We start from the raw sequence: 86,204 nt of genomic DNA, 5'->3' as shown, positions 1-86,204 counted from the left end.
TCGACCGCACCAACTACCACGCCACCATCAACATCAACATCCTCGAAACAGCAGCATTGACAACCCGCCCACCGCCCTAACTGAGCGGCATTGCTCCTAACCTCCGGGGGTGAGCGCGGCTGCCGTGCTGTGTTCGCCGCGCAGGTGCCGTGGCGAGCGGCGGCGAGGGTCCCGCTCCGCGATGCCGTGACAGTGGCAGTCATGGGTGGTGAGCAGCCCGGACAGCGTGGGCAGGTCGGCGGCGGTGGTTCGGCAGACCGTGGGTGGTCACACGTCCAGACCGAAAGAGCTGCAGCGGTAGCCGGGTAGCTTCTCTCGCCCGGACCGAATTAGTCGAGTAGATCGTGCACAAGGGCCGCGAGGTCGGCAAGCTTCTTGTCGGCGATGCGGCGCCTGTGGTTGACCCATTCCTTGCCCTCGGCAGCGATGCCTTCAAGGATGTGCAGGGTGTGCGGGAGCCCCGAGGCGTCCAGGGACAGCCTTGCGATCTTGACGGCGTTCTCATCCTCCTGAAGCGTCTCCTCTTCGAGTTCACCCACCTTGGTTTCGACGAACTCCCCGTTGACGAGGGTGAGCTTGAAGGTCTGCTGTCGGGTGGCTACCCCGTCGATGCGGACGGCGGCGACGGCGTCGAAGCGGTAGTTCAGTCGTTGTGTGTTGTCGCTTTCGACGGTCTGGAAGTCGAGATCGCAGCTGACCTGCCGTACGCCGTCCTCGGTGAGTAGGAAGAGCAGTAGGCGGTACCGGGAGTATCGCCACGGGCCCTGCGGGTACCTGGCCCTCTTGCAGGAGGGCGCCGGTGCCTCGATGAAGGCATGTGCGATCACCTGGCTGGGGCGGAGCCGATACTGGTGCATGGCCTGATCAACCAGGACCTTACGGTCGTTCTCCAGCCAGGCCGCCATTTCGGTGTCTGACGGTTTGTCGGCCAGTTTGCGGCACCACCGGCGGTACGCCGCACCTCGGGCTGCATCCTTGACGTCCCGCTCCTCCTGATCATCGACGACCCTGCGCCGTTCGGCAATGATCCTGAACGACGCGCGGACGGCAGGCACCGCCGACGCCGAAGCGAGCAGCAGCCAACCGGTGCCGGACAAGGGTGCGCCACCGATTACGGCGGGGATCACCCAGAGGGCGCCAACGATGAGAAGAGTCAGTCCGCCGACGTGCAGCACTCGGGTCCTGGCGGGGATGCGCAACTGCTGATGGTGCGCCGTCAGTGTGTCCTGTTCCCATCGCTGTCGCACATCGCTCACCAGATGTCGGACGAGCCAGGCGATCCGGTCCGCATCGATGCGTTGTTCTCGGTAGATCTCGACCACCTCGTCGCGGAGGTGCCGCTGAATCCCTGCCGTCTGGGCGCGCCAGTAGGCTCGATCAGTGTCAGGAGGCACGTACCGGCTGAAGTACCTGTCGAAGAGACGGTCGACCTTGCGCGCGAAGCCACCGAGGGGCGCTTCTCGTCGCCGCTGCTGGGGCGGACGGATCTGTGCTTCCTTCACGCGCAGCCGCAACTGTCGGTAGTAGCGGTCCGCTCCGCCGAAGCAGAAAGCGGCCAGTCCGCTCAGCCCGGCGAGCAGGCCGAGGAGCGGTGCGAACGTGCCGTGTGCCGCCACCAGCAGGATCAACTGCGTCACGGCGAGGGCGAATACGACAGCACCGACGCCGGCTTGCAGCCAGTCGCGGGTCGCCACGGCGGCGGGCCGCACCGGTATGGACCGAGGAGGCGCGGGAGTCGGGTGGAAGAACTTCCAGACCCGACCGAGACGGTCCCCCTGTAGGCGTTGCACCTTTGCCAGGGCGAAGGACTTGCGCCACATCTCCTCTTGCATCGCACCTTCGCGGAGCGCCTCGAGGTGGCCGTAGATCGCCTCGCGCTGCGGCCTGTTGAGTGCCTCGATCTCCTTCACCATCCTGTCCGCTTCGTCGGCAGGAATTGGCTTGAGGAGACGAATGATCGCCTTGACCCCGGCGGCCCACTCGTCCTGATCGACGAGCTGGGACATGTCCGCGCAGATGGCGCGGAGGCTATCCACATCCTCGGGCGGAAGCTGACGCAAGGTACGGCCGCTCAGCAGGGCGATGAGTCGGTAGAAATGGACCTCGGTGGTGAGGTGGCCGCCGGCTGCCGCCTTCTCGATCAACTCGCGTGCCTCATTCCGGGCGCGAGCGTTCAGGTACCTCAGCGCCATGGTGAACTGCTCTTCGGGAGTGGAACCCGGCGGTGATCGGTAGTAGTTGATGTCGCCGTGGACCACGCCCGCCTGCACCTCGACGTGTGCCTCTCCCTGCGCGATGTTCGTCGTGGTCGGAGCTGTCATGACATGCTCCGCACGGCGGCGATGATCGCCGCGATCCGCGCCGCCAACTCGGACACGTCGGCTACCAGGCCCCGCAGCCGCTTGAGCGCGACCATCAGCCGGCTCTTCTTGGCGGGTGTGCCCGCCGGCACGCATTCCGCTGCGGTCGCCACCTCGGACTCGGCGGCGGCGTAGGTCTCCTCGTCGAGTTGTCCGTCGAGGTGTGCCTGCTTGAGGTGGACCCGCAACTCAGCGATGCTGGCCACCAGGTCGCTCGGGCGATCAACGTTGCTCCCCACGGTGACACTGCCGTGGATTTGCCCTGCCTGCACTCCGACGTGTGCGTTGCCGGTAGCGATGTTGCGGTTGGTCATCTGCATCGCGGGGCTCCCGTCCTGGTCCACGCCGTCTCGATGGCTGGGCTTGTCGATGGTCAGTTCTCGTGCCAGTGCGGTGGCGAACACGGCGGCGTGACGTGCGGCCTTTGGTTGCCAGTTCTGTCCATCGGTGGCGGCCTTGGTGCCGTCGGCGTGATCGCTGATGCCGCGTATCACCACCACGGGTAGGGCGCGGTTCAGATGGCCCGCTTGGGCGACCCCGGCGGCTTCCATCTCGATCGCCACGGCGTCGTTGTAGTGGCGACGGATCCAGCGCGCCTCTTTGGAGATTCCTGAGTCCTGTACTACCTCTCCCGCAGCGATCGGACCGAAATGGACCTTGGGCGTCGATCCTTCGGGCAGGCCCTGACACCAGGCGGTAGACCTGGCGACGTACTGGGCGATCTGGTCGGCCTCGTGGGGTATCTCCCATGCCTTGGGGCGGGCCTTCAAGCCGTCGTTCTCGCTGGTGCCGCCGTGGTAGGCATAGACCTTGCTGGCGACGACGACATCGCCGAGCCGGACGTTGGGCCACAGACCGCCGGCGACCCCCACAAAGATCACAGCGGCCGGAGTGAACTCGGCCATCGCCCGCTCTGCCAGCACTGCCGACGGATGGTTGCCCTTGCCGACCAACCCCAGTGCGACCCGGCAGTCGCTCTTGTCGATCCGGCCGACTTCGAAGCGGGTTCCCGCCGGGTGTCGGCGTACCCGCAGATCGGTCAACTGTTCGCGGACCGCTTCGTACTCAAGGTTCAGCGCCGTGAGGATCACGACGAGACCACTGCTCCTGCTCACGATCTCTCCTTCTCTGTCTGGTCGATGGGTCGATTCATCGAGGGGTGAAGAGTCGTTCGGGGCCCGGCGCGGAAGAGGCGAGCGGGACGGCCTCCTGCGGCCTTTCGGCTCGGGCCGGCGGGGACGATGAAGCCGTCCACACTCTGCACTTTTCGGTAGAAGTTCCGTGGGTCCAGTCGCACGCCCCACACCGCTTCATAGACGTCCTGAAGCTCCGCGATGGTGAAAGTCGGTCCGCAGAAGGCGGTGGCGAGCGCCGTTCGCTCCAACTTCTCTCGCGCCCGGTCGACCCCGTCGGTCAGGATCTGGGCATGATCGAAGGCGAGCTGCACGTCACCGGAGAGCGCCTGTGCCGCGGGGGTCCAGCACGCCCGAGACGCATCGGTCCCGGCGACCGGCTCGGGTAGGCGAGGGGCGATAGCGAGGTAGGTCGCGGAGACGACTCGGCCGCGGGGGTCCCGGTCGGGAGCGCCATAGAAGCCGAGCTGCTCCAGGTGTAACTGGTCCGGCCCCAGGCTGGCTTCCTCGGCAAGCTCGCGGTGGGCGGCCGTCAACAGGTCTTCCCTCTCGTGGTTGAGGAAACCACCGGGCAGAGCCAATGCGCCTTGATGGGGCTCGATTCCGCGCTCGATGAGCAGCACATGCAGGCGGGACTCCCGCAAGGTCAGGATGACCAGGTCAACGGCAAGAAGGATGGTCGGGGGAACCCAGCGATCGTCAGACACGGATCGACCATAGGCTTACTGTCACTCTGACAGGAAGGGCGTCGCGTGTCGGGTTTCAGCACCCCTGTGTCTGGCCTTCGGCCGTTTCCAAATCCGCCATGCCTCGTTGTTCGGGCTGGCCGAGAGGGCATCCGCGAAAGCGACGACCGCGTCCAGCATGGTTTCGTGGTGCCGACCGTGCACAGCGGTCAGAGGTGTACGGGTGCAGTGGTCGGTATCGAAATCAGGCAATGCAAATGTGGTCCGGCGGCGGTGATGTCGGCACCGATTCTCGCTATCCGAGCGACGATGCGATCTCGACCGCTTCGTTCACCGTCAGCTCGCCTTCGAGGCGGTAGGTCACTCCGCCCTGCTCCCAGATCAGCGTCGCGGTGGCCAGCCGGGCGCTCTCCTCCCGCACCACCCCGTCCCGATCCACGTACGAGATCGGGTGCGGGCCGGGAATCCACGCCGCCTGTCGTCCGCTGACCTCCGTCCACTGCGCCCCGGATCCGCCGGCCTGTTTGAGGAAGACGCCGTCGAGCTGCCCGTCGAAGGCGTCCAGCCGGATCTGACCGCCTCGGTAGAGCAGCGTCGCCACCCGGTGTCCCCCCGCGCCGTCCGGGTCGGCCACCAGCACCCGGTCGGGCGGGCCGAGCGCGGCCGGTACCCGGACCGGGAACCGCACCAGCCGGTGCGCCTCGCCCAGATCGGTCAGGCGTTGCGCGGGCAGCGGCGACGGGGAAGCCGTCGGTGGCAGCGGGGCGGGTGCGGTGCTGATCGTGATGCCGGCGAAGCGCAGCAGTCCGGCCACCGCGTCGGCCAGCGCGGCCCGTCCGGGCAGCAGGGCGATCACCAGGAGGGCGGCGAGAAGCGCGGCCACCGCGTACCGCCATCGACGACGGCGTCCCTCGATGGTCCGCGAGGATCGGGCGGGGGCGGCCAGCCGGGCGCGGACCCGGGCGGTGACGTCCGGCGGCTCGGGGGTCTCCAGCCAGGCGGACAGCTCGCGCAACTCCCGTTCGAGGTCAGCCACGGCTCAGCTCCTCGACGTCGAGCAGGCCACGCAGCTTCACCAGGGCGCGGGACGTCCGCGACTTCACCGTGCCGCGTGCCCAGCCGAGCATGGCGACCGTCTCGTCCTCGGACAGGTTCGCCGTCCGGTACGCGGACGCGGTGTGCCGGGCGACCAGGAGTTCGTACGCCTCCAGGTCACCTGCCTGCGCGCGGGTGACGAGTTCCTCGTCGTCCAGGGGAACCTCCGGTGGGATCACTGTCCTGACACCGGTCGCGGCGTTCAGGTTCCACTCTCCGCCGACGGAACCGGAATCGGCGTGACGGTGTCATCCGGGCATGATGGCGACGAGGACGACCACCCGCCGTACCCTGTTGTCCGCGCTGGTGGGCGCGGGTGTCGCGACGCTGGTCGGGTGTGATCCGACCGGGTCACCGGTGGCAGGCGTGCCGCCGGATCCGCTGCTCGTGGACCTGGCCGACGGACTCGGCCTGCTCCGTGGTGCCGAACGGCAGGTGGTCCCGCATGCCGTCGCCACCGCCGACGGGCGGTCGGTGTACGCGAGCACGCCGGAGGGTGCCGACACCGCGTTCTGGCGGATCGAGACCGCCACCGGTGTCGCCTCCGCCCGGGTGTTGGCTGCCCGGCCGCTGGGTGCCGCAGACGGTCTCCGCCGACGGCACGTGGGTGGCACTGACCACCGAGGCGGTGAGCGTCACCGCAGCGTCTCCGGCCGGGCGGGACGCCACGCCGGTGCTGATCGCCGACGCGGGTGGGGTGCGGCACCGGCTGCGACTGCCGGGCAACGTCGTCCCGGAGGCGTTCACCCACGACCACACCGGCCTCTTCGTGCTGGAGTGGCTGCCGCCGCAGACGCCGGACCGGTACCGGGTTCGGGTGGTCGACCTCGCCACCGGTGTGGCCGGCCCGTTGCAGACCCGCCTCAAGCAGGCGATCCCGGCGGGCGCGGAGGAGGAGATGCGCGGTGACGGGCGTCAGGCGGTACTCGCCCCGGACCGTCGCGTCCTGTACACGCTCTACACCCATCAGCCCGAGCATCGGCACACCCGGGACCGCATCAGTGGACGGCCGGGGAGCGACGTCCACGCTTTCGTGCACACGCTGCACCTGCACGAGCGGTGGGCGTACTGCGTGGATCTGCCGCACCCGTTCGGGGAGGGAACAGCCGACGGGCACGCCATGGCGATCGCCCCGGACGGTTCCCGGCTGTACGTCGCCGACCTGACCTCCGGGACCGTCGCCGAGATCTCCACCGAGGAACTGACGGTACGCCGCACCGCCGCCGTCCCCGTCGCGTCCGGCCCGGCGTACGCGACGGCGGACCACGAAAGACTGTTCCTCGGCGGGGCCGGTGTGCTGCGTACGGTGGATGCGGTCGGTCTGCGGGTCGTCGCCGAACGACCGGTCGACGCCCCCGTCACCGGTCTCGTCCTTGGCCCCGACGGTGGCCGTCTCTATGTGGGTGGGCCGTCGGCGGTGCGGTGGCTCGACCCGACCAGCGGTGCCGAACTGGGTCGTGTCGCCGTGCCCGGCCTGGTGGGGTTGCGGGGTCCGGTGCCGTCGTCCTGAGCGGGTGTCACCGTCGGTCAGAAGAGGGATTCCCGGTGTGACCGGGACGTCCGACCCGTCCGATTAGGGTGACCAGCGTCGTCGTACGTTAGGGGGATCGGAGAACAGGATCGGGCCACCAGTGGGCTCCTGAGGCCGCGTCTTCTCTGGTACGAACGTAGGAGTTTCGACGAGAGGACAGCGCCCTTATGACCCATGCCCTGGTCACCGCCGAGAACCTCAACGACGCGCTCGACGACATCGTGGATCGGGTGCCCGGCGCCAAGTTCGCGGTGGTGCTCTCCCCGGACGGCATCATGCTGGGGGCCTCGCGGGGCATCGACGAGGAGATCGCCGAGGAACTGTCCAGTGTGGTCTGTGGGCTCCAGGCGCTCGGTCTGGCCGCCGCCCGATTGTGCGGTGAGGGTGAGCTGCACCAGGTGGTGGTGCAGATGTCGCGGGCGTTCCTGTTCCACGCCACCACCGGCAACGGGGCGATCCTCACCGTCGGTATCGACGGCTCGGCGGAGGTGGGGGACATGGCGTACGAGGTCGCCCTCTTCTGTGCCAGGGCCGGGCACCATCTGCCGGTGTACGTGGAGCCGGCGCCCCACCTGACCGGGCGGTGACCCGCTAGCCGCGGTCGCGCTGCGCGTCGTACGACGGCGCCGGGTTGGCCACCTGCCACAGTTCGGCCGGCAGGTTCGCGATGACGTCGTCGTGGTCGGCGGGGGCGACGTCACCTCGAATGGTGTCCAGGACCGCCCGGATGCCGGCCTCGGCCAGGTCGGGATCGACGTCGGCACGGCCGCCGACGCGGTCGACGAACACGTCGAGCCCGAAGCGTTCGGCGGTCTCGCTGGGCGCGAACGTGTACGCCCGCAGCCCTTCCGGGAGTCGGTCGGCCAGGTCCCGTGCCTCGCCGCCGTCGATCCGCTCGGCGAGCGTGGTCAGGGTGGCGCGCGCGATGGCGGTCGCCTGCTCCGTCGACGCGCCGGTGCGGTGCGCCACGGAGTCGATGAACTCGTTCTCGTCCAACCGGTCGGCCCCTTCTCGCAACGGATCTGGCGTCTACCCGTGAATCGTCGTGACAAACGGCACTCTTCACCCGCGTACGGTCGCGGTGGCATCGACGAGTCTTGTGCGTCGGTGTGCGGAACGGATAACGTCGCGCCGTCGCGGTAACGGGAAGCCGGTGTGATACCGGCGCGGCCCTCGCCACTGTGACCGGGGAGTTCACTCCGACTTGTACGCCACTGGGTCCGTGGAGGACCTGGGAAGGCCGGAGTACGCGACGATCCGGGAGCCAGGAGACCGACCCCGACATGTGATCTCGTCCACGAGGTGTTGGAAGGGGAGGTCGACTCATGCACATCGCTGAGGGCTACCTACCACCGGTGCAGGCGGCGGCATGGTTCGCGGTCTCGACACCGTTCGTCATCCACGGTGCGCGCAACCTGGTCCAGCAGGTCCGCGCGAACCCCGACGCGAAGCTGTTGCTCGGCGCGGCCGGGGCGTTCACCTTCGTCCTGTCGGCGCTGAAGATCCCTTCGGTGACCGGCTCCTGTTCCCATCCGACGGGTGTGGGTCTCGGCGCGATCCTGTTCCGGGCACCGGTGATGAGTGTGCTCGGCACGATCGTGTTGCTGTTCCAGGCGCTCCTCCTGGCGCACGGCGGGTTGAGCACGCTCGGCGCGAACGTCTTCTCGATGGCCATCGTCGGCCCCTGGGTGGCCTTCGGCGTGTACGCGCTGATCCGCCGGTTCGGTGGCGGCCTCGGCATCTCGGTGTTCTTCGCCGCTGCCCTGGCCGACCTGGCGACGTACTGCGTGACCAGCGCGCAGCTCGCGCTGGCCTTCCCGGACCCGGATTCGGGCTTCGTCGGCGCGCTGGCCAAGTTCGGGTCCATCTTCGCGGTCACCCAGATCCCGCTGGCGATCAGCGAGGGGCTGCTCACGGTCCTGGTGGTCCGGCTGCTGGTCCGGGTGAGCCCGCAGGAACTCCGCCGGCTCGGCATCCTGCGCCGTCCGGCCCCGACGACCCAGGGAGCGGTGGCGTGAAGTCGTTCGGCCGGACCAACCTGTTGTTGCTGCTCGCCGTGGTGGCGTTGGCGGTGGCGCCGCTGGTGCTGGGGCTCGGCAGCGGCGAGGAGCCGTTCGCCGGTGCCGACGCCCTCGCCGAGGAGGCGATCGTCAACGACCATCCCGACTACGAGCCGTGGTTCAGTTCGATCTACGAACCGCCGTCGGGTGAGATCGAGTCGGCGTTGTTCGCGCTTCAGGCCGCCCTCGGTGCCGGGTTCCTCGGCTATTACTTCGGGGTGGCCCGGACCCGGCAGCGGCTGCGTGGCGAGCAGTCCGCGACCGGGGAGAAGACCACCGACTAGTGCTCGCGTTGGACGTGGCGGCGTACGCCAGCCCCTGGCGACGCCGCCACCCGGTGGAGAAGGCCCTGTTGGCCCTGGGGCTCTTGGGCTGTTCCCTGCTCCTGCCGCCGTGGCCGGGCGCCCTGGTGGTGGGCCTGACCGCAGCGGTGGCGTTGCTCGGGCCGGCGGCGCTGCCGCCGCGTCTGCTGGTGCGGGTGGCCCGGACGCCGTTGCTGTTCATCCTGACCGGCTCGGTGCCGATGCTGGTGGCGGTCTCCGGTCCGACGCAGGTCCGGTGGGCGCCGGAGGGGCTCGCGACGGCCGCCACGACCGCCGGTCGGGCCTGCGCCGCGCTGCTCTGCCTGTTGCTCTTCGCCGCCACCACGCCGCTGGCCGACGTGCTGCCCCGGCTCCAGCGTCTCGGGGTGCCCAGCGCGGTCACCGAGGTGGCCGCGCTGATCTATCGGATGCTGTTCCTGCTGCTGGAGAGTGTGCACGCGGTGCGGCAGGCCCAGGCGGCCCGGCTGGGTTACCGGACCTGGGCCAGCACCTACCGGTCGCTGGCCGGGCAGGCCGGCGCGGTCTTCGTCCGTGCGTTCTCGCTGGCCCGGCGCTGGGAGGAGGGGTTGGCGCTGCGCGGTTACACCGGCTCGTTGGCGGTACGCACCGAGGTCCGCCAGCCGTCGGCGGCGTTCCTGGTCGTCACCGTGCTGCTGCTGGCGGCGGTGGTGCTGGCCACCCGGATGCTGGTGGTGCTCGGGTGAGCGGCGATCCGCCGCTGTTGGAGCTGCGCGGGGTCAGTTTCGGGTACGAGGCGGAGCGTCCGGTACTGACCGGCGCCGACCTGTCGGTGCCGGCCGGGCGGCGGATGGCCGTGCTGGGGCCCAACGGCGGTGGCAAGACGACCCTGTTCCGGCTGATGGTCGGATCGCTGGCCGCCGACGCCGGCACGGTGCTGGTCGGCGGGGTGCCACTGCGCCGGACCCGGGCGGGGCTGCTCGACGTCCGTCAGCAGGTGCAGCTGGTGCTCCAGGACCCCGACGACCAGTTGTTCGCCGCGACCGTCTTCCAGGACGTCTCGTTCGGGCCGGTCAACCTCGGTCTGGACGACGCGCAGGTGCGGCAGCGGTGTACCGAGGCGCTGGCCGCGTTGGAGATCGGCGACCTCGCCGACCGTCCCACCCACCTGCTCTCGTACGGCCAGCGTAAGCGGGTGGCGATCGCCGGGGCGGTGGCGTTGCGGCCCCGGGTGCTGATCCTGGACGAGCCGACCGCCGGACTCGACCCGTCGGGGGTGGAGGCGTTGCTGCGCACGCTCGACGCCCTGCACCGGGCCGGCACCACGCTGCTGCTCGCCACGCACGACGTGGACCTGGCGTACCGGTGGGCCGACGAACGGGTGCTGGTGGCGGGTGGCCGGATCCGGCAGGGGGTGTCCGGCGCCGAGTTGGGCGGCGGGGACCTGCTCGACGGTGCCGCGTTGACTCCGGCGTGGGCACCGGTGGTGCATCGGCTGCTGGACCGCGTGCCCGGCCTGGCCGGGGCCCGTCCGCGTACCCCGGGGGAGTTGGCGCGGCTCCTGGAGACTCCGGTCGGTACCGCCCGAAAGGTTCCGGAAGGACCTTGACGCATCGATCGACTTAGTTACGATCTGCGTAATGCGACGGATTTGCCCGGAGCGCGACACCGGCTCCGACCCGACCGACGTCCACCCCGCCTGGCTGCCGCCGGCCGCGTTCCGCGCCGTCGGTTCCCGGCACACCCTCGTCCACGGTGACGGCCTGCTCGTCGACACCGTGTGGCACGAGGTCCGGACCGCCTGCGCCACCCACGGCGGCACGGTCCGCCGGTCCGCCGACGGCCCACCCGCCCACCTCGTCCTCACCCTGACCGACCACCATGCATCGACAGTGGACGGCGACGGGACGCAGGGCGTCCTCGACGCCGCGCGGGCCGACCTGGACGCCGCCGGTGGCGGTCCGCTCGGTCCCGAGGGATACGCGGTCGTCCGCCACGGCGAGGTCACGGTGGTGCTGGCCGACGCACCGGCGGGCCTGCTCCACGGGCTGTTCCACGTGGTCCGGCTCGGGGAGTCGGCGTTCGGCGCACCGCATCCGGCGCGGGCGTACCGGCCGGTGATGCGGCGACGGATGCTGAACCACTGGGACAACGTCGACGTGCATCCGGTGATGGGCCAGGTCGAACGCGGGTACGCCGGCGGGTCGATCCTCTGGCGTGCCGGCCGGGCACATCCGGACCGGGCGCGGGTGCGGGCGTACGCGCGGTTGCTGGCGGCGTGCGGGATCAACGCGGTGTCGGTGAACAACGTCAACGTGCACGCCACCGAGGCGCGGCTGCTCACCGACCGGCTCGACGACGTCGCCGAGATCGCCGAGGACCTGCGTCCGTACGGCATCCGGGTGCACCTGTCGGTGAACTTCGCCGCGCCGGTGATGGTCGGTGGGCTGCCCACCGCCGACCCGCTCGACGAGACGGTGCGTGCCTGGTGGGCCGGGACCACCGCCCGGGTCTACGCCCGCATCCCGGACTTCGGCGGATACCTCGTGAAGGCCGACTCGGAGGGACAGCCCGGCCCGTTCAGCTACGGCCGCGACCACGCCGACGGGGCGAACCTGCTGGCCGAGGCGCTGGCACCGTACGGGGGCGTGGTGCACTGGCGGGCCTTCGTCTACAACCACCGGCAGGACTGGCGGGACCGCTCCACCGACCGGGCCCGCGCCGCCGGTGACCACTTCGCCCCGCTCGACGGTCGCTTCCGGGACAACGTGATCGTGCAGGTCAAGCACGGTCCGCTGGACTTCCAGACCCGGGAGCCGGTGTCACCGGTGATCACGGCGATGCCGGACACCCGGTTGGCGGTGGAGTTCCAGGTGACCCAGGAGTACACCGGGCAGCAGCGGCACGTCTGCTATCTGGCGCCCTGGTGGCACGAGGTGCTGCGGTTCACGCCGTGGGGCGAGGACGGGCCGACGGTCGCCGACGTGGCCGCCGACGGGGGCGGGCTGGCCGCCGTCTCCAACGTGGGCGACGACCCGTTCTGGACCGGTCACCCACTGGCCCAGGCCAACCTGTACGCCTACGGCCGGCTCGCCTGGGACCCGCGTCTGCGCCCGGAGGACGTGCTCGACGAGTGGATAGACCTGACCTTCGATCCGGCGGCCAGCGCCGATCCCGAGCTGCTGCGGCGGACGCTGCACGGGGTCATGGACGACTCGTGGCGCACCTACGAGCGGTACACCGCCCCGCTGGGGGTGGGTTTCATGGTGCGCCCCGGGCGTCACTACGGCCCGGACGTCGACGGGTACGAGTACACGAGCTGGGGCACCTACCACTTCGCCGACCGGGACGGGGTGGGCGTGGACCGCACCCGGGCCACCGGCACCGGCTTCACCGGCCAGTACCCGCCACCCTGGTCGCAGGTGTACGAGTCGGTGGAGCAGTGCCCCGACGAGCTGCTGCTCTTCTTCCACCACGTGCGCTACGACCACGTGCTGCACAGCGGCAGCACCGTCGTGCAGCACATCTATGACACGCACTTCGCCGGGGTGGCGGAGGTGGCGGCGATGAGCGACCGCTGGGCGGCGCTGGACGGGCTGGTCGACCCGGTCGTGTACGCCCGGGTGGACGAGCGCCTGACGGAGCAGCGGCGCAGCGCCCAGGAGTGGTGCGATCAGATCAACGCGTACTTCCATCGCAAGTCCGGAGTGCCGGACACGTACGGTCGTCCGCTGTTCTGAGGCCGCGCGGACGTCGGTGGGTCGCACGGGGGTTGACCGACTCCGGTAGCGTGTCGGCGGTCTGGCTGGGGGAGGTCCCCCAGAGTTTGTCAAGGGAATGGGGCTGTCAGTTGTCACTGTCCAAGAGGGTCGCCGTCGTGGCGGTCTCCGCGCTCACGGCACTCGCGATGACCGCCTGCGGCGGCGGCGGTTCGGCGTCCGACTCGGATGCCGCGGCGCAGCCGAACGTGCTGGAGCAGCTCGCCAAGGACCTCAAGGGGTCGCTGCAGAAGACCGTGGAGAAGACCCAGTCCAGCGACTCGGTGACCATCTCGATGGAGGGCACGGCGGCCGGTGAGAAGATCACCGCCAAGGGCGTCATCGATCTGCGTGACCCGGTCAAGGTCGAGATGACGACCACCGACTCGGACGGCAAGCCGACGACGATCCGGATGATCGAGACCGCGGTCTACGTCGAGGTCCCGGAGACCGAGCGCGCCAGCATGGGCGGCAAGCGTTGGCTGAAGATCGACGTGGCTGCCGCCGGCGCGGAGGGCGGGGCGAACTTCACCAAGCAGCTCGAGGACGTCGACCCGAGCAAGCAGGTCAAGGCGCTGCTCGCCAGCGAGAACGTCAAGGTCGTGGGCGAGGAGAACGTGAACGGGGTGGACACCGTCCACTACACCGTGACCCAGACGATGGATGAGTACCTCCAGCAGGTCGACGCCGAGATGCGCAAGGGCGTCGAGCAGGAGCTGGCCAAGCAGGGCGTCAAGGAGATCACCATCGACCTCTGGGTCGACGGGCAGTACCAGCCCCGTCGGGCCAAGGTCGTCACCGGCAACCTCGGCGACATCACCGTCGACTACACCGACTACGGCAAGCCGGTGAACATCGAGACCCCGCCGGCGGCGGAGACCACCGACTTCGCCGAGATGATGAAGGGCCTCGGGGACCTGACCTCCTGACCCGGAACCACCACGACTGCCCGGTCGGTGAGCACCCCTCACCGGCCGGGCAGCGGCGTCTCCGCAGGAGAGTCCAGGTACGCGGCGAGTCGCGCCGCGCCGGTGAGCAGGTGCCGGCCGCGGACGGTGAGGCGCTCCCGCCAGCCGTGCAGCGACGCGGCGAGCGGCGCGGCGCCCCCGGCGGCGCGTACCCGGTCGAGCACGTCGGCGATGTGGTCGAGCCGGTATCCGCCGCGCCGCAGCAGATGGGCGAGTTCGGCGTCCCGCACGTCGTCGGGGGCGTAGACGCGGTAGCGGGTCGCCGGGTCACGGTCCGGTCGCAGCACGCCGGCCCGTTCCCACTTGCGCAGGGTCGCCGGCCGTACGCCGAGCCGGTGCGCCAGGGCACCGATCGACAGCTCCGCCCGGCGGGGCGCGTCGGGCGCGGCCCCGGTGAGGACCGCCACCGCCGTCTCGACCGCGTCCAGGGTCTCCCGGTCGCGGTGCAGCAGAGCGTGACCCTGGTCGATCACCCGCAACGCCGTGTCGATCTCGCCCCGGTGCACGGCGCGCATGATCTCGCCACTCGCCGCGTACCCGTGCCCCGGAATCAACGCCAGGTACGCGTCCAGGGCCCGGGCGTGCCGCTCGGTGTATCGGCGGTAGCCGCTCGGACTGCGCGGGGCGGGCGGCAGGACCCCGTCCCGCTCGTAGTTGCGCACCGCCTGGGCGGACAGGCCGTGCGGACGGGCCAGGTCGATCGGCCGACGTGTCACGCTGTTTGAGGGTTGCACCACGTTCACCGTGACAGTTTGCTCGAAAGTCTCAACGGTTGGTTCAGCGATACGGTCGATGGAGTGACGAATCTCCTGGACCTGCTTCCCGTACCGCCGACCCTGCTCGCGCTCGGCGAACCGACACACGGCGAATCCGCCTTCCTCCAGATCCGCACCGAGCTGTTCCTGGCGTTGGCGCAGCGGGGATACCGGTCGATCGCGTTGGAGAGCGACCGCGCCGCCGGCCTGGTCGCCGACGAGTTCGTGCAGGGCTCCGCCACGGTGACCCTGGAGCGTGCGCTCGCCGAGGGGTTCAGCCACGGGTTCGGTGACGCCCCGGCCAACCGGGACCTGCTGGTGCGGATGCGGGAGTACAACGCGGGGCGGCCGACGGCCGAGCGCCTGACGTTCCACGGCTTCGACGCCCCGCTGGAGATCACCGGTGCGCCGAGCCCCCGTGCGTTCCTGCTGCGGGTCTGCGAGTACCTGGGCCAGGACCGGACGGCCGAGATCGACTCCCTGGTGGGTGACGAGACCCGATGGAGCGACCAGGCGGCAATCTGGGAGCCGGGGCGGTCGGTCGGCGGCACGCCCGAGGCACAGCGTCTGCGGGTGCTCGCCGACGACCTGCTGACCGAGTTGTACCTGCACGCGCCCCGGCGGCCGGACGGCTGGCGGGCGGCGTACGCGCAGGCCACGTCGGCGGTCGCGGTGCTGCGTTACCACGCGGCGGCGGCCGCGCCGCTGGGCCGGGAGGAACGCTTCGCCCGACTGGTGGCGGTCCGGGCCGCGCTGATGGCGGAGAACCTGCTCGCGATCCGCGCGGCCGAGGCGGACCGGGGCCCGACCCTCGTGTTCGCGCACCACCGGCACCTGCAACGCGACCCGGGCACGACGACGATGGCCGGCACCGAGGTCACCTGGTGCAGCGCCGGTGCGATCGTCGGCTCGCTGCTGGGCGACGGGTACGCGGTGGTGGTCGGCAGCCTCGGCGTCAGCCCGGCCCTCGGCATCGGGGAGCCCGAGCCCGACTCCTTCGAAGGAGCCCTCCAGCGCGACGGCGACCTGCCCCGGTACGTCCCCGCTTCGACGGTGCGACCCGCCGGGAAACGGACCCACGACTACCGCTACTTCCCGCTGGAGCAGGCGACCGTCGACCACGCGGACGTGCTGCTGCACGTGCCGACCGGCACCGACCCGGCGATGCTCGCGGCCCGGATCCTGGCGCTGCCCGGCACCACGCAACTCGTGGCGAGCGAGGAGACCGGGGCGCCGGAGGGCGCCTGGGGCGACAGGTTCTTCTCCGTCGGCCCGGATCACCGCCGGCCGTTCGCCACCATCGTGGAACGCGACGTGCCCGGCTTCGACGAGGAGGCCGGACTCGACCGGCCCGGTGTCTTCCGGCTCAACCTCGACCTGGGACGGACCGAGTTCACGCGGCTGTTCGGCTTCCCGCCCGCCGACTTCCCGCAGCATCGACACGAGTACGACTTCGCCCGGCTGGACACCGTGCTGCCGCATCCCGCGTACGCCCGGCACGGCTTCGTCGGCATCGTCATGCCCGGCCCGCAGATGCTGCCCGAGATCGACCGGCTGCTGGCGATCGCGCACGCCCGCGCCGTCGCCCGTCGCGCCCGGATGTAAGGAGGGGACCCCTGCTATACACGAGACGTTAGGAAGGGGCCCTTCCTTACATCCGTCACCGCACGAACTCCTCGCGGACCACGTCGGTCATCGGCACCGCGCCGCGTACCAGCGCCAGTGCCAGCAGCGACCCCAGGGCCGCGGTCGCCGCCTCCGACGCGACAAGCGTCAGCGCCGTCGCCGCCACCAGCAACAACGCGGTGCCGACCGCCACCACCGGCGTACGCAGCACGAAGTAACCGGCCAGCCGCAGCACGTCGCGCAGCCGGAACGCGAACAGCGAGGTGATGACCAGCGCGTTGATCCCGACCACGGCGACCCCGACACCGACTGCCACCAGCGGCACCACCCACCAGCCGGGGACCCCGGCCACCGGCAGGTTGATCAGGTTGACCGCGATGACGGTCAGCCACGCCAGCGTCGCCACCCAGACCAGTAGCGCACCGACCAGGTTGGCCCGGTAGCCGCGCCAGAACAGCCGCCCCGGGTGCAGGTCGGTCAGGTCGAGGCGTTGGTGGTGCAGCGTGTACAGCGCGGCGGACAGCGCCGGGCCGAGTGGCACCGCGCAGAGCGCGACGAGTGGCAGGTTGCTCGGGTGCCGTTCGAGCGCGAAGAGTGCGATCAGGCCGGGGGCCGCGCAGACCAGCAGCAGCACCTCGACCACCAGCAGCGTGTAGATCAGCGCGGCCCCCCGCGACAGCGGCCCGTCGCCGAACTCCCGCACCACGGCGCTCACGGCCGCTCCTGGCCGCGCAGGCGGCTCGCGTTCCCGCAGGGCGCGGTGTGGTCGACAACGGTGCGCATCCTGGTCCTCGGGAGCTCGCGGGGGCGGGGCGGGAAAGTGGCCGGTCCGATCGCACCGACACGATCGGACCGGCCCCGGGGTCAGCCGTTCGCCTCCTTGTAGCGCGCGTGCGCCTTGTTCGCCAGCTCCACGTACGCGTCCATGTTCTTGGCCTTCAGCTCCGCCAGGTAGGCGTCCCACTGGCCGAGGTCCCGTTGGCCGAGGATGAACTGGAGGGTGGCCTGGTAGACGTGGTCACGCAGCGGCGTCTCCCAGAGCGACACCTGCTCGCGTTCCTCGTCGTTGAGCGGGTACGGCGGCGGCGGTGACTTCGGCGCGCGGGCGTTCATCACCTGCTGGAACTCCTGCTCCTCGGGGGAGAAGAACGCCTGGACCAGCTCGGGCTTGCCACCGTAGGCGAACACGCCGTTGTAGAAGCCGAAGTCCTTCTGCAGGTGCTTGGGCGCGCTCGGGTTGAGGCCGATGACGTTGACGTCGGGTGCCAGCGTGGGCTTGCCGGAGGCGTCCTTGACGAAGGTGGTGCCCTCCACGCCCCACTTGGCGAACTCCTGGCCGGCGTCGGAATACCAGAGCCAGTCGACGAACTGCATCATGGCCACGAAGTTCTTGCTGTCCCGCGCCTTCGACGAGATCATCATGCCGTTCTCCAGCCGGCTGGAGGGGTTGATCTCACCGGCCGGCCCGACCAGCAGCGGGATCTTGGCGATCTTTGCCTTCGGGTTGGTCGCCGCCAGGTCCGGCCGGTAGTCGTTCACGACGGCCTGGGCGTTCGCGCTGATTACGAAGGACTTGCCGTTGGCGAGCTTCTGCCGGGCGGCGTCGTCGGTCTGGGTGAAGCTCTCCGGGTCGAGCAGCTTCTCGGCGACCAGCTTGTTGAGGTACTCCAGCACGTGCCGGTAGTGCTCGGTGGCGCCGGTGTACTCGAACTTCTGCGCCTGCGCGTTCCAGCTCATGTGCTGGAAGTTCCAGCCGGCACCGTCCAGCCCGTGCGTGACGGCCAGCAGGTTGAGCAGGTTGCCGGCCGGGTTGGGCTGGCTCCACCGGTCGGAGAACGGGTAGACGTCCGGGTACGCGGCCTTCATCGCCTTGAGCACGGTGTAGAGCTCGTCCCAGGTCTTCGGGACCTCCAGGTTCAGCTCCTCCAGGATGTCGGTGCGCATCGCCAGCGAGTAGTCGTGCCACGGCTTCTCGTGTAGACCGGGCAGCAGATAGAACTTGCCGTCCTGCTGGCGGAGCGTGTCGATCTCAGGCTGGAGGTTCCACTTCTCGATCTTCTCCTTGAGGTTCGGCATCAGATCGAGGTAGTCGCTGACCGGCAGGATCGCCCCGGAGGAGACGAACGTGTTCACGTCCGGCGGGTACGTCTTGGGGATCAGCAGAGGTGCGTCGCCGGCACCGATCAGCAGGCTGCGCTTCTGGTTGTAGTCGCTCAGCGGCACCGCGACCGGTTCCAGCGTGACGTTCGTCCGGGACGTCAGCTCGGACCAGAACAGCCAGTCGTTCTTCAACGGGTAGTTCGGGTGGTTGTTGTAGAGGACGGAGAAGGAGATCGGGTCGGTGGCCTTGAACTGCGTACCGACCGCGTAGTTCTCCATCGCCCCGGCCCGGTTCTCCGACAGGTCCTGGTTGTCGGACGGGTCGTCACCACAGGCGACGAGGGTGGAGGCGGTGAGCAGGGCGGCAGCGGCAATCGCCACCTGTCGCCACGATCTGCGGAACATGGCGGTCCTTTCGGTGTGGTGGGAGCGGGGATGGAACCGCTGGTCAGCCCTTGACCGCGCCGAGCATGATGCCCCGGACGAAGTACCGCTGGACGAAGGGATAGACCAGGAGGATGGGCAGGGTGGTGAGCACGATGGTCACGGACTTGAGGGTCGCCTCGGCCTGCACCTCGTTGGCCTCGGCGATCGCGCCGACGTTCTCGGCGCCGGTGGCACCGGCGATCAGGTTGCGCAGGTACACGGTGACCGGCCACAGCTCCTGCTGGTCCATGTAGAGGAAGGCGGCGAACCACGAGTTCCAGAAGGCCACCGCGTAGAACAGCACCATGGTGGCGACGATGGCCTTCGACAGCGGGAGCACGATCCGCAGCAGGATGCCGTACGTGTTCAGCCCGTCGACGGCGGCGGCCTCCTCCAGGTCGTTCGGCAGGCTCTCGAAGAACGCCTTCATCACCAGCAGGTTGAACACGTTGATCGCGTTGGGCAGCGCGATGGCCCAGACGCTGTTCTTCAGGCCGAGGCTGGTGACCAGCACGTAGTTGGGGATCAGACCGCCGGAGAAGAACATCGTGAACACCGCGATGCCGACCAGCGCGCCGCGTCCCTTCAGGTCCTTCTTGGACAGCACGTACGCGTAGCAGGTGGTGAGCACGATCGAGATCAGCGTGGCGGTCACCGTGTAGACCAGGGTGTTGCGGTAGTTCGTCCAGAACAGCGAGTCGGACAACACCAGGCGGTACGTGTCGACGGTGAACCCGCGCGGCACCAGGTTCACCTCGCCCGCGATGATGAACGCCTCACTGCTCAGCGAGCGGGCCACGATGTTGACGAACGGATAGAGCGTCACCAGCACGACCAGGGTCAACACGATCGCGTTGGCCACCTGGAACGCCCGGTAGCCCCGGCTCTGCCGGATGCCCCGTCGGCGGCGGGGACGGGACCGGGCGGTGGTGGAGTCGACGGTCACCACAGGCTCGTCCCCACCGTGCGACGGGCGATCAGGTTCGCCGACAGCACCAGGATCAGCCCGATCACGGCCTCGAACAGACCGATCGCGGCGGCGTAGCTGAAGTTGCTGGACCCGAAGCCCATCCGGAACAGGTACGTGGAGATCACGTCGGCGGTCGGGTAGGTGAGCGGGTTGTACAGCAGCAGGATCTTCTCGAACCCGACCGCCATGAACGTGCCGATGTTGAGGATCAGCAACGTCACCATGGTCGGCCGGATCCCCGGCAGCGTGACGTGCCAGGTCTGTCGCCAGCGGTTCGCGCCGTCGATGCGGGACGCCTCGTACAGGTCCTCGTCGATGGTGGTCAGCGCGGCCAGATAGAGGATGGTGCCCCAGCCGACGGTCTGCCAGACCTCGGACGAGATGTAGATGGTCCGGAACCACTCGGGGCGTTGCAGGAACGGCACCGCCTCGCCGCCGGCGGACGTGACCAGTGAGTTCACGGTGCCGTCCATGGAGAGCAACTGCATCACCATGGCGGCCACGATCACGATCGACAGAAAGTGCGGCAGGTACGACACGGACTGCACGAACCGCTTGAGCCGGCGGGCCCGGACCTCGTTGAGCAGCAGCGCCAGCACGATCGGCAGCGGGAAGCAGAACAGCAGGGTCAACCCGCCCAGCACCAGCGTGTTGGTGAAGACGTTCCAGAACGTCGGGTCGGCCAGGAACATCTTCACGTACCGCAGGCCGACCCAGTACTCGCCGAAGATGCTCCCGCCGGGCTGGAACCGGCGGAAGGCGATCACGTTGCCCAGCATCGGCAGGTACCGGAAGATCAGGAAGAACAGCAGCGGCAGGATCGCCAGCGAATAGAGCTGCCAGTCCCGGCGCAGCGCCCGCCGCCACGTGCGCCGGGTCGGGCGCGGGGTGCCGGGTGGGCGCGTCGGTGGGTCGGGGGCTGGTGCCGTCACCGAGGCCGGGGCACTCATCGCCGGCCCTGGGTGGCGGGCGTGACGTAAGCGCGGGAGACCAGTTCCCGGTCGGTGCCGACCTCGCGTTCGGCGCCCACCAGCCGCAGCGCCAGCCGCGCCACCGGGTCGCCGCTGGACCGGGCCAGCCGCAGCTCGACGTCACCGGGTTCCACCACCCGCCGGCCGTGCAGCCCGGTGAAGGAGGTGACGTCGGCGGGAACCTCGAAGGTGACCCGGGCCGCCTCGCCCGGTCGTAGCGGCACCCGCGCGTACCCGACCAGGCGGACCACCGGTCTGGTGGTCTGCGCCACCGGATCGTGCAGGTAGAGCTGGACCACCTCGGTGCCGTCCCGCGCTCCGGTGTTGCGGACCGTGACGCCGACCGTGGCGGTGCCGTCGACCGGCCACGGCGTGGGACCGCTGTCCCCGGGGTCGGTCACCGCCGCGTCGTCCCACTCGAAGGTGGTGTAGCTCAGGCCGTGCCCGAACGGGAACGCGGGCGTCGGGTCCACCGACGACACCTGCGTCCGGTGGCCGAGCGGCGGGGAGAGGTACGTGCCGGGCAGGCCCCCGCCGTGCCGGGGGACGCTGACCGGCAGCCGTCCGGACGGGTCGACCTCACCGGTGAGCACCTCGGCCAGCGCCTGACCGCCGAGCTGGCCGGGGAAGAACGCCTGCACGACGGCGGCGGCGTCGGCCACCTGCGCGCCGAGCGCGTACGGCCGGCCGGAGAGCACCACCAGCACCACCGGCGTACCGGTGGCCAGCACCGCGCGGACCAGTTCGGCCTGGACGCCGGGCAGGTCGAGGTCGACGGCGTCGCAACCCTCGCCGGAGGTGCCCCGGCCGAACATGCCCGCCCGGTCGCCGACCGCCAGGACGCAGACGTCGGCCTCGGTGGCGGCCTGGACCGCCGCGGCGATGCCGGAGGTGTCGTCGCCGGTGACGGCGGTCCCCGGGTGGTACGTCAGGCGGGGGTGGCGCTGCTGGAGGGCCGTGCGCAGCGACGGGATCTCGACCCCCACGCCGTGCTCCGGATGGTGCACGCCCACGTGCAGCGGGAACGAGTAGCAGCCGAGCATCGCCATCGGGTCGTCGGCCACCGGGCCGATCAGGGCCACCTGCCGGTCGGCGGCGAGCGGCAGCGCGCCGTCGGAGTTGCGCAGCAGGACGACGGACTGGCGGGCCAGCCGCAGCGCGACGGACCGGCCGGCCTCGTCGTCCAGGCGTAGTTCGTCGACGTCGGCGGGCAGTTCCTGCCAGCCCTCGTCGAGCAGCCCCAACTCGATCTTCTGGATCAGGACCCGGCGCAGCGCGCGGTCGACGAGCGTCTCCGCAACGGCACCGGACCGGACCGCCGCCACCAGCGGGGGGCCGTAGGCGTCCACGGTGGGCAGTTCCACGTCGATGCCGGCGCGCAACGCGAGACCGGCGGCCTCCCCGGCGTCGGCGGCCACCCCGTGCAGGCTCTGCAGGAAGCGGACCGCGAAGTAGTCGGCGACGAGGACCCCGGCGAAGCCCCACCGGTCGCGCAGCACTCCGGTGAGCAGCTCCTCGTCGGCGGCCACCGGCACCCCGTCGATCTCGGCGTAGGAGTGCATCACCGAGCGGGCGCCACCGAGCCGCAACGCCATCTCGAACGGCGGCAGGATCACGTCGGCGAGTTCCCGGCGGCCCATCGGCACCGGCGCCAGGTTCCGCCCGCCCCGGGAGGCCGAGTAGCCGGCGAAGTGCTTGAGGGTCGCCACCACCCCGGCCCGTTCCAACCCCCGTACGTACGCCGCGCCGGTGGTCCCGACGAGGTACGGGTCCTCGCCGATGGTCTCCTCGGTGCGTCCCCACCGGTAGTCGCGGGTCACGTCGAGCACCGGGGCGAGTCCCTGGTGGATGCCGGCCGCCCGCATGGACCGTCCGATCCGGTCGGCCATCTCCTCGACCAGTTCCGGGTCGAAGGCGGCGCCCCAGCTCAGTGGTGCCGGGTAGACGGTGGCCCGCCAGGCGGCGAAGCCGGTCAGGCACTCCTCGTGCACCTGCGCCGGGATGCCGAAGCGGCTCGCCGCCACGATCTGCGCCTGGCTGGCGGCCAGCGACCGGGCGCCGAGGACCGGATCGACCGGTGCGGTGCCGAAGGGTCGGGTCAGCTGCCCCAGGCCGTACCGGATCGCCTCGGGCCAGGGCGGAGTGTGCTCGACCATGTCGGTCTGGTGGGGCGCGACACCCTCGCCGGAGGCGTCGGCGCCGACCCAGAGGCCGACCAACTGGGCGACCTTCTCCTCCAGCGACATCAGCGGGATGAGCGCGTCGGCCCGCTCGTCGGGGCGCCGCGTCGGGTCGCGCCACCGATCGTCGTCCGGTGACGTCAATCGATCGTCGACAGGTAGCTGACTCGTCATGCGAACCCCTCTGGCCGCACCGGGGCAGGTCGTTCCGGCAGGCCACACGGACGCCGCTGCGGACGGCGATTCTCGATAGTTTCGGAAACCAGTTCGTCACCTGTGTCGGGAACCTATGGGTGTCGATGGAGCGTGTCAAGGGCTCACGAACCGACTGCCCACACGGTTCCCACAGGGCAGGCAAGCGATTTCCGGACCTTCGTGCACGCTCCCGCCATATCGACTGTCGTCGTCGCCAGGGGAGGGATCCCGTGCTATGGTTCCCCGAAATTTTCGGGATCGTTGCAGAGGGTCGGTATGACGGAGAACCGATCGCCGGACGTGCTCGGCCCCACCACCATCGCGACCATCGCCCGGGAGGTGGGGGTCTCGGCGGCGACCGTCTCGAAGGTTCTCAACGGCCGGTCCGACGTGGCTGCCGGCACCAGGGCGCGGGTCGAGGCCAGTCTGGAGCGACACCGGTATCGTCGCCGCGCCCGACGGTCCCCGGGTGCGGGACAGATCGAGCTGGTGTTCCACGAGTTCGGTTCGGACTGGGCCCTGGAGATCATCCGTGGTGTCGAGGCCGTCGCCGCCCTGCCTCCGGTGAACCTGGTGCTCTCCCAGCTCGGCGGGGCACGTCGACCGCCGCAGTCCTGGGTGGACGCGGTGCTCGCCCGGCGCCCGCTCGGCGTGCTGCTGGTCATGTGCAACCTGACCGACCAGCAGCGACGACGGTTCGACCGGCAGTCGATCCCGGTGGTGGTGATCGACAACGACAGCGCCAGCGCCGCCTCGGTGCCGGCGGTCGGCTCGAACAACTGGAACGGTGGCCTGCTGGCCACCCGTCACCTGTTGGAGCTCGGTCACCGGCGGGTCGCGGTCATCTCCGGTCCGCAGGACGTGCTCTGCGCGCGGGCGCGGACGGCGGGGTTCCGCTGCGCGCACGAGGAGATGGGCGTACCCGTCGCACCCGACCTGGTCCGCTTCGGCAACTTCCACGTCGACGCCGGCTACACCCACGGCATGCAGTTGCTCGATCGCCCGGACCGCCCGACGGCCGTCTTCGCCGGGTCCGACCTCCAGGCGATGGGGGTGCTGCGCGCCGCCCGGCAACTCGGCCTGGACGTGCCCGGGGACCTCTCCGTGGTCGGCTACGACAACCTGCCCATGTCGGCCTGGATCGGACCCGCGCTCACCACCGTCCACCAGCCGCTGCGCGACATGGCCGGTACGGCGACCCAGATGCTGCTCGACCTCGCGAACGGGGTCGCGCTGCCGACCAGCCGCATCGACCTGGTCGCCGAGTTGATGATCCGCGAGAGCACCGCCCCTCCACCCACCTGAGCGACCTGCTGCGAGGTGCCATGCCCCTGTTCGACCTGCCCCTGGACGACCTGCGACGGTATGCCCCGGCCGTGCCGGAGCCCGCCGACTTCGACGCCTTCTGGCAGGACACCCTGCACGCGTCGGCGGCGACACCGGTGCTCATCGACGTCCGGCCCGAGCCGACCGACCTTCGTCTCGTCGACAGCTGGGACGTCACGTTCGCCGGGTTCGCCGGGGAGCCGGTCCGGGCCTGGTACACCCGCCCCTCCGGGGTGGACGGACCGCTGCCGGTGGTGGTGGAGTACGTCGGCTACGGGCGTGGCCGGGGCCTGCCGCACGAGCGGCTGACCTGGCCGGTGGCCGGGTACGCGCACCTGCTGATGGACGCCCGGGGCCAGTCCGGCCTCTACGGCCTGGGTGACACGCCCGACCCGCACGGCGCGACGCCCGGCGGGCCGACGCCGGTGACCCGGGGCATCCTGGCGCCGGAGGGCTACTACTACCGCCGGCTCGTCACCGACGCGGTCCGGGCCGTGCACGCCGCCCGTGCCCTGCCCGGCGCCGACCCGGCGCGGACGGTCGCCGCCGGCAACAGCCAGGGCGGGGGACTGGCGCTGGCCGTCGCCGGTCTGGTGCCCGACCTCGCCGCGCTGGTCACCTCCGCGCCGTTCCTGTGTCACGTGCAGCGGGCCATCGAGATCACCGACGCCGGCCCGTACGGCGACATCGTCACCTACCTCGCGGTGCACCGGGAGGCGGAGGCGGCGGTGCGGCGCACCCTGTCCTACGTCGACGGGGTCAGCTTCGCCCGGCGGGCCCAGGCGCCAGCGCACTTCGGGATCGGCCTGCGGGACACCGTCTGTCCGCCGAGCACCGGTTTCGCCGCCTACAACCAGTACGGTGCCGCCACCGGCGGTCCCGCCCCGCAGCGGAGCATGCACGTGTACCCGTTCAACGGCCACGAGCACGGCGACGCGACCCACGTGCGCCGTCAGCTGCGGTGGTTGGCCGACCTGTTCTCCGGGGCGGTGGACGGGCCCGGGGCACCGAAACTTCCGGAGACGTCGGTCGGGACCGGCTGAGGGCCTGGCCACAGCGTGATCCCGCTGTGGGACGCGCCGCGCTCCCATTCCGCAGGGCCGAAAGTGTGTCGGTGCGCGTTGAGCTTTCCGACGTGTTTCGATACTGTTTTCGATACAACAGCCTCGATCTACTCATGGTGGCGGGCTGCAGGCACCGACCGGCGCGGCTCACGGGCAACCGCGCAGACGGCGGGAGCCACCATGTTTGGGCAGTAGTCGGGGCCGGCTTCCATCAAGCACGGCTTCGTCGAAAGGCTCATGCCATGAACAACGCCTTCGCCCGCAACAGCGGGCGTCCGGCTTCCCGACTGCGGCCACGCATCGCGTTGGTCGCGGCCGCCGTCGGTCTCGCCCTCATCTCCACCAGCGTGGTGGTGGCCTCCAGCGCGAGCGCCGCGACCACCCTGGGCGCCTCGGCCGCCGAGAAGGGCCGCTACTTCGGCACGGCCGTGGCGGCGAACAAGCTCTCCGACTCCACCTACGTCGGCATCCTGAACCGCGAGTTCAACTCGGTCACGGCCGAGAACGAGATGAAGATCGACGCGACGGAGCCGCAGCAGGGGCAGTTCAACTTCGCCAACGCGGACCGGATCGTCAACCACGCCATCTCGCGCGGCATGTCCGTCCGGGGCCACACGCTGGCCTGGCACTCGCAGCAGCCGGGCTGGATGCAGAACATGTCCGGCACCCAGTTGCGTAACGCCATGCTCAACCACGTGACCCGGGTCGCGACCTACTACCGGGGCAAGATCCATTCCTGGGACGTGGTGAACGAGGCGTTCGCCGACGGTGACAGTGGCGCCCGGCGCGACTCGAACCTGCAGCGCACCGGTAACGACTGGATCGAGGCGGCGTTCCGGGCCGCCCGGGCGGCGGACCCGGGCGCGAAGCTCTGCTACAACGACTACAACACCGACAACTGGAACTGGGCCAAGACCCAGGCCGTCTACCGGATGGTCCAGGACTTCAAGAACCGGGGCGTACCGATCGACTGCGTCGGGTTCCAGTCGCACTTCAACGCCCAGTCGGCGTACAACAGCAACTACCGCACCACGCTGTCCAGCTTCGCCGCGCTCGGCGTGGACGTGCAGATCACCGAGCTGGACATCGAGGGCTCCGGCACCTCGCAGGCCAACACCTACCGCAGTGTGGTCAACGACTGCCTCGCGGTCGCCCGCTGCACCGGCATCACGGTGTGGGGCATCCGGGACACCGACTCGTGGCGCTCCTACGGCACCCCGCTGCTCTTCGACGGCAGCGGCAACAAGAAGGCCGCGTACAACTCGACGCTGGAGGCCCTGAACGCGGGCACCACCCCGCCGCCCACCACCACGCCGCCGACCACCACGCCGCCCACGACCCCGCCGCCGACCACCCCGCCGCCCGGCGGATCCGGCTGCACCGCGACCGTGTCGCTGAACTCCTGGACCGGCGGGTTCGTCGCCACAGTGCGGGTCACCGCCGGCTCCAGCAGCCTCAACGGCTGGTCGGTGACGGTGGCGCTGCCCGGCGGCAGCACGGTGACCAACACCTGGAACGCCCAGGGCAGCGGCACCAGCGGCAACGTGACCTTCCGCAACGTCAGCTACAACGGAACCGTCAACGCGGGTACCACCACCGAGTTCGGCTTCCAGGGCAACGGGACCGGCCCGACCGCCACCCCCACCTGCACCGCCAGCTGAGATGAAAGGAAGGGCCCCCTGCTAACGCCTCGTGCATAGCAGGGGGCCCTTGCTAACACCGCACACCGCGCACACACCGCACACCGCGCCCGGCGCGCCGGGCGCGGTGTGCGGGGGTCAGCAGCGGCTGATGCTTGCGTTGGAGAGCGTGACGTTGCTGATGGTCAGGTTGGTGGCACAGGGGTTCTCCACGATCCGGTTGTTGGCCAGCGTGAAGTTCCGCAGGGTGATGTCCCGGTTGCCGGGGAACTCGGCACGGGCCGCCAGGCGGACCTCCCCGCCACCGCTGATGGTGCCGCCGCCCGCCGCGATGTCCACGCCGGTGCAGTTCTCGATCAGGACGGCGTTGTTGCCGGTGTTGGCGATGTCCACCCGGTTGATCGCCGTGCCGCCGGACTCCGAGACGCAGAAGACGCCCCGGCCGCCGCCGCGCGCGCGGACCGTACCGACCCGGATGTTGATCGGGTACGACGAGCCGATCCGACCCGCGCGGTTGGCGACCCGGAAGGCGGCGTAACCGGTACCCGTGCCGGCGTTCTCCGCGTCCACGGTGGTCACCGTGGCGTTGATGGTCTCGTTGAGCAGCAGGCCCGACTCGCCGACGTTGCGGGCGGTCACCGTGCCGATGGTCAGCCCGTCCACCCCGTACGTCTCGACCGCGTGTGCCCGGGCGCCGGAGACGTACACGTTGTCGATGCGGATGTTGCGTGACCACTGGCTGGTGTCGCCCCGGTTGTCGATGCGGACGCCCAGACCGCCGGAGAGCCGCATGTCGATCTGCCCGAGGATCACGTTGGTGACGTTGCGCATGAAGATGCCGTACAACGGGGCGCCGGTGACGCTGAGGTTCTGCACCTCGACCTGGGTGGTGCCGCGGGAGTAGATCGGGGCCTGGTCGCCGGTGCCGGACCCGGTGACGTTGATGGTGCCGCACACGTCGATCGTGGTGTAGCTGGGCAGCGAGATGCGGGACCCGGCGCTGATCGTTCCGGAGCCCCGGACCACGACCCGCTGCTTGCTGGTCCGGCCGGCGCTGAGGCTGTTCACCGCCGCCTGGACGGCGGCGCGCATGTCGGTGCCGGTGTAGACCGTGCTGCCGCCGTTACGGGCGGTCCAGGTGCCGCCGTTCAGGACGGCCTCCGCCTGGAACGCGCCGCTGCCGCAGCCGCTGGAGCCGCCCAGGACGGCCAACTGCCACTGCTGGTTGGTGCCGCCGACGTCCTGGTACTGCGAGATCATGCCGCCGTCCGCGGTGGACCACTCCCACACGTCGAGCGCCTTGTTGGAGTGTCGGTTGACGAAGCGGACGTAACCGCTGTCGGAGTCGGCCAACCGGAAGTGCTGCCGGTTGTTGCCGCTGACCGGCGCGTTCTGCACGAGTTGGACGCCGTCGTTGGCGTTGGGCAGTTCGAGGACCTTGCCGCTGTGCACGGAGCGGATCTGGTAGTAGCCGTTGCCCACGTCGACGAAGCGCCACTGCTGCACCGCCGCGTCGTTGCGGGTGAACTGGTTGACCGGGGCGTTGTCGGCGGTGGACCAGTTCCACACGTCCATCGCCTTGCCGCTGTGCCGGTTGACGAACACGTACGTGGCGTTGGGGTCGACGGTGGCGGCCCGTGCGGCCGGCGCGGCGACCGTCTCGGCGGTGCCGAGGAGCACCAGCGCGGCGACGACCACCAGGCCGAGGCGTGGTCGTCCCTTCGTTGTCCTGAGCAGCATGCGGTTCCTCCGGTGTGGGGATCGGTGGTGGTTGGCTAGGGCGTGGCGACGCCCGCGCGGCCGTGAACCGCGCGGGCGCCGCCGGGTGGCGAGGGGTACGCCGGTCCGGGTCAGGCGATCGCGCAGGGCGTGGTGTTGAGGGTGAAGGCCGACGGTGCGGCGGTGTTGCCGCCGTGGGTGGCCTGGAAGCCGATGGTCACCGAGGCGTTGGGCGCGATGGTGCCGTTGTAGGCGGCGTTACGGGCGGTCACCGCGCCTGAGGTCGGGGCGTAGGTGGCGTTCCAGCCGCCGGTGATGCTCTGACCACCGGGCAGCGTGAAGGCCAGGCTCCAGCCGTTGACCGTGGTCGGGCCGGTGTTGGTGATCGTCACCGAGGCGGTCAGCCCGGTGTTCCAGGCGTTGACCGTGTACCCCACCCGGCAACCCGCGCCCGGCGGCACGGTCGGGCTGGGCGGCACGGTCGGGGTCGGCGGCGGGGTGGTGGGGGTGATCGTCGGCGTCGGGGTGGTGGTCGGCGGCGTGCTGTCCAGACCGAAGAACCGCAGCGCACCGGCGGCGTCGACCGGCAGGTTGTGCGACACACCCTGCATGCTGATCGCCTCGACCGGCGCGGTGCCGCCGCTGCCCCCGTACCGGGTCCGGGTGTAGCCGGCCTGCGGACTGTCGGTCGTCGTCGGGGTCTGGCTCACCCCGTGCACGTTCGTCCACTGCTTGACCTGCTCGCCGAAGTTCGGATACCGCAGGATGTCGTCGTTGGTGCCGTGCCAGATCTGCATGCGCGGTCGTGCTCCGGTGTAGCCCGGGTACGCGGCGCGGACCAGGTCACCCCACTGCTGCGGGGTACGCGTCACCTGCCCGTTGGCGCACTCGCTGTTCCACTCCGAGCCGTTGGTGGTGGCGAAGCAGCCGAACGGTACGCCCGCGAACGCCGCCCCGGCGGCGAACACGTCCGGATAGACCCCGAGCAGCACATTGGTCATCATCGCGCCGGACGAGACGCCGGTGACGAAGATCCGTGCCGGGTCGACCGGGTAGCGCTGCCGGACGTGGTCCACCATCGACATGATGCCCACCGGATCGCTGCCGCCACCCCGGCGCAGCGCCTGCGGCGAGGAGACGTCGAAGCACTGGCTGCTGCGGGTCACCGACGGGTAGACGACGATGTAGCCATACCGGTCGGCCAGTGCCGCGAACTGGGTGCCGGAGTGCAGGGCCGGTCCGCTTCCGGTGCAGTAGTGCACCGCGACCAGCAGCCCCGGCCGGGGCGCGACCCGGTCGGGCACGTAGAGGTACATGCGCAGGTTGCTCGGGTTGGTGCCGAAGTTGGTGACCTCGGTCAGTGTCGCTGCCGAAGCGGGTGTCGGGACCGACAGCGCGGCCAGCGCCGTCAACGCGATGGCCGCCAGGGCGGCGCACCACAGTCTGATCGCCGTTCTCATCGGGACGTGTCCTCCGGACGGGGGTGCGGACAGGGCGGTGTTCCGATCGAGGGCTGCCCGGTGCCCGTGGTCGTCCGGCTCAGGAACATCGATGATTATCAGTCGGCAGGGCGGCGGCTGGCAAGACGCACGACCCGTCCCGGCTGGCGCGGGACTGTCAGCGCCGCCTGACCGGGGTGCCCGTGCTCACTGCTCGTCGTCGACCACGTCGGTCTCGCCGTCGTGGGAGAAGAGCGACGGCAGGTGCTCGTCGGGTTGCGGCGCCTGCGCCGGGTCGTGGTGCGGATCGCCGTCGGGGGAGAAGAGCACCTGGTCGGTCTTCGCGGTCTTCTCGCGTTCTTCCTCCGGCTCGGTCACGACCCTCTCCTCCGCTCGTGGGCGTTGCTCCCCGACGCTACGGGCGGCCGACGGCACGCCAGGTGCGGCGATGCCGCCGACCACCCGAACGGGGTCAGGGCCGCAACAGCACCGGACCGGCGTCGATCCGGGTCCGGAACAGTGCGTACGGCTTGCGTCGCAGGTCCCGTCCCCGGTTGAACGGCGGCTGCCGGTGCACCTGGTTGGCGATCACGTACAGGTGCCGGTCGGTGGCCACGCTGAGCGTGTCCGGCCAGAGCAGCCGTGCGTCGTGCACCACGGTCTCGTACTCGCCGTCGGGTCGTCGGCGCAGCACGGCGTTGTGTTCGTAGTTGGTCAGGTAGAGGCGTCCGGCGTCGTCGGACTCCAGCCCGTCGGCGCCGCCGCCCTTGTCGCCCTCGTCCATCACGGTCGCCGCCACCGCCGCGTCGGTCAGGGGCCGGTCGGCCAGTGCGTCGGTGGCGACGCTGTACCAGCGGCGGGTGGCGAGGGCGCAGTAGTAGAGCCGGGCCCCGTCGGCGGAGATGGCGATGCCGTCCGCGCCGACGCCCACCGGTTGGGGCGGGCCGTCCGGCGGCCGGACCAGGAACGGGCGGCCCTCGACCACCGGGCGGAAGTCCGCCAGCGGCGCGGCCTTGGTCGACGGATGGTCGTTGAGCCGCCGCCAGGACTCGCCGCTGGCCAGGTCGACCACGATCAGCGCGTTCGGCGCCCCGTCGGCCGAGTCGGTGAGGTACGCCAGGCCCGCCTCGCCGCGCCGCAGGTCGAAGCGGACGTCGTTGAGGTACGAGGTGGGCAGTGCCACGTCGGGCGGGAACGTGATCACCTGGGCGACGGTGTCGGTACGCAGGTCGATCCGGACCAGTTTCGGCCCGCCCGGCTCGGTCGGTTGGAACATCGGGCTGCCGGTGTCGAGCACCCAGAGCCGGTCGGCGGGGTCGACGACGACGCTCTGCACGGACACGAAGGCCGAGGTGTCGTCGTTGCCGGACGGGGTGTTCCACGCCCGGTCGGGATAGGGGACCTCGCGTCCGCGTCGCAGCTCGACCACGGTCGCGGGCACCTCGTCGCCCCAGCGGGGAAAGTTGACGAAGATTCGTCCCCGGTGCGAGACGGTGACCCCGGTCGGCATCGGGCCGCGGAAGCGGTGCACCACGTCCAGCTTGCCGACCGGCTCGTCGGTGGGTATTCCGTTGCGCATCTGCGACCTCCCGGAAGATACCGGCATCGGTTGATCTCTCTGTATCAATCATTGCAAATCGGTCAGGCGGTTCGACACCTCGCGTCAGCCATCCGACCCGCCGTCGGCCGGAAATCCATTCGTCACGCAACCGTCATGCGTCCGCGCGGTACCCGCCACCTGCCGGCGGCAGGGTGGGGCCGACCCCCTCTGACGTGGAAAGGAGCGCGCTATGGCCGTTGCACTGGACGACCACCTGGTCACCCTGACCTGCGACAACTGCGGTGACATCGTCACCGGGTCGGGTGCGCCCTCGGGCGGCGAGGTGGTGTGGACGCTGCTCTCCGAGCACGGGTGGAGCGGCTCCCCGCTCGCCGACGGCCCGCACCGATGCGCCCACTGCACCCGACTCGGCCCGGCCCCCGACGGCGTACCGGGAGGCGTCACCGGCATCGAGCACCTCGACGGCGTGACCGTGGTGACCATCGCCGGTGACGTCGACCTCGACACCGGCGACGCCCTGGAGTTGGCGTTGCGGCACGCGACCGACATGGGCGGCCACGTGGTGGTCGACCTCGGCCGCACCGACCTGATCGACTCGACCGCGCTGGGCCTGCTCGTCCGGGCCCACCACCGCGTCGCCGAGCGTGGCGCGACCCTCTGTGTCGCGGCGAGATCGCCGCTGATCCGTCAGGTGCTGCGGGTCACCCGCCTGGACGAGGTCTTCCCGCTCGTCGAGACCCGCGCCGACGCGCTGGCCCGCCTCGACGCCACCGACCCGGCCCGCTGACCGCCGGCCGGCTCCGCAGGCCACCTGAGGCCCGCCGGCCGCCGGCCGACGCCACCACCGATCCGGCCCGCTGACCGACGGAATTCGCTGGCCCCCTGGTGGCCGGAACGGACGCCGCCCTCGACTCCGTAGCGGGAGCGAGGGCGGGGCGGTCGGCGCAGGGCCGGGGTGATCGTGTCGCCCGATCCCGGGCCCTGGGGGAGGGGCCCGGGATCGGACCGGCCGCGGGACCCGGCCGGGGATAGGCGACTCGAACCGATCCGGCCCGCCCGTACCAACCGGTGCCTGGCGGTACGGGCGAGCCGGAGCTCAGTGGCGGCTGCGCCTGGTATTGGCCAGCCGCAGGGCGTTGCAGACGTCCAGCACACCCTCGACGTCCCAGGCCAGCTCGCTGGCGGCGCGGCGGGTCTCCGCGCTGCCGACCAACCCGGTGAGGATCACCACGCTGTTCTGCACCATCACGGTGATCTGCTGCCGCCGGGTGGTCCAGTCGGCGCTCAGCCGCTGGGCGACCAGGGCGGCCAGTCGGACGTCCTCGTCGTGATGCTGCGGTTCGTCCCAGAGCGCGCGGAAGGAGTGGTCGTCCGGCATCGGCCAGGGCCACGGCATCACCACAGCGGTCTCCTTCGTCGTCGACGCCGGCGACGCGAGGCGCCGTCCCGATCGACCACCACACTGCGCAACGACCTTGGAGTGGACCGCACGGTTGGATGACATTTGCATGACAGATCCTGCCGGTGCCCGCCGCCGACCGGTGCCCGCGCCCGACGGTCGGGCCTGTCCCGGCGCGGCGGCTGTGCGGCGGAAGGCCAGGTCAGAGCGGTGAGGTGACCGGCGGCGGCGTGTCGTCGGCCCGGTCCGCGGCGGGCAACCACAACACGAAGACGCTGCCCGTTCCGGGCCGGGAGAAGACCGCGGCCTGCCCGCCGTGCGACTCCACGATCTGCCGCACGATCGCCAGCCCGAGTCCGGTACGCCGATCACCCGGCTCGCCCCGCCCGGACTCGCCGCGCCAGAACCGGTCGAAGACCCGGCGCTGGTCGTCCTCGGCGATACCCGGTCCCTCGTCCGCCACCGCCAGCCACAACCAGCCGCCCGCACGCCCTGTCGCCACCTGGACGGCTCCGCCCAGCGGGGAGAGGCGTACCGCGTTGGAGAGCAGGTTGCCCGCCGCCCGACGCAGGGCGTCCGGGTCGCCGATGAGCCCCAGGTCGGTGCCGAGCGCGTACCGCAGCCGCAGCCCGCGCCCGGCGGCCAGCGGGGCGAAGTCCTCGCCCGCCTCGCGTGCCACCGCGCTCAGGTCGACGTCGGTGTCGGCCATCGCGTCGGCGTCCCGGCGCGCGGTGGCCAGCAGGTCCTCCACCAGCCGCGACATCCGGGTGGTGGCCCGGTCGATCGTCGCCACCGCCGCCGTCCGTTCCGGCTCGGTGGCCTCCGGCGAGTTCAGCGAGGCGTCCAGGTTCGCCCGGATGATCGCCAACGGACTGCGCAACTCGTGTGAGGCGTCGTCGATGAGCTGACGTTGGGCGTGGAAGGCGTGGTCCAGCCGATCCAGCATCGAGTCGATGGTGTCGCCGAGATCCCGCAGCTCGTCGCGGGGACCGGCCAGCCGGATCCGGCGGGACAGGTCGGTGGCCTGGATGTCCCGGGCGGTACGCGCGATCGCGCCCACCGGACGCAACGCCCGCCCCGACAGCACCCACCCGATGCCGAGACTCGCCACGAAGAGTCCACCGAGCGCGATCAGCGAGTAGTCCCGGACGGTCTGCAACAGTCGCAGATTGACCTCGTCCTCTATCTGCTGCACCTCGGCCACCTCGATGGTGGTGCCGGTGGCCACCGTCCGGCCGTCGGCCTTCTGCTTGTAGAGCTGCGCCTCGTACCGTTTGGAGATCGGCTTCGGGTCGACCGCCCGGTCCACCGCCACGTACGCCACCGCCAGCCCCGCCCCGGCCAGCGCGAACAACAGCGTCGAGTAGAGCACCGTCAACCGGAACCGGATCGACCGGAACAGCCTCACGCCGCCACCTCGCTCACGCCGCCACCTCTCGCAACCGGTAGCCGCGCCCGATCACCGTCTCGATCGGTGGCTCGGTGTCGGTGCCGGTGAGTTTGCGCCGCAGCGTACCCACGGTGACCCGGACCGTCTCGGTGAACGGGTCGGCGTTGGCGTCCCAGACGTGCTCCAGCAGCTCCTCGGCGGGCACCACCCGGCCCGGATGCGTCATCAGGTACTCCAGCACCCCGAACTCCTTGCGGGTGAGCTGGAGTTCCCGTACGCCCCGACGGGCCTCCTGCCGCGCCACGTCCAGGCTCAACGCCCCCACGGTCAGCACCACCCCGGTGCCGCCGGTGTCCCGCCGCAACAGGGCCCGCACCCGCGCCAACAGCTCGACGAGGGCGAACGGCTTCACCAGGTAGTCGTCCGCGCCCTCGTCGAGCCCGCGTACCCGGTCACCGAGCGCGCCACGGGCGGTGAGCATCAACACGCGCAGGTCCCGCCCACCGGCGACCTCGACCGCGCCGGAGCGGATCGCCCGGCACACCGCGAAGCCGTCCTCGTCGGGCAGGTTGACGTCCAACAGCATCAGGTCGTACGCGTTGACCAGCAGCAGCTCGTACGCCTGCGCCGCGTCCACCGCGACGTCGACGGCGTAACCGGCGCGGACCAGCCCGAGCCGCAACGCGCCGGCCAGGTCCTCCTCGTCCTCCACCACGAGCAGCCGCATCTGTCCGTCACCCTCTCGCGATCAGCCTCTGCGCCACCTGCGACGCGCGGTCGATCGGGACCGCGAAGCCGATCCCGATGTTGCCGCCCCCCTCCAGTGTGGCGATGGCGGTGTTGACCCCGACCACCTCGCCCCGCCCGTTGACCAACGGCCCGCCCGAATTGCCGGGGTTGATGGACGCGTCGGTCTGCACCGCCGGTTGCCGGGTGCTGCCGCCACCGAGCCGGACCGGGCGGTCCAGCGCGCTGACGATCCCGGCGGTCACCGTGCCGGAGAGCCCCAGCGGCGAACCGACGGCGAGCACCGGTTCGCCCACCCGAGTCTGCCCGGTGGGGGCGAGCGGCAGGGGGCGCAGCCCGTTGCCCGGATCGACACGTAGCACGGCGATGTCCGTACCCGGGTCACGGCCGACCAACCGCGCGGTCAACCGACGGCCGTCCTGACCGACCACCTGGATCGTGCCGCCCCGGGCCACCACGTGGTCGTTGGTGACCACATGCCCCCGACCGTCGATCAGGAAACCGGAACCGGAGGCACCGCGCCCGCCGGACGAGGTCTGCACCGACACCACCCCGGCCAGCACCCGGTCGGCGGCGGCCACCAGGTCACCCCCGGGGCCGAGGGCGAGCGGCGGCGCGGCGGCCTCCGCCGCCTCCGGCAGATCGTCGCGGGCGGCGAGGTGACCGGCCACGCCACCGGCGCCCGCCGAGACCGCCACCAGCGTCAACCCGACCAGCAACAACCGGGGCCACCGGGACGGGCCGCCGCCGGGGGAGACGTCCGGCGGCGTGTCCGGCCCGACCGGCCCACCCGGCACGGCGGGTACGACCGGCGGCGCCGACGCGACTCCCGGTACGCCCGCCGTGGCGGCATCGCCATGCAGGTTCGGGGAGACGAACCGCGGCCCGCGCGGCTCACCGAGGCCCGGAATCGTGCTCGTCATGAACTGTCCCTTCGAAGTCGTCACGGCAGGCGGGAGAACCAGAGCATCGACGCCGCCGCGGCCAGCAGCGCGAACACCAGCCCGCCACCGATGAACCGGGCCGACACGTCCTGCCGCTCCATCCGGTAGCCCACCGACGAGCCGATGTCGGCGTACGCCTCGCGAAGTTCGGCGCTGCTGCCCGCCTCGTAGTAGCCGCCCCCGGACTGCTCCGACACGACCCGCAGGGTCTCCCCGTCGACCGGGACGCGCTGTCCCGCGCCGATCTGGCCGTCGAGCGTGCCGAAGGAGATGGTGTCGACCGGTACCCCGGCCTCCACCGCGTCGCCCGCCGCCGAGCTCGGGTTGCGCCCGGTGGTGTTGGCCCCGTCGGAGAGGATCACCACCCGGGCCGGCGGCGGCTCGTCGACCGCCTGCGCGTCAAGCGTGCGGATCGACTCCAGCGAGGCGTCGATGGCGTCGCCGATCGCGGTGCCCTGCACGCCCGTCACGCCCTCGTCGAGCCGGTCGATACCGGCCGCCATTACCTCCCGGTCACCGGTCGGCGGCACCATCACCGAGGCGCTGCCCGCGAACGCCACCAACCCCACGTTGAACTCCTCCGGCAGGTCCGCGACGAACTCCCGGGCCGCGTCCTTGGCCGCGACCAACCGATCCGGCGGTACGTCGTCGGCGAGCATGGACCGGGACACGTCCACCGCGACCATCACGGTGGCCCGTTCACGGGGTACGCGCACCTCGTCGGTGGGCCGGGCGAACCCGACCACCAGCAGCGCCAACATGGCGATGAACAGACCGGCGGGCACGTGTCGCCGCCACGCCGGGCGGGCCGGCGCGACCTTGTCCAGCAGCCGCAGGTTGGTGAACCGCACCGCGTACCGGCTGCGTCGCCGCTGCATCACCAGGTAGCCGACGACCAGCGCGACCACCCCGGCGAGCAGCCACAACCTTTCCGGGGACTCCCAACTCACGCGTTTCTCCCTCCAGCCGGTCGGGTGGCTCGGGCGAGCCGTCGTTGGGCGTGGACGTGGCGGACGATGTCGGCGATCCAGTCCCGGTCGGTGCTCAGCGGCAGGTGTGACGCACCGGCCCGACGCAACGCCCGGGTCACCGCCAGGCGCTGGGCGGCGGCGGCTGCCGCGTACCGCTCCCGCAGCTTGCGGCTGCCGGTGGACACCTCGCGGCGCTGGCCGCTCTCCGGGTCGACGAGCGTGATCAGGCCGACGTCGGGCAGTTCCAGCTCGCGCGGGTCGCGGACCTCGACCGCGAGCACCTGGTGCCGGGCGGCCAGCCGCCGCAGCGGTCGCTCCCAGTCCGGCGGCGGCCCGTCCGCGCCGCCCATCCCCTCGTCGGGCAGGCCGTCGAGGAAGTCGGAGACCACCACGGCGAGACCGCGCTGACCGGCGGAACGGCGCAGCCCGTCGATCGCGTCGGCCAGCGGCACCGGCTGGGTGGCGGGCCGCCCCCGGGGCACCTCCATCAACGTCCGCAGCAGATTGATCAGGTGGTGGCGTCCGGTGCGGGCGGGGAAGCGGCGTACCCCGGCGTCACCGAGCAGATGCGCGCCGAGCCGGTTGCCGGTGCCGGCGGTGAGGAACCCGACAGCGGCCACGGCCGCCACCGCCAGTTCCCGCTTCTCCAGCTCGGCGGTGCCGAAGTCCATGCTGGGCGTGGCGTCCACGAGCGTCCAGGTGGTCAGCTCCCGGTCCGCGTCCACGGTCCGCACGTGCGGCACGGCGGTACGCGCCGTCACCGACCAGTCCATCCGCCGGACCTCGTCCTCACCGGCCCGGTACTCGCGGCTGCCCGCCGGCTCGCTGCCCGGACCGGGCAGTAGCCCCAGGTGCTGGCCGTGCAGCAGCCCGTCCAGGCGGCGGTTGATCGTCAACTCCAGCCGGCGCAACCGACGCTGCGGCGCGAGCCGCCCGACACTTGTCGTGTGCGCGTTCACGCCGCCGCCCCCAGGCCGGGCCCCTGCTGCTCCTGCGCGGGGGCGATCTGCGGCGGCGGCACCGCCTCCACGATCCGCCGCACCAGCTCACCGGCGTCCACGTCGTCGGCGACCGCGTCGAAGCTGAGCACCAGCCGGTGGGTCAGCACGTCGGCGGCGATCTCCCGCACGTCGGCGGGAAGGACGTAGTCGCGGCCCCGCAGCAGGGCCAGCGCCCGTGCCGCGGCGACCAGGCCGAGCGTGGCCCGGGGGCTGGCACCGTACGCGAGCTGGTCCGCCACGTCGGCCAACCCGAAGCGGCGCGGGTCCCGGGTGGCCAGCACCAGGCGGACGACGTACTCGGCCAACGCATGATGGACGAACACCTCCCGCGCCCGGGCCTGGAGCGCCGCGAGCCGGGCCGGGTCCAGCACCGGCCGGGCGGCCGGCGTGCTGGTGCCCATCCGATAGAGGATGCCCAGCTCCTCGTCGTCGGTCGGGTAGTCGACCACCACCTTCATCAGGAACCGGTCCCGCTGCGCCTCCGGGAGCTGGTACACCCCCTCGGACTCGATCGGGTTCTGGGTGGCCAGCACCAGGAACGGAGTCGGCACCGGATAGGTCCGCCCACCGAGCGACACGTGCCCCTCGGCCATCACCTCCAGCAGCGCCGACTGCACCTTCGCCGGAGCCCGGTTGATCTCGTCGGCGAGCACCAGGTTGGCCATCACCGGTCCCAGTTCCACGTCGAAGCTCTCCGTCGACGGGCGATAGATCCGGGTGCCGAGGATGTCCGACGGCACCAGGTCCGGGGTGAACTGGATCCGGGCGAAGCTGCCACCCACCGCCGTGGCCAGGGTCTCGGCGGCGAGCGTCTTCGCCACCCCGGGTACGCCCTCCAACAGGCAGTGCCCCCGGGCCAACAGTGCGGTCAACAGCCGCTCCACCAGCCGGTCCTGGCCGACGATGACCCGCTTCACCTCGAACAGGGTCTGTTCCAACAGTCGGGCCGCCCCGGCGTGCTCGCCGATGACGTCGAATTCGCGTATGTCGGTCGTCGTCACGCACTCGCTCCTCGGTCGCGTCAGGGACGCGGGTACCCGACCTGCGGGGGAGGCCGGGTACCCGCTCCTGACCCATTGGGCCAGAGCCCCCCGAAAGCCAACCGAACGACGACCGTGAAGGCCGGGCACCGCCAGGCCGATGGACCGGATTCGGCGAGTTGTGGGGTGCCATGTGGACGCGGTGGTGTGGTGCACAGAGCGTCTGGGCAGGTGGAGTGGGGTGTGCGGGCGCTATCGAGCTGATGGCGCAGACGGTTCGTTTTGTGGGACGGCTAGCCGTCGCGCACGGCGATGCCCTTGCGCGACAGCACAAACGGTTCAGCTCGACAGGGCTAATACCCACACATGTACGCCGTCTCCGGTCGCGAACTGATTCACCAGATGAGCGGGTGGCTCACCCCCGTCAAGATCACGCTCGATCCTGGATCGAGTGGCATCCCAGCGCCCCGATAGCCACTCGATCCAGGATCGAGCACGACCTTGATCCCAGCGCGCGAGTGGTCGTCAGGCGGCCAAGGAGACGCTGGCAGTCAGACAAAGCTGAACATCTGTGTGGCGGGCGGCATCGGCGGAACAGCAGCGGGGCGGGCGGTGAGCCGGTGCATGCCGACCCGGAATCGGGCATTGGCGGGGCTGGTGAAGGACATTTCGCTGAAGCCGTGCTCGGCAAAGCAGGTGCGGACGTCGTGGCTGGGGTCCTGACCGTCGTCGGCGCGTCCTCGGGTCCAAATCACAATGCCATCGGCGACGACAAGGGTGTGCAACATGGCGATGGTCCGGCGTACGTCGTAGAACGTGATGTTGCCGAACACGCCGCACGAGAGGAGTAGGTGCGCGGGCTGGACGTCCACGTAGGTATCCGTCGCACCAGCGTCTGCGGTTCGCACTTCGATCCCGGGCAGGCCGAGACCGATGGCCGCGGCACGGGCGCGCTGTGACAATGTCGGGTCACGTTCGATGAGTAGCGCCTCGACTGTGCGTCCGCCGTCATGTTCGGCAAGTACCGGCAGCACGTCGCGCCCATCACCAGCGCAGATGCTGATCAGCCGCCGGGTGCCTCGTTCATCGCGAGGTGCTTCGGCCAGAGCCCGCCGAAGGTCACGCTGGACGATGTGCAGCCTGCGTGCCAGTGACGAGTTCGGGGTGTCGTAATCCTGATGCCACCGGAGCCAGTCCTTGGTCACGATGGCATTCAATCAGCAACGAACGATGAGATCCGTCGCGCACCCGCCGAGGTCCGCAGTCGCCCCGTCGCCCGTACCCTCCTCGCCGAGATCATCCATCGCACCCCCGCCCCCGCCGACGTGGCCCGACTGGCCACCACCGTAGGCCTGATCCCCCACACCCCCACCTGACCAAGTGCACGCCCCGCCGCAGCCCCGCCCATCGCCCCGCCGATCATGGAGCTGTGGTCGCCGGTTTGTCCAAATACATCCATACTTGCCGCCGCCACAACTCCATGATCGGCGGGTTTCGTGGCGCCAGCCCGTGTTGATCAAGAGGTTTTGGTCCTCTACGCGCGGGTTCCGTGAACCAAACCTCTTGATCAACGCGTCGAGCGTCGAGGCGCTAGGGGAGGGGTCAGAGGCGGTTGCGCTGGGTGCGGTAGCGGCGGATGAGGGCGGCGGTGGAGCTGTCCAGCGTCGTCAGGTCGGGTCCGTCGCCGGTGAGCAGGGGAGCGAGCTGGTTCGCCATCACCTTGCCGAGTTCCACGCCCCACTGGTCGAAGGGGTTGATGTCCCAGATCGCGCCCTCGGTGAGGACGATGTGCTCGTAGAGGGCGACCAGTTGGCCGAGGGCCGCGGGGGTGAGGCGGTCGGCCGTGATCGAGGTGGTGGGGTGGTTGCCCGCCATCACCTTGTGCGGTACGAGGTCGGCCGGAGTACCTTCCGCCGCGACCTGCTCGGCGGTGCGGCCGAAGGCCAGCGCGGCGGTCTGGGCGAAGAAGTTCGACATGAACAGGTCGTGCATGTCGCCGATCTCGTGGTTGGGCTCGCTGAACCCGATGAAGTCGGCCGGCACCAGCCGGGTGCCCTGGTGCAGCAGTTGATAGAAGGCGTGCTGGCCGTTGGTGCCCGGTTCGCCCCAGAAGATCTCGCCGGTGTCGTACGCCACGGGCTGCCCGTCGGTGCGGACCGACTTGCCGTTGCTCTCCATGGTGAGCTGTTGCAGGTAGGCCGGGAACCGGTGCAGGTACTGCGAGTAGGGCAGCACCGCGTGGGTCTGCGCGCCGAGGAAGTTGGCGTACCAGATGTTCAGCAGGCCGAGCAGCACCGGGGCGTTGCGGGCCGGCGGTGCGGTGCGGAAGTGCTCGTCCATGGCGTGGTAGCCGGCCAGCATCTCGTCGAAGCGCGCCGGGCCGATGGAGAGCATCACCGACAGGCCGACCGCCGACGGCAGCGAGTAGCGTCCGCCGACCCAGTCCCAGAAGCCGAACATGTTCGCCGGGTCGATGCCGAAGTCCGTCACCCGCTGGGCGTTGGTGCTGACCGCGACGAAGTGCCGGGCCACGGCCTCGTCGCCCGCGTCGAGTCCGGCCAGCAGCCAGCGTCGGGCCTGGTGGGCGTTGGCCAGGGTCTCCTGGGTGGAGAAGGTCTTCGACACGATCACGAACAGCGTGCTGGCCGGGTCCAGGTCGGCGGTGGTGTCGTGGATGTCGGTGGGGTCGATGTTCGACACGAACCGGCAGGAGATGCCGGCGTCGCGGTACGCCTTGAGCGCCTCGTACGCCATCACCGGTCCGAGGTCGGAGCCGCCGATGCCGATGTTGACCACGGTGCGGATCCGCTCGCCGGTGTGTCCGCGCCACTGGCCGGACCGCACCTGGTCGGCGAAGTCGGCCATCCGCTGCCGGACGGCGTGCACGTCGGCCACCACGTCCTGACCGTCCACGGTCAGCGTGGCGTCGCGGGGCAGCCGCAACGCGGTGTGCAGGACGGCCCGGTCCTCGGTGCCGTTGATGTGCGCTCCGGCGAACATCGCGGCGATCCGGTCGGTGAGCCCGACCCGCTCGGCCAGCGCGGTCAGCAGGGCCAGGGTCTCGTCGGTGACCAGGTTCTTGCTGTAGTCGACGTAGAGATCGGCCACCTCGACGGTCAACCGCTCGCCCCGGTCGGGATCACCGGCGAACAGGTCCCGCAGGTGCGTCGCGCGGATCTCGTCGGCGTGCTTGCGCAGGGCCTGCCACTCGTCGGTGGTGGTGACGTCCGCAGCCATCGGATCGATCGTCTCCTCGCAGGGTAGGCGCGCCGCCGGCGTCGTCCGGCCGGCGGGATGGGACCAGCCTGCCACACGAAGATCGCCGCACCGGGCCGGACGCGGGGTCACCGGTCACGATCCGCGCGGGTGTCGATGCGCTGTGCGCACGGGCGGCGGACGTCGGCGGGGTCGCTGCCCGACGCGGGAACGGACAGGGCAAGGTGGAGGCATGACGACGCCGGCACCGAAGAATCCCGCAGCCGCCTCCGCGACCTCCGCCGCCCCCCGGCAGACGCTGCTGGTGCTGGGCGCCAGCGGGGACCTGACCGGCCGGTTGCTGCTGCCCGGGCTGGGCCGGTTGCTGGCCAGCGGCGCGGTGCCGAATCTGCGGCTGATCGGCAGCGGCATGGAGGACTGGGACGACGAGCGCTGGCGTCGCCGGGTGGCGGACTCGTTCGCCAGTGTCGACGCGCAGGGGCCGGTCGAGGCCGACGTACTCCGCGAGACCCGGTACGTCACCGCCGACGTGACCCGTGAGGAGGACCTGCGGGGGCTGCTCAGCGGCTGTGCCGGCCCGGTGGTGATCTTCTTCGCGCTGCCGCCGTTCGTGACCGCCCGGTCGGCCGCCGCGTTGGCCCGCATCGGCGTACCGCCGGGCACCCGGCTGATGCTGGAGAAGCCCTTCGGCGTCGACCGGATCTCGGCGCGTTCGCTCAACGAGCTGCTGGCCACGTTGGTGCCCGAGGACCAGGTGCACCGCATCGACCACTTCCTCGGCAAGTCCACCGTGCTGAACCTGCTCGGCCTGCGCTTCGCCAACCGCATCTTCGAGCCGGTGTTGAACAACACCCACGTGGCCTGCGTGGACATCGTCTTCGACGAGACCCTGGGCCTGGAGGGCCGGGCCGGCTACTACGACCGTGCGGGCGCGTTGGTCGACATGGTGCAGAGCCACCTGCTCCAGGTGCTCGCCCTGCTCGGCATGGAACCGCCGCCCACGTTGAGCGCGAAGGAGCTGCGCGGGCGCAAGGCGCAGGTGTTGCGGGCCGTCCGCCTGTGGCAGGACGACCCGGTGGCGGCGAGCCGCCGGGCCCGGTACACGGCGGGCGACATCGACGGCCGCCACCTGCCCGCCTACGCGGCGGAGGAGGGCGTGGACCCGGGCCGGAACACCGAGACCCTCGCCGAGGTGGTGCTGGAGGTGGACACCTGGCGCTGGGCGGGCGTCCCGTTCCGGCTGCGCTCCGGCAAGGCCACGTCGGCGGTACGCAAGGAGGCCGTCATCACCTTCAAGCAGCCGGCCCGGGTGCCCGACGGCCTGACCGGGTACGAGGAGCCGGACCGCCTGCGGATCGGGTTCGGGCCGGACTGTCTCGGGCTGAACCTGAACATCAACGGCCCCGGCAACCCGTTCGACCTGGACCAGGTGCACCTGACGGCGGACTTCGGCCCCGGCGAGCTGCCCGCGTACGGCGAGGTGCTGCGCGGCGCGTTCGAGGGCGACCCGACGCTGTCGGTGCGGGGCGACGTGGCCGAGGAGTGCTGGCGCATCGTCGAGCCGGTGCTGGCGGCCTGGAAGGCGGGGAGCGTGCCGTTGCAGGAGTACGCGGCCGGTTCGGCCGGTCCGGAGGATTCGTTGCTCGGCCCGGTACGCGGCTGACCAGGGCGACCGGCGGCTGCACCGCGTGAGGGATTCTCACTGATGGTGACAGTGTGATATCTCTCAGCTACTCTTCAGGCACCGGTGCTAGCTTCCCGTCTCGACGGGATCCATGATGGACGGCGCCGATTCCGTTGCGACACAACGGCTGAGGCGTAGAAGTTTCACGTCCGTGCCACGGTCGCGCCTGTGGTCGAGGGAGAAGCTCGTGGTGTTCAAGAAGATGCTGGGTGCCTTCGGGATCGGCGCGCCCAGCGTCGACACGGTCCTGTCCGATCCGGGCACCCGCCCCGGCTCGATGCTGACCGGCCAGGTGAACCTGACCGGCGGCAACCAGGACGTGGACATCGACCAGGTCGTGTTGAGCCTGGTCACCCGCGTCGAGGTCGACGGCGCGGACGGCGACCACGACGCGACCGTCGAGTTCCACCGGGTGCCGGTCGCGGGCGGGCTGCGCCTCGCGGAGGGGCAGCACCTGGCTCTGCCGTTCCAGATCCCGATGCCGTTGCAGACCCCGGTGACCGACGTCTACGGCCAGCGGCTGCCCGGCATGACCATGGGCCTGCGCACCGAGGTCGCCATCCGTGGCGCGGTCGACAAGGGCGACCTCGACCCGGTGTACGTGCACCCGCTGCCGGTGCAGGAGCGGATCCTCGAGGCGTTCGGGCGGCTGGGCTTCCAGTTCAAGGGCGCCGACCTGGAGCACGGGCAGATCGCCGGGGCGCGCCAGACGCTGCCCTTCTATCAGGAGATCGAGTACTTCGCCGCGCCGCAGTACGCCCACGAGATCAACGAGGTCGAGCTGACCTTCCTCGCCGACGAGCAGGGCGTCGACATCGTGCTGGAGTTCGACCGGCGCGGTGGCCTGTTCACCGGTGGGCACGACTCCTACGGCCGCTACCGCGTGGCGCACGCCGACGCCGACCAGCGGGACTGGGCCGCCGAGGTCGACGGCTGGTTCCGTCAGGCGCTCGACCAGTACCGCACCCTGCACCCCGGCGCGGCCTTCGCCCAGCCCGGCCCGCAGGGTTACGGCCAGCCGGGCTACGGGCAGCCGGGTTACGGCCAGCCCGCCTACGGCCAGCCCGCCTACGGCCAGCCCGGCTACGGCCAGCCGGTCGGCTACCCGCCGCAGCAGCCCATGTACGGGCACCACCAGGAGGAGCACCACGAGCGGCGCGGGCCGGGCATGGGCGCGGTCGCCGCCGGTGTGGTCGGCGGTGCGGCGCTCGGATTTGCCGGCGGCATGGTCGCCGACGAGGTCTTCGATTCCTTCGGTGACGACGAGGGCGACGACGGCGGCGAGGAGTGACTCGCTGACTCGTCGCCCCGTCGACGTCACCACGAAGCGGGTCTCCACCCGCGACGGCCGCCCGGTCGCCAGGCTCCCCACTGGTGGCCGGGCGGTGTCGTGTGCCGGGTCTAGGTCTAGTGGCTGGTCAGCGCCGGTCGGTCCGCCTCGAACCGGGCCCGGGTGAGGAAGGCGAGCCGGGCGCGCTTGTCCGGCATGTCGATCTCCTCGGCCAGGGTGAACCCCTCGGCGAGCAGTCGGCGGCGGGCCGCGTCGTTGCGGACGTCGGGCTCGACGACGATGCGGTCCCGGGTCGGGTCCAGGAACAGGAACCGGGCCAGGGCGGCGCCGACCGGACCGGCCAGCGCGCGGGGCAGGCCGGGCGGCGGGGCGAGCAGCAGGTGCATGCCGATGTCGCCGGGGCGTACGGGATAGCGCTCGCCGACCGGGTCGGCCGCCGGCTGGTACGTCTGGAACAGGCCGATCGGCACGTCGTCGATCCGGATCAGGTACGCGTGATGGGTGGTCAGAGCGTCGACGAACTCGTAGATCTCGCGCACCTCGTCGAGGGTGTGCGAACCCATGCCCCAGAACACCGCGCGGGGCTGGGTGACCCAGCCGTGCAGGAGTTCGGCGTCGACCATCGGGTCGACGGTGGTCAGGCTGAGGGTGCCGAGGTCGGCGATCTTCTCCTGGTACATGCTGCCTCGCTTCGGATGGGCAGAGCGGGCGGACCCTCACGCGGTCGGAGCGCCGGGTCCTCGCCACGATCGGAAAGTTAGGTTAACCTAACCTAACTTTCCGGGACGGTAGCAGGAGGCACGGGTGAAGCGGAACTGGGAGTCGCTGGTCCTCAAGGCGATGGGAGGACGGAACTTCCGACTGACCGTCCTGGACTCCGCGCCGGTGAACGAGCGGTACCAACGTCTGCTGGTCGACGGTGGCGGGTTGCTCCAGGAGTGTGAGGTCCACCCGACGATGTGGATCCGGCTCTGGTTCGACAACGACGGACGGGCGCACCAGCGGGCGTACACGCTCGTCGACCCGGACCCGGAAACCGGCCGCTTCCACCTGGAGTTCGCGCTGCACGACGGCGTCGCCGCCCGCTGGGCCGGCGCGGCCCGCCCCGGCGACACCATCGAGGCCACCGTGCACGGCACCGGGTTCGCCCTGCCCGACCCGGCGCCCCGGCACCTCTATCTGGTCGGGGACGCGGCCTCGCTGCCGGCGGTGAACAGCCTGCTGGACAGCGCGCGGGACATCCCGGCGACGGTCTGGATCGAGTACGCCCACGAGGACGAGAAGGAACTGGCCGCCCGCGCCCGTGCACACCACGAGGTGGTGTGGGTGCCGCGCCGCGACGACGGGCGGCACCTGGTCGACACCGTCCGCGACGGGATGAAGGCCAGCGACGGCGGCTACTACTGGGTTGCCTGCGAGGCGGCCACCGCCCGCAGCATCGTCAAGCACATCCGACGCGGTCTCGGCGTGGGCCGCCAGCAGTTGACCGGGGTGGGCTACTGGACCGCCCGGTGAGCGGCGGCCCCGGCGGGTCTGCGCCGGGGCCGCCGTCGGTCAGCTCGTCGGGAAGTTGTCCGGGGTCCGGATGCGCTCGCGCATGAACGCGCCCGAGGTGGTCAGCATGGACGTACCCGTGTAGTTGCTGCCGTTGCAGGTGCCCGGCCGCAACGCCGCACTGCCCTCGGCCTTGTCGGAGAACGTCCAGTTGGCGTACCCGATCTTCAGCCGGTCGAGCAGGTCCAGCCACTGGGTGCTGCTGGCCAGGTCGGCGGCGCCGTCACCGGTGTAGTCCACCAGGCCGAACTCGGTGACGAACAACGGCAGCCGCGCGGCGGCCCGCTCGACCTCGGCCCGGTAGTTGTCCCGGTGCGACGCGGCGTAGAAGTGGAACGCGTACATGACGTTGCTCGCGTTCACCGGGTTGTTGACGATCTCGGTGTGGTTGGAGCCCTCGGAGACGCCCAGCGAGGACCAGCCCCGGGTGCCGACGATGACCACCGCGTCCGGGTCGTTGGCACGGATGACCGGGATGACCTGGTCGGCGTAGTTCTTGATGGTGGACCAGCTCACCCCGTTGGGCTCGTTGGTGATCTCGTAGATCACGTTGTTCTTCGACGCGTGCCGTGCGGACACCGCCGCGAAGAAGGTCTTGGCCCGCTCCAGGTTGTGCATCGGGTCGCCGGGCGTGAGCGTGTGGAAGTCGATCATCGCGTACATGCCCCGCTCGGTGGCCTCCTCGACCAGGGCGTTGACCCGGTTGGTGAAGCCCGCCGGGTCGGTCTCGTACCCGTCCTCCTGCACGTACATGGCGATCCGGAACAGGTCGGCCCGCCAGTCGGTGGCGAGCGCGTCCAGCGAGGCGTCGTTGTAGCAGTTGCCGAACCACTGGAGGCCGTGGCTGCTCATGCCGCGCAACTGGATCGGCCGGCCGTACTGGTTGCAGAGGTTGACCCCGCAGACCCGCAGCTGCCCGTTGACGGCCACCGGGGTCTGCCCGCCGGGCGGTGGGGTGGTCGGTGGCGGCGTGGTCGGCGGGGGAGTGGTCGGCGTGGTCGAGCCGGTGCAGACCGTGCCGTTGAGGGTGTACGAGGTCGGTGCCGGATTGGCGCCGGTGAAGGTGCCGTTGAAGCCGATGGTGGTGCTGGCGCGGGTGGCCAGCGACCCGTTCCAGCTCAGGCTCCGTGCGGTGACCTCGCTGCCGCTCTGACTCCAGGTCGCCGACCAACCCTGCGCCAGGCGCTGGCCGCCGTCCGGGAAATGGAAACCGAGCGTCCACCCGTTGATCGGGTCGCCGACGTTGGTGATGGTCACGCTGGCGGTGAACCCGCCGGACCAGCTGTTCGTCGTGTAGGTCACCGAACAGCCGGGTGCGGCCATCGCGGCGGTCGTGGGCAGGACGGCCAGCGTGCCGAGGGTCAGCGCGCCGACGGCACCGGCCGCGACCAGGAGGCGCCGGGCGCGGCGCGGAGGATGCTTCATGGGAACCGTCGCAATCTGGTCATGGTGGGGTACGGCCCTCCGGCGAGAAAGGACGAAGGCGCGGGAGCGCTCCCACGGCAGCCTACGATGGTCGGAAACACCCGCGCAATATTTAGCGCCGTCGAAGCGAGGTGACACGGTGACGCCCCGGGAGGCTCTCCCGGGGCGTCACCGTGGACGGTGTCGTGGCGCCGAGCGTCAGAGTTCACCGGCGGCACGTCGCCGGTCGGCCTCGGCGTCGGCGGCGCCGACCGGCGTCGGGTCGGTGTCGCGCTGCGCTCCGGTCAGGTCGATGTCGGCGCCGGCCCGGGCGGCGTCGGCCGCCGCGTCGTCCGCGCCCACCACCTCGCCGGTATCGGGGTCGCCGTCGGTGCGTACGAGATCGCCGGCCGCGGCGAACGCGATCGGCGTGTAGCGGGGCTCGGTCATGTCGTCCTCCTCGTCGCCGGTGTGTCGCTCTGGTACCCGCCACCGGCGCGGCCCACACCGCCGTGTGCGTCCACCCCGGACCAGGAAACGCCATTCCTGAACGCACGATCAGGAGCCTGGAAGGGTTCGTCGATGTCCCGGATCGTTGCCGGATCGTTGCCTCGCTTGCCGTATGGCAAAGATCACGCTGGGTCCCTATGATTGCCCGTTTCCGTGCGGTGGGAAGCGCGAGATTCGCGGACGGCAGCACAGTGGATACCCAGAGTGATTGTTTCCGGTGGGTGACGTGTCCACGGCACGGGACGGTGGCACAGGTGTGCCACCACGATTTGCGCTGCTCACTACCCTGATTCTGATCATCGGTAGTGAGCCTCTCGACTTGACAAGGGTTTCAGATGAGCGACAGCCACTCTCCGTACGGAGGGCAGCCGGACCCGAACGCCGCCCCGTGGGGTAACCCGCCCGGTCCGCCGCCGATGCCGCCCGGCAGTCCGGCGGGCTACCCGATGCCGCCGGGTGCTCCCACGAGCGGGCCGGGCGCCCCCGGCTACCCCACGAGCGGCGCCCCGGGCTACCCCACGAGCGGGCCCGGTGCCCCCGGGTACCCCACGAGCGGGCCCGGCGCGCCGGGATATCCCACGAGCGGGCCTGGCGCCCCGGGGTACCCGTCATCGCCGTACGGCGCACCCACGCCCCCTCCTCCGCCCTACGCCGTCCAGGGCCAGCAGAAGTCCGGTAACCGGAACGTCTGGCTCGGCCTCGGCATCGGTGCCGCCGTGATGGCCGTGCTGGTCGCCTGCGGCAGCACCATCGGCTACTTCATGCTCGGTGACGACGACGAGCCCACGCAGATCGCCGCCAGCACCAGCCCCTCGCCCGACGGCGACAACGGCGGCGGCGAAGGCTCGGAGCCCTCGCCGACGCCCGCCGAGCCGGACAACGACGGCGGCAACGGCAACAACAACGCCGTCACGGCCCGCAACTCCAGCGACTTCAACGCGGTGTGCGACGGCAACCCGGTGCTGAACGCCGCGCCGTACAGTTCCCCCAAGGGCGCCAAGGTCTACACCTTCGCCAACAACCCGGACCGCCCCGGTTCCTGGCTGAGCAAGTCGGTCGGCTTCAACAAGCCGTACTACGCCCGGACCTCCGACTGGGCGACCGTCTCGGTCGTCGGCTGCCTCACCTTCGTGCAGGGCAGCGAGGGCGAGCCGCGCAAGTGCCAGTACAAGGACCGCGACGACAAGCAGATCACGGTCGACTACATCTCCTCGCGCTACACCCTGACCTTCCACAACGCCCAGACCGGCGAGAAGGTCGGCGACGGCGGTCGGATCAACGCCCCGGCCGGGCGCTGCCCGAGCTTCATCTCCTACAACCGGGAGACCCTGAAGTCGTACGCCCAGCCGGACAACGGCGCCATCGAGCTGGCCCTGGACAAGTTCACCTCCTGAGCACAGGCGCCTGACCGGCGGGGGCGGGACCGAGAGGTCCTGCCCCCGCCGTCGTCGTACCGGCAGGCACGACCGGCACGGGAAGCGTGGTGCCGCACCGGCCGACAGTAAGGGCGACCGAGGAACGGGCCCGCGACGGACCGCCGGCCGACCACGGCGTCCCGGCCGAGTCGCCGTGATGTCCGACCCGGCGGCTAGCCTGTCGTCGTGTCGCGACCGTGCGGACGGAAGGGGTCCTGATGGCTGACGCGGACGACGTCCGTCGGTTGGCGCTCGCGCTGCCCCACGTGGTCGAGAACGACAGCGACGGCTTCGACTTCCGGGTGGCCGACAAGGGGTTCGTCTGGTCCTACCCCGAGCGCCGGCCCGGCAAGCCGCGCGTGATCCGCACCGACGTGGCCGTGCTCTTCGTCGGGGACGAGGCCGAGAAGCAGGCCCTGCTGCTCGGCGAGCCCGACCTCTTCTTCACCACCCCCGGCTACGACGGGCTGCCCCTGGTCATGCTGCGCCTGGCGGCGGTGGGGGTCGACCGACTCGCCGAGCTGGTGACCGATGCCTGGCGGATGCGTGCGCCGGAGTCGCTCGCCGTCGACCTCGACGAGGCCGCCCTCCGTTGACCGCCGCCGTCCGCCCGGCGAGGGGCGGCGGGCAGTGTCGGGTTTCCTCCTCGGGGACTGCACGGCGTGAAGGCCCGGTGACAGACTGGACGACAGTCGATGTCCCGGGGGTGCGCGATGTTCGGTCGGTGGCGCAAGCGGAAGGCACCACCGTCGGGTGCGCGACGACCGACGGGTACGCAACGACCGTCAGGTGAGGCGCGACCGTCGGCCGGGCCGGGCCCTGGGCTGGGGCCGGGGATCAGCGTCACCCCACTGCCCACCGAGACGGCGGCTCGGCAGGCCGCCCAGGGCGGGTCACCGGAGGACATGAACCGTCTCGGGATCACCCTCAAGCTCGGCGGCCGGGCGGACGAGGCAGCGCAGTGGTTCCGCAGGGCCGCCGAGGCCGGCAGCACCGACGGGATGGCCAACCTCGCCCTCTATCTGATGGGTCAGGGACGCAACCAGGAGGCCGCCGAGTGGTTCCGCCGGATCGGCGACCCGCTGGGTGAGGCGTTCGCGCGACGGTTGTCGTCGGAGCCCGACAATCCGCCCGACCGGTGACCGGCATCCCCGACGCCTGGGGGACACCGCAGTACCACCTCCTCGTCGGCGCCTGCGGTCAGGCCGAGGCCCACCACGACAGTTACGAGCGCACCGGGTCACTGCGGGACCTGGAGTTCGCCCTCGCCGTCTTCACCGAGGTGCTGAGGGTCGCCCGGAACGTCGACATCCGCAGCACCGCCGCCAACGGTCTCGGGACGGCCCGCTGGTCCCGCTACGAGCGCTTCGGTGACCTGGCCGACCTGGACGCGGCGGTCGGGTTGTTCCGGGACGCGCTGGCGATGTATCCGAACGAGCGCACCCCCGCCACGCCGTCCTTCCACGCCAACCTCGGTGGTGTGCTGCGGTTGCGCTGGCGGCGTACCGGCGTCGAGGCGGACCTGGTCGAGTCGGTGACCCAGGTCCGCGCGGCGCTGGCGGCGACCGGTCCCACCCATCCGCGCCGCGCGGGCCGGCTGACCAACCTCGCCGACGGGCTGCTCACCCTGTCGCTGCGGTACGACGACTCGTCCGCCCTCGCCGAGGCGGTCGAGGTGTCCCGCGAGGCGGTCACGGCGGCCGGGCCCGGTGACGACCTCGCCGGGATGCTCTCCAACCTCGCCGAGATACTGCGGCTGCGGTACCGCTCGACGAACGGCCGGGAGCGGGTCCTGCTGGACGAGGCGGTCGAGCGGGGACGTGAGGCGGTGGCGGCGGCCGGCGACCGACACCCGCTGCGGGCGCGGTTCGAGTCGAACCTCGCGCTCGTCCTGGTCGACCGGTACGCCGCCGGGCGGCACCCGGCCGACCTGGCCGAGGCGGGACGGCTCGCCGAGCACGCGGTGCGAGCCACGCCCGAGGGGCACCCCAACCGGGCGGAGCGGATGCTCGTGCTCGCCGGCATCCGACGGGCGGAGGTGACCCGACTCGCCGCCGAGGTACCCCGTCTCCGGGAGGCCCGCCGGCTCGCCCGTGCCGCCCGGGACGCGGCGGCGGCCGTGCCCGAGGGGCACTACCTGCGGGCCGATGCCCTGCTCGGCGAGGCCGCCGCGTTGACGGTGTGGGCGGTGAGCGGCGAGCCGAAGGCGTACCAGGAGGCCATCACCATCCTCCGGCGGGTGGCGCGGGACCCGACCGCACCGGTCCGCGTACGTGTCGAGGCCGCCCGACGGTGGGCCAACGCCCTCCTCGCCAGCAGCCGGGGACGGGACCTCGCCGGCGCCCGGCAGGCGTACCACCTGGCGGTCGAGCTGTTGCCCCGGACCGCGCCGAGGCGTGTCACGCACGCCGACCGGGAACGGCACCTGGGTGCCTTCGTCGGTCTGGCCCGGGACGCCGCCGCCTGCGCCATCTCGGCCGGTGACCCGCTCGACGCGCTGCGGCTGCTCGAACACGGCCGGGGGGTGCTGCTCGGGCACGCCCTGGACGCCCGGACCGAGCTGACCGAGCTGCGTCGACGGCGTGCCGACCTGGCGGACCGCTTCGAGGCGGTGCGGAACGCGTTCGACCGGCCGGAAGGGATCGGTTTCAGTTCCCTGCCGGACGACCTGACGGTGCCCGGCGAGGACCGGCACGCGCTGGCCCGGGACTGGGACGCGCTGCTGGAGGAGATCCGGGGCGTCGACGATCTCGCCGGGTTCCTGCGCCCGCCCCCCGTCGACGACCTGCTCGCCGAGATCGCCCGGCGAGGTCCCGTGGTGGTGCTCAACATCAGTGGGCTGCGGTGCGACGCCCTGGTGCTCGCCGGGGGCGGGGTGCGGGTGGTACCGCTGCGGCTGAGTCTCGACCAGGTGGTCGACCGGGCCCGGCGGCTGCGCGCGGCCGTCACCCGCACCAACCGGCCGAGCCTGCCCGCTCCACTGCGCGAGGAGGCCCGGTCCACGGTCGCCGAGACCCTGGACTGGCTCTGGGCCACCGTCGCCGCGCCGGTGCTCGACGTGCTCGCGCCGCCGTCCGGCTCGCGGCTGTGGTGGGTGCCGACCGGGCCGCTGACCAGCCTCCCGCTGCACGCCGCCGGGCCGGCGGACGGACCGGGCGTGCTGGACCGGGTCGTCTCCTCGTATGCCCCGACGGTGCGCAGCCTGGTCACCGCCTGGCGATCCCGTCCGGCGGCCCGGACGGCCGTGCCGCTGGTGGTGGCCCTGCCGCAGACGCCGGGACTGGGCGACCTGCCGAACGTGCCGACCGAGGTGCGGATGCTGACCGCCCGGTATCCGGGCAGCGCGGTGCTCCTGGGTGCGCGCGCGGTCCGGCGGTCCGTGCTCGACGCGTTGCCCCGGCACCCGTGGCTGCACTTCGCCGGTCACGCGGTCAGTGCCGCCGACGGGAGCGCGGACGGGCATCTCGTCCTGCACGACCACGCCGCCGCCCCGCTGACCGTCGCCGACATCGCGCGGCTGCGGCTGACGCGTGCCGAGATCGCCTACCTGTCGGCGTGCGACACCGGGGTCTCCCACGAGGACCTGGACGACGAGGCGCTGCACGTGGCCGGTGCCTGCCACATCGCCGGGTTCCGGCACGTGGTCGGCACCGCGTGGGCGATCGACGACGCCGTCGCGCCCGGCGTCGCGGCCGACTTCTACGCCCGGTTGAGCGGGGCCGACGACGCCGCGTCGGCCCTGCACCAGGCGGTGCGTACGCTGCGCGCCGCGCAACCGGACCGGCCCGCGCTCTGGGCGCCCTTCCTGCACGTCGGTCCGTGACACGATGGTCGATGTGACCGATCGACGTGACGACACCGACCGGGGTGCCACCGAACTCCTCATCGGCGCGCTGGCCGGGTCCACCCTGCTGCCGTTCGTCCAGGCGCTGGCCACGAAGGCGGGGGAGGACGTCTACCAGCTGATCCGGGACAGACTGTCCCGCCGGGCTCGCCGCGACGTGCAGGACGAGATCCGCACCGAGGGCACCGTCACGCTCACCGCTGCCGCCGCGCGGGTGGTGCTGCGGCTGCCGGAACAGGTCACGTCCGAGATGGCACTGCGGTTGGAGAACCTCCCGCTGCCGCCGTACCGGCCCGGCTGGTTGCTCCTGTCGTGGGACGCGACCCAGCGCCGATGGATCACGACCGCGCTGTCCGGGCCGCCGGAGAACGCCACCAGTCTCGACCCCTGACCGTCCGCGCGGCGCGGGTCCACCACCGGCCGGGAACCCGGGTCCGGCTTTTCGATCTTGTTGGTGCCGTGTGACATGGTGGCGGCATGGAACCGCAGGTGGATGCCGAGCGCCGCGCTCTGCCCGAACCCGTCCGGGTCGCCCTGCGGGTGCTGCGCGACTACCGGCCGACCTTCGCCCGGGTACGCGCCCTGGTGCGCAGCATGGTCACCTCGTTCCTGGTGCTCAGCACGACGTTCTGGCTGCTGCCCGGCGTCACCATCAGCGGCCTGGTCGGCCTGCTCTGGCTGGTGGCCCTGGTCACCGGCGTCGGGGCGGTGCTGCGGCCGGTGCTGCTGGCCCTGGCCACCGCGCTCGGCGGACTCGGTGCGTTGACCATCGGCGTGGGCGTCCAGGCCGTCGTCATGTACGTGGCACTGCAACTGGCCCCCGAGGCGCACGTCGCCGGGTTCGCCGTCGCGTTCGCCGCCGCCTGGCTCGCCGTGGCGCTGGCCGCCGTGGTCAACTGGCTCGCCGACGCCGGCACCGACGACACCTTCGTCAGCGAGATGCTGCGGCTGATGAGCCGGGTCCGGCGCTCCACCGACCGTGATGGTCGCCGCTGGTGGCGCTGGCGCCGCAGCGGCCCGGCCCGGCGGGACACGCCCGGCGAGGTCCCGGCCGAGGGCCTGCTCGTCATCCAGCTCGACGGGGTGGCCGCCCCGGTGCTGCAGTGGGCGGTCCGCGCCGGCAACCTGCCCACCATGGGCCGGTGGCTGCGGTCACGCAGCCACCGGATGACCCGCTGGCACACCGGGCTGCCGGCCACCACGCCCGCCGCCCAGGCCGGCCTGCTGCACGGCGAGTTCGGTCGGGTGCCGGCCTACCGCTGGTACGAGAAGGCACCAGCCGGCCCCGACGGGACCGTGCCGCCCGGGCGGCTCGTGGTGACCAGTCGTCCCCGCGACGCGGCCGAGGTCGAGCGGCGGATCTCCACCGGCCGGGGGCTGCTGCGCGACGGTGGGGTGAGCATCAGCACCGCCTTCTCCGGCGACGCCCCCACCACCCTGTTGACGGTCAGCCACGCCGGGTTGCCCGGCCGCTCCACGCCCGGCTATGCGGCGTTCATGACCAGCCCGTACGGCTTCGCCCGAACGGTGGTGCTCGGTGCCGGGCAGGTGCTGCGGGAACTGCACGCCGCCCGGCGGCGACGGGTGCGCGGCGTACAGCCCCGGGCCGACCGGGGCGGCTCCTACCTGGCGTTGCGTCCGCTGGCCAGCCTGCTCAGCGATCTCAACGTGTCGCTCATCGCCGAGCAGATGGCCCGGGGCGCCCCCGTCGTCTTCTGCGACTTCGTCGACTACGACGAGGTGGCCCACCACGCCGGCCCGGCCCGGCCGGAGGCGATGGCGGCGCTGGAGTCGCTCGACCACACCCTCGGCATCCTGCAACGGCTGGCCGCCGAGGCGACGCGGCGCTATCACATCGTGGTGCTCAGCGACCACGGCCAGAGCCAGGGCGCGACGTTCCGCCAGCGGTACGGCGAGACCCTGACCCAGGTGGTGTCCCGACTGGTCGCCCCGGGCGTCGACGAGCCCGCGCCGGCACCGCGCCGACGCCCACGTGGGCCTGGCCGGGACGCGGCGCTCGCCGGTGGCGAGCACGAGACCACCCGCAACGCCGAGGAGCAGGCCCGGGTCGACACCCTGCTCAGCGAGGTGTCCGGCCGCAGCGGTGTGACCGCCACCGCGACCCGGATGGCGGTACGTGCCCGGCCGGAGGCGGCCCGTGGCCCGCACCCGACGCACGAGCAGGCTGCCGCGTCGGGGCGTACCGAACCGGAGACCGTGGTGGTGGCCTCCGGGAATCTGGCGATGGTCTATCTGACCCGGCATCCGGGGCGGCTCACCCGCGAGCGCCTCGACGAGGTGACGCCGGGGCTGGTGGCGGGTCTGGCCGCGCATCCCGGCGTCGGCGTGGTCGTCGTCGACTCGGCCGCCGGAGCGCTGGCGGTCGGCCGGTCCGGGACCCACCGGCTGACCGACGGGCACGTCGAGGGCGACGACCCGCTGCTGCCGTACGGGCCGAGGGCCCGGCACGACCTGCTGCGGCACCAGGGCATCGACCACGTCGGTGACCTGGTGCTGATCAGCTCCGTGGACCCCGGCCTGGAAGAGGTGACCGCCTTCGAGGAACTGGTCGGCAGCCACGGCGGCCTGGGCGGTTGGCAGAACGACGCGCTGCTGGTGCATCCCGCCGACTGGCCGCAGGAGGGCGAGCTGGTCGGCCCGGACGCGGTGCACCGCCAGTTGCTCGACTGGCTGTCCCGGCTCGGCCTGCGCAGCCCCGACGAGCCCGACGACCCGGCGCACGGGGTGGGCGACGCACCGACCCGGTCCGGCATGGCGGAGGGGCCCGCCGGTACGGCGGCGGGGTCCGACGCGGGGGACAGGCTCGCTCCGGCGGGCCGGCCGGGTCAGCCGACCCCCCGACCGCGTCCGGGGGAGACCGGAGTGCGGTTACCGGCTATGGCGTCGCCGGTGGATGAGCCGGCTCGGGCCGGCGTCGCCCCAGCAGGCTCCACCCCTGAGTGACCAGCAGGACCAGCACGATCGCGGCGAGCACGCTCTGCCACGGCTCGGGGAAGATGGCCCGGCCGAGCACGCCGATCATCGCGTAGAGGGCCGACCAGAGCAGGACGGCGGGCAGGTTCGCCACCGCGAACCGCCGCCAGGTCATCCCGGCCATCGCCGCGGCCAGCAGCACCGGCAACCGGCCGCCGGGCACGAGCCGGGAGACCAGGAGCATCGGGACACCGCCCTCGCGTACCCGTGCCGACAGCCGGTCCAGCCGTTGCGGCCCGCGCAGCCAGCGCAGTCGCCGGGCGATGCGTTCGCCGCCCCAGCCGAGCACCGCGAAGACCACCAGATCACCGAGGTACGCGCCGAGCGCCCCGGCGAACACGACCAGGAGCACGGTCACCGGGTCCTGGTGGGCGGCGAGGGCGGCGGCACCGCTGACCGCCGCCCCGGTAGGCACCACCGGGACGACCGCGCCGAACATCACCACCAGCGTGAGCCACGCCAGCGTGCCGAGGGCCGCCGTCATGCGCCGGGCACGGTGAGGGACTCACCCGGCTGGAGGACGCGTACCCGGGTGTCGGGGGAGATCCGTCGCGCGTGCCGGGCGAAGTCGTCGCCCGGCTGGAAGAACCGGTCCGGCCGGACCCGGTCGCACCCGATCGGCCAGAAGGTGCCGTAGTGGATCGGTACTGCCCACGCCGCCGCCACCCGCCGGGCGGTCTCGGCCGCGCCCTCCGGGTCGAGGTGGCCCGGGCCGAGTGTGGGTCCCCACCCGCCGACCGGGATCAGCGCCAGGTCGAGGGGGCCGAGCGAGTCCATCTCGGCGAAGAAGCCGGTGTCCCCGGCGAACCAGGTCCGCGCCCGCCCCTCGACGAGGTAGCCGATGGCCGGTGCCTGGTGCCGCGACCAGGGGCCGCGTCCGGCGGGGTGGGCGGCGGGCACGGCGGTGACGGTGACCTCGCCGATCGTGGTCGCCTCGCCGGGGGCCAACTCGGTGTACCGGTCGGCGGTCGCGCCCAGGCCCCGCCGCACCAGCGGCGCGGCCCCGGCCGGGAGGACGAGCCGGGTGTCCGGGGGTAGCCGGCGCAGCGACGCGAGGTCCAGGTGGTCGGCGTGCAGGTGCGAGACGAGTACGGCGTCCGGTGCGGCCGACAACCGGGGAGTGGGTCCCCGTCGCCGCCGCAGGTGGGCGAGCCGGTCGCGGAGCAGCGGGTCGGTGAGCAGTCGGGTGCCGGAGTCCTCGATCCACACGGTGCTGTGACCGTGCCAGGTCAGCTCGACCACACCGTCACCCACCCCGCCCTCGACACGCCTGCCACCGTAACGGGTGCAGGTCGGCACCCCCTCGGCGGCCGTGGTGCGGGGCGGTGCCGGGCTCCCGCCCGACGCGCCAAGAGATAGATGCTCATCCTTGTCTGTGTGATCGCTCACATGTTAGCGTTCGCATCGGTGGTGATGGTGAGCACGCCCTCTGTGGCTCTCTGGCGGGCAGCCGAGGAATTGATGTTGTCGCTAACACTGCCTCGGTCACGGTCGACCGGCACCGCTCGTCCCGCCGTTCCCGTCCCCGTACGGCTGGTCCGGCGAGCGCGCCACCACCGGAACAGGAGTCCGTTGTGAGCTTCGTGTCCGCGCTGCCGCGCAGCGCCAGAGCCAGACGTGGGATCGCCTGGCTGACGGTTCCCTTGATGATGGTGATCTTCTTCGCCGCTCCGGCGAAGGCGGACAATCCGCTCGTACAGCACGTCTACACGGCCGACCCGGCGCCACTGGTGCACAACGGCCGGGTCTACCTCTACACCGGACGCGACGAGGACGGCTCGACCTACTTCACCATGCGGGAGTGGCGAGTCTTCTCCTCGGCCGACATGGTGAACTGGACCGACCACGGGTCCCCGATGAACCTGGGGACGTTCGCCTGGGCCGACGCCAACGCGTGGGCCGGGCACGTGGTCCCCCGCAACGGCCAGTTCTACTGGTACGTGCCGGTGCGGCAACGCTCCAACGGGCAGATGGTGATCGGTGTCGGCGTCTCCAGCTCGCCGACCGGGCCGTTCCGCGACGCGTTGGGTCGGCCGCTGGTCGGCAACAACGAGATCGACCCGCACGCCTTCATCGACGACAACGGTCAGGCGTATCTCTACTGGGGCAACCCGAACCTGTGGTACGTCCGGCTGAACTCGGACATGATCTCGTTCTCCGGCAGCCCGACCCAGATCCCGCTGACCACGGCCGGTTTCGGCACCCGCACCGGCAACGCGAGCCGACCCACCCTCTACGAGGAGGGGCCGTGGGTCTACAAGCGCAACGGCGTCTACTACAACGTCTTCGCCGCCGAGTGCTGCTCGGAGTTCATCGGCTACTCCACCGCCCCCGGCCCGACCGGCCCGTGGACCTATCGGGGCACCGTCATGCCGAGGCAGGGCAGCAGCTTCACCAACCACCCCGGCATCATCGACTTCGCCGGGAACTCGTACTTCTTCTACCACAACGGCGCGCTGCCGGGCGGCGGCGGTTACACCAGGTCGGTGGCGGTGGAACGCTTCACCTACAACGCCGACGGGTCGATCCCGACGATGAACATGACCACCGCCGGGCCGCCCCAGGTGGGCACGCTCAACCCGTACGTGACGCAGGAGGCCGAGACCATCGACTGGGCCAACGGCATCGAGACCGAGGTGTCCAGCGAGGGTGGGATGAACGTCGGGTTCATCGAGAACGGCGACTGGATCCGGGTCAAGGGCGTCGCGTTCGGCACCGGTGCCTCGTCCTTCACCGCCCGGGTGGCCTCGGGCACCAGCGGCGGGACCATCGAGCTGCGGCTGGACAGCAGCACCGGCCCGCTGGTCGGGACCTGTGCCGTGCCGGGCACCGGGGGTTGGCAGAACTGGGCGAACACCACCTGCAACGTCAGCGGCGCCACCGGCACCCGCGACCTGTACCTGCGCTTCACCGGCGGCAGCGGCTACCTGTTCAACATGAACAACTGGCGTTTCACCGGCGGCACCGGCACCGGCGGCAACCTGGTCACCAACGGCGACATGGAGAGCGGCACGACCGGCTGGACGGTCTTCGGCGCCGGCACGCTGGCGTCGAACACCAGCGTGGTCCGGGGCGGCACGCGCTCGCTGCTGCACTCGGGGCGTACCGCGTCGTGGAACGGCCCCAGCCAGGACGTGACGTCGAAGCTGACCAACGGCCGCACGTACACCACGACGCTCTGGGTGCGGTCGCAGAGCGGCACCCCGTCGGTGCGCCCGACGCTGGCGGTGACCGCCGACGGCACCACGAACTACGTGCAGCTCACCCCGGCGGCGACGGTGAACGCGAACGGCTGGACCCAGCTCACCGGCACCGCCACCGTGTCGTGGAGCGGCAGCCTGACCGGCGCGCGTCTCTATGTCGAGACGGCAGCGGGCACCGACGGCCTGTACCTGGACGACGTGTCGTTCCAGTGAGCCGCACGCCGTGGGCCCGGCCGCCGACCGGGCCCACGGTAGTGCCTCTCAGTGGGCGTCGAACCGGTGCCTCTCAGCGGGCGTCGAGCCGGGCGAGCAGGGTCTTGGGCGCCACCACCCGGTACCCGTCCTCGACGACCTCGGCGAGTTCGGTCTCGTCCACACCGGTGTCGAGGCGTACGCCCACCCAGCCCCGATGCCCCACATAGGGCGGACGGAAGTAGGTCTGCGGGGCGGACGCGATCAGCTCCTCGGCCGAGCCCGGTGGCGCGGCGCACCACAGGTGCGGGAAGTCGTTCTGGTGATGGCCGTCCGGCCACACCTGGGCGAAGGACTTCTTGCCCCGGATGAACCAGGCCGGCGTGCCGTGGCTGGGGCGTTCGGTGACCTCGGGCAGGTCCAGGCAGACCCTTCGGATGGTCGCCACCAAGTCGGTCATCGATACACCGTACGGCACCCGGAGGCCGGGACCGGCGAACGCCTCGCGACCCGCACCAGCGGGCCGATGCCCCGCCGGCAGCCCGCGCCGTGCTCGACAGACTTTGGGACCCCGGACCGGATCCGCCCCGGCCGACTACTGCCTGCGAGGGGGGGACCACTCGGAGAGCAGCGACGTGACTCCGGCCGGTGAGCGACAAGTGGACGGGTGAGGCGGGACGCGGACGGGTGAGGCGGCGCGGGGAGCGGCCGGAGCCTCAGCGACCCGGCGCGGGCCCGGTGATCTGGTGGTGCAGCCGGTCGAGCCGGTCGAGCACGTCGAGCATCATGATCCGGAGCGAGGCGGTGTCCGCGTCCCGGTCCGTGGTCACCCGGCCGAAGGTCGCACCGTAGTAGAGCGCGGACAGGACGGCGGGGGTGACCACCTCGGTGACCCCCACGTCCCGCAGTACCGCACCGGCGGTGCCGTCATCGGTGGTCAGCCCGAGCAGCAGGTGGCTGCCGGCGATGGTGGCGGACCCGTGTGCGGCGGCCTGGGTGGCGGCCGTGGTCAACGTCGTGCGGGCGCTGGTGCCCAACGTGGGTGGTGTCGCCCCGCCGTTCCGTCGCGAGGCGCGGGACCGGCCCGGCCGACGGCCGACGGCTCCGTCGATCGCGGCCTGGATCGAGGCGGCCGGGAAGCCGAGCAGCTCGACGGCGTTCAGCACCAGGCTCTCGCCCTCGTCGAGGAACGCCTGGAGCAGGTCGACCGGTTCGACGAGCGCCGCCCCGCGAGCCGCCGCGACGTCGTACGCCTGGCGCAGGATCGCCGCGACGTGGTGGTTGGGCGGCGGTGCCAGGTCGACCGGCTCGGGCAGCGCGAGGTCGGCGACCGCGTCGTGCGCGGCCCGGTCGACGCCGTCGAGCGCCTGGGTCAGCGCGGTCTGGCAGATCCGCGAGACCGGCAACCGGGCCTGGCGTACCCGCTCGGCGAGCGCGTCGGGCAGGTACACGTTGATTTTGGGCATGTGGGGGTCCTGTCGTGGCGGAGGCGGGGCGGGGGTGGGGGCTGGGGTGCAGGTCACAGCGTCCACCGGCTTGATCTCCTGCAAATCCTAGGGGCATACTAGGGTTATGCCAACGCCGCTGACCGCCCGCCGCGCGGTCGACTACGGTCGCACCGGCAGCGCGCTCTGTCCCTGCCGCTGACCCGGCCGCAGATCGCCGAGGGCCCGCGCCACGGCATTCCCCCACCCCACGCACCGGTACACGCACGCGTCCGACCTCGGACGCTGCCTTCGCCTGCCCGCCGCACGGTGCGTCGACCGGCACCCCGACAACGACAAGGCAGTGACGTCATGACTGAGCACATCCCCACCCCCTCGGCACTGCGGGACGCACCCTTCGGTGCCGACGAACTGGCCGCCGCCCGGACCGACCTCACCACCGGCATCAACCGGATCTTCGCCGCCTCGGCGATGTCCGCCAGCGGACACGGCAACATCAGCGTCCGGCTGCCGGGCCACCACGACCTGCTCGCGATCAACGCCGGTGAGCTGCTGCGCCCGTGGCCCGCCGACGACCTGCGCGTCGGCGTACCCGCTCTGCGGACCGTCAACGACGAGGTCGTCGTGGTGAACCTCGACGGCGAGGTGCTGTTCGGCACGCCCAGCCCGTCGGTGGCCGCCATCCTCACCATGCACGTCGGCGTCTACCGCACCCGCCCGGACGTGGCCGCCGTCATCCACACCCACTCGCCCTACGCCACCAGCTACGCCCTCGCCTCGACCAGCCTGCCCGCCCGGTACGAGGCGTTGCTGGTGCACGGCCAGGCCGTCGACGTCCCGGTCGCACCCTGGGCACCGCGTGGCACCGCCGACGCGGTACGCGCCATCGCCGACACCTACCGGGCCCACCCCGACACCTACGGCGTCCTGCTCGGCAACCACGGCCTGCTCGTCGCCGGGGACGACGCGAAGCACGCGGCGAGCCTGGTGGTGGCGATCGAGGAGGCGGCCGTGTCGAGCGTCGCCGCCCAGCCGCTCGGCGGGCCGGTGCCCTTCCCGGAGCACGTCCGCGACCTCGACCTGCGTCTGCGCTTCTGACCGACCCCGTTCACCCCCTGAGAATCGAGACAGAGCATGTTCCGTACCACCCGGACCCTCCGGCACGTACCCGCCACACCCGCCCTTCGTCGCGGCCTGGCCGGCGTCCTCGCCGCCACGCTGCTGACCAGCGCCCTCGCGGCCTGCTCCGCCACCGACGACTCCGCCGACGCGGCCGGCGGCACGGACGGCCTGACCACGGTGCGGCTGGCCTCCGCGCCGCTCGGACACCTCGCCCCGATCTACCTCGCCCAGGACAACGGGATCTTTGCCAGGCACGGCCTGCGGGTCGAGGTGGACACCCAGACCTCCGACCTGACCTCGGTGCCGTCGGTGCTGGCCGGCAAGGTGGATTTCGCCACCGGCGACCTCACCACGCTGATCGTGGCGCGTACCCAGGGGCTGGACGTCAAGGCGGTGGTGCCCGCGTCGGCGTCGACCGGCAAGGCCGGTGCGGACTACGGCGCGCTCGTGGTGGCCGGCGACTCCGGCATCACCAGCCCCAAGCAGCTCGAAGGCAAGACGGTGGCGGTGAACATCCTGACCAACATCGCGGCGGCTGCCTCCCGCGAGGCGGTCCGCACCGCCGGTGGCGACTCCGACTCGGTGAAGCTTGTCGAGATCCCGTTCCCGCAGGTCCCGGCCGCGATCAGCGAGGGCCGGGTGGACGGCGCCTGGGTGGTCGAGCCGTTCCTGTCGGCGGCCAAGGCGCAGGGTGCGGTGCCGGTCGGCTGGGGTTTCACCGACCTGGCCGAGGACCTGACCGTCTCCGCCTGGTACACCTCGGGCACCTACATCGGGCAGGGCCCGGAGGTCGTCTCGGCCTTCCGCGACGCGATCCGGGAGGCGTACGCGTACGCCCGCGAGCACGAGGACGAGGTGCGCGCGAAGATCCCCACCTTCACCCAGATCAGCCCCGAGGTGGCGAACAGCATCACCATCACCGGCTGGCGGGACGAGGTGAGCCGGCAGGCCGCCGAGAAGCTGGCCGGGTACGCCCAACGCGACGGTCTGATCAGCACCGCGCCGAACCTCGACGAGCTGATCCTGCCGTGACCACGAGCAGCCGCACGCCGGCCCCTACCCGGGGGTCGGCCGGCGGCCCGGTCGCCGGTCGCCGGCTGCTCGGCGTGGTCGGGCTGCTGGTCGCGGCGGCGGGGTACGAGGCGGTGACCCGCACGTTCTTCTCCCCACTGCACGTGCCACCGCTCTCCGCCGTCGCCCCGGAGGCGCTCCGCCTGCTCACCGAGGCCCGGTTCTGGACCGCGACCGGCCGCACCCTGCTGGCCGTCGCGTCCGGCCTGGTGATCGCCGTGGTGGCCGGGATCGTCGGCGGTTTCGCCATCGGCTCGGTCCCGTGGCTGCTGCGGGTCACCTCGTCCACCCTGGACTTCCTGCGCCCGGTCCCGTCGATCGTGCTGATCCCGGTGCTGGTCCTGGTGCTGGACGTCGCCCAGATCACCGTCCTGCTCGTCGCCGTCTCGTGCTTCTGGATCGTGCTGTTCCAGGTGTTGTACGGGCTGCGCGACGTGGACCGGGTGGCCGTGGACACCGCCCGCAGCCTGCGACTGGGCCCGCTGGCCCGGGTCGTGCACGTCACCTGGCCGACGGTGCTGCCGTACCTCGGCACCGCGCTGCGGCTGATCGTCTCGGTGGCGCTCGCGCTGGCCGTCACCGGCGGACTGGTGATGGGCGCCGCCGGTCTCGGCGAGCTGATTTGGCGCAGCCAGGAGTCCGGCGAGTTCACCGGCATGTACGCGCTGGTGCTGCTGACCGGCGGGGTGGGGATCCTGCTCGACCTGGGCGCCCGCCTGGCCGAACGCCGGCTGCTGCACTGGCACGTGGCGACCCGGCGGGAGGTGGCGACCGGATGACCGGCCCACGATCCGTCCCACTGCGTACCGGCCTGGCCCGGGGGGCCTCCGCCGTCGGATTCGCGCTGGGGCTGCCGGTGTTGCTGTTCACCCTCTGGTGGGTGCTCAGCGCGGACAGCACCACCATCTTCCTGCCGCCGCTGCGCCGCATCGTCGAGGCGTTCGGTCAGGTCTGGCTGTCCGACGTCTTCGTCCGCGACGTGGTGCCGAGCCTGCGTCGGCTCGCCACCGGCTACGCCGCCGCGCTGGTGATCGGCGTCGGCGTCGGCTACGTGGTCGGCCGCTGGTCGGTGGTACGCGCACTGACCGGCCCGATCCTCGCCTACTTCCGGGTGCTCCCGGCACCGGTGATGATCCCGGTGCTGCTGGTCGCGGTCGGCATCGGCGACGCCACGAAACTGATCGTCATCGTGCTGGGCGCGGTCTGGCCGATCCTGCTGAACACCGCCGACGGCGTGCGGGCCGTGGACCAGGTCCACCTGGAGACCGCCGCCGCGTACCGGCTGCCGGGCTGGACCCGGCACGGCCTGATCCTGCGTGCCGCGAGCCCGCAGGTCTTCGCCGGTGCCCGCCAGGCGCTGGGCATCTCGCTCATCGTCATGGTGGTCAGCGAGATGCTGATGAGCACCGACGGCCTCGGTTTCACCGTGATCCGGTTCCAGCGCACCTTCGCCATACCGCAGATGTGGAGCGGCGTACTCCTGCTCGGCCTGCTCGGCTTCGCCCTGGCGAAGGTCTTCGAGCTGGTCGAGCGGCGTGCCCTGCGGTGGCACCGAGGCGCCACCGGACGAGAGGAGTCAACGTGACAGTCGGACCCGACCTGCTGCGGATCGTCGCGCTGGGCAAGTCGTACCGGGCCCGGGAACGCACCGTGGACGCCCTGGCCGGGGTGAGCCTCACGGTCGGCGACGGCGAGTTCGTCACCGTCGTCGGGCCGTCCGGCTGCGGCAAGACCACGCTGCTGAAGATCGTCGCCGGGCTGCTGCCCGCCTCGACCGGCGAGGTGTACCTGGCCGGGCAGCGGGTGACCGAGCCGCCGGCCGACCTGGGCGTGGTCTTCCAGGAGTACGGCCGCAGCCTGTTCGCCTGGAAGACGGTGCAGCAGAACGTCGAGCTGCCGCTACGGCACCGGGGCATCGGTCGCGCCGCACGCCGGGAGGCGGTCGCCGAGGCGCTCGACGCGGTCGGGCTGGGCCAGACGGCACGGGCGTACCCGTGGCAGCTCTCCGGCGGCATGCAGCAAAGGGTCGCCATCGCCCGCGCGATCGCGTACCGGCCCCGGCTGCTGTTGATGGACGAGCCGTTCTCCGCGGTCGACGCCCAGACCCGCGGTGACCTGGAGGATCTGCTGGCCACGCTCTGGCGGCGGTACGCGATGACCGTCCTGTTCGTCACGCACGACATCGACGAGGCGGTGTACCTCGGTCAGCGGGTCGTCGTCCTCGGTGCCGCCCCGACCGGCGTCGTCGCCGAGTTCCCGGTCGATCTGCCGGCGGACCGCGACCAGCTCGGCACCCGCTCCTCGGCCCGCTTCGGCGAACTGCGTGCCCAGGTCTATGCGCGGGTCCGCCGCGCACCCGAACCCGAAACCCCGCGAGCAGAGGTGACCCGATGAGCGAGCAGTCCCCGGAGACCGCACCACGCTGGCAGGACACCGGCGGCGGAGAGGGCCCGCTCTGGTCCTTCCCCGTCGGCGAGGTGGAGGTCTTCCCGATCCGCGAGGTCGACTACCTCCCGCTCCCGACGGACTTCTTCCCGCAACTGGAGACCGAGTCCTGGACCGACGACGCCTTCTACACCGCCGAGCCCTTCACCCGCGACGGGCGGATCGTGCTCAACCAGGAGGCCCACCTGCTCCGGACCAGGGATCGGCTGATCCTGGTCGACGCCGGTGGCGGCAACGGCAAACCCCGCAACGGCGGTGTCTTCGACCGCGCCGACCGGCCGTTCCTGGAGCAGTTCGCCCGCGCCGGGGTCAGCCTCGACGACGTCGACACGGTGGTCTTCACCCACCTGCACGTCGACCACGTCGGCTTCGCCACCAGCGCCGACGGCTCCGGTGGCTGGGTGCCGACCTTCCCGAACGCCCGCTACCTGGTGGTCCGGGAGGAGTTCGACTGGTGGACCGGCCCGCAGGGCGCGGCGGCGATGCGGCGCACCGGCGACTACCTGGCGGACAGCATCCTGCCGCTGCGCGACGCCGGTGTGCTCGACCTGGTGCCGGCCGACCACGTGCTGACGCCGGAGATCCACCTCGTGCCCGCGTTCGGGCACACCCCCGGCAACGTCTATCTGGTGGTCGAGTCCGCCGGCCGACGTGCCCTGTTCGCCGGGGACATGCTGCACCACGGGGTGCAGTTGGAGCGTCCCGAGTGGAGCATCCGGTACTGCGTGGTGCCGGGCGACTCCGCCGACCAGCGTCGCCGCCTGCTGGAACGGGCCGCCGACTCCGGTGACCTGCTGGTGCCGACGCACTTCCCGTTCCCCGCCGCCGGGTACGTGCACCGGGCCGAGCGCGGCTTCACGTACACCTTCATCGAGGTCTGATGCCGCCGCTGTTCGTCGCCGACTTCCACACCCACCACGCCTGTCCGGCCCATCCGGCGCTGCCGCCCCGGCACGCCGCGCCGGAGCTGGCCGACCGTTGGCGCGGGCTGGCCCGCCGGATCGCCGACCTGGAGGGGCTGCTGGCCGACACCGGCCGGCACGGCATCGACCTGCGGGTGCTCAGCGCGCCACCGGCGCTGGTGACCCCGCACGGCGAACGCACCCGCCCGGACGACCTGCGGCGGCTCAACGACCACCTCGCCGAGGCGGTGGCGAGCGCACCGGACCGGCTCCGGGGCCTGGCCACCGTCGACGCCTTCGCCGGTGAGTCGGCGGCCGACGAGGCGGTACGCGCCGTACGGGACCTCGGGTTGTCCGGGCTGGTCGTGGACTGCGCCACCGACGGGCTCCTGCTCGGCGCGAAGGCCGCCCGCCCCACCCTGGTCGTCGCGGCGGAACTCGGCGTACCCGTCTTCGCGCACCCGATCAGCCCGGTGGCGATGACCACCGCCTTCGCCGGTCTCGGCCGGTTCGGCACCTCGCTGGCCCGGGGCACCATCAACGCCGCCGCGCTGCTGTCGCTGCTGGTCGACGGCGTGCTGGCCGACCTGCCGGGGCTGCACGTGGTCTTCCCGATGCTCGGGGTCGCGGGCCTGTCCCTGGCCGCCGCCACCGACGGGGGAGAGGTCCTGACATCGGCGGCGCCCGCGTCGCAGCGCGCGCACGTCTATCTCGACACGATGGGGTTCGCGCCGGCCGCGATCAGGTTCGCCACCGACCTGCTCGGTGCCGACCACGTGCTGGTCGGTGGGGACTGGCCGATCGGTGCGCGTGCCACCAGCCGCGCGCGGGTCGAGTCGGCGCTGGCGCTGGCGGGACTGGACGAGACCGACACCCGGCTCGTCGCCGGCGGCAACGCGCTGCGTCTGCTCGACGGCTGACGACGGCGACGCGGCAGGGTTGCCCCTTCGGTCGCGTCGGGCGGGTCAGCTCACGGTCGCGCGGCCCAGGTAGCCGGTCACCACCGCGACGATCTCGCCGGTCAGTTCCGGCTCGCTGATCCGGTCCGGCTGCTGTGCGACGAAGCGGTGCACCAGCGACTCGACGACCGCGACCACGACTCGGGCGCTGCGCTCCGGGTCGGCCGGTGTCAGGTCGGGATCCCGCCGCAGCAACGATTCGACGGCGGCAGCCGCCTCACGCTCGGCCTCGTGGAAGCGGGCCAGCAGGTCGGGCGGGCGCGGTGACTCCTCGAACAGCACCCGGTGCAGGCGCGGGTCGCGGGTGTGCAGCTCGGCGCAGGCGCCGACCACCGCCGGGAGCCACCGGTCCACCGGGACGGGGCCGTCAGGGAGACCGGCGAGGCTGACCCGGACCGCCTGGGCGGTCTCGTCGACGTGTTCCAGCGCCAGGGTCAGCAGGATCGAGTCCTTGTTCGGGAAGTACTGGTACAGCGAACCCACCGAGAGTCGGGCCTCGGCGGCGATCCGGTCGGTGGTGCCGGCGGCGTGGCCGTACTCGGCGAAAACGCGAGCCGCCGCGTCGAGGATGCGCCGACGGGTCTGCCAGGCGCGCTGCTGCCGGGGCGTCTTCCTGGGCTGATGCGGTGCGGGCCGGGGTGGCACCGGGCGACTCCAAACGCGAGTAAACAAAGCGAGGTATTCCTCATATCATAGCCATGAGCAGGTAAAACGATGAAAGGTGGAGTGTGGAATCCGGTCGGCGTACGTACCAGGAGGTCACCCGGTGGCTCGACTACCAGCGCTTCTATCCCACATGGCTGCGCAGCGACGTCGACGACGCCCCGGCCGAGGAGTGGTGGCGCTGGCGGGGGCTGGACGTGCACCTGGACCGGCTCGCCGCACCGGACGCCCCGGTGAAGCTCCTCCTGCTGCACGGTGCCGGTGGGTACGGGCGGATGCTCGCCCCGTACGCGCGGATGCTGGCCCATCTCGCCCCGGTGGAGGTGCTCGCCCCGGACCTGCCCGGTTACGGACTGACCCGCGGTGACCGACCGGTGGCGTACCCGGAGTGGATCGACTGCGTCGCCGACCTCGTGGCGGCGGAACAGGCCCGCGACGGCCGTCCCGTCTTCCTCCTCGGCGCCAGCATGGGCGGCATGCTGGCGTACTCGGTCGCCGCCACCGTCGACGTCGCCGGCCTGGTCGTCACCTGCCTGCTGGACCCGCGTGACGTCACCGCGCGGATGCGGATGACCCGTCTGCCGGCCATGGGCCGCGTCACGCCGTCCCTGCTCGGCCCGGCCCGGCCGCTCGACGCCTGGCGGGTGCCGATGCGCTGGATCGCGAACATGGGCGCGATGAGCAACGACCCGGCCCTCACCGCGCTGGTCGCCACCGATCCCTCCGGCGGCGGCAACCGGGTCGCACTCCGCTTCCTGCGGACCTTCCTCACCTCCGCCCCGCCGGTGGAGCCGGAGGCGTTCACCGCCTGCCCGGTGCTCATGACGCACCCGGCGGACGACCGCTGGACGCCGGTCGCGCTCAGCCGTGCCTTCTTCGACCGCATCGCCGCCGACAAGCGGCTCGTGCTGCTGGAGCGGGCCGGACACCTGCCCGTCGAGGAACCGGGACTGACCCAGTTGGGGCAGGCCGTCAGCGACTTCGTCAGCTGACCGTCGACGCTGACGGCGGGTGGGTCAGCGCGGCACGACACCGTTCTGGTACGCCCAGACCACCGTCTGCAACCGGTCCCGTACGCCGATCTTGGCCATCGCCCGGCCGAGGTGCGACTTGACGGTGCTGGTCTCGATGAACAGCTCGGCGGCGATCTCCACGTTCGACAGACCCTGGGCGAGCAACCCGACGATCTCGGCCTCCCGTGCGGTGAGCTGGTGCGCGGCCACCGCGTCGGTGCGCGGTGCGGCGGTGCGGCGGGCGAACTCGGTGATCACCCGGCGGGTGACCGCCTGGTCGACGAGGCCGTACCCGCCGGCCAGGCGGCGTACCGCCTCGATCAGCTCGTCGGGTTCGCAGTCCTTGAGGATGAACCCGCTGGCACCGGACTCCAGCGCGCCGAAGACGTACTCGTCGAGGTCGAACGTGGTCACCACGAGCACGGCGGGCGGCGTCTCGGTGGCCTCGGCGACGATCCGGCGGGTGGCGGTGAGCCCGTCGCCGCCGGGCATCCGGACGTCCATGCAGATGACGTCCGGCCGGTGCCGGCGGGCCAGGTCGACCGCCGCGTCGCCGTTCGACGCCTCGGCCACCACCTCGATGTCCCCGGCCTGCTCCAGGATCACCCGGAATCCCATCCGCACCACCGCCTGGTCGTCCACGAGCATCACCCTGATCACGCCGGGTCCCCCTTCGCGGTCGCCGTCGCGGTGCGCGCGGCCTCCGGTGCGGTCGGCAGGCTCACGGTGACCGACCAGCCGCCGTCGGCGGTCGGCCCGGCGGTGAACTCGGCACCGATGAGCTGGGCGCGTTCCCGCATGCCCACCAGGCCCACGCCGCCGGTGGTGCGGGCCGCCGGCTCGGGCCGGCGAGGCGGCGGATCGTTGCGTACCTCGAGCGTCACCCGGCGGTCCAGGTAGCGCAGGGCCACCCGGACCGGGGCGCCGGGGGCGTGCTGGCGGGCGTTGGAGAGCGACTCCTGCGCCACCCGGTAGAGCGCCACGTCGGCGATCGGCGGTACCTCGCGCGGCTGCCCCTCGCGGACGAACCCGACCGGGCCGCCGAGGTCACCGGCGGTGCGGACGAGGTCGTCGAGGACGGCCAGGCCGGGCACCGGGACCGTGCCGTCGCCCGTGTCCGCCCCGGTCCGTCCGCGCAGCACCCCCACCACCAGCCGCAGGTTGTCCAGGGTCTGCTTGCCCTGGGCTCGGATCCAGGCCACCCCGGCACGGGCCGCCGCCGGATCGCGGTCGATCAGCCGCTCCACCGCCGCCGCCTGCACCACCATGCCGGAGAGGTGGTGGGCGGCCACGTCGTGCAGCTCCCGCGCCATCCGGGACCGCTCCGCGCCGATCGCCGCCTGCACGCCTGCCCGCTGTGCCCGGACCGCCTCGTCGGCGCGTACCTTGACCAGCTCGACGTAGCGCCGGTAGGTGGCGACGTAACCGCCGACGAAGGCCGCGCCGAGGTAGGTCAGGGCGCTGGCGGTGAAGCTGCCGAGCACGGCGAGCAGGACGTCGGGGACGGCGAGGACGGCGGTGGTGACCACCGCCCCCGCCGTCTCCACCAGCGTGGCGGCCCCCGCGATCAGCAGCGCCGTCCGGACCGGCCGCAGCGTGCCGACGGTGTACGCGGCGACGAACGGTGCGATGCCCCGGATCGACATCTCCGGCAGGGACAGCCCGACGATCGCCAGTTGCAGGGCGACGACCAGGGCGAGACAGAGCCGTGGACGCACCCGGCGTAGGCAGAGCAGCATCGCCTGCACGCCGCAGAGCCCGAGCACCGGCCAGGCCCGCTCCGGGTCGACGGAGAGCCCCTCCGCCGGTGCGACGACCCAGAGCAGCAGCGCCAGCAGCAGCAGGGTGAGCACGGTGACCGCCGCCGCGAACAGGCCGTCCCGGGCGAAGCGGCCGGTCACGCCGAGTCGGGTGAGCTGCTCGTCGAGCCGCCTGGTCAGCCGGGGCGACCGGGGCGTCGCCTCGATCTGCGGATCAGGGTGGGTGCTCATGCGGTGGACATCCTTGCTCCGGTCCGTCCCGGATCGACGTGTCAGTAGGAGATGCTAGGCGCGAGCAGCATGAACTCGACGGCGAACCAGCCCGTACCGGCCAGGGCCAGCAGGATCAGGGCGCTGGCGGTGATCCGGTGCCAGCCGACGCGACGGCGTACGTCGTCGACCAGCCGCACCGTGGCGGGCAGCACCCCGAGCAGGCCGATCAACTGGAGCGCCTGCACGGTGCGCAGCGAGGTGGCGGAGACGTCCTGCAACCCCATGACGGCCACGACGCTCACCGCCCAGCCGGTCAGCGCGAGCAGCGCACCGGCGACCGCGACGCGGCTGAGCACCCGCGCGGTGCGTCCGGCCCGGTCACGACGCGCCCGACCGAGGACCCGTCGGACGAGGGCGCCGAACGGCCAGGAGAGCACCGTCAGCGCCAGCACCAGGACGGAGACGCCGAGCACCGGTACGACCACCGCCGTGGCCCGTGCCGGCTCGACCGGCAGCAGGGTGAACGCGGAGTCGTAGCTGATCGCCGTCACCCGGTCGTCGGTGACCCGCATCGCCAGCAAGCGATGCCCGCCCACCTCACGCCAGACCCAGGGGGTCACCTCCTCGTACAGGGCAGGGGTGGCCGACAGTGGGCCCGGCTCGAACAGCAGTCGGTTGTCGTCGGCGACGCTGACCGTGGTCCGGCCGACCAGACCGATCAGGGTCAGGAAGTTGCTGTGGATCCCGCGTGAGTCGGTGTACGTGCCGACTGCGGCGGCGGCGTGTGCGGCGCTGGTCTCCGCGTCGACGCCCGCCGGTCGCTCCGACATGGCCGGGAAGTAGCGGTCGGCGAAGCCGTTGACCACCGCCTGGCGCAACTCGTGGCTGTCCAACTGGCCCCGGCCACCGCCGTTGAGCGAGAGGAAGATGCCGGCCCGTTCCTGGGGATAGATCTGCAGGTGCGAGTGGAAGTACATGGTGTCGCCGCCGTGGCCGAGGATGTGTCGGCCGTTGCGGCTCTCGTCGAAGAGCCCGAGCGTCATCCGGGGGCCGTCCGCGAGGGTGCCGAGCGAGGTGGCGTCGAGCCCGGGACGCTGCATCAGCTCGCGGGTGGGCGCGTCGAGCAGCGGCCCCTCGCCGACCGTCTCGCCGGTCAACGCCAGCATGAAGCGGGCCATGTCGGTGGCGGGTGCGCTCAACGCGCCGGCCGGGGGAGTGCCGACGATCTCGAACGGGCCGGCGACACCGGCGGCGTCGTACCCCTTCGCCACCCGATCGGCCAGGGCCGGAGGCAGCGGCTGCGCGAACGTCGACGACGCCATCCCGGCCCGGGCCAGGACGTTGCGGTCGACGTACTCCTCGAACCGCGTCCCGCTGACGTGCTCGACGATGTATCCGGCCAACGCGTTGCCGTAGTTGGAGTACGCGGGCACGGTGCCCGGCCGGTAGATCTGCTCCGGCGGGTCGGTGGCCAGGGCCTTGCGCAGGTCGGGGCTGCCGCCGTCGAGGCCGATCAGGCCGGCGACCCGCTCCTCGAATCCGGCGGTGTGGGTCAACAGGTGCCGCAGGGTGACCGGCTCGTCGTAGCGGCGGGGCACGGTGAAGTCCAGGTACTCGTCGACGTCGGCGTCGAGGTCCAGGTCGCCGCTCTGCACGAGCTGGAGGACCGCGACGGCGGTGACCAGCTTCGACACCGAGCCGACCCGGAACAGGTGCCGGTCCGGGTCGACCGGTACGGCCTGGCCGGAGCCGGAGCCGGAGCCGGAGCCGGAGCCGGTGTCCGCGTGGCCGTAGCCACGGGCGGTCAGGATCTCGCCGTCGCGGACGACCGCGACGGTGGCACCCGGGATGCCGGTCCGCTGGAGCGCGGCGGGCAACAGGCCGTCGAGCCAGGCGTCGAGGTCGGCGGCGTTCAGCGCGGCCGGGTCGGCCGGTACGCCCGGAGCGGGCGGCGTGGGAACGGACAGGACGGTCGGTGCGGCGCCGCACCCGGCGGCGGTGGCGACGGCGACCGCCGCGACCAGGGCCGCGCCGAGTCGACGCAGGCGGAACGCCCGGGACCGGGCGGGATCGTGGCGAGACATGTCGGGCTGCCTTCCAGGCCGATCGGGTGTCCGGAGGGGTCCGTGCGGCGTCACCCGGTGCCTGAGAGAAGCCTGCGTGAACGGGAGCGTGGTGCCATCTGGCGCAGGACGGCATTCGACCTACGACCTTTGTCGGAAAACCACCCCGTTGCCGCGTCCTCGCATATCGCGCCGGCACCCGGGGTACGTCGATCTTCAGCGACCGTGGCGAGGATGGTGCGCCGGTCTCCCGACCGGGAATCCCCGCCGCCGAGGAGGAGTGGATGATGTCGATGCGTAGGTGGCTTGCCGGTGCGGGCGTGGTGGCGTTGGTCGTCTCGACGGGGGCCTGCGGTGACGCCACCCCGGATGCCGCCGCCACCCCCGAGGCCACGGGCACGCCGGCCGCCAGCGCGACCTCCGCCGCGCCCACCCCGACGGAGGCGTCACCGTCGCCGACCAGCGCCAATCCGCCGGTGCTGTCCGGCGACCGCCAGGTCACGATCACCCGGGTCGACGCGGTCGAGTCGGGGCTGTCGTTGACCGACGAGCGGCTGGCCGAGGTCGACGGCGACGAGGGCCGGCAATTGTTCGTGGCGACCCCGGTCGAGGGGCAGACCTTCCTGATCAAGTCGTACCGGGGTGCCGGCGGTGGCCCCGGCACCGGCGAGCCGGTCTGCTGGCAGGTGCAGAACCCGGGCAACTCGCAGCCGCTGGTGGTGCAGGGCGCGGAGTGCCAGGAGAGCGAGCAGCGGCAGCTCTTCACCATCGCGCCGAACCCGGAGAACGCGGAGACCTACCTGATCAGCAACAACTCGGCGTACCTGCGGAACACGCGGAACAGCGGCCTGATCATGGAGGAGCTGGGTGACGCCGCGCCGTTCGACAGCTTCCGCTTCAACGACAACGGGGCCGCGCCGTCGTCGTGAGTGCAAGGAAGGGTCCCCTGCTATACACCAGGCGATAGCAGGGGACCCTTCCTTACATCCGGGGGGTGGGTGTCAGCCGCGCCGCCACTTCTGGTTCGCGCCGCCGAGGCACTCCCAGATGGCGAGGCGGGCACCGTCGGCGTTGACCCATCCGCTGATGTCGACGCACTTGTTCGCCTGCGGGTTGACCAGGTCACCCGCGGCGGAGAGGACGAACTGCTGGGCCGCGTTGCCGCTACAGGTAGCGATCTGGATCGCCGCGCCGTTGTCCCGGGAACCCCAGGCCACGTCCATGCACATGTTGTTCTGGGTACGCAACGTGCCGTTGACGAAGCTCCACGACTGCGCCGCCGTGCCGTTGCAGTTCCAGGTCTGCAGCGGTACGCCGTCGGAGAAGTTCGAACTCGGCACGTCGATGCACTTGTTGTTCCAGTTGCTGATCAGCCGGTTCCCGCTGCCACCGCCGCTGGTGACCAGCGTGAGCCCGTACGCGCCGAGGATCTCGTTGACCGGCTGGAACCAGGTCTCTCCGCCGGTGGAGCAGTCGCCCCAGCCGCCGGAGGTGACGCCCTGCGCCTGGTTGCCGCTGAGCCAGGCGCCACCCGAGTCGCCGCCCTGGGCGCAGGCGTTGGTGCGGGTCAGGCCGTGCACGGCACCCTGCGAGTAGTTGACCGTCTGGTTGCGACCCAGCAGCGTGCCGCACCGCCAGCCGGTGGTGCGACCGGACCGGCAGACCGAGCTGCCGATCGCGGCGTCCTGGGAGCCGGCCACCGACACGTTGCCGCCGGAGTAGTTGTTCACCCACGGTTGCGGGGTCCAGTTGCTGTTGGTCCGCACCCAACCGTAGTCGCGGCCGGGGAACGTCGAGCCGGCGAAGGTTCCCTGCGAGACGTTGTTGTAGCCGAGCGTCGGGCTGCCGACCCGGCCGCAGTGGCCGGCGGTGACGAAGCCGCCCTGCACCGCGAAGCCGACCGAGCAGAGCGTGTTGCCGTTGATGACGTACTGGTCCCCACCCCGGATGTCGTAGTTGATCCGGGGCGCTTCGGCGGACTCGACGATCCGGACCAGGGCCGCGTCGACGCCGCTGGCCTTGACGAAGGCGGCGGCCTCGGCGGTGGCACCCCGGCCGGCGGTCACCACGATCCGGTTGGTCGTCACGTCGACCGCCCAGCCGTGGACGGCGTCCGGTGGCGCCTTGCCGGCGTGCCGGTCGAGCGTCCGCTTGATGCCGTCCAGGGTGGATTCGCTGCGGGCGGCGGTGGTCACCTCGGCACCTTCGGCGCGGACGGCGGCGGCCAGCGACGGGTCGGTGACCGCCACGGTCAGCCTCGTTCCGCCGGCCGGGATCCAGGCACCGGCGAAGGCCGTACCGAGTCGGGCCCGTAGGCGTCGCTCGACGGTGGCGGCACCGGCCTCGACGCGGAGCCGGGTCAGCACCTGCGCGTCGGTCAGCCCGAGGTCGCGGCGCATCGCGCGGACCATCTCCGGCGCGAGGCCGGTGACCGAGGTGTCGGCGGTGGGGGTACCGGCGGTGTCGGCGGCGAGCACGGCCGGCGGAGCGGCGAGTGGGGCGAGACCGGCGACCAGGACGGCCGCCAGGGCCGCGCGCAGGGCGCGTGGCGCTCGTGGCATGGGACTCCTCCTACGGGGGTGGGGCGACGCGGGGGCATCACCGGGAGTTCGACCAAGAGAGCGCTCTCACGATCAAGTCTGTCGATGTGACAGGTAACTGTCAAGACTCCTGCCAGTTATGTCGGCGCATGATCCGTCCAGGTCGGACGGCGGGTTGGTCAGCGGGAGGGTGTTCGGGGTGGCAGCCAGCCGACGAACCGCTCATGCAGTTCCGCCGGGCCGGTCCCCGGGTGCCGCTCGGTGAGCTGCCGGAGCGCCTCCTCCCAGAGGATCGCCAGATAGACCAGCAGATCGGTGCGGCGGGTGCCGTACTCGGCGAGGAGGTCCCGCTTCGCCCGCCCGCACGGCCAGGCGGTCCCGCAGGCTCGGCACCGCCAGGTGGGGCGGGACGCCACATGGTCCCGGCAGCGTGCGGTGGGTACGACGTTCGCCGCTCTGGTCGCGGGCACGGCAGATCCTCCTCCGTCGGCGGGGGGTGGCGCCCGCCCGTCGGCGGCCCCCGGAGCGACGTGGGTGGGCCCCCACCGCACCACGTCGCCTGACGGATACCTTGCCCAGAGTCTCCGTGCAATCACACAGCGTTGTGATATTTCCGTCGTCGATCACGGACCGGACGCGGCACCGGCTCGGAGATACCTCCCCGAGCCGGTGCCCACCACGCCTGTCGGATCAGGCGACGAAGCGGGTCCGCCGCCGACGCGCCAGCAGGAAGCCGCCCGCACCGGCGACGACCAGCAGGAGACCCGCCCCGGCGAGCAGGCCGGTGGAGGCGCCGGTGATCGGCAACTCACCGCCTGCTCCGCCGCCGGTCGGGTTCACCCGGATCGCGGCGGTGTCGTTGCCGGGGTCCAGATCCGCCATCGCGCCCTCACCCGACCTGGTCTTGAGCGTGACCGTGCCGGTCTGACCGCCGGCCCGGTCGACCCGGAGACCGAACTCGAACGCCACCCGCTCACCCGTGCTGATCGTGCCGCCGGCCTGGCACACGTAGCGCCGTCCGCCGGGCTTGCCGGGCGCGTACTCCTCGGAGTCCAGGTCGCTGCAGGACGTCGGGACGGTGACGGCGGTGACGCCGTCCGGCAGGGTCACGTGCGTCGGGACCTGCAGACCGCCCTGGCCGTCGGCCCCGGCGCGCGCCGGCCCGTTGTTGAGGTAGCCGACCCGCATCGGGACGGTGGCGCCGACCGCGCCTCGGACGGTGGCGCCCTCGGCGGCGACGTCGCCCCGCAGGTCACCGGCGACGTCCAGCCGTACCGAGATCTCGTTGCTGAATCCGTCGACGTCGGTCTGGGGGTGCGAGCGGGCCCGCATCTCGTCCACCGCCGCCAGCGTCAGTTCCTCGTCGGTCCCCCGGGGGCCGAGCGGTCCGGGCTTGCGGATCAGGTCCTGGTACTCCTCCCAGTCGGCCGGGGTGAACCAGGTGTAGTGGCTGTGGTGCCGGTTCGGTGCCCAACTGTCGGTCGGGACGGTCCCGCCGAAGGTGGAGTCCACCCGCACCGTCTCCCCGGGCTCCAGCGAGTCGTCGAACGTGCAGACGAAGACGCTGTCGTCCCGTGCAGGATCGCCGTACTCGCAGTTCCGGTACCGCTTCGACGGCGTGAATCCGAGCGAGCCGGACACGTACAACCGCAGTCCGTGGGCGGTCGTCGTGCCACGGTTCGACACCGCCAACGGGACGTCGACGCGGGCACCGAGACTGCTGTCGAGGCGGAGGTCGCGGCCGTTCGCGCTGACGAGATCGACGCCCTCGCCGACGGTGACGGTGGCCCGGTAGGTCCCGGCCGCGAAGCGAGGCTCCGTGACGGTGACGACCACCTCACCGCGTTGGCCCGGCTTCGCGTCCGCCGCCGCCGTCACGCGCAGGCTGAACAGCTCCGTACCCCAGTCGGTGTCGGTCGTCAGAGCGCAGTCCAGCACGGGTCCCGCCGTCGTGCAGAGCGGAGGACCGCCCGCGTGTCGGACGTCGGCGAACGCCATCACGTCACTGCGGTCCACCCGCATCCGGTAGGTGGTGCCGTAGGTGCCGCCGCGTTGCTCGACCGACATCCACTTGCCTCCGACGCCGGGAGCGACGGTGACGCTCCGCAGGCGAATGTCGCTTCGCGGCGCGGCCGTCCGGTCGGCGGCGGCCGGAGGCGTCGCGGTCGGAGCCGAGGTGGTCGGCGCGGAGGTCGGTTCGGCCGCGGCGGGCGCGCCGCCGACGGCGGTGGCGACGAGTACGCCGACGACGGCCACACCGGCGAGCCGACGCCGGAGAGCGGAAGATGACATGGCGGATTCCTCAGGGTACGAACGACGAGGTGGAGCGGGGCTACCCGGCGGACGGCGGGCCGGGTGGGCCGTGCCGGGCGCGGAGCCGGAGCGTGGTGGTGCGGCGGATCCTGGGCCGGGTAAGCCTCTCACGGCGTCGGGCCGGCGCGGATCAGCCGGCCGGTTGCCGTCGCCGGTGGGAGAGGTCGGCATGGTGGTGCCCGCCCGGGTGGCTGTCCGGGTCGGTGTGCACGGTCGCGCTGGTCAACCGGGGCACCGCGTGGGTGAGCCGGTGCTCCGCGTCGGCGGCGATCTCGTGCGCGGCGACGAGGCTGAGACCGGCGTCGACGACCAGGTCCGCCTCGGCGTGCAGGCGGTGGCCGATCCACCGCAGGCGTACCCCGGTCACGTCCCGGACGCCGTCCACGTCGCGCAGCGTACGTTCGGCCCGGTCCACCAGCGTCGGGTCGACCGCGTCCATCAGCCGGCGGTAGATCTGCCGTGCGGCGTCGGCGAGCACGACGGTGATGGCGACGGCGATGGCGAGACCGACCACGGGGTCGGCCCAGCGCCAGCCGAGCGCGGCGCCTCCCGCCGCCGCGACCACGGCCAGCGAGGTGTAGCCGTCGGTGCGGGCGTGCAGGCCGTCGGCGACCAGGGCGGCCGATCCGATCCGCCGTCCGACCCGGATGCGGTAGCGGGCGACCAGTTCGTTGCCGACGAACCCGACGACACCGGCACCGGCCACCCAGGGAACATGACTCATGTCGGTGGGGTGCAGCAGCCGGCCGATCGCAGTCCACGCGGCGGCGACGGCCGACGCGGCGATGGCCGCCACGATGATGATGCCGGCGATGTCCTCGGCCCGCCCGTACCCGTACGTGTAGCTGCGGGTGGCCGCCTTCCGTCCGAGCAGGAAGGCGATGGCGAGCGGGACGGCGGTCAGCGCGTCGGTGACGTTGTGCAGGGTGTCGCCGAGCAGCGCCACCGAGCCGGAGTGCACCACGATGACCGCCTGGGCGGCGGCGGTGACACCGAGCCCGACCAGCGAGATCCACAGTGCCCGCAGCCCCTCGCGGGAGGTCTCCAGCGCCGGGTCCACCCGGGTACGCGAGTCGTGCGAGTGCGGTACGGCCGCATGCCGCAGCCGGTGCCACCGGCCGGGCCTGCCGTGGTGACGGTGGTCGTCACGGCGGTCGTGGTCGTGGTGGTGGTGATGATGGTCGTGCCGGCCCTGGGTCACGTGTCCCCCCGAGGAGAGCGGGGCCTGTGGTCCCGGCGATAATATGTGCCCATGTACGCACGCGACAACGTTGCAGGAGCCAGTGAGCGGCAACAACCCACCCCTGGCGACGGTGAGGTCGAGGCGGCCGTGCAGATGCTGCGGATGCTGGCCGACGGCACCCGGCTCCGCCTGATGTGGCTGCTCAGCGCGGGCGAACACGACGTCGGTTCCCTGGTCACGGCCGTCGGTGCGGCCCGCCCGGCGGTCTCCCAGCATCTCGGCAAACTCCGCCTCGCCGGGCTGGTCAGCGTACGCCGGGACGGTCGCCGCGCCCTCTACCGCGCCCGCGACGGCCACGTACGCCGACTGGTCGCGGAGACGCTGCACGCCGCCTCCCACCGCGTGACCGGTACCCCCGAACACGACTGACCGGCCCTGTCGTGGCGCCGGAACCGGAGGTCGAGGGGTCGTCCATCGCGGAGGCGTCTGCGGGACCGTGTCGGAGTGCTTCGCGGTCGGTCCGGTGGGCGGTCCGCTGCGACAGGGCAAGGGGTACCCGGCCGCTGTCGAGCTGAGAGCACAGACGGTTCAGCTCGACAGGGCCCCCGCTGTAGGCCACCTGCCCTCAGCTTCGGCCACGGCTCGGACGATCCGCGTGCGGTTCAGGACGAGGCGTCCTGCACCAGCCGGAGTTGGCCGATCTCGGCGACGTTCTTCATCAGCTCGGCGTTGACCCAGGCGAGCAGGTGCGCGACGGTGTGTTCCGGATCGCGCGGCCAGGGAAACGGGGCCACCTCGTCGAGGTCGGCGTCGGAGAGCCGGTCCAACACGGTCGACCACTCCGTCCGCAGTTCGCGCAGCCAGGACACGGTGGGCTCGCCGTCGCCCGGCCAGTGGACGTCGGTGCGCTCCCGGGGTGACCGGCCCTGAAGATGGTCGATGGCCACGCTCCACCACCAGCCGACGTGCCAGGTCAGCCAGGCGATGGTGGGGACCGGCACCGGGTCCGGCTCGGTGTCGGCCCAGTCCGGCACCCACCGGCCGGCGTCGTCCGGGCGGACCGTCCAGGAGAGCGCGGCGACCTCGCGGCGGAAGTGCGCCGGCTCCAGCCGGTCCAGGTGGTACTCGAACAGCGACCAGGTCAGGTCGAACTGCCAGCGCAGCAGGTCACGACGGGAAGACGGCATCCGGCGATCCTCACACCCGGTGGCGGCCCGGTCGAACGGTTATCCCGGCCCGGCCGCGGTCGGGGACCAGGGCCAGGGCACGTCGCGGAAGGCCGCCTCGACGAGCAGCGCCTCGACGCCGTGCAGGAACGGCGCGATCCGTTCCGCCGGGAAGTAGCGGGTGTCGGCGGTGACGACCAGTTCGACCGCGCCGGGCGCGTCGAGCACCTGGACCCGGCAGCGCCACGGGAACCGCTCCAACTCCGGCAGCCAGCGGAACGCGCTGTCGCCGACCATCGCCCGCAGGGCGGTCTCGTCCGGGCCCGCCGCCGTCGGGTCGACGTCGCGGGCCAGCCGGGCGTCGTTGAGGTAGCAGTACGCGGACAGGAAGGTCCGGTGGTCGTGGCCGAGGTCGGTGAAGGTGCGCTCCCACACGGCCGGGTCGTAGTAGGCGTGCCGGTAGGCGTCCAGCGCTCCCCGCCGGGCCCGGGACAGCAGGTCGGCGAAGCCGGGCCGGTCGGCCAGGTCGAGCCGACAGAGCCCGATCTGGTTGAGGGTGCCGACCGCGTCCTGGTGCCCAGGCTGGAAGCGGTTGCTGGCCATCACCACGATGCCGCAGGACTCCTGCCCGCCGTCGCCGGTCAGCCCGGCGGCGGTCGCCGCCAGCACGACGTTGGAGGTGCTGACGGCGTTGCGGGTCGCGATCAGGCCGGCCGCGTGGTGGACGGCGTGGGAGACCAGCGACCCACGCCGGTAACGGGGTGCCGGCGCGGCGCCGACCGGGTCGGAGAGGTTCGCCGCCAGGCCGGGCAGCTGCCGCACCCAGTACGCCACCGCCCGCTCCGACCGTCGTCGTCCGGCGTCGCGCTCCCGCCCGGCGAGGTCGACCGACTGGAGGCCGACCGGCGTGTCCAGGGTGCCGTGCCGCAGGAGCCTGCGCAGGTCACGCAGCACGACGTCGGTGGCGTGGAAGTCGACGGTGGCGTGGCTGAACACCAGCACGATCTGGCGTACCCGGTCGTCGACGGTGACCAGTGCGACCCGCAGCGGCCACTCGGCGACGTGGTCGAAGCGCGACGCGCGCAGCCGGGCGGTCAGCTCCGCCGCGAGCGCGCGGCCGTCAGGGTCGTCCACCGGCCGGGGTACGGCGTGCACGCCGACGGGCAGCCGCCCGGTCGCCGCCATCTCCTGGTGCACCTCGTCGTCCCGGCGGCGGAACCGGGTGCGCAGCGATCCGTGCCGGGCGACCAGTGCGCCGAGGGCCCGCACCGCCTCGGGGACGGTCACCTCGGTCCGCGCCGACACGGCGAGCGTGCGGGGGAGACTCAGCACCCGGTACGCGGCGGGGGACTCGAACTCCTCCACGGTCCGCCACATGGCGCGTTGTCCCCAGGTCAGCGGCGCGCTGGCGGCCCGCCCGCCCGCGAAGTCCGCGTACGCCGTCTCCTCGGCGTGCCCGGCGCGGCGCGGGACCGGCCCGGCGGCGCCGGTGGACGTCGGTGACCAGGGCCATCGCACGTCGTCGAAGGCCGCCTCGACCAGCAACTCCTCCATGCCCCGCAGGAACGGCTCGACGGAGTCCATCGCGAGGTGCCGGGTGTCGACGGTGAGCGTGACGCCCACCGCGTCCGGCTCGTCCACGACGTGGGCCAGCAGGTGCCAGGAGGCCGCGTTCAGCCCGGCGGTCCAGGAGAAGTCACTCTGGGCGGTGGCCGCCCGCAACTCGTCCCGGGTCACCTCGGGCGGCTGGTCGAGGCCGCCGAGTGGCAGCCGGACGTCGTTGAAGTAGTGGTGCGGGTGGAACGCCGTCTCGTAGTCGACGCCCTGCTCCTCGAAGGCGTGCCGCAGCGCGGACGGCTGGTAGTACGCGTGCCGCAGGCCGTTCAGCGACGCCGCCCAGACCCGGCGCAGCAACTCGGCGAAGTCGGTGCACCCGGCCAGGTCCACCACGCAGAATCCGATCTGACCGAGGTTCGCCACCGCCTGCGCGTACTCGGTGCGGAACCGGTTGTGCGACATCGGGAAGAGGCCGGACAGTTCGTGCCCGGAGGTGCGTACGGCCATCGCCTGGTAGCCGGCGAGCAGTGCGGCGGAGACGCTGACCCGATGTCGGGCGGCGACCAGCCGGGCCGCCCTGTCCATCGCGGAGGAGACCAGGACGCCCCGACGCAGGTGCGGCGTCAGCCCCGGCCCGGCCGGGACCAGCGGCTGCCGGGGGAGCCGGTCGAACTCCCGCTGCCAGTACGCCACCGCCCGCTGTGAGCGCCCCCGGTCGGGTCCCTGCTGGAGCCGGGCCACCTCCGCCGACTGCGGACCGGCCGGAGTGTGCAGGCCGCCGCGCAGCAGAAGCAACCGCAGGTCACGCAGCACGATCTCGACCGCGTGGGCGTCCACCGTGGTGTGGCTGAACACCAGCACGATCTGGCGTACCCGACCGTCCACAGTCACCAGTGCGACCCGCAGCGGCCACTCGGCCGAATGGTCGAACGCGACGTCGCCGAGCCGTTCGGCGGCCTGCCGTGCGGCCTGCGCACCGTCACCGGTGCCGGGATGGAGCAGCAGCGGGAACAGCCCGGCGGGGGCGACCTCCTGCCGGGGCTCGCCGTCGACGACCGGGAGCCGGGTGCGCAGCGCGGAGTGCCGGCTGACCAGCGCACCCACCGCCCGGGTCGCGGTCGTCACGGTCACCCCGGCGCGGGGGGAGACCGGCACGGCCCGCCGCAGGTTGAGGAACCGGTGGTTGGAGCCGAACCGGGCGATCGAGCGCAGGAGGACCTGCTGAGCCCAGGTCGGCGGTGCCGTCCCGGCACCACCGCCGGAGAACTCGGCGTAGCGCAGCGGTTCTGCCGCCCACTCGGCGGGGACCACCGTATCCGCGAATCGCATTCCTGACGGTACGACGGTCCGTTCCGCTGCTGGATCGATCGATCGAGTCCTACACAGTGGACCGATCAGCCGATCCACCCTCTGGGAAGCGGGATGCAGACTACTGACTCCCGTCCGTCATCGGATTGAGGCATAGCGTGACGAACGTCGACGTGCCGGCCCGAGACACCACCGTCATCCCGACGGCGACTCCGCCCGCCGGAGCGCCCCGACTCTCCTTCGGCCAGGAACGGATCTGGTTCACCGAACAGCTCGTGCCCGGCACCGCCGCGTACCTCGTCCACTCGACCGTGCGGGTGCGTGGCCCGCTCGACGTCGAGCTGCTGCGGGCCGCCGTCGACGCGACCGCCGCCCGGCACGACAGCCTTCGCATGCGGTTCACCGAGAACGCCGACGGCGAGCCCGTCGTGCACGTCGCCCCCGAGGTACGGGTGCCGGTCACCGTGACCGCCGTGCCCGGTGAGGCCGAGGCCCGCGAGCTGGTGGCCGGCTCGGTCCGCACCCCGTTCGACCTCGGCGTCGCGCCCCTGCTGCGGGTGCTCGTCGTCCGGCTCGGCGACCAGGAGCACCTGGTGCATCTCGCCATGCACCACATCGTCAGCGACGGCTGGTCGCTGACCCTGCTGCTCGACGAGATCGCCGCGACCTACGGCGCACTGCGCGACGGCACGCCACCGCCCCCGGCACCGGCCACCGGCTACCTGGAGTACGCGGCCTGGCAGCGGGACCGTCTCGACGGACCGGCCACCGGGGACGGGTTCGCCTACTGGACCGGAGCACTGGCCGGCGTACCCGCGCTGGAACTGCCCACCGACCGGCCCCGCCCGCCGGTGCAGTCCTACGCCGGTGCGACCCACCGCTTCACCCTCGACGCCGACCTCACCGACGGACTTCGCCGGCTCAGCCGCGCCCACCGGGCCACCCTCTACATGACCCTGCTCACCGGCCTGCAGGCGGTGCTGTTCCGCTACAGCGGCCAACGGGACTTCGCCATCGGCTCGCCGGTCGCCGGTCGGGTGGTGCCGGAGCTGGAGAACCTCGTCGGTCTCTTCGTCAACACCCTCGCCCTGCGCGCCGACCTCTCCCCGGTCGCCGCGACCGCCGACAGCGCCGCCGTCGAACCCAGCTTCGCGACCCTGCTGCGGCGCACCCGCACCACCGTCGTCCGCGCCCTGGCCCACCAGGAGATCCCGTTCGAACGCCTGGTCAAGGACCTGAACGTCGCCCGGGACGTGAGCCGCTCCCCGGTGTTCCAGGTGCTGTTCACCCTCCAGAACTTCGCGCCCGGCGGCACCCGGTGGCCCGAGGACCTGCGCGCCGAGGGCGTCGGGACCGACGTGGCCAACGCCCGCTTCGACCTGTCGCTCTACGTCGGCGAGTCCGCCGACGGGCTGCGCGGCATGGTCGTCTACGACACCGACCTCTTCGACGCCGCCACCGTACGCCGGCTGACCGCAAGTCTCGCCACGCTGCTGCGCGCCGCCGTCGCCCGGCCGGACCTGCCCGTCGTCGACCTGGACCTGCTCGACGCGGACGAACGGGACCGGGTGCTGGCCCTGGGCCGACCCGAGCACGACGCGGTGGCCCGGGTCACCGGCGCGGCGACCACCCTGGCCGAGCTGATCAGCCCGCACGTCGCCGCCACCCCCGACGCCCCGGCGGTGGTCCTCGGCCCGGACACGCTCACCTACCGGGAACTGGACCGGCGGGCCAACCAGCTCGCCCACTGGCTGCGCCGCCGGGGCGTCGGCCCGGACCGGCTGGTCGGGGTGCTGCTCGACCAGTCGGTCGACCTGGCCGCGACGCTGCTCGGGGTGCTGCGGGCCGGTGGGGCGTACCTGCCGCTGGATCCGGAGCAGCCCCCCGCGCGGCGGGGC

76 protein-coding genes and 1 riboswitch (1 of these 77 cut by a window edge) are annotated in these 86,204 nt (G+C 71.8%); of the genes, 34 read left to right on the top strand and 42 right to left on the bottom strand.

Translation table 11 applies throughout. From position 1 onward, the window contains the following. Nucleotides 1-329: 329 nt before the first annotated feature. From ACFYTT_RS23320 to ACFYTT_RS23300, 5 genes are all read right to left on the bottom strand, one after another. On the bottom strand, nt 330-2,321 hold the full coding sequence (locus ACFYTT_RS23320; protein WP_387262128.1) for a hypothetical protein: 1,992 nt from the start codon (nt 2,319-2,321) through the stop codon (nt 330-332). Continuing rightward, nucleotides 2,318-3,475 (bottom strand): purine phosphorylase, encoded by a 1,158-nt coding sequence (locus ACFYTT_RS23315; RefSeq protein ID WP_387262125.1) that lies wholly within the window; start codon nt 3,473-3,475, stop codon nt 2,318-2,320. The genes ACFYTT_RS23320 and ACFYTT_RS23315 overlap by 4 nt, the downstream gene beginning before the upstream one ends. Next, a complete protein-coding gene (locus ACFYTT_RS23310; protein WP_387262122.1) occupies nt 3,472-4,200 on the bottom strand; it encodes an NUDIX domain-containing protein in 729 nt (242 codons plus the stop codon). The genes ACFYTT_RS23315 and ACFYTT_RS23310 overlap by 4 nt, the downstream gene beginning before the upstream one ends. A 274-nt stretch (nt 4,201-4,474) precedes the next feature. Then, a complete protein-coding gene (locus ACFYTT_RS23305; protein ID WP_387262119.1) occupies nt 4,475-5,215 on the bottom strand; it encodes a hypothetical protein in 741 nt (246 codons plus the stop codon). Next, nucleotides 5,208-5,453, bottom strand: coding sequence for a hypothetical protein (locus tag ACFYTT_RS23300; protein WP_387262116.1), 246 nt, complete (start codon nt 5,451-5,453; stop codon nt 5,208-5,210). Before ACFYTT_RS23300 ends, ACFYTT_RS23305 begins: the two co-directional genes overlap by 8 nt. 356 nt (nt 5,454-5,809) lie before the next feature. On the opposite strand from ACFYTT_RS23300, the gene ACFYTT_RS23295 reads away from it, so the two are divergent. Then, the gene (locus tag ACFYTT_RS23295) at nt 5,810-6,784 is read left to right on the top strand and encodes a YncE family protein (protein WP_387262113.1); all 975 of its coding nucleotides are present in this window, start codon (nt 5,810-5,812) and stop codon (nt 6,782-6,784) included. Nucleotides 6,785-6,972: 188 nt separating this feature from the next. After that, on the top strand, nt 6,973-7,392 hold the full coding sequence (locus ACFYTT_RS23290; RefSeq protein ID WP_131052654.1) for a roadblock/LC7 domain-containing protein: 420 nt from the start codon (nt 6,973-6,975) through the stop codon (nt 7,390-7,392). A gap of 4 nt (nt 7,393-7,396) precedes the next feature. Here ACFYTT_RS23290 and ACFYTT_RS23285 read toward each other — a convergent pair whose 3' ends face one another. Next, a complete protein-coding gene (locus ACFYTT_RS23285; RefSeq protein WP_131052653.1) occupies nt 7,397-7,801 on the bottom strand; it encodes a DUF2267 domain-containing protein in 405 nt (134 codons plus the stop codon). Nucleotides 7,802-7,895: 94 nt separating this feature from the next. Next, nucleotides 7,896-8,101, top strand: a riboswitch (cobalamin riboswitch). A gap of 29 nt (nt 8,102-8,130) precedes the next feature. Between ACFYTT_RS23285 and ACFYTT_RS23280 the strand changes: the two genes are divergently transcribed. The 6 genes from ACFYTT_RS23280 (at nt 8,131) to ACFYTT_RS23255 (ending at nt 13,833) form a co-directional block, all read left to right on the top strand. Next, on the top strand, nt 8,131-8,823 hold the full coding sequence (locus ACFYTT_RS23280; RefSeq protein ID WP_131052652.1) for an energy-coupling factor ABC transporter permease: 693 nt from the start codon (nt 8,131-8,133) through the stop codon (nt 8,821-8,823). Continuing rightward, nucleotides 8,820-9,149 carry an energy-coupling factor ABC transporter substrate-binding protein gene (locus ACFYTT_RS23275; protein WP_131052651.1) on the top strand — a complete coding sequence of 110 codons (330 nt, stop codon included), beginning with the start codon at nt 8,820-8,822 and terminating at the stop codon, nt 9,147-9,149. Before ACFYTT_RS23280 ends, ACFYTT_RS23275 begins: the two co-directional genes overlap by 4 nt. Then, entirely contained in the window at nt 9,149-9,892 is a 744-nt protein-coding gene (gene cbiQ / locus ACFYTT_RS23270) for a cobalt ECF transporter T component CbiQ (RefSeq protein WP_387262109.1), read from the top strand. The genes ACFYTT_RS23275 and cbiQ overlap by 1 nt, the downstream gene beginning before the upstream one ends. Continuing rightward, nucleotides 9,889-10,755 carry an energy-coupling factor ABC transporter ATP-binding protein gene (locus tag ACFYTT_RS23265; protein WP_131052649.1) on the top strand — a complete coding sequence of 289 codons (867 nt, stop codon included), beginning with the start codon at nt 9,889-9,891 and terminating at the stop codon, nt 10,753-10,755. The genes cbiQ and ACFYTT_RS23265 overlap by 4 nt, the downstream gene beginning before the upstream one ends. Nucleotides 10,756-10,786: 31 nt before the next feature. After that, on the top strand, nt 10,787-12,886 hold the full coding sequence (locus tag ACFYTT_RS23260) for an alpha-glucuronidase (protein WP_176094307.1): 2,100 nt from the start codon (nt 10,787-10,789) through the stop codon (nt 12,884-12,886). Nucleotides 12,887-13,023: 137 nt separating this feature from the next. Further along, nucleotides 13,024-13,833 carry a hypothetical protein gene (locus ACFYTT_RS23255; RefSeq protein WP_236145679.1) on the top strand — a complete coding sequence of 270 codons (810 nt, stop codon included), beginning with the start codon at nt 13,024-13,026 and terminating at the stop codon, nt 13,831-13,833. A 38-nt stretch (nt 13,834-13,871) separates the two neighbouring features. Here the strand turns inward: ACFYTT_RS23255 and ACFYTT_RS23250 are convergent, their stop codons facing one another. Further along, nucleotides 13,872-14,588: a MerR family transcriptional regulator gene (locus tag ACFYTT_RS23250; protein WP_254876890.1), complete on the bottom strand. Its 717-nt coding sequence runs from the start codon at nt 14,586-14,588 to the stop codon at nt 13,872-13,874. A gap of 81 nt (nt 14,589-14,669) precedes the next feature. Between ACFYTT_RS23250 and ACFYTT_RS23245 the strand changes: the two genes are divergently transcribed. After that, a complete protein-coding gene (locus ACFYTT_RS23245; protein ID WP_387262105.1) occupies nt 14,670-16,232 on the top strand; it encodes a DUF6194 family protein in 1,563 nt (520 codons plus the stop codon). 55 nt (nt 16,233-16,287) lie between these two features. Here the strand turns inward: ACFYTT_RS23245 and ACFYTT_RS23240 are convergent, their stop codons facing one another. The 5 genes from ACFYTT_RS23240 to ACFYTT_RS23220 form a co-directional block, all read right to left on the bottom strand. After that, entirely contained in the window at nt 16,288-16,968 is a 681-nt protein-coding gene (locus ACFYTT_RS23240) for a hypothetical protein (RefSeq protein ID WP_387262103.1), read from the bottom strand. Between the two features lie 149 nt (nt 16,969-17,117). Beyond that, complete coding sequence (locus ACFYTT_RS23235) at nt 17,118-18,758, bottom strand: extracellular solute-binding protein (RefSeq protein WP_131053698.1); 1,641 nt, start codon at nt 18,756-18,758, stop codon at nt 17,118-17,120. A 43-nt stretch (nt 18,759-18,801) separates the two neighbouring features. Next, entirely contained in the window at nt 18,802-19,725 is a 924-nt protein-coding gene (locus tag ACFYTT_RS23230; protein ID WP_131053697.1) for a carbohydrate ABC transporter permease, read from the bottom strand. Then, nucleotides 19,722-20,699: a sugar ABC transporter permease gene (locus ACFYTT_RS23225; protein ID WP_176094306.1), complete on the bottom strand. Its 978-nt coding sequence runs from the start codon at nt 20,697-20,699 to the stop codon at nt 19,722-19,724. The genes ACFYTT_RS23230 and ACFYTT_RS23225 overlap by 4 nt, the downstream gene beginning before the upstream one ends. Continuing rightward, the gene (locus ACFYTT_RS23220; RefSeq protein WP_176094305.1) at nt 20,696-23,074 is read right to left on the bottom strand and encodes a glycoside hydrolase family 3 N-terminal domain-containing protein; all 2,379 of its coding nucleotides are present in this window, start codon (nt 23,072-23,074) and stop codon (nt 20,696-20,698) included. The genes ACFYTT_RS23225 and ACFYTT_RS23220 overlap by 4 nt, the downstream gene beginning before the upstream one ends. A gap of 297 nt (nt 23,075-23,371) precedes the next feature. Between ACFYTT_RS23220 and ACFYTT_RS23215 the strand changes: the two genes are divergently transcribed. From ACFYTT_RS23215 to ACFYTT_RS23205, 3 genes are all read left to right on the top strand, one after another. Next, complete coding sequence (locus ACFYTT_RS23215) at nt 23,372-24,400, top strand: LacI family DNA-binding transcriptional regulator (protein ID WP_176094304.1); 1,029 nt, start codon at nt 23,372-23,374, stop codon at nt 24,398-24,400. Nucleotides 24,401-24,420: 20 nt separating this feature from the next. Further along, a complete protein-coding gene (locus ACFYTT_RS23210; RefSeq protein ID WP_387262097.1) occupies nt 24,421-25,464 on the top strand; it encodes an acetylxylan esterase in 1,044 nt (347 codons plus the stop codon). A 263-nt stretch (nt 25,465-25,727) separates the two neighbouring features. Then, the gene (locus tag ACFYTT_RS23205) at nt 25,728-27,146 is read left to right on the top strand and encodes an endo-1,4-beta-xylanase (RefSeq protein ID WP_387262094.1); all 1,419 of its coding nucleotides are present in this window, start codon (nt 25,728-25,730) and stop codon (nt 27,144-27,146) included. A gap of 117 nt (nt 27,147-27,263) precedes the next feature. Here ACFYTT_RS23205 and ACFYTT_RS23200 read toward each other — a convergent pair whose 3' ends face one another. From ACFYTT_RS23200 to ACFYTT_RS23185, 4 genes are all read right to left on the bottom strand, one after another. After that, nucleotides 27,264-28,865 carry an RICIN domain-containing protein gene (locus tag ACFYTT_RS23200; protein WP_387262091.1) on the bottom strand — a complete coding sequence of 534 codons (1,602 nt, stop codon included), beginning with the start codon at nt 28,863-28,865 and terminating at the stop codon, nt 27,264-27,266. Nucleotides 28,866-28,975: 110 nt separating this feature from the next. Then, nucleotides 28,976-30,304 carry a PHB depolymerase family esterase gene (locus ACFYTT_RS23195; protein ID WP_176093868.1) on the bottom strand — a complete coding sequence of 443 codons (1,329 nt, stop codon included), beginning with the start codon at nt 30,302-30,304 and terminating at the stop codon, nt 28,976-28,978. 186 nt (nt 30,305-30,490) lie between these two features. Continuing rightward, nucleotides 30,491-30,661: a hypothetical protein gene (locus ACFYTT_RS23190; RefSeq protein ID WP_162854384.1), complete on the bottom strand. Its 171-nt coding sequence runs from the start codon at nt 30,659-30,661 to the stop codon at nt 30,491-30,493. Between the two features lie 94 nt (nt 30,662-30,755). Beyond that, on the bottom strand, nt 30,756-31,862 hold the full coding sequence (locus ACFYTT_RS23185) for an L-dopachrome tautomerase-related protein (protein WP_387262088.1): 1,107 nt from the start codon (nt 31,860-31,862) through the stop codon (nt 30,756-30,758). Between the two features lie 211 nt (nt 31,863-32,073). Here ACFYTT_RS23185 and ACFYTT_RS23180 point away from each other — a divergent pair, with 211 nt between their 5' ends. After that, nucleotides 32,074-32,631, top strand: a complete 558-nt coding sequence (locus ACFYTT_RS23180; protein ID WP_131055733.1) for an STAS domain-containing protein — start codon at nt 32,074-32,076, stop codon at nt 32,629-32,631. Nucleotides 32,632-32,940: 309 nt separating this feature from the next. Here ACFYTT_RS23180 and ACFYTT_RS23175 read toward each other — a convergent pair whose 3' ends face one another. The 9 genes from ACFYTT_RS23175 to pgi all read right to left on the bottom strand — a co-directional run bounded on the left by ACFYTT_RS23175 (nt 32,941) and on the right by pgi (nt 42,513). Further along, on the bottom strand, nt 32,941-33,240 hold the full coding sequence (locus ACFYTT_RS23175) for a BON domain-containing protein (RefSeq protein WP_131057253.1): 300 nt from the start codon (nt 33,238-33,240) through the stop codon (nt 32,941-32,943). 205 nt (nt 33,241-33,445) lie between these two features. Continuing rightward, nucleotides 33,446-34,651 (bottom strand): sensor histidine kinase, encoded by a 1,206-nt coding sequence (locus ACFYTT_RS23170; RefSeq protein WP_387262085.1) that lies wholly within the window; start codon nt 34,649-34,651, stop codon nt 33,446-33,448. Nucleotides 34,652-34,664: 13 nt separating this feature from the next. Then, complete coding sequence (locus tag ACFYTT_RS23165; protein WP_357211848.1) at nt 34,665-35,360, bottom strand: response regulator transcription factor; 696 nt, start codon at nt 35,358-35,360, stop codon at nt 34,665-34,667. Nucleotides 35,361-35,367: 7 nt separating this feature from the next. Continuing rightward, the gene (locus tag ACFYTT_RS23160) at nt 35,368-36,303 is read right to left on the bottom strand and encodes a S1C family serine protease (RefSeq protein WP_387262081.1); all 936 of its coding nucleotides are present in this window, start codon (nt 36,301-36,303) and stop codon (nt 35,368-35,370) included. Nucleotides 36,304-36,323: 20 nt separating this feature from the next. Continuing rightward, on the bottom strand, nt 36,324-37,274 hold the full coding sequence (locus tag ACFYTT_RS23155; RefSeq protein ID WP_387262079.1) for a VWA domain-containing protein: 951 nt from the start codon (nt 37,272-37,274) through the stop codon (nt 36,324-36,326). Beyond that, nucleotides 37,271-38,254 (bottom strand): DUF58 domain-containing protein, encoded by a 984-nt coding sequence (locus ACFYTT_RS23150; RefSeq protein ID WP_387262076.1) that lies wholly within the window; start codon nt 38,252-38,254, stop codon nt 37,271-37,273. Before ACFYTT_RS23150 ends, ACFYTT_RS23155 begins: the two co-directional genes overlap by 4 nt. Beyond that, nucleotides 38,251-39,282: an AAA family ATPase gene (locus tag ACFYTT_RS23145; protein WP_387262139.1), complete on the bottom strand. Its 1,032-nt coding sequence runs from the start codon at nt 39,280-39,282 to the stop codon at nt 38,251-38,253. The genes ACFYTT_RS23150 and ACFYTT_RS23145 overlap by 4 nt, the downstream gene beginning before the upstream one ends. Before the next feature lie 545 nt (nt 39,283-39,827). Beyond that, complete coding sequence (locus tag ACFYTT_RS23140; RefSeq protein WP_176093875.1) at nt 39,828-40,481, bottom strand: class I SAM-dependent methyltransferase; 654 nt, start codon at nt 40,479-40,481, stop codon at nt 39,828-39,830. A gap of 397 nt (nt 40,482-40,878) precedes the next feature. Beyond that, entirely contained in the window at nt 40,879-42,513 is a 1,635-nt protein-coding gene (gene pgi, locus ACFYTT_RS23135; RefSeq protein ID WP_176093876.1) for a glucose-6-phosphate isomerase, read from the bottom strand. 211 nt (nt 42,514-42,724) lie between these two features. Between pgi and ACFYTT_RS23130 the strand changes: the two genes are divergently transcribed. Further along, the gene (locus ACFYTT_RS23130; RefSeq protein ID WP_387262073.1) at nt 42,725-44,155 is read left to right on the top strand and encodes a glucose-6-phosphate dehydrogenase; all 1,431 of its coding nucleotides are present in this window, start codon (nt 42,725-42,727) and stop codon (nt 44,153-44,155) included. Nucleotides 44,156-44,363: 208 nt separating this feature from the next. Further along, nucleotides 44,364-45,467, top strand: a complete 1,104-nt coding sequence (locus ACFYTT_RS23125) for a sporulation protein (RefSeq protein ID WP_387262071.1) — start codon at nt 44,364-44,366, stop codon at nt 45,465-45,467. 116 nt (nt 45,468-45,583) lie between these two features. Here ACFYTT_RS23125 and ACFYTT_RS23120 read toward each other — a convergent pair whose 3' ends face one another. After that, nucleotides 45,584-46,147 carry a GNAT family N-acetyltransferase gene (locus ACFYTT_RS23120; RefSeq protein ID WP_176093879.1) on the bottom strand — a complete coding sequence of 188 codons (564 nt, stop codon included), beginning with the start codon at nt 46,145-46,147 and terminating at the stop codon, nt 45,584-45,586. Between the two features lie 124 nt (nt 46,148-46,271). Between ACFYTT_RS23120 and ACFYTT_RS23115 the strand changes: the two genes are divergently transcribed. Beyond that, the gene (locus ACFYTT_RS23115; protein WP_387262068.1) at nt 46,272-46,982 is read left to right on the top strand and encodes a siderophore-interacting protein; all 711 of its coding nucleotides are present in this window, start codon (nt 46,272-46,274) and stop codon (nt 46,980-46,982) included. 39 nt (nt 46,983-47,021) lie between these two features. Here ACFYTT_RS23115 and ACFYTT_RS23110 read toward each other — a convergent pair whose 3' ends face one another. Both ACFYTT_RS23110 and ACFYTT_RS23105 read right to left on the bottom strand, forming a co-directional pair. Further along, nucleotides 47,022-48,446 (bottom strand): cellulase family glycosylhydrolase, encoded by a 1,425-nt coding sequence (locus ACFYTT_RS23110; protein WP_387262065.1) that lies wholly within the window; start codon nt 48,444-48,446, stop codon nt 47,022-47,024. A 198-nt stretch (nt 48,447-48,644) separates the two neighbouring features. Then, on the bottom strand, nt 48,645-48,875 hold the full coding sequence (locus ACFYTT_RS23105; RefSeq protein ID WP_176093881.1) for a hypothetical protein: 231 nt from the start codon (nt 48,873-48,875) through the stop codon (nt 48,645-48,647). 776 nt (nt 48,876-49,651) lie between these two features. Here ACFYTT_RS23105 and ACFYTT_RS23100 point away from each other — a divergent pair. The 6 genes from ACFYTT_RS23100 to ACFYTT_RS23075 all read left to right on the top strand — a co-directional run bounded on the left by ACFYTT_RS23100 (nt 49,652) and on the right by ACFYTT_RS23075 (nt 57,158). Beyond that, on the top strand, nt 49,652-50,329 hold the full coding sequence (locus ACFYTT_RS23100) for a hypothetical protein (protein WP_236145627.1): 678 nt from the start codon (nt 49,652-49,654) through the stop codon (nt 50,327-50,329). 239 nt (nt 50,330-50,568) lie between these two features. Next, nucleotides 50,569-50,946, top strand: a complete 378-nt coding sequence (locus ACFYTT_RS23095) for an MmcQ/YjbR family DNA-binding protein (protein ID WP_176093882.1) — start codon at nt 50,569-50,571, stop codon at nt 50,944-50,946. Between the two features lie 309 nt (nt 50,947-51,255). Further along, entirely contained in the window at nt 51,256-51,492 is a 237-nt protein-coding gene (locus tag ACFYTT_RS23090; RefSeq protein ID WP_176093883.1) for a tetratricopeptide repeat protein, read from the top strand. Then, nucleotides 51,489-54,173: a CHAT domain-containing protein gene (locus ACFYTT_RS23085; RefSeq protein WP_387262061.1), complete on the top strand. Its 2,685-nt coding sequence runs from the start codon at nt 51,489-51,491 to the stop codon at nt 54,171-54,173. The genes ACFYTT_RS23090 and ACFYTT_RS23085 overlap by 4 nt, the downstream gene beginning before the upstream one ends. 13 nt (nt 54,174-54,186) lie before the next feature. Beyond that, nucleotides 54,187-54,585 carry a hypothetical protein gene (locus ACFYTT_RS23080; protein ID WP_131052128.1) on the top strand — a complete coding sequence of 133 codons (399 nt, stop codon included), beginning with the start codon at nt 54,187-54,189 and terminating at the stop codon, nt 54,583-54,585. 86 nt (nt 54,586-54,671) lie between these two features. Further along, on the top strand, nt 54,672-57,158 hold the full coding sequence (locus tag ACFYTT_RS23075; RefSeq protein WP_254876842.1) for a phage holin family protein: 2,487 nt from the start codon (nt 54,672-54,674) through the stop codon (nt 57,156-57,158). Here ACFYTT_RS23075 and ACFYTT_RS23070 read toward each other — a convergent pair. Both ACFYTT_RS23070 and ACFYTT_RS23065 read right to left on the bottom strand, forming a co-directional pair. Further along, a complete protein-coding gene (locus ACFYTT_RS23070; RefSeq protein WP_131052129.1) occupies nt 57,091-57,672 on the bottom strand; it encodes a DedA family protein in 582 nt (193 codons plus the stop codon). The two genes, ACFYTT_RS23075 and ACFYTT_RS23070, sit on opposite strands and share 68 nt — an antisense overlap. Further along, a complete protein-coding gene (locus tag ACFYTT_RS23065) occupies nt 57,669-58,442 on the bottom strand; it encodes an MBL fold metallo-hydrolase (protein ID WP_236145629.1) in 774 nt (257 codons plus the stop codon). Before ACFYTT_RS23065 ends, ACFYTT_RS23070 begins: the two co-directional genes overlap by 4 nt. A 392-nt stretch (nt 58,443-58,834) precedes the next feature. Between ACFYTT_RS23065 and ACFYTT_RS23060 the strand changes: the two genes are divergently transcribed. Continuing rightward, nucleotides 58,835-60,604: a family 43 glycosylhydrolase gene (locus ACFYTT_RS23060; RefSeq protein WP_131052130.1), complete on the top strand. Its 1,770-nt coding sequence runs from the start codon at nt 58,835-58,837 to the stop codon at nt 60,602-60,604. 73 nt (nt 60,605-60,677) lie between these two features. Here ACFYTT_RS23060 and ACFYTT_RS23055 read toward each other — a convergent pair whose 3' ends face one another. Then, on the bottom strand, nt 60,678-61,043 hold the full coding sequence (locus ACFYTT_RS23055; protein ID WP_131052131.1) for an MmcQ/YjbR family DNA-binding protein: 366 nt from the start codon (nt 61,041-61,043) through the stop codon (nt 60,678-60,680). Between the two features lie 256 nt (nt 61,044-61,299). Continuing rightward, complete coding sequence (locus ACFYTT_RS23050) at nt 61,300-62,049, bottom strand: Clp protease N-terminal domain-containing protein (RefSeq protein WP_387262055.1); 750 nt, start codon at nt 62,047-62,049, stop codon at nt 61,300-61,302. Between the two features lie 330 nt (nt 62,050-62,379). On the opposite strand from ACFYTT_RS23050, the gene ACFYTT_RS23045 reads away from it, so the two are divergent. From ACFYTT_RS23045 to ACFYTT_RS23015, 7 genes are read left to right on the top strand one after another with little or no spacing between them, the layout of a single operon-like run. Continuing rightward, nucleotides 62,380-63,126, top strand: coding sequence for a class II aldolase/adducin family protein (locus tag ACFYTT_RS23045; protein WP_387262052.1), 747 nt, complete (start codon nt 62,380-62,382; stop codon nt 63,124-63,126). Between the two features lie 36 nt (nt 63,127-63,162). After that, nucleotides 63,163-64,182 (top strand): ABC transporter substrate-binding protein, encoded by a 1,020-nt coding sequence (locus tag ACFYTT_RS23040; protein WP_387262049.1) that lies wholly within the window; start codon nt 63,163-63,165, stop codon nt 64,180-64,182. Then, on the top strand, nt 64,179-65,000 hold the full coding sequence (locus ACFYTT_RS23035; RefSeq protein ID WP_387262046.1) for an ABC transporter permease: 822 nt from the start codon (nt 64,179-64,181) through the stop codon (nt 64,998-65,000). Before ACFYTT_RS23040 ends, ACFYTT_RS23035 begins: the two co-directional genes overlap by 4 nt. Further along, on the top strand, nt 64,997-65,806 hold the full coding sequence (locus ACFYTT_RS23030) for an ABC transporter permease (RefSeq protein WP_387262042.1): 810 nt from the start codon (nt 64,997-64,999) through the stop codon (nt 65,804-65,806). The genes ACFYTT_RS23035 and ACFYTT_RS23030 overlap by 4 nt, the downstream gene beginning before the upstream one ends. Next, nucleotides 65,803-66,615, top strand: coding sequence for an ABC transporter ATP-binding protein (locus tag ACFYTT_RS23025; RefSeq protein ID WP_387262039.1), 813 nt, complete (start codon nt 65,803-65,805; stop codon nt 66,613-66,615). Before ACFYTT_RS23030 ends, ACFYTT_RS23025 begins: the two co-directional genes overlap by 4 nt. After that, nucleotides 66,612-67,547, top strand: coding sequence for an MBL fold metallo-hydrolase (locus ACFYTT_RS23020; RefSeq protein ID WP_176093888.1), 936 nt, complete (start codon nt 66,612-66,614; stop codon nt 67,545-67,547). Before ACFYTT_RS23025 ends, ACFYTT_RS23020 begins: the two co-directional genes overlap by 4 nt. Further along, nucleotides 67,547-68,488: an amidohydrolase family protein gene (locus tag ACFYTT_RS23015; RefSeq protein ID WP_387262036.1), complete on the top strand. Its 942-nt coding sequence runs from the start codon at nt 67,547-67,549 to the stop codon at nt 68,486-68,488. Before ACFYTT_RS23020 ends, ACFYTT_RS23015 begins: the two co-directional genes overlap by 1 nt. 45 nt (nt 68,489-68,533) lie before the next feature. Here ACFYTT_RS23015 and ACFYTT_RS23010 read toward each other — a convergent pair whose 3' ends face one another. Beyond that, nucleotides 68,534-69,172, bottom strand: a complete 639-nt coding sequence (locus ACFYTT_RS23010; protein ID WP_161594917.1) for a TetR/AcrR family transcriptional regulator — start codon at nt 69,170-69,172, stop codon at nt 68,534-68,536. An 83-nt stretch (nt 69,173-69,255) separates the two neighbouring features. On the opposite strand from ACFYTT_RS23010, the gene ACFYTT_RS23005 reads away from it, so the two are divergent. Continuing rightward, the gene (locus ACFYTT_RS23005) at nt 69,256-70,182 is read left to right on the top strand and encodes an alpha/beta hydrolase (protein ID WP_387262033.1); all 927 of its coding nucleotides are present in this window, start codon (nt 69,256-69,258) and stop codon (nt 70,180-70,182) included. Nucleotides 70,183-70,206: 24 nt separating this feature from the next. Here the strand turns inward: ACFYTT_RS23005 and ACFYTT_RS23000 are convergent, their stop codons facing one another. The 3 genes from ACFYTT_RS23000 to ACFYTT_RS22990 are packed head-to-tail and all read right to left on the bottom strand — an operon-like array spanning nt 70,207 to nt 74,260. After that, nucleotides 70,207-70,851: a response regulator transcription factor gene (locus ACFYTT_RS23000; RefSeq protein WP_217706088.1), complete on the bottom strand. Its 645-nt coding sequence runs from the start codon at nt 70,849-70,851 to the stop codon at nt 70,207-70,209. An 8-nt stretch (nt 70,852-70,859) separates the two neighbouring features. Further along, entirely contained in the window at nt 70,860-72,194 is a 1,335-nt protein-coding gene (locus ACFYTT_RS22995) for a histidine kinase (RefSeq protein WP_387262030.1), read from the bottom strand. Between the two features lie 41 nt (nt 72,195-72,235). Further along, on the bottom strand, nt 72,236-74,260 hold the full coding sequence (locus ACFYTT_RS22990; protein ID WP_387262028.1) for a serine hydrolase domain-containing protein: 2,025 nt from the start codon (nt 74,258-74,260) through the stop codon (nt 72,236-72,238). A gap of 266 nt (nt 74,261-74,526) precedes the next feature. Between ACFYTT_RS22990 and ACFYTT_RS22985 the strand changes: the two genes are divergently transcribed. Next, a complete protein-coding gene (locus tag ACFYTT_RS22985) occupies nt 74,527-75,168 on the top strand; it encodes a hypothetical protein (protein ID WP_387262025.1) in 642 nt (213 codons plus the stop codon). 72 nt (nt 75,169-75,240) lie between these two features. Here the strand turns inward: ACFYTT_RS22985 and ACFYTT_RS22980 are convergent, their stop codons facing one another. The 4 genes from ACFYTT_RS22980 to ACFYTT_RS22965 form a co-directional block, all read right to left on the bottom strand. Next, nucleotides 75,241-76,800, bottom strand: a complete 1,560-nt coding sequence (locus ACFYTT_RS22980; protein WP_162854376.1) for a ricin-type beta-trefoil lectin domain protein — start codon at nt 76,798-76,800, stop codon at nt 75,241-75,243. Between the two features lie 158 nt (nt 76,801-76,958). Then, nucleotides 76,959-77,249, bottom strand: coding sequence for a flavin reductase (locus tag ACFYTT_RS22975; protein ID WP_176093895.1), 291 nt, complete (start codon nt 77,247-77,249; stop codon nt 76,959-76,961). Between the two features lie 220 nt (nt 77,250-77,469). Beyond that, on the bottom strand, nt 77,470-79,071 hold the full coding sequence (locus ACFYTT_RS22970; RefSeq protein WP_387262021.1) for an LPXTG cell wall anchor domain-containing protein: 1,602 nt from the start codon (nt 79,069-79,071) through the stop codon (nt 77,470-77,472). 151 nt (nt 79,072-79,222) lie between these two features. Further along, complete coding sequence (locus ACFYTT_RS22965; protein WP_387262018.1) at nt 79,223-80,293, bottom strand: cation diffusion facilitator family transporter; 1,071 nt, start codon at nt 80,291-80,293, stop codon at nt 79,223-79,225. Nucleotides 80,294-80,344: 51 nt separating this feature from the next. Between ACFYTT_RS22965 and ACFYTT_RS22960 the strand changes: the two genes are divergently transcribed. Beyond that, nucleotides 80,345-80,704, top strand: a complete 360-nt coding sequence (locus ACFYTT_RS22960; RefSeq protein WP_387262015.1) for an ArsR/SmtB family transcription factor — start codon at nt 80,345-80,347, stop codon at nt 80,702-80,704. A gap of 233 nt (nt 80,705-80,937) precedes the next feature. On the opposite strand, the gene ACFYTT_RS22955 is transcribed toward ACFYTT_RS22960, so the two are convergent. Both ACFYTT_RS22955 and ACFYTT_RS22950 read right to left on the bottom strand, forming a co-directional pair. Continuing rightward, on the bottom strand, nt 80,938-81,462 hold the full coding sequence (locus tag ACFYTT_RS22955) for a DinB family protein (RefSeq protein WP_387262013.1): 525 nt from the start codon (nt 81,460-81,462) through the stop codon (nt 80,938-80,940). A 39-nt stretch (nt 81,463-81,501) separates the two neighbouring features. Next, nucleotides 81,502-84,327, bottom strand: a complete 2,826-nt coding sequence (locus ACFYTT_RS22950) for a condensation domain-containing protein (protein WP_387262010.1) — start codon at nt 84,325-84,327, stop codon at nt 81,502-81,504. Nucleotides 84,328-84,464: 137 nt separating this feature from the next. Between ACFYTT_RS22950 and ACFYTT_RS22945 the strand changes: the two genes are divergently transcribed. Beyond that, on the top strand, nt 84,465-86,204 hold the start of the coding sequence (locus ACFYTT_RS22945; protein WP_387262007.1) for an amino acid adenylation domain-containing protein. It continues 3,825 nt past the right edge of the window; only the first 1,740 of its 5,565 coding nucleotides appear in the window; it begins with the start codon at nt 84,465-84,467; its stop codon lies off the right edge, out of view.

Source organism: Micromonospora sp. NPDC003816 (genome assembly GCF_042874705.1).
Lineage (GTDB): Bacteria > Actinomycetota > Actinomycetes > Mycobacteriales > Micromonosporaceae > Micromonospora.
Note: the sequence above shows the minus strand (reverse complement) of the source record. Positions and strands in the feature narration are given on the sequence as shown.

Coding starts and splice junctions, on each gene's coding strand:
- ACFYTT_RS23130 (WP_387262073.1), top strand. CDS start 42,725: ATGACGACGCCGGCACCGAAGAATCCCGCAGCCGCCTCCGCGACCTCC.
- ACFYTT_RS23055 (WP_131052131.1), bottom strand. CDS start 61,043: ATGACCGACTTGGTGGCGACCATCCGAAGGGTCTGCCTGGACCTGCCC.
- ACFYTT_RS23020 (WP_176093888.1), top strand. CDS start 66,612: ATGAGCGAGCAGTCCCCGGAGACCGCACCACGCTGGCAGGACACCGGC.
- ACFYTT_RS23060 (WP_131052130.1), top strand. CDS start 58,835: ATGATGGTGATCTTCTTCGCCGCTCCGGCGAAGGCGGACAATCCGCTC.
- ACFYTT_RS23215 (WP_176094304.1), top strand. CDS start 23,372: ATGACGGAGAACCGATCGCCGGACGTGCTCGGCCCCACCACCATCGCG.
- ACFYTT_RS23160 (WP_387262081.1), bottom strand. CDS start 36,303: ATGACGAGCACGATTCCGGGCCTCGGTGAGCCGCGCGGGCCGCGGTTC.
- ACFYTT_RS23180 (WP_131055733.1), top strand. CDS start 32,074: ATGGCCGTTGCACTGGACGACCACCTGGTCACCCTGACCTGCGACAAC.
- ACFYTT_RS23000 (WP_217706088.1), bottom strand. CDS start 70,851: ATGCTCGTGGACGACCAGGCGGTGGTGCGGATGGGATTCCGGGTGATC.
- ACFYTT_RS23205 (WP_387262094.1), top strand. CDS start 25,728: ATGAACAACGCCTTCGCCCGCAACAGCGGGCGTCCGGCTTCCCGACTG.
- ACFYTT_RS23235 (WP_131053698.1), bottom strand. CDS start 18,758: ATGTTCCGCAGATCGTGGCGACAGGTGGCGATTGCCGCTGCCGCCCTG.
- ACFYTT_RS22995 (WP_387262030.1), bottom strand. CDS start 72,194: ATGAGCACCCACCCTGATCCGCAGATCGAGGCGACGCCCCGGTCGCCC.
- ACFYTT_RS22950 (WP_387262010.1), bottom strand. CDS start 84,327: ATGCGATTCGCGGATACGGTGGTCCCCGCCGAGTGGGCGGCAGAACCG.
- ACFYTT_RS23105 (WP_176093881.1), bottom strand. CDS start 48,875: ATGACCGAGCCCCGCTACACGCCGATCGCGTTCGCCGCGGCCGGCGAT.
- ACFYTT_RS23185 (WP_387262088.1), bottom strand. CDS start 31,862: ATGCGCAACGGAATACCCACCGACGAGCCGGTCGGCAAGCTGGACGTG.
- ACFYTT_RS23225 (WP_176094306.1), bottom strand. CDS start 20,699: ATGAGTGCCCCGGCCTCGGTGACGGCACCAGCCCCCGACCCACCGACG.
- ACFYTT_RS23120 (WP_176093879.1), bottom strand. CDS start 46,147: ATGTACCAGGAGAAGATCGCCGACCTCGGCACCCTCAGCCTGACCACC.
- ACFYTT_RS23290 (WP_131052654.1), top strand. CDS start 6,973: ATGACCCATGCCCTGGTCACCGCCGAGAACCTCAACGACGCGCTCGAC.
- ACFYTT_RS22990 (WP_387262028.1), bottom strand. CDS start 74,260: ATGTCTCGCCACGATCCCGCCCGGTCCCGGGCGTTCCGCCTGCGTCGA.
- ACFYTT_RS23030 (WP_387262042.1), top strand. CDS start 64,997: ATGACCGGCCCACGATCCGTCCCACTGCGTACCGGCCTGGCCCGGGGG.
- ACFYTT_RS23165 (WP_357211848.1), bottom strand. CDS start 35,360: ATGCGGCTGCTCGTGGTGGAGGACGAGGAGGACCTGGCCGGCGCGTTG.
- ACFYTT_RS22960 (WP_387262015.1), top strand. CDS start 80,345: ATGTACGCACGCGACAACGTTGCAGGAGCCAGTGAGCGGCAACAACCC.
- ACFYTT_RS22970 (WP_387262021.1), bottom strand. CDS start 79,071: ATGTCATCTTCCGCTCTCCGGCGTCGGCTCGCCGGTGTGGCCGTCGTC.
- ACFYTT_RS23040 (WP_387262049.1), top strand. CDS start 63,163: ATGTTCCGTACCACCCGGACCCTCCGGCACGTACCCGCCACACCCGCC.
- ACFYTT_RS23095 (WP_176093882.1), top strand. CDS start 50,569: ATGGCTGACGCGGACGACGTCCGTCGGTTGGCGCTCGCGCTGCCCCAC.
- ACFYTT_RS23320 (WP_387262128.1), bottom strand. CDS start 2,321: ATGACAGCTCCGACCACGACGAACATCGCGCAGGGAGAGGCACACGTC.
- ACFYTT_RS23075 (WP_254876842.1), top strand. CDS start 54,672: ATGGAACCGCAGGTGGATGCCGAGCGCCGCGCTCTGCCCGAACCCGTC.
- ACFYTT_RS23260 (WP_176094307.1), top strand. CDS start 10,787: ATGCGACGGATTTGCCCGGAGCGCGACACCGGCTCCGACCCGACCGAC.
- ACFYTT_RS23110 (WP_387262065.1), bottom strand. CDS start 48,446: ATGAAGCATCCTCCGCGCCGCGCCCGGCGCCTCCTGGTCGCGGCCGGT.
- ACFYTT_RS23015 (WP_387262036.1), top strand. CDS start 67,547: ATGCCGCCGCTGTTCGTCGCCGACTTCCACACCCACCACGCCTGTCCG.
- ACFYTT_RS22980 (WP_162854376.1), bottom strand. CDS start 76,800: ATGCCACGAGCGCCACGCGCCCTGCGCGCGGCCCTGGCGGCCGTCCTG.
- ACFYTT_RS23200 (WP_387262091.1), bottom strand. CDS start 28,865: ATGCTGCTCAGGACAACGAAGGGACGACCACGCCTCGGCCTGGTGGTC.
- ACFYTT_RS23070 (WP_131052129.1), bottom strand. CDS start 57,672: ATGACGGCGGCCCTCGGCACGCTGGCGTGGCTCACGCTGGTGGTGATG.
- ACFYTT_RS23210 (WP_387262097.1), top strand. CDS start 24,421: ATGCCCCTGTTCGACCTGCCCCTGGACGACCTGCGACGGTATGCCCCG.
- ACFYTT_RS23175 (WP_131057253.1), bottom strand. CDS start 33,240: ATGCCGTGGCCCTGGCCGATGCCGGACGACCACTCCTTCCGCGCGCTC.
- pgi (WP_176093876.1), bottom strand. CDS start 42,513: ATGGCTGCGGACGTCACCACCACCGACGAGTGGCAGGCCCTGCGCAAG.
- ACFYTT_RS23050 (WP_387262055.1), bottom strand. CDS start 62,049: ATGCCCAAAATCAACGTGTACCTGCCCGACGCGCTCGCCGAGCGGGTA.
- ACFYTT_RS23220 (WP_176094305.1), bottom strand. CDS start 23,074: ATGACGAGTCAGCTACCTGTCGACGATCGATTGACGTCACCGGACGAC.
- ACFYTT_RS23280 (WP_131052652.1), top strand. CDS start 8,131: ATGCACATCGCTGAGGGCTACCTACCACCGGTGCAGGCGGCGGCATGG.
- ACFYTT_RS22955 (WP_387262013.1), bottom strand. CDS start 81,462: ATGCCGTCTTCCCGTCGTGACCTGCTGCGCTGGCAGTTCGACCTGACC.
- ACFYTT_RS23045 (WP_387262052.1), top strand. CDS start 62,380: ATGACTGAGCACATCCCCACCCCCTCGGCACTGCGGGACGCACCCTTC.
- ACFYTT_RS23195 (WP_176093868.1), bottom strand. CDS start 30,304: ATGAGAACGGCGATCAGACTGTGGTGCGCCGCCCTGGCGGCCATCGCG.
- ACFYTT_RS23090 (WP_176093883.1), top strand. CDS start 51,256: ATGAACCGTCTCGGGATCACCCTCAAGCTCGGCGGCCGGGCGGACGAG.
- ACFYTT_RS22985 (WP_387262025.1), top strand. CDS start 74,527: ATGTCGATGCGTAGGTGGCTTGCCGGTGCGGGCGTGGTGGCGTTGGTC.